We start from the raw sequence: 111,506 nt of genomic DNA on the forward strand, positions 1-111,506 counted from the left end.
TACGAGCTGCTGTTTACCACGCCCCGCGCCGAGGTGGTCACGCACTGGATGGTGCGCGCCGCCCGCCTGCTCCGCTCCCGCGACCTGGACGCCTCCGCCGCCCACGCCATCGAGGGCGTGCGCCTGGCCCACACCCTGGCCGCCGTGCGTGGCCGCGAGCTGCCGGGCATCGAGGAGCTGCAGGAAGCCGCCGTGGCCATCCTGGGCGGAGGCTACCCCGAAACCCTGGAGCTGGTGCAGCGCGAGCTGGTGGTGGGCGAGCGGCTGGGCGCGGTGCCGCCCGAGCAGCCCGCCACGCCGTTGCAGCAGGACGTGCAGCTGCAGCAAAAAGCCACCCGCCTCAAGCCTGAAGCCACCGCCCGCACCCTCGACCTGGATTTGCGCAAGGAGCTGGACCTAAGCCGCAGCCACCTGCTGCACCGCCTGCGCCTGCTCGACATCCGCTGGGGCCAGCCGCGCCGGGCTCACGGCAAGGCCGGCACCTTCCACGAGCTATGGGAGCTGCAGTGGCAGCCCGAGTACGCCCTGCAGGTGCTCGACGCGGGCCGCTGGGGCAACACCGTGCTGGCCGCCGCCGCCGCCCGGGCCGCCAGCCGCGCCGCCGAGGCCCCCGACTTGGAAGCCGTGAGCCAGCTGCTGGAAGAAGCCCTGCAGGCCGACCTCGGCCCGGCCATCGGGGCGCTGGTGGCCCGGCTCGAAACCCTCTCGGCCGGCACCCGCGACGTGACGCACCTGCTGGCGGCCCTGCCCCCGCTGGTGAACGTGCTGCGCTACGGCAACGTGCGCCGCACCGAAACCGCCCAGGTAGCCACCGTGGTGCACCACCTGGTGCCGCGCCTGTGCATCGGCCTGCCGCCGGCCTGCACCGGCCTCGACTATGATGCGGCCCGCCAGCTGCTGCCCCGCCTCGAAGGCAGCCACCAGGCCATCCGGCTGCTGCAGGACGAAGCCCAGGAAACCGATTGGTACGCGGCCCTGGCCGTGGTGCTGCGCAACCCGGCCTCGTCGGGGCTGCTGGCCGGGGCGGCGGGGCGGCTGTTGTTTGATGCCCACCGCCTCAGCCCGGAGGAAGCCGCCACGGCTCTGGGCCTGGCCCTCTCGCCGGCCCAGCCTACCAGCTACGCCACGGCTTGGCTGGAAGGCTTCCTCAGCGGCAGCGCCCTGCTGCTGCTCCACCACCGCCCCCTCTTCGACCTGCTCAATGACTGGCTGGGCACGCTGCCCGAAGACACCTTCCGCGAAATCGTGCCCCTGCTGCGCCGCGCCTTCACCGATTTCAGCCTGCCCGAACGCCGCCAGCTCCTCGACCTCGCCCGGCAAGACGCCCAGCCGGCCCTGGCCGCAGCGGAGGAAGATTTCGACCTGGAACGGGGCCTGCGGGTACTACCGGGCCTGCGGGAGCTGCTGGGCTATTGACGTACCATAGCACGATGTAGAGACGCAATATTTTGCGTCTCATCGTTGAATGACCGTCTTCGCGCAGATCAAACAGCATCAGCAACGACGAGACGCAAGATATTGCGTCTCTACACCGTTCCAATTACCAGCCGTCGTACCTTGCCACCTATGCCTACTACCTACCCTTTCCAGGTGGCTGATTTAGCCGATAAGGCCGAGCCCGGCCGCCAGGAGCGCATCCTTGTGAACCTCACCAACCTGGAGGACTACTACAACGTGTTCGAGAAATACGGCTTCAGCGGCAGCGGAGCCAGCTGGGCCGAGCACATCGAAACCATCCTGGAGGAGCACGCCCCGGCCCTGCTCGACCACGTGGAGCTGGCCGGCCAGGGCGACATCTTTCTGGCCTTCACCGACGGCCCCGCCGCCACCGAGCAGTTCCTGGCCCTCATTCAGCCCATCTTCGGCGACCTGGGCAGCCTCAACAAATACCTCGCCCAGGCCGACCCGGGGGATTTTTTCGAGTAATTAATTTACGTTGCGAAGAACTAGAACTAGCGCTAAAAAAGCTAGTTCCCCTCCTTGAAAAGGAGGGGCTAGGGGTGGTTGACAATCGTTGAACATCATCCAGCTATAGTCATCGTTCTTGCATCTATCAACCACCCCTAGCCCCTCCTTTCCAAGGAGGGGAACTAGCTCTAGACCTTGTTCTCCGCAACTTGGGTTAACCATCTGCCCCATGACACCCGCCACCGACAACGCCACCCGCTGGAAGCTCGTGCTCGGCTCCGAGGCCGACGCCCAGAACCAGATTACCTTCGATGCCGATTACAAAGGCATGGACGACGTGCTGACCTCGCTATATGACCAGTCGGAGCGCAAGGCCGGGCTGGGCGGCTCCGCGCCGCGCGTGAGCCGCTGGCTGGGCGACATCCGCACCTACTTCCCCACCGACGTGGTGGCCGTGATGCAGCGCGACGCCATGGACCGCCTGGGGCTGCACCAACTGCTGCTGGAGCCCGAGATTCTGCGCACAGTGCAGGCCGATGTGCAGCTGGTGGGCCTGCTCATGTCGTTGAGCCGGGTGATGCCCCAGAAGGTGAAGCACACCGCCCGCGAGGTGGTGGGCCGGGTGGTGAAGGAGCTGGAGCAGAAACTCTCGAACCCGCTGCGGCAGGCCGTGCAGGGCGCCCTGAGCCGGGCCGTGCGCAACCCCCGCCCCCGCTACCGCGAAATCGACTGGGCCGCCACCATTCGCGTCAACCTGAAGCACTACCAGCCGGCCCAGCGCACCATCGTGCCCGAGCGGCTGGTGGGCTTCGGGCGGCGCGGGCAGGCGCTCAAGGAAATTGTGCTGTGCGTGGACCAGAGCGGGTCCATGGCCTCCTCGGTGGTGTACGCGGGCGTATTCGGAGCGGTGCTGGCCTCCATCAAGGCCGTGAAAACGCACATGGTGGTGTTTGACACTAGCGTGGTAAACCTTTCCGAGGATCTGCAGGACCCGGTGGACCTGCTGTTTGGGGTGCAGCTAGGCGGCGGTACCGATATCAACCTGGCCCTGGGCTACTGCCAGCAGCTCATCACCCGCCCCACCGACACCATTCTGGTGCTCATCAGCGACCTGTACGAGGGCGGCAACGAGCAGCAGATGCTCAAAAAAGCTGCCGCCCTGCGCGCCGCCGGCGTTACAGTCGTAGCCCTGCTGGCCCTCTCCGACGACGGCGCCCCCAGCTTCGATAGGCGCGTGGCCGAGCAGCTGGCCGCCCTCGATATTCCCTCCTTCGCCTGCACCCCGCACCAGTTCCCGGGCCTGATGGCGGCCGCCATTCAGGGCGGCAAGCTGCAGGTGTAGGCCAGCCCCCAGCGTCCGGGCTGCGTATGCGGATTGCCTCCTTCCTCAGTCAAACCCATTGGCCCATGCCAGCCAACATCCAACGCTTCCTCGACGCCCAGCAGCGCGACTACGCCACGGCCCTTTCAGAAATCCGGGCCGGGCGCAAGCGTAGCCATTGGGTGTGGTACATCTTCCCCCAGCTGCAGGGCCTGGGCTACAGCGAAACGGCCCGGTTCTACGCCATCCAGAGCCGGCAGGAAGCCGAGGCCTACCTGCACCACCCAGTGCTGGGCCCGCGCATGCGGGAAATCAGCGCGGTCCTGCTGATGCTGGACGGCACCGATGCCACCCGCATCATGGGCAGCCCCGATGACCTGAAGCTCCGGTCCAGCATGACGCTGTTTGCCGCGCTGGAAGGTGCCGACCCGGTTTTTCAGCAGGTACTGGATAAATTCTTCGGCGGCGAGCCGGACGAGAAGACGTTGCAGATTCTGCAGCAGAACCCGTAGCAGCCGACGCCGCAATACCAGCTGTTATTCCGAGCACAGCGAGGAATCTGGTTCAGCCTTAAGTGGGCAACTCAGATTCCTCGCTGTGCTCGGAATGACAGCTTTACGCTTTCAGCACTTCCTCAATCCGCGCCAGTTCCTCGGGGCTGAACTGCAGGTTTTCCAGGCAGCGCAGCGAGTCGGTGAGCTGATCGGGTTTGCTGGCGCCGATGAGCACAGAGGTAATACGCTCGTCGCGCAGAATCCAGCTCAGGGCCAGCTGGGCCAGGCTCTGGTTGCGCTCCTGGGCCAGGTCGTTGAGCTGGCGGATTTGCGTGAGGCGGGCTTCGGTCAGCTGGTTTTCGGTGAGGAAGCCCACGCCCTTGGCTACCCGCGAGTCCTCGGGGATGCCGTGCAGGTATTTGTTGGTAAGCAGGCCCTGAGCCAGGGGCGAAAACGGGATGCAGCCCACGCCTTCCTGACCCAGCAGGTCTAGCAGACCGTTTTCCGGGCCGCGCTCAAACATCGAGTATTTAGGCTGATGAATCAGGCAGGGCGTGCCCAGCTCGCGCAGGATGCGAATGGCCTCGGCCGCCTCCCGGGGCGCGTAGTTGCTAATGCCCACGTACAGGGCCTTCCCCTGGCGCACCACGTGGTCAAGAGCGGCCATGGTTTCTTCCAGGGGCGTTTCGGGGTCGGGGCGGTGCGAGTAGAAGATGTCCACGTAGTCCAGCTTCATGCGGCGCAGGCTCTGGTCGAGGCTGGAGATGAGGTATTTGCGGGAGCCCCACTCGCCATAGGGTCCTTCCCACATGTGGTAGCCGGCCTTGGTGGAAATCACCAGCTCGTCGCGGTAGCCACGGAAATCTTCTTTCAGAATGCGGCCAAAGTTGGTTTCGGCTGAGCCGGGCGGCGGGCCGTAGTTGTTGGCCAGGTCGAAATGCGTGACGCCCGAGTCGAAGGCCCGGTGCAGGATGGCGCGGAAGTTCTGGAGCACGTCCACGTCGCCGAAGTTGTGCCAGAGGCCGAGCGAGACGGCCGGCAGTTTCAGGCCGTTGCGGCCGCAGCGGCGGTAGGGCATAGCGGCGTAGCGGCCGGGGCTGGGTTGGTAGGGCATGGTGGGAAGGGCTTGAATGAAGCCGTAAGTACGCAGGAACCCAACAAAAGCACGCGCGGCACACCTCAGTTTTTCCGCACGGTGCCCTATCTTTCCCCACCTGCCATTTCCGCCCAGGATCAATCACACCCGCTTTATCAGATGCCCATTCCAGCCATTCGCTCCCTCCGCCCCTTCATTGGCTCCCGCGACTTCACCGAGTCGCGCCGCTTCTACCAGGCCTGGGGCTTCACCGAGGTGGCGTTGTCGCCGGCCATGTCGTTGTTTACCCTTGCGGGCGTGAGCTTTTACCTGCAGGACTATTACGCGGCAGAATGGGTAGACAACACCATGCTGTTTCTGGAAGTGGAGAATGTGGAGCAGTACTGGCCACAGTTGGAGGCCCTGGACCTGCCCGGCCAATTTCCGGGTGTGCGGGTGCTGCCCATCCGGCAGGAGGCCTGGGGCCGGGAAGGCTTCGTGCACGACCCCGCCGGCGTGCTCTGGCACATCGGGGAATTCAATAACGGCTAAAACTCCAGAACGTCATGCTGAGCTTGCCGAAGCATCTCTCCCGCTTCGTTGGGTTAGCATTGCAACGAAGCGGGAGAGATGCTTCGACAAGCTCAGCATGACGTTCAAAGAGCATCAATCGACTTTTCAGAATACCGCTCTATTTACCCCGATTCTATGACCGCCCAGGAAATCATCCAGCACCTGCACCTAACGCCCCACCCCGAGGGCGGCTACTACCGCGAAACCTACCGCGCCACCGACACGCTGACCACCGCCGCGGGCCACACCCGCAGCGTGAGCACGGCCATTTACTACCTGCTCGAAAACGAGGACAAGTCGCACTTTCACCGCATCAAGTCCGATGAGCTATGGTTTTTCCACCAGGGGCAGGCGCTGGAAATCATCCTGCTCACGCCCGGCCAGCCCACCCGCCTCACCCTCGGCCCCGACTTCGCCGCGGGCGAGCTGCCCCAGGCCGTTATTCCGGCGGGCGTGTGGTTTGCGGCGCAGGTAAAGCACCGCCCCGGCTACGGCCTTGTTAGCTGCACCGTAGCCCCCGGCTTCGATTTCGCGGATTTTGAGCTGGCTGAGCGGGCAGCGCTGCTGCGGGAGTTTCCGCAGGCGGCGAACGTGGTGGAGCAGTTTACGAAGGCGACACAGGAGAATACTTGAACATCATGCTGAGCTTGCCAAAGCATCTCTGCCGCTTCGTTGGGTTCCAATCACCGTTGACCAACACGACATATTCCGCCACATGAACGACGTTTGTGTATTTCACGGAGCCGGCAGCCGTTTCACCAGTGGCGTATTCACTTCCCGGCAACAGGCTGAAGAGTTTATCCAGCAGTATCAGGTGAGCGGCATCCTCACCAAATATCCATTGGGAATCAGCGTCTATGATTGGGCGCAACAGGAGGGCATTTTTCAGCCAACCAAACCGGAGCAGTACACTACGGGCTTTATCCAGCGCTTCACATCGGCCAGCCAGGAACACTATCACTATGAGGACGGCCAGTGTGATGCATGAGCAACCCAAGCGGCGCTTTTATCTACTCATTTGCGAAGCGGCCACCGGTATTGTGCTGATGCAGGACTGCGCGACCTACTTCCAGAATCCTAACGGCACAACTGCTGTGCCATACATAGAGCTTGATGTCAACGATGAGGAAGCAGCGCGGCGTCGGGCCACAGGCATCCTGATTATGTATCCGAAAGTAGAGGTAACTATCTACGATGAGCACATGCACTATATAACCACGTTGCCAGCTGCTGACTAACCAACGGCCCATTCTCAAAATCCTCCCGACCTTCGGCCACCTTTTCCCCGGTTTCGTTGTTAGAAACCAACCCTACAATAGAACCCAAGCTGTTGGCTGAACAACCTACCTATACCGAACCTTACGCCCTCGAAAAGGAGCTGCGTAAGGTGCAGGCCCTCATGAAGCTCGAGCAGCAGGAGGACCTCGAACAGTTTAAAATTAAGAGCGCCCAGGCCACCATTGCCGAGCGCCAGAAGCGGGGCCTCACCTGGTACCCGGTCAAAATCACGAAGGAAGATATTGGCTTCGGCGGCAAGCTCGTCATTGAGCTGGAGCGCCAGGGCGGCGGCGGGCTGCACCTGTTTCAGGTGGGCAAAAACGCGGCTTTGTTCGGCAATATCCCCGGCCGCAGTGGCTCCGACCGGCCTACGCTGTCGGGCGTGGTGACGAGCGTCAAGCGCAACAAAATCCTGCTGGCTACCACCAAGGAAGATCTGCCCGACTGGGTGGACGAGGGCAAGCTGGGCGTGGACCTGACCTTCGACGAGGTGAGCTACCGCGAGATGGAGTACGCCCTAGGCAAAGTGATGGGCGCCTACGACTCGCGCCTGGCCGAGCTGCGCGACGTGCTGCTGGGCGCTAAACCAGCCCGGTTCAAGCCGGAGTCGGAAGCCACGCTCTACTACCCCTCGCCTCTGAACGACAGCCAGCTTTCGGCCGTGCGCCACGTGCTGGCGGCCCAGGATGTGGCCATCATTCACGGTCCGCCCGGCACCGGCAAAACCACCACCCTGGTGCAGGCCATCCTGGAAACCATCCGCCGGGAGCGGCGGGTGCTGGTGTGCGCCCCCAGCAACACGGCCGTGGATTTGCTGACGGAAAAGCTGGCCGAGCGCGGCGTGAACGTCATCCGCATGGGCAACCCTTCGCGGGTGTCGGATTTGCTGCTGCAGCACACGCTGGACGCCCAGATTATGGCGCACAAAAGCTACGCCGAGCTGCGCAGCCTGCGCCAGACGGCCGAGCAGTACCGGGAGCAGGCCGGCAAGTTCAAGAAGCACTTTGGCTGGGAGGAACGTGAGCAGCGCCGGTTGCTCAAGCAGCAGGCCCACGAGTTGCTGCAGGAGTCGGACCAGCTGGAGCGCTACATCACGGAGGATCTGCTGGAGCAGGTGCAGGTGATTACGTGCACGCTGGTAGGCGCCGGCAACCGCGCCATCCGCCACCTCACCTACGAAACCGTGTTCATCGACGAGGCCGCCCAGGCCCTGGAGCCGGGCTGCTGGATTCCGATTACCAAGGCCAATCGCGTGGTGCTGGCCGGCGACCATCAGCAGCTGCCGCCCACCGTGAAAAGCGAAAAGGCGGCCCGCGACGGCCTACGCGAAACCCTGTTCGAGAAGTGCATCCGCCGCCAGCCCGACACGGCCCGCATGCTGCAGGTGCAGTACCGCATGCACGAGCAGATCATGGAGTTCAGCTCCCAGCAGTTCTACGACGGCAAGCTGGTGGCCGCCCCCACCGTGGCCCACGCCGATTTGCCCGACTACGACCTGCGCTTCGCCCCCGACATGGCGGTGGAGTTTCTGGATACGGCCGGCTTCGGCTTCCAGGAAATCACCATCGAGGAAAGCCGCTCCACGGCCAACCCCGAGGAAGCCGACTTGCTGCTGAAGCGCCTCGCGCAACTGCTGGAGCCCTACGACCAGGCCGACCACGAAGCCGACCTGCTCACCATCGGTGTGATTGCGCCCTACCGCGCCCAGATCAACTACCTCAAGGACGCCATCGAGGAAAACGACGAACTGGTGGGCCTCATGGAGCACCGCATGCTGAGCGTGGGCACCGTGGACTCGTTCCAGGGCCAGGAGCGCGACATCATTGCCATCAGTCTCACCCGCAGCAACCCGCAAGGCGAAATCGGCTTCCTGAGCGACATCCGCCGCATGAACGTGGGCATGACCCGAGCCCGCCGCAAGCTCCTGCTCGTCGGCGACTCCAGCACCCTAGGCGCGCACCCCTTCTACAAGGCCTTCCTAGATTACGTAGAAAGCATCGGGGCCTACCGCACGGCCTGGGAACTGCAGTAGGCGAACGGGAGGCGTACGCCACGCCGTGCAAGGGGCCAGCCCCGGCCTTCAACCGGATATCCAGAGAGCTTTATAGCCGCCGGGAAAGCCGAAATATTATAGGCCCGAAAGGTCCGCCAACGGCTGGCTTTGGCGGTTATCGGGTCGACATATCCGGGCTAATTCCGTAACTAGCCTCTTCAAACCCATTCCTCACCCTCATGCCCCGGCGCGCCTGCGCCCACCCCGCATATGGCTCAAATCAGCGAAAACAAAGTCGTTACCATCACCTACGACCTGAGCGTAACCGACGAAAATCAAGAGAAAGTCCTCGTAGAATCGGCCGAGGAAGATGCGCCGATGGTGTTCCTGTTCGGCCAGAGCGGCCTGCCCGAGGAATTCGAGCGTCAGCTCAGCGGCAAGCAGTCCGGCGACTCATTCACCTTCTCGCTCACCCCCGAGCAGGCCTACGGCGAGTACGACCAGCAGGCCGTAGTGGAAATCCCGAAGAACGTGTTCGAAATCGACGGTCAGATTGACGAGGAGATGCTGCAGGTCGGCAACTTCCTGCCTATGGCCGACAACCAGGGCCACCACATGCAGGGCAAAGTGGTCGAAATCGGCGACTCGGCCGTGAAAATGGACTTCAACCACCCCCTGGCTGGCATGGTGATGCACTTCGACGGCAAAGTGGCCGAGGTGCGCGACGCCACCCAGGAAGAAATGGACCACGGCCACGTGCACGGCGAAGGCGGCCACCAACACTAGGTTTCCAGCCTTTTGAAAAAGCAAAAGAGCGACTCGTTAGGGTCGCTCTTCTTGTTTTTAGTAGCGCGAACTTTGTAGTTCGCGTCCCCGCGCCGCTGAAACGGAATCGTCCGCACGGCGCGGGGGCGCGAACTACAAAGTTCGCGCTACTGCTTCAACGACACCAAAAAACCACCCTACCGCCAGCCCTGCACGGAAACGCCGCCGAAAACGCCTTTGTTGACTGCGGGCGTGAAGATGGCGTAGGGAAAGGTCGGGGCCGGGGCGCTGGCTTCGTGCAACTGCTGCAGGTGCGCCGGGGTCAGGTGCAGGTCGAGGGCGGCGAGGTTGGTGCGGAGCTGGGCGAGCTGGCTGGCCCCGAGGATGAGCGAGGTGATGCCGGGTTGCGCCAGGGCCCAGGCCAGCGCCACCTGGGCCGGTGGCCGGTTTAGCTCGGCGGCTACGGCCTGCAGCACCGCCAGAATCTGCCAGTTACGCTCGGTGAACTTGCTGTCCTGAAACGGGTTGGGGCCGGCGAGGCGGCCTTCGCCGCGGGATTTGGTGTCCGGACCGGTGGGGCGCTGGTATTTGCCGGCCAGAAACCCGGCCCCCAGAGGGCTCCAGGGCGTGATGCCCAGCCCACACTCGCGGGCGGCTGGCACGTATTCGTGCTCGATGCTGCGCTCCACCAGCGAGTATTCCAGCTGCAGGGCAATGGGGCCCGGAATGCCGTGGACGGCGGCCAGCGTGGCGGCCTTGGTGGCGTACTAGGCCGGAATATCAGAGAAAGCGAAGTAGCGGATTTTGCCCGCCCGCACCAGGTCGCCGAGGGTCTGGAGCACCTCTTCCACGGGCGTCACCATGTCCCAGACGTGCAGCCAGAACAGGTCCACGTAGTCGGTCTGGAGGCGGCGCAGGGAGGCTTCCAGGGCCTGGTGGATGCTTTTACGGCCGTTGCCGCCGCCGTGCGGGTTGCCCGGCTGCCCGCTATGAAACCCCGATTTGGTAGCCAGCACCAGCTGGTCGCGGAGCTGGCCCTCGGCCACGTAGCGGCCCACCAGCTCCTCGCTGCGGCCCTGGGCGTACACGTTGGCCGTGTCGATGAAATTGCCGCCGGCCTCCACGTAGCCCCGGAAAATGGCGGCCGATTCTTCGTCCGAAGAACCCCAGCGCGGCGTGCCGAACGTCATGGTGCCCAACGCCAGCGGGCTCACCACCAGCCCGGAGCGGCCCAGGGTACGAAAATCAGTCAGTTGCATAGAAAAGGAAGTGGAAAGTGGAGCCGTTAGCGAAGCAGTAGCGCGAACTTTGTAGTTCGCGTCCCCGCGCCGTTCTAACAGTGCTAACGGCGCGAAGGCACGAACTACAGAGTTCGCGCTACTGCTTCGCTGAAACGAAATCGTCCGAACGGCGCGGGGGCGCGAACTGCAAAGTTCGCGCTACTGCCTTACTGCACCGACAGCCGGAAGGCGGCGGGCGTGAAGCCGGTTTTGCTTTTGAACAGACGGGTGAAATACTGCGGATACTCGAAGCCCAGCTGATAGGCCGTTTCGTTTACCGACAGCGACGTACTGAGCAGCAGTTGCTTGGCCCGCTCGATGAGGGCCTGGTGAATGTGCTGCTGCGTGCTCTGGCCGGTGAGGGTGCGCAGCAGGTCGCTGAGGTAGGCCGGCGACACGTGCAAAGCGTCGGCGAAGTGCTGCACGGTGGGCAGAGGGCGGCTGGCCTCCTCAGCAAAGTATTGGTGCAGCAGCTCCTCAAAGCGGGAAAGCAGGTCGGGGCCGGCGGTGCGGCGGGTTAGGAACTGCCGGTGGTAGAAGCGGTTGGCGTAGCTCAGCAGCACATCCAGCTGGGCCACCAGCACATCCTGGCTGAAGGTGTCAATGGGCTGCTCGTGCTCCGTGCGGATGGTGTGCACCAGCCCTTCCAGCAGCTGTTCCTCGCGGGCCGAGAGGTGCAGGGCCTCGTTTACCTGGTAGGAGAAAAAGCCGTAGCTGAGGATTTTCCGGCCCAGCGGGTGCTTCAGCAGCAGATCGGGGTGAAACACCAGCAGCCACCCCTCCAACTCCGACACATCCACCGACGGGTCGCTGGCACACACCTGTCCGGGCGCGTAGAAAGCCAGCACGCCCTCGCTGAAATCGTACGAGTGGTGCCCGTACTGCAGGCGGCCTTTCAGCCCTTTTTTGAGAGCAATAATGTAGAGCTGCCGCAAAGCCGGCCCCGTGACGGGTGGGTTGCGGTGCCGGGACAGATCCACCACCGACAGCAGCGGGTGTACCGGCGGCGGAAACCCAAAATGCCGGGCGAAGTCGCTCACCGAGGCAAGCAGGCGGAATGGTGGGGTGGCTGGTTTCATACTTTGTATAACTACGGCATCAGGCAGTTTGCCGGATAAACGCCAGAATTTCGGGATATAGCGCCTCGTGAAACTGCGCCCGGTGGAAGCCCGGCGGGTCCTGCGAAGGCGGAAAGTCCGGACGGGTACGGGCCGCCGGAAACGGGCTCAGAAAGGAAAAATGACCGGCGTTTTCGATAACCCGGTAGGTTACCCGGCCGGCATCGGGCACCCCGCGCAGCACGCTTTCCACGTGCTGGGGCGGAATAAACTCGTCCTTTTCGGCGGCCAGCAGCAGCACCGGCAGCGCCACGCCCCGCAGCGCCCCCGCGTGCCTGAACCAGGGCACGGCCGGGGCCAGTAGCACCAGGGCCCGCACGCGCGGGTCGGCCGGGGGCACCGGAATGGGCCGGGGCGACCCGTCTGCCGGCTCCCGGGGCACCGACCAGGGCTGCCCGCCGGCCGCGGCCAAAGCCGAGTAGCCGCCTAGCGAGTGGCCAATCAGCACCGCGCCGGTGGGCTGCAAGGCCGGGGCCAGGGGCGGATGCTGCAGCAGAAAATCGAGGGTTAGCTGCAGGTGCCGGGGCCGGGCCATGAGGTTCTGGGGCGTGTGGGCCCAGGTGTCGTCGGTGCGGTTGTTATGCGGGTGTTCGGGCAGGGCCACCGCCACGCCGTGCCGAGCCAGATAGTGCGCCAGATTGCGGTGGGTAAGCCCCGAGCCCCCGGTGCCGTGCGAAATCAGCACCACCGGCCACTGCCCGCCCCGGATGGGCGCGTCGGGTGCCACGTCCAGCTCGTACAGGCCCACCGGGTGCAGGCGGCCGGGCTCGTCAGCGGGGTACAGGATGGTCAGCGGAATGGTCAGGCCGAGCTCAGGGTCGGCAACGTCCGCCGCGCGGTAGCCTACAAAGTGGGGCATCAAAATCAGGGTTCGGGGTCCCGAAGTACAGCATTGCGCGGCGGAAGTGCCAGCCTGGCTAAAAACCAGCCGGATACGCTGCACCCACCGCGCCGCCGACCGGCATAATGGCTTCCAGCTCGGCCAGCTCCTGGGGGCTGAGGGTGAGGTGGGCGGCGGCTACGTTCTGCTCCAGATACTTGCGGCGCTTGGTGCCCGGAATGGCCACCACACCCTGAGCCAGCACCCAGGCCAGTGCCAGCTGCGTCGAGGTTACGCCTTTGGCCACGGCCAGGGTTTCCAGCTTCTGCACCAGCTCCAGATTCTTGTAGAAGTTCTCGCCCTGGAAACGCGGAAAAATCCGGCGCGAGTCGTTGGCCTCGAAGTCGTCGGGGCTCTTGATGTCGCCCGACAAGAAGCCCCGGCCCAGCGGCGAGTAGGCCACAAACCCGATGCCCAGCTCCCGCGCCGCCTGCAACGCCCCGGTTTCCTCCACGCCCCGATCAAAGAGCGAATACTCGGTTTGCAGGGCCGTGATGGGGTGCACGGCGTGGGCCCGGCGCAGCACCGCGGCCGGCGTTTCCGAGACGCCCAGGTAGCGCACCTTGCCTTCCTCCACAAAGCGGCTCATCTCCCCGATGCTGTCCTCAATGGGCACCTGCGGGTCCTGGCGGTGCAGGTAATAGAGGTCCACATAGTCGGTGCCCAGGTTGCGCAGGGAGCGTTCCAGGCACTTGCGGGCGTAGGCGGGGTGGCCGTTGAGCTGGCCGGTGAAGGTGCCGCTGTCATCCACTTCAAAGCCGAACTTGGTGGCCAGAATAACATCGGGGCGGCGACCGGCAATAGCGCGGCCTATCAGCTGCTCGTTCAGGAGCGGGCCGTAGAGGTCGGCCGTATCCAGCAGGTTTACGCCCAGCTCCAGGGCGCGGTGCAGGGTGGCCAGGCTTTCCTGCTCGTCGGCCTCGCCGTACACGCTCATGCCGCCGACGCCGCTGGTCATGCCCATGCAGCCCAGGCCTTCTACTGGCACTTCCAGCCCCTGGCTGCCCAGGGGTACTCGTTTGAGGTTGCTCATTGTGCAGTAAATCAGAAGAATGATTGAACAGCACAAAGGTCCTCCCCCGCCAGCCCGCCGGAGCTACACAAACCCACGCTTCTGCAATACGAAACGCGGGTAGGAAAATAACGGATGTAAAATCAGAGGCACTGCCACTGAAGAGCACGAAGCCATCCAGTAAGAAATGGCCTATATATGTCCATTCTCTTCCACCCCCGCCCGCAGCTCCGGCCAGAACTCCTGAAAATCGGCCTCATAGGCCGGCAACTCCGCCAGAAACGCGGCGGCTCCGGTGGCCAGCACTTCGGCGGCGGGCACGCGGCGGCTTAGGCCCAGCAGGGCGCGGTGTAGGCCCTCGGGGTGGGCGTAGCCGGTCAGCCAGTCGTGCTGACGCATGTAGTGCAGCATTTCCTGCAGACGCTCGGGCAGCTCGTGGCGGCGCTGGTGCAGCAGCTGGTACTGGCGCTGGGCAAACTGCGGCAGCGGCTCGGCGGGCTGATACCGGGCGAAGTCGCGGGCCAGCAGGTGGTCGAAGCTGACATCGGACACCACGCCGGCCCACTTGCCCAGGCCGGCCGCCCGCAGGCGGGCGGTGGTGCGGCGCACGACGGGGTGCTGGTCGGTAAAAGAGTCGATGAAGCGGTGCAGGCGGATGCCGCGCTGCACGGTTTCGGGGTAGGCCAGCAGGCCGGCGCGGCCCCGCACGGCTTCGGCCGCGAAGTTGCCCACAACAATGTCCTCGTAGTCGGGGGTGGTGGCGGGCGAGCCGGAGAGCAGCAGGTGAGCCAGGAAATTCATGGCCGGAAGGTCGGCAAAATCCGGGCAAGCCGGGCAGCAAGGCCAACCCGGGGCCCGGACGGGCCGTAAGCAAGGGCAGAGCGGCCGGCCCGGCTCCCCGGGACATGGCCGCCGTTGTTCATCTGATTCTTCCCCCATTCCTACCCTACCATGGCTAACCAAACGCCCGTAACCAACGACCTCTCCACCCTGCTCGAAAAAATCAAGGATGTGCGCATTGCCATGCTCACCACCCAGGACGAAGACGGCAGCCTGCGCAGCCGCCCCATGTTCACCCAAAAGCCCGACGGCAGCAGCGCCCTGGTGTTCCTGACCGATAAAGACTCGGCCAAGGTGTACGAGGTAAAGAAAGACAGCCACGTAAACCTGAGCTACGCCAACCCCGACAGCAACGTGTACGTGTCGGTATCGGGCCGCGCCAACGCCTACCGCAACCAGGCCGAAATCGACCAGCTCTGGAGCGAGCCAATGCGCGCCTGGTTCCCCAAAGGCAAAGATGACGAGAGCATTTACATCCTGAAAGTGCAGATTGAGAAAGGCGAGTACTGGGACACCCCCAGCAGCCTCCTCACCCAGGCCGCCGCGTACGTGAAAGCCCTGGCCACCGGCGAGCGGAGCACCTCCGACGACGTAAACGAGCACGCCAAAGTAGAAGTGAAGTAGGCTTCGCCTACCAATACGCAAAAGGCCTGGAAGCAATTCCGGGCCTTTTTTGTTGATTTGGAGTTGTTGCCATCATGTTAGAACGTCATGCTGAGCTTGTCGAAGCATCTCTACCGCTTCGTTGCAGCAGTATTCAACGAAGCGGTAGAGATGCTTCGGCAAGCTCAGCATGACGTTCTGAATGGCAGTTTCCACCTTACCAATCCCTACTCTTTTCAGCTCCGGCCCCTTGCCTCTTACCACCCTCTCCATCATCACCCTGCTCCCCAACCAGCGGCGCTGGGGCTTTGCGCAGATGGGCACCGCCCAGGGGCCGCTGCAGCGCGTTCCGGGCCTGCGGTTTCAGAAGCTGCTGGGCAGCGGCGCGGGCGGCTTCGGGGCTTTGCCCAACCTGCACCGCTACGGCCTGATGGCCGTGTGGGACTCGGAGGAGGCGGCCCGGGCGTTTTTCGAGGGGCACACGCTGTGGCAGCAGTACCGGCAGCGCACCCGCGAAATCTGGACGGCGCGGCTGGCCCCGCTCAAAGCCCACGGGCTCTGGGACGGCGCGAACCCCTTCGACTACGAAACCGAAGCCGCCGCCGACGGGCCCCTGCTGGTGCTCACGCGGGCCTCCATCCGGCTGCGCAAAACGCCGCGCTTCTGGCGCTACGTGGCCCCGGTAAGTGCCACCATTGCCGGCGCCCCGGGCGTACGTGCTGCCATCGGGCTGGGCGAGTTGCCGGTGGTGCGCCAGGCCACCGTGAGCCTGTGGGAGTCGGCCAGGGCCATGCAGGACTACGCCTACCGCAGCGAAAAGCATAAGGAAGTGATTCGCCTTACCCGCCAGGAGGATTGGTACGGGGAGGAGATGTTTGCCCGGTTTCGGGTGCTCGGGACGGAGGGAACCTGGGACGGGCGTTGCCCGTTGGCAGGCTGAGGTGGCCGGCCGCTGGTTAAGGAAGTCTGTTCCAGAAGTTGGACAAATCCGGCAGTCTGGCTCCAAATTGACACCTCATTTTCCCTGCGTTGGAAGGCCTTTTTTACGCCCTAACACGCTCATTAAGGCCAGTATATAACTTAACTTATTACACAAATAAATTAATATAGAATTTTATATTTTTTAACCTAACACGCAATCCGCTTTCAATCCCGCAAGCCCAGCCGTTGGTTACTTATCTGAACGCCAGTTGAGCGTTTGGCCCGACCAAAGGAGTTGCCTCGTGTTGTTCTGTTTTAGTATTCTGTGGTTGCTGTGGAGCACCCGGCCGGTTGCCGAAACCGGGCCGGCCGCTCCGCCCGCGCGCCCGCTCCGGCAGCAGCAGGAGCTGGGCTGGCTGCTGTTCTACGAGCCGGCGCTGTCGGCCAACGGCAAACGCAGCTGCGCCTCCTGCCACCGCCCCCAGAAAGCCTACACCGACCACCGCGCCACGGCCCGGGCCTTCCGGCTGGCGGCCAGCCTGGAGCGCAACACGCCCACCCTGCTCAACGCCACCGAACAGCGCCGGTTTTTCCACGATGGGCGGGCCGGCAGCCTGTCGGAGGTGATTGAAAGCGTGGTGACCAACCCGCGCGAGTTCAACACCACCTACGCCGCCGTGGCCCGGCAGCTCAACCAGAGCCGCGAGTACCGCCGCCGCTTCCGGCAGGCTTTTGCCGCGCCCATCGGCGAGGCCACCATCAACCAGGCCCTCATTGCCTTCCTCAGCAGCCAGCAGGCCCGCAACAGCCCCTTCGACCAGTACCAACGGGGCCAGGCTGCCCTGCCCGAGCCGGCCCTGCGCGGCCTGCGCGTGTTCACCGCCGCCGACTGTGGCCGCTGCCACCCCGCCCCCGCCTTCCGCGACGACCAATTGCACCCGGTGCAGGCCGGCCTGCTGCTCAAAACACCCGGTCTGCGCAACGTGGCCGTCACGCCGCCCTACGGGGCCCGGGGCCAGCACCCCACCCTGGCCGCCGCCTTCACCGATGCCTTCCACCGCCAGGCCACGGCCCACCCGCTCAGCGACGCCGACGTGCAGGACCTGACGACTTTTCTGGCCACGCTCACCGACACCACTTCGTTGCGCCTGCGTGCGCCGCAGACCCTGCCGGCGCTGCCAACCCTCCCCGACCGCACCATTGGCGGTGTGTACTAGGGGCTTCTTCTGGTCTTCATTTCTCTCATTTTATTTTTTCTACATCCCCGTATGAAAGCTCCTCTACTCGCACTGGCTTTGGCCCTAACGGCTCCACTGGCCCTGGCCTCCGACCCCGAAAGCGGCCCCGCTACGCCCAACCTGGTCCAGAACATTCAGACGTCCGCCGCCCTGCTGGCCGTAGATTATAGCCCCGATGGCAAGCGCCTAGTAACCGGCGGTCTGGGGCGCGATATTGTGATTTGGGACGCCGAAACCGGCAAGCAGGCCATGGTGCTGCACGGCCACACCGACGACGTGGTGACGGTGAAGTTCAGCCCCAATGGCCGCTACATTGCCTCGGGCGGCGTAGATAAGGCTCTGATTCTGTGGGATGCCATTACGGGTGAAATCCTGCGCAAAAACACCGAGCACACCGACTACGTGCGCGACGTGGCCTTCAGCCCCGACAGCAAGCTGGTGGCCAGCGCCGGCTGGGACGGCCAGTCCATCGTGTGGGAAACCTTCAGCGGCGTGAAGGTGGCCACCCTCACCGGCCAGAAAGCCGCCGCCGTGGCCTCCACGGCCGCCTACGAGAAAAACCGTACCAACAAGGGCCGCTCCAACAACATGACGTCGGTGGCCTTCAGCCCCAACGGCGCGGAGCTGCTCACGGCCAGCGGCGACCGGACGGTGCGTGGCTGGGACACCCAAACCTGGCAGCAGAAATACGTGCTCAACGGCCACACCGATGAGGTGTGGGATGCCCGCTTCTCGCCCAACGGCCGCTATGTGGTGAGCGGGGCCTGGGACAACACGGCCCGCATCTGGGACGTGAGCACCCGCCAGGCCGTGGCCGTGGTGCCGGCCCACCTCTCCGACGTATGGGGCACCACCTTCAGCCCCGACGGCCAGCTGATTGCCACCTGCGGCGGCGACCGGAAAGTGAAAGTCTGGGACATGGCCACCGGCTTGCTGGTGCGCGACGTGTCGGGCGAGGCCCACACGGCCGAGGTGGAAACCCTCGTGTTCAGCCCCGACGGCCGCCAGCTGGCCAGCGTGAGCCGCGACGGGTCCCTGAAAATCTGGCGGGTGCCGTCCACCTTCGACCGGGTGTCGGCCTACGCCGATACGCAGCTGGAAAAGTGGGAGAAGAAGGGCGAGTTTGAGAAAACCGACGAGTACCAAAAGCGCATGGCCCAGAAGCTCAAGCGCTGGGAAGAATTCAAGCAGGAAGCCCGCACCAAGATGCTGGCCGCCTTCCCCCAGAGCGCCGACTGGCAGACCTTCAGCCTGGCCAGCTACAACCCCGATACGGAAATGTACCAGGTCAGCTCCAAGCTGTTTGCCGGGCCGTTCTTTATCAAAGTAGCCCCGCGCGATGCCGAGCAGCTGCGCAACAACTTCAGCAAGGTAGCTTACGGCACCCCGGCGCTGGAGCTAAAAAACGATGCCCTGCTGCTGAAGAGCGTGGAGTTAACCGTACCCACGGGCACGGAAACCAAGGTATTCACCGTGATGCGCTAACGGTATGATTCGGCTTTTCTCTCTTCTGCTGCTGAGCTGGCTGCTGGGGCCCGGGGCCCTGCCCACGCCCCGCCGCGAATTTGTGATGCCCGAGGGCTCCGGCTCGCTTACCGGCTTCAGCCGCAACGGCCGGCTGGTGGGTGTGAGCGGCGGCACCAGCCAGGTAGCAGTGTTCCAGACCGGCACCGGCCTGTTGCTGCGCACCTACCGGGAGCACCGGCAACCAGTGGTATCCTTTGCCTTCTCCCCCCGCCTCGATACGGTAGTGAGCGTGGATGCCAGCGGCCAGGCCCACGCCTGGAATCCCGAAACCCTCACCACCCTGGCCCGCTGGCAGGCCCCGTCCGACGTCACGCGGGTGCTGTTCTCGCCCGATGGCCAGCAGGCCCTGCTGGCCTCGCGGAGCCGGCGCTGGCTCTGGAACCTGCGCTACCCCGCCACCGAGCCCGTAGAGCTGGAGTTCAACGGCCCCGTGGTGGGCGACATTACGGCCCTGAGCTTCAGCACCGACGGCACCCGCCTGGCCACCGGCTTCGAGACGGGCATGGTGCTGGTGCAGGACCTGAAAACCCGCGCCTACCAGCAAATGGCCCTGTTCCGCACTTCCGTGCAGGGCCTCAGCTTCGGGCGCGACAGTCTGCTGGCGGTGGCCGGCACGCCCGAATTCCGCAGCTGGCACCCCGGCACCAGCGCCGCGCCCCACACCCAGGTGCTGGAGCAGCCGGCCGTGGCCATTGCCTTCGACGAGGACGCCCAGCTGGTTCTGCTGGGCAGCCCCACCGGCCTTACCTCCGTGTGGAGCCCACCCGAAAAGCAGCTGATTTTCACCTGCCAGGGCAAGGGCCGCACCAGCTTCGTGCAGTTTCAGCCCGAGGGCAGCCTCATCCTGGCCGCTTTCACCGAGGACCGCGCCAAAACCTGGAAGCTGCAGTAAGAAGCAGCGGGGGACTTCATGCTGAAACCCTCATCGTAAGCCTCCACCCAGCCTACCATTCCGGATTTCCACCCTTCCGTTTTGATAGGGTGTAACGAAAGAGCCAACGCGTATGCGTTGGCTCTTTTTTATTTTATCAATTGACTTACAACTACTTATATATAATTCAATCCAGACAGACAGTTGGCGGCATTCGGTTTGGCAATAGGCATTCATCCTCCTAAACGCCGCCAACCATGCCGCTCTTCGATTCCATCACCAAAGCCGCCAAAGACTTCTTCATAGAGGAAGCTTCCCCGGGCGGCCCCTCGGTAGCCGCAGTGGCTGTCCGGGCCCTGCCGGGCCAGCCGGCCCCATTTCCGCTGGGCAGCCTGCCCGCCGCTCCTACCCCCGCCGCGGCCCCGCTCCTCACCCAGCCCGAGCAGCGCCACCTCGACCACATCCGGCAGCTGCTCTCGGGCGACGGCAAGGACTTCATGGCCTTCACCAAAATGGTGACCAGTCTGCAGGCCAGCGGCCTCTCGGGCCCCATCCTGTACCAGACGGCCTTCAACGCCTTTGCCGCCGTCACCAGCCTGGATTTGCCGGCGTTGCTGAAATCGGCCGAGCAGTTTGAGCTGAAGCTGACCTCGGACCGCAACAGCATTCTGGAGCGGCACCGCGAGAAGATGGGCGAAATCCGGATTCCGAACGTGCCGCCCAGCCCACTGGTACAGCTCCAGCAGCAGGAACAGCAGCTGCAAACCGGCCTCGCCGACCTGGCCCGGCAGCTGGAAGAAACCCAGCAGCGCCTGCAAGCCGTGCGCCAGGCGCTGCAGCAGCAACAGCAGAAAGCCACCGCGGCTTTGGCCTCCTACGAGCTGGCCCACGCCACCGCCTCGGCCGAGCTAAAAGCCCACCAGCAGGCCGTGCAGGCCTTTCTGCTGAAGTGAGGTGATGAGGTAAATGGTGATGAAGTGACAAGTGAATGGTGAACAGACCTTCCGCTTGGCAGCACACACCACCTCTTACCCATTTACCTCATCACCCCATAACTCCATTACCTCATCACCTTAAAAACCATGAACTCTCTTTCCACTCCCGATTTCAAAACAGGCGAGTTGCCCAAGTGGCAGCAGCCCGAAAAAGTGGCCGGCTGGGTGTTTCTGGCCGGGCTGGCCGGGGCCGGCGTGTACTGCTGGGGCACCATTGTGCCCTTCCTCGTCGAAATGGTGTTCGACACCGTGAAGCTGGGCATCGGGCTGGGCGTGCTGCTGGCGGCCTGGCTGGTCCTCACCAGCCCCCGCGTGAAGGCAGGGCTGTGGTACGCCGGGCAGCGCATCTTCCGCACTGCCGCCGGCATCTTCGTCAACACCGACCCCATCGGCATCATGGAGGACTACATCCGCAGCACCTCCCAGGAGGCCCGCAAGATGGAGGAGGAAGTGGGCCACGTGGAGGGCGCCCACGAGCTGGTGAAGCGCAAGCTGGAAGCCAACACCCTGCAGATGCGCGAGTACCTGGCCCTGGCCGACGCCGCCACCCGCCAGCGCGAACCCGACGCCGCCGAGCAGTACGCCTCCCGCGCCGCCCAGCTCCAAGACTACAACCAGCGCCTGCAGCCCATGGCCACCACCACCCAGAACGTGAGCCTGGTGATGCGCCAGATTCTGAAAGCCGCTTTGCGCCAGATTGACGGCAGCAAGTTCAAGGTGAACCTGCTGAAGGACGAGTACCAGCTGGTGAAGCGCACCAGCTCGGGCATGCGGGCCGCCATGAACATCCTGCGCGGCGACCCGGACAAGAAGTACTTCTTCGACCTGGCCACCGACCGCGTGGCCCAGGACATGGCCCAGCAGCTCGGCCAGATCAAGCAGGCCATGCGCTACTCGCAGGAGTTCGTGAAGGAAATGGACATCCAGAACGGCGTGATGAGCGAGAAAGGCCAGCGCCTGCTGGAGAAATACCAGAAAGGCGACTTCAACGCCCTGCTCGACGAGAAGCCCGCCCCCACCACCCCCGCCCAACAGCGCACCGCCACCAACGACGCCTACCGCAGTCTGCTGGATTAGGGATTAGGGATTAGGGATTAGGGATTAGGGAAAATACGAAAGCTAGAGCTACAAACTCTCCTCCTTTTTCAAGGAGGGGTGCCCGAAGGGCGGGGTGGTAAACCCACCAGAACAACCACTAGAAACTAAAAGCTAGAGCCCCTCTACTTTTTCGGAGAGGGGTTGGGGTGAGGCGACTAGCGCTAAAAACAGCCGGCCCCCAGGCCTCCCAGGGCTGCAGCCCTGGGCTACGAAACGCCTCAAATGCCCGGTCACGCCTCAACATTTCCCTGACTAGCCCAGGGCTTCAGCCCTGGGAACCGGGAGCCGCGTGCCGGAACAACAACAAAAACAACCAACCCAAAACGAACAACGACAATGACAACCCGTGGTAAACTGGTACTAGGCGTGCTGCTTGCAGCGCTGCTGTACTTCGGCATCAATAAGCTCGTGCAGAGCGGGGTGCTGTTCAAGAAAGCCGCCACCGAATCGGTGCTGCTGAGCTCCATTGAGCTGCCGAGCAGCGCCGGCGGCTCGCGCACCAACGTGGCGGTGCCGCTGGCCCCGCTGCCTTCTGAAACGCCTTCTGGTAAGGGCAGCCCGCTTGTGTGGGAGGTGATGGCCTGGAACTCGCAGATGGCCGGCATGCTGGCCAACGGCGGCCCCCGCACCACCCAGGGCTCCAGCATGGCCGCCGGCGGCCTGGACATGCAGATTGTGCGCCAGGACGATGTGGCCAAAATGCAGGCCGACCTGGTGAAAAACGCCCTCGACCTGCAAAGCAACCCCGAAACGCCGGGCCTGCTGGTGAGCATCATGGGCGACGGCCTACCGGCCTTCTCGGCGGTGCAGCCCCAGCTGGAAAAAGCCGGCACCGGCCTGCAGATCATTCCCTACTCGGTGGGCAAGAGCTTCGGCGAAGACAAACTGATGGGCCCTAAGGAGTGGCTGGATAACCCCAAAGCCGCTTTGGGCAAAACGGTGGCCTGCTACCTGCGCGACGGCGACCAGAACATTGCCCTGAAATGGTGCGCCGACAACGGCCTGAAAGTCAACCCCGACGAAACCACCTACGACCCCGAGGCCGTGAACTTCATGGCCGCCTCCGACTTCCTGGTGGCCGCCGAGAAATACATCATCGGCAAACCCGAGCAGCGCGTGAAAGTGGTAAAAGGCAAGAACACCGGCGTGAAAGTGGACGTGGTAGCCGACGCCGTAGCCACCTGGACGCCCGGCGACGTGAACATTGCCAAGCAGAAAGGCGGCCTGGTGAACATCGTGAGCACCAAGGACTACAGCAACCAGATGCCCAACATCATGGTGACCACCAAGCGCTGGTACGACGCCCACCCGAAGGAGGTAGAAGCCCTGATGACGGCCCTGGCCGTGGCCGGCGACCAGGTAAAATCGCACCCCGAGGCCCTGAGCCGCGCCGCCGATATTTCCAGCGTGGTGTACGGCGATAAGGACAAGCCCGGCAGCTACTGGCTGCGCTACTACAAGGGCGTGAGCGAGGCCGACCGCAACGGCGAGGTGGTGGAGCTGGGTGGCTCCAAGGCCTTCAACTTTGCCGATAACCTGGCCCTGTTTGGCCTGAACGAAGGCGGCACCAACATCTACGCGGCCGTGTACAAAACCTTCGGCGACGTGCAGCACCAGCTCTACCCCAAGGAACTGCCCAGCTACGTACCCCTCGACCAGATGCTGGACCTGGCCCCGCTGCGCAAGCTGCAGGACAAATACCGCGGCAAAACCCTGGCCCCGGCCGAGCAGCAACAGTTTGCCGCCGATGACGAAATCCGCCAGAGCGTGAGTCGACGGGCCTGGAACATCGAGTTCAACACCGGCCAGCGCACCTTCACCCCCGCCGCCGAGCAGCAGCTCGATCAGCTCTTCAACGACCTGGTAGTGGCCGGCCGCCTGAAAGTAGCCGTCCACGGCCACACCGACAATGTGGGCGACGCCCAGCGCAACCAGCAGCTCAGCCAGGACCGCGCCGAAGCCGTGCGCCAGTGGCTGGAGCAGCGCAGCGCCAGCGCCTTCCCCGCCGGCCGTGTGCAAACCTACGCCCACGGCGCCCAGGAGCCCGTGGCCCCCAACACCACCCCCGAAGGCAAAGCCCGCAACCGCCGCGTGGAAATTGTGCTAGGCAACTAGCGGTGAATTAGCGAGTGAGTGAATGAGTGAAGTGTCATCCTGAGCCTGCGAAGGACCTAATGGCAGTTGCACGACCTCCGCGAACCTCTGCGCATTCCTCTGCGGACCTCTGCGGGAAATGACGTCCGCCCGTGAAAAGGTCCGTCGGCTACCGTCTCAGGATGACAAGCTACTTCACTCATTCGCTCATTCACCCATTCACTCATTGCCCCCATGAAATCCCTCTTCCTCCCCAACGCCCGGCCGCCGCGCACCACGTTTGCCCTGATGGCGGCCGGGCAGGCGGGGCTGCTGCTGCTGCTGTGGCTGTTTTACCCGCTGCAGCTGTTTCCCTCCCTCGGCGACGTGCTACGCGCCCTGGCCGACCTCACCACCACCCAGGGCCTGATTCCGGAGCTGTGGGCCAGCATGACCACCGCGTTGCAGGCCCTGGGCATGGCCACGGTGCTGGCGCTGCTGATTTCCTACCTCACGGCCCTGCCCTTTTTTCGGCCGTTGGCCTACGCGGCTTCCAAGATGCGCTACCTCACCCTTACCGGCCTCACGTTTTTCGTGGCCCTGCTGGTGAGCTCGGGCCACGAGGTGAAGCTCTCGGTGCTCACCTTCGCCACCACCGTGTACCTAGTCACGGGCATGACGGCCGTGATGCTCAGCACCACCCAGCAGGAGCTGGACCACGCCCGCACCCTGGGCCTGGGCGAGTGGCGCAGCTTCTGGGAAGTGGTGGTACTGGGCAAGCTGGCCGATATGCTCGAAGTGGTGCGCCAGAACTTTGCCATCATCTGGACGATGATTACGCTGGTCGAAACCCTCTACCAATCGGAAGGCGGCATCGGCCTGCTGCTCTACAAGCAAAACCGCTACCTCCACCTCGACGGCGTGGTGGCCATCCAGCTCGTCATCCTCGCCGCCGGCGCCGCCCAGGACTATGTTTTCGGCCTGCTCCGCCGCGTGTTTTTCCCCTACGCCAGCCTGGCGGCGGCGCGGTGAATGGGCAGTAAACAGGCGGTGCTTTCAAATGAACGTCATTCCGAGCGAAGGCGGAGCCGAAGTCGAGGAATCTCGCGTGCTGACTTTGCCGAAGTAACCATCCTAGCCCCAGGCTAGGCATAGGAGATCTTCCTATTCATCGAATCACAAGCACAACATCAGCACGCAAGATTCCTCGGCAAGCTCGGAATGACGTTCTACTAAACCAGCAAGCACCCTACCCCCATGACTCCCTACTCCTACAAATCCCCCGTCCTCACCCTCGACAACGTGTCGCTGACGCTGCACGGGGAAACCATTCTGCGCGATATTTCGGCGCAGGTGCTGGATGTGTGCCGGCCGGGCATGAACCAGGGCCAGGTGGTGGGCTTCTACGGCCGCTCGGGCATGGGCAAATCTGTCCTGTGCCGGCTGATGGCGGGGCTGCTGGCCCCCAGTAGCGGCGAGGTGCTGGTGGGCGAGGCGCAACAGCCGGCCACGCCCGGCGCGGTGGGCTTCGTGCAGCAGCACTACCCGCTGTTCAACCACCGCACCCTGCTCGACAACCTGCTGGTGGCCGCCGCCCGCCGCTACCCCGACCCCGCCGAGGCCCGCCGCCAGGCCGAAGAGTATCTGGAGCGGTTCCAGCTCACGCCCCACCGCAGCAAGTACCCGGCCCACCTCTCGGGCGGGCAGCGCCAGCGCGCCGCCATTGCCCAGCAGCTGCTCTGCTCCGACCACCTCATCCTGCTCGACGAGCCCTTCTCCGGCCTCGATGTGGCCATGATTGACGAGGTGCGCAAAATCATCCTCGAAGTCACCACCCTCGACGAGCTCAACACCGTGGTCATCGTCTCCCACGACCTGGCTACCACCACCGCCCTCTCCGACCGGCTCTGGCTACTCGGCCAAGAGCGCGACGCCGCGGGCCAGCTGCTGCCCGGCGCCACCATCAGCCCCCAGCACCAGTACAACCTCGCCGAAATGGGCCTCGCCTGGCACGAAAACGTGGAAGCCGAACCGGAATTCGTCCGGTTCGTGGAGCATCTGAAGGAGGAGATTCGGGGTAGTGCGTAACTAAGTTGTCAAGCTTGTTTTCAGCTCAATTATCTCTCCTTTCGATACTCGGCCTATCAATGTTTTAGAGAAACTACTGATGAAACTATTAGACACAAGCTTTTCAAAAGAACCAAAATAAGACGAGGGACTGCCTGTTTCCAGTATCAACAACCACACTTCTTCACAACCCGTCAGATAGCCTCCAACATTATTGCTCTTACGCTGAATGATAGCCTGAACTGTTTCGGACGAAATTTCAGGCACCCAAAAACTAGTAATCGGTGACCAGCAGGATTCGGTGAGACGGTCTAGGTAAAATAAGCTAAATCCCTGAATATGGGTGTGCCCAACGTCGTTAATACAGATATCAAATTGCGACTGCCTCGCTAGATTCGATATAAGATGTTTTATCTGCTGCTCAACGCAATTAGCCAGATACACTGCTGCCTGCTTGCGGTCGACCCGCTTCCAATCAACCGATTCGACGAAATCAACGGAAACATGCAATGGAATAGGGTGGCGTGCTTCGAAGAGGCATTGAGCTTGACTAACAATGGCATCCTGCGCGGCCTCTCGCTGCCTAACGCCACTGTCTGGTATTAGATCAGTGATTTCAATGCCGACCAATTTTCCATCAATGTGGATAATAACATCTGGCAATGGCGGAGCAGGTTGGATCAGCGAGTACGATTTCCCATCCAACAACTCGGGTAAAAATCTTTCGAGAAGATAAAGCTCACGACTTTGTTTATCTGACATAGAAACGGGCCTGTAGAGACGCAATATCTTGCGTCTCGTCGTTGCGGATGTTGTTTGAACCGCTCGGGCAAAGCCGTTCAACGACGAGACGCAAGATATTGCGTCTCTACCCTGCAACCTGCAGTTTCCCCAATAAGCCGATACTTTCGCATCCGAATTCCTCATTACTAATTACTCATTACTAATTCCCAAAATGCCCACCGGTACCCTGCTCCTGATTGACGATGAAGCCCGCCTGCGCCAGCTGTTGGCCCGGGTGCTGGAGCTGGAAGGCTACACCGTGCTGCAGGCCCCCGATGCCAGCCGTGGCCTGGAGCTGCTGCAGCAGCACGCCCGCGAGGTGCTGGTGGTCATTTCCGACGTAAAGCTGCCCGACGGCCACGGCGTGGACCTGATGCCGCGCTACCGCGCCAAGGCCCCCGACTGCGAAATCGTGCTGCTCACCGCCTTCGGCACCATCCCCGACGGCGTGCGGGCCATGAAGCAGGGCGCCTTCGACTACCTCACCAAGGGCGATTACGAGCAGCAGCTGGTGGTGGTGGTGGAGCGCGCCGCCGAAAAAGCCCGCCTGCGCCACCGCGTGGCCGAGCTGGAGCGGCGCATGAGCCAGCGGTTCAGCTTCGAGAGCATGGTGGGCGCGGCCCCGGCCCTGCGCCGCGCCCAGGACCTGGCCCGCCAGGTAGCCCCCACCGACAGCACCGTGCTGCTGGAAGGCCCCACCGGCGCGGGCAAGGAGCTGTTTGCCCAGGCTTTGCACGAGGCCAGCGAACGGAAAGCCAAGCCCTTCGTAGCCGTGAACTGCTCAGCCTTCCCCAAGGATCTACTGGAATCGGAGCTGTTTGGCTACAAGAAGGGCGCGTTTACGGGCGCGCTGGCCGATAAGAAGGGCCTGCTGGAAGAAGCCAGCGGTGGCACCCTGTTTCTGGACGAAATCGGGGAGCTGGAGCTGAACGTGCAGGCCAAGTTCCTCAGGGTGCTGGAGACGCGGCAGTTCACCAAGCTCGGCGACACCAAGCCCACCAGCGTGAACGTGCGCATTGTGGCCGCCACCAACCGTAACCTCAAGCAGGAAGCCGCCGAAGGCCGTTTCCGCCCCGACCTCTATTACCGCCTCTCCGTCTTCACCCTCAACGTGCCCAGCCTGCGCGACCGGGCCGCCGACGTGCCGGCTTTGGCGGCGCACTTTCTGCAGCACTTCGCGGCCCAGCTGCGCAAGCGCCTGCCGGGCCTGGAGCCCGAGTGCGTGGAGCTGCTGCAGCGCTACGAGTGGCCCGGCAACGTGCGGGAGCTGAAAAACGTGCTGGAACGCGCCGCCATCCTGGCCCCCACCGACCAGCCCCTCTCCGCCGGCTACCTCCCCGACGAGTTCCACACCCTGCCCGCCCCGCTCAGCCCCGACGCCGACCCCGCCGACCAGAGCCTGCGCGCCGTGGAAGCCCGCCACATCCGCCAGGTGCTGCACCAGTGCCAGGGCAACAAAACCGAAGCCGCCCGCCGCCTCGGCATCGGCCTCACCACGCTGTACCGGAAGGTGCAGGAGTACGAGCTGTAGGGGCAGTTGTAAACCGGAAAACTAGAGCTAGTTTCTAGCTCCCCTCGTTGGAAAGGAGGGGTTGGGGGTGGTTGACAATCGTTGAACATCAACTAGACTGTATCTGAAAACTCTAAAACAGTCATGCTGAGCTTGCCGAAGCATCTCTGCCGCTTCGTCAGACAGTTCATGCGAAGCGGTAGAGATGCTTCGACAAGCTCAGCATGACGTTCAGCGAGTTTCAAACGACTTTTCAGACACAACCAGCAACTAGCACTAGCATCGTTCTTTCACCATCAACCACCCCTAGCCCCTCCTTTCCAAGGAGGGGAACTAGTTTTTAGCTCTAGCACATCCCATGTCCCTCAAACTCAAAATCCGCCTGAGCATTGCGCTGATGCTGGTCCTGCTGCTGGGGCTGGGCGGGTACACGTTCTTTAGTTTGCAGCGGCTGGAAGGTGGGGCCCGGGGCATTCAGCGGGCTAATTTCCGCTCGGTGGAGTACGGCGAGCAGATGCTGCGGGCCCTGGAGGCGCTGCAGGACCAGCCCACGGCCCAGCCGCCGCTGCAGCAGCTGCGCCGCGCCCTCACCCGCGAAGCCGCCAACATCACCGAGCCCGGCGAGCTGGAACTGGTGGACACCCTCACCCAGCAGCTGGCTGACTACCAGCGCCTGGTGGATGACCGCGCCCCGGCCACCGCTCAGGTAACCCAGCTGCACCGGCTGCGGGCCGCCACCCACCGCATGATGCAACTCAACGCCCGCTCCTTCAACCGCCAGACCGACCAGGCCGCCGCCGCCGCCCGCCAGGCCCGGCGCACGGTGCTGGCGCTGCTGCTGCTGAGCACGGCGGTGGGCCTGAGCCTAGTGGTTCGCCTGCCCCGGGCCGTGCTGCGCCCCCTGCGCCGCCTGCGCGCCGACGTGGAGGACGTGGCCAGTCCCGGCCCGGCCACTCAGGTATCCATTGCCAAAAACGACGAAGTGGGGGCCGTGGCGTTAGCCCTCAACCGCGCCTTCGGCTACATGCAGGACCAGCGCAGCGTCACGCGGGCGGCTTTGGCCACCGAGCGCAGCCGTTTGGAAAGCCTGATTGAGCACCTCGATGAGGGCCTGCTCCTGCTCGACCCCGACCGCACCGTGCTGCTGGCCAATCCCGTGGCCCGGGAGCTGCTGGGCCGCGAGGCCGCCGCCCTGGTGGGCCGCCGGGCCGAGGACCTGAGCCAGGAAACCGAGCTGCTCAACGCCCTGTTCCGCCCCCTGCTGGCCCAGGAAGGCGCCCAAGCCGGCACCACGCCCGCCCCCGTCACGCTCACCTTCGCCCGCCCCGACGGCGAAACGGCCTATTACCAGCTCACGCTCAACCACATCGTGAGCCGCAACCGTGAAACCGGCCGCACCGAGTTTGTAGGCCACATTCTGAGTTTGCGCAACGTGTCGGATTTCAAGAAGCTCGATGAAGTGAAGTCCAACTACCTGGCCACCATTTCGCACGAGCTGAAAACCCCGCTGGCCAGCATCAAGCTCAGTCTGATGCTGCTGCAGGATGCGCGCACCGAGCCCGAGGAACGCCAGCGCCTGGCCGACGGCATCGGCGACGAAACCCAGCGTCTGCTGGGCATGGTGGGCCAGCTGCTGGCCGTGTCCAGGCTGGATGCGGGGGCTGAAATCCAGTTCGATGTACAGCCCATCACCCTGGCCCAGGTGGTGAACTACGCCATCGACACGGTGCGCCCGCAGGTGGACGACAAGGAGCTGCAGCTGCGCCTGGAACTGCCCGCAAGCCTGCCCGCCGCCCGCGCCGATGTGGAAAAAACCACCTGGGTGCTCATCAACCTGCTGGCCAACGCCATCCGCTACTCCCCCCGCGGCGCCGATTTGTGCGTGCGCGCCCACCAGGCCGCCCCGCAGGAATTGCAGATCAGCGTGCAGGACTGCGGGCCGGGCATTGCGCTGGAGTACCACGAGCGGATCTTCCAGCGTTTCTCAGAAGTGCCCAATGCCTCGGGCCACAAGGGCGGCTCGGGGCTGGGCCTGAGCATCTCCCGCGAGTTCATCGAGGCCCAGGGCGGGCGGCTGTGGGTGGAGAGTGAGCCGGCGCAGGGCAGCCACTTCTGCTTCACACTGCCGGTGGCGGGGTAAGCTGGCTGCGTACAGAAAACCTAGAACGTCATGCTGAGCTTGCCGAAGCATCTCTACCGCTTCGTTGGGTTGATGTTGCAACGAAGCGGTAGAGATGTTTCGGCAGGCTCAGCATGACGTTCTGAAATGTGCCTATCTGCCGCCCCTACTTGCTTTTAGCTGCCTTGGGGGCCAGAGTGGCTGAAGACTGCACGCGCACGGCGGGCAGGGACACGTTGGCTGCGGCCGGGCGGGCGGGCACGGGAACCACCAACAGCTGCACCTGCGGGCGGTTGGTGCGGGCGCGCAGCCACTGGGCCAGCCGCTGCCGCTCCGCCAGCGGCAAAGCGTCGCGGGTTTCTGCACTGACGACCAGCACGGTATCGGCAGGGAGCGAGTCGCGCACAACGGCTGGGCGGGGCAGCACCGTGAGGGACAGGCGACGCACGGCGGGATGCTCTACCTGCGCCTCGCGCAGCAGGGCCTCGGGAGCGGGCAGGGTCGTGCGGGCGGCCACCACCAGCTGCTGCATACGGTTCAGTTCCACCTCGTAGCGGCTCTGGGCCTGACTCTGGCGGGCGCGCATGTCTTCCAGCAGGCTCTGGCGCAACGTCTGGGCATCCAGCGAATCGTAGGCCTGCAAACCCTGGCGCACCACCAGCGAGGTCCGGTTCAGGCGGTAACTGGCCAGTTGGCGGCGGGCCGCGCCTAGACGGGCCGTATCCACGGGGCGGCCTACCAGCAGCACGTTGATGGTGCGCTGGCGGGGGTCAATCTGCCGCGTCACCACGTAGGTACCCGCGAAATCCAGCTCCTTAGCCACAAATTCCTCGGCGGCGTGGGCGTACACCGAGCGTTGCACGATGCGGTAGCCCAGCCACACGCTGGGGCCGGCCACCACCACGGCCGCCGCCAGCATCAGGCGGCGCACCCGCCGGGCCTGGGCCTCGTCCTGAAAACGGTGGGCCGGCAGCCCCAGAAACCGAATCACCAGAAAAGCTGCCAGCGTGATGAATACGCAGTTGATGGAAAACAGGTAGAACGCACCCAGCGCGTAATCCCAGTGGCCCGAGGCCAGCCCGTAGCCGGCCGTGCAGAGCGGCGGCATGAGGGCCGTGGCAATGGCCACACCGGGAATGACGTTGCTTTTCTCGCGGCGCGTGAGGCCCACGGCCCCGGCCAGCCCCCCGAACAACGCAATGAGCACGTCCCAGATGGTGGGCTCGGTGCGGGCCAGCAGCTCCGACTGCGCCCCGCTCAAGGGCGTCAGCAGGAAGTACACCGTGGAAGTCAGCAGGCTGATAACCACTGCCAGCCCCAGGTTTTTCACGGCGCGCCGCAGCAGGTCGGGGTTGTTGGTGGCGGCGCTGTAGCCGACACTCACCAGCGGCCCCATCAGCGGCGAAATCAGCATGGCCCCGATGATAACGGCCGTGGAATTGACGTTGAGCCCCACTGAGGCAATGAGGATGGCGAAGATGAGCACCCACAGATTGGTGCCCCGGAACGTAACGCCCGATTCCACGCTGTCCTCGATGACGGCCGGGTCGGCGGTATCGTCGCGCAGGTCAAACCGTTGGCGCAGGAAGCGCAGCAGCAGGGCGGGGTATTCTATCAGGGGCATAGGCGGGCGGAATTTGGGGAATTTTCGGGTGCTTACGGTGGCGTTGCGCGGGTGTTGGCCCAAAGCGCCGTTGCTTCACCAGCCCACGGGGTAAACCTTGGGCCACGGAGCGGTTGCCGCGGCACGATTCAGCTGGCGGCCAGAACGATGTAGAGACGCGACACTTCGCGTCTCTCCGCCAGAACGACTGGCACCGCACCGTGCGCCTAAATAACGTCAGCAACGAGTAGACGCGAAGTGTCGCGTCTCTACACCGTTGCGGGGCTGGGCAAGGCCGGAAGCATTGTCACATTCTCCAAAGCCGATATAGCCATCCAAACGGCGCGGGGGCGCGAACTGCAAAGTTCGCACTACTACCCGCCTGTCGGCCCCAAACGAACAAGGCGGCGTTTTCCCGGCAATTCCGCGTAATTTCGCCCGTTCCGATTCATTGCATACCCGACTGCCCATGCCCGGCTACCATCCCCAGGATATTGAGAAAAAGTGGCAAGCCCACTGGAAAGATCAGCAGACGTTCAAGGCCGATAACGCCTCCGACAAGCCCAAATACTACGTGCTCGACATGTTTCCGTACCCCAGCGGGGCGGGGCTGCACGTGGGCCATCCGCTGGGCTACATTGCCTCCGATATCGTGTCGCGCTACAAGCGCCTGCGCGGCTTCAACGTGCTGCATCCTATGGGTTTCGACTCGTTTGGCCTGCCCGCCGAGCAGTACGCCATCCAGACCGGCCAGCACCCGGCCATCACGACGGAGCAGAACATCGACACCTACATCCGGCAGCTCAACTCCCTGGGCTTCAGCTACGACTGGAGCCGCGAGGTGCGCACCTCCGACCCCGCGTACTACAAGTGGACGCAGTGGATTTTCCTCAAGCTGTTCAATAGCTGGTACAACCTCGACACCAACAAGGCCGAGCCGCTGAAAACGCTGCTGGAGAAGTTCGAGCAGCACGGCAGCGAAGGTATCCGCGCGGCCGGCGACGACGAGGAGCGCCACAGCTTCACGGCGGGCCAGTGGAAGCTGTTCTCGGAAAAGCAGCGCCTGCAGGCCGTGCACCCCTACCGCCTGGCCTACCAGCAGGACACCTACGTGAACTGGTGCCCCGGCCTGGGCACGGTGCTGAGCAATGACGAGGTGAAAGACGGCCTCTCGGAGCGCGGCGGCTTCCCCGTGGAGCGCCGCCTGATGCCCCAGTGGAACCTGCGCATCACCGCCTACGCCGACCGCCTCCTCCAGGGCCTCGACTCCCTCGACTGGCCCGATGCCGTGAAGGAAATGCAGCGCAACTGGATCGGCAAAAGCATCGGCGCCGAGGTCAGCTTTGCGGTGCAAGGCCACGAGCAGGCACAGATCAAAGTGTACACCACGCGCGTGGATACCATTTACGGTGCCACGTTCCTGGTGCTGGCGCCCGAGCATGAGCTGGTGAAGGAGCTGACCACGCCGGAGCAGCAGGCCGAAATCCAGGACTACATCGACGCCACCAAGCGCCGCTCGGAGCGCGACCGGATGGCCGATACCAAGACGGTTTCCGGCGCTTTCACCGGCTTCTACGCCCTCAACCCGTTCAGCAACGAGCCCATCCAAATCTGGATTGCCGATTACGTGCTGGCTGGCTACGGCACCGGTGCCGTGATGGCCGTGCCCAGCGGGGACCAGCGCGACTACGTGTTTGCCAAGCACTTCAACTTGCCCATCACGCAGGTGGTGGATGCCCAGCAGATTGACGAGCAGGCCGACCCGACCAAGGACGGCCTCTACCTGCACGGCCTCATCAAAGGCCAGAACTACAAGCAGGCCACCCAAACCCTGATTGGGGAGCTGGAGCAGCGCGGCATCGGCAAGGGCAAAACCAACTTCCGCATCCGCGATGCCATCTTCGGCCGCCAGCGCTACTGGGGCGAGCCCATCCCGATTTACTACAAGGAAGGCACTGCCTACGGCGTGGCCGAAGCCGACCTGCCCCTGGTGCTCCCGGAAATCGACGAGTACAAGCCCACCGAAACCGGCGAGCCGCCCCTGGGCCGCGCCAAGGACTGGAAATACAAAGGCCTCTACGAGTACGAGCTGAGCACCATGCCCGGCTGGGCCGGCTCCAGCTGGTACTACCTCCGCTACATGGACCCGCAGAATACCGGTCGTTTTGTGGGCGAGGAAGCCGAGCAGTACTGGCAGCAGGTTGATTTATATATGGGTGGCGCAGAGCACGCTACGGGCCACCTGCTCTACTCCCGCTTCTGGCACCTGTTCCTGAAAGACCTCGGCGTGGTATCGGCCCCCGAGCCCTTCCAGAAGCTTATCAACCAGGGTATGATTCTGGGCCGCTCGAATCTTGTGTATCGTGTTCAAGGCACCAACACATTTGTCAGCGCTGGTAAGAAAGATGCTTATAAGACGACAGAACTGCACGTTGATGTAAACATCGTAGAGAATGATGTACTAGACGTGGAAGCTTTCAAAAGCTGGCGTGGTGAGTATGCTTCTGCTGACTTCATCTTGGAGGACGACGGAACATATGTTTGCGGCACATTGGTAGAAAAGATGTCAAAATCACTCTACAACGTGGTGAACCCCGACACGCTGATTGAACGGTACGGGGCCGATGCGCTACGCCTGTACGAGATGTTCCTCGGGCCGCTGGAGCAGTTCAAGCCCTGGAACACCAACGGCATGAGCGGCGTGGCCGGCTTCCTCAAGAAGCTCTGGCGCCTCTACCACCCCCAGGACGGCACCTTCGCCGTAACCGACGAGGCCGCAACGCCCCAGGAGCTAAAGGCCCTGCACAAGGCCATCCGCAAGGTGGAAGAGGACATCGAGAAGTTCTCGTTCAACACCACCGTCAGCGCCCTGATGATTACGGTGAACGAGCTGACGGCCCTCGACTGCCACAAGCGCGCCATCCTGGAGCCGCTGGTGCTGCTGCTCTCCCCCTACGCCCCGCACCTCGCCGAGGAGCTATGGCAGCAGCTCGGCCACCCGGCCGGCAGCATCAGCCACGCCCAGTACCCCGAGTTCCGCGAAGAGTATCTGGTGGAAGACACCGTGAACTACCCCGTGGCCATCAACGGCAAGGTGCGCGAGACGCTGCAGTTCCCCGCCACCGCCACCCCCGCCGACATCGAAGCCGCCGTGCGCGCCTCCGACTTCCTGCCCCGCTTCGCCGAAGGCAAGGAGCCCAAGAAGTTCATCGTCGTGCCCGGCCGCATGGTGAACGTGGTAGTGTAGTTTTAGCTGTTAACGAGTAGCAACAAGGCCCGCCGGATTCGTCCGGCGGGCCTTGTTGCTTTTCTGCGGTGAACCGGTAGTAGCGCGAACTTTGTAGTTCGCGCCCCCGCGCCGTTCGGACGATTCCGTTTCAGCGGCGCGGGGACGCGAACTACAAAGTTCGCGCTACTGCCCTAATACGCCGCCGTGAACCGCTGGCGGCTGTGCTTGGGCTGCTCTACTTCGTCGAGGACTACTACGGCCAGGTCTTCGCCCGAGAGGATGCTGCGGCCTTCAGCGTTGAAGACCGGGCTTTCGGTGCCGAGGCGGTAGTGCCCGGTGCGGCCGGTGTCGATGCCGGGGTGCATTTCGATGGCGGGGCTCAGGAACGTCCAGTCGAGGGTGTCGTTGGTTTTCAGCTCGTTGTGGTAGTCGCGGGCGGCCTGGGCGCCGGGCTTGATGTCGGCGGGGAAGTCCGGGCCATCGACCAGCTGCTGGCCGTTGAGGTAGAGGCTGCCGGCCCCGCCGATGGCTACCAGCCGCGCCACGCCCGATTGCACGGTGGCGGCTTCGATGGCGCGGGCCCCTGCCAGGAAGTCGTGGTAGAGGTTGGGGTTGGTCCAGCCCGCGCTGAAGGCGTTGATCACCACGTCGTGGCCGGCCAGCTGGCGGGCGGTTTCGTCAACGTGGGTTACGTCGCCGGTTACCACGGTCAGGTGGTCGGAGGTTTGGGTGAGCTTGGCGGGGTCGCGCACGAGGGCGGTTACGTGGTGGCCGCGCTGCAGAGCTTCGGCTAGGATGCGGGAGCCAACAAAGCCAGTGGCACCGATGAGGGCAATTTTCATGGCAGTAAAGGGTAAAGTGAAGAGAAAAAGAAACACGCTGTAACCAATACGGTTACAATCAAGCGCAAAAGAAAAAGTCAGGAAATAAGGGCTTTGGCCGCAATGTCGGTGGTGACCTGCTGCAGGGTGGTGTGGGCCAGCACCCGCTCCAGGGCCGTTTGGGCGCGTTGCAGCGTATCATCCAGCGCCGACTGAATATGGCGGCCCACCAGGCAGGCCGGGTTGGGCTTGTCATGCACGCTGAACAGCTGGCCTTCCTCCACTACTTCCACGGCCCGGTACACTTCCAGCAGCGTGATGGTGGCCGGCTGGCGCGTCAGGGACGTACCGCCCGAAGCCGGCCGCACTTCCACCAGCCCGGCTTTCTTGAGCTGCCCCAGAATCCGCCGAATCACCACCGGATTGGTGTTCACGCTGCCCGCCATGCGCTCCGAGGTCAGCAGCACGCCATCCTGCTCTGGCAGCGCCAGCAGGGAAAGCACGTGTACGGCGACAGAAAAACGGCTGCTGATCTGCATAATCTGAAAGAGGAAAGCGGGGATTCAGAAAAACAAAGGTAGCATTGTAACTACCTTTGTTACAAATTGGTTTTCGGGCGCTGATTTCATTCCGTAGCCCAACTCTCTGCCGGCCACCCCCGGCCCTCCGCCCCATGATCATCCGCCCGAAGTACAACTGGTTCCGCATGCTGTTCGTGTGGCACGGTTCGGTGCTGCCCCAGATTCTGCCCCGCTTGCTGCTGCTGCTGCTCGTCTCAACGGCCGTGACGTATTTCCACGGCACTATTTTTCAGTACCACGTGCCGCTCACGGCGGCGCCGTTCAGCCTGTTCGGGGTGTCGTTGGCCATCTTTTTGGGCTTCTACAATTCCGTCAGCTACGACCGGTTCTGGGAGGGCCGCAAGCTCTGGGGCGCGCTGCTCAACGACACCCGCTCGCTGGCCCGGCAGGCGCTGACGCTCAGCGGCTACCCGCCCGATGCGCCGCAGGTGCAGCACTTCGTGCGCCTGCTCATCGCCTTTTCGCACGCGCTCCGCCACCAGTTGCGCCACACCAGTCCGGCCGCCGACCTGCACCGCTTGCTGCCGCCCGAACTGGCCGCCACGGTGCAGCAGGCCCAGTTTCAGCCGGTGCTGCTGCTGCGCGAAATGGGCCACTGGCTCCGGCAGGCCCACACCACCGGCTACCTCGATACCACCACCCAGCTGGCCTTCGACCGCAACCTCAACCAGCTTTCCGACATCGTGGGGGGCTGCGAGCGGCTGGCCAACACGCCCGTGCCCTACACCTACGGCGTGCTGCTGCACCGCACCGTGTACCTGTACTGCTTCCTGCTTCCGTTCGGGCTGGTGGAAACCAGCGGCTGGGCCACGCCCCTGATTGTGGTGTACATCGGCTACACGTTTATGGCGCTGGATGCCATCATCGGCGAAATTGAGGAACCGTTTGGCCTGGAAGACAACGATCTGCCCCTCAACGCCCTGAGCACGACCATCGAGGCCAGCCTGCGCGAGCTGGCCGACCTGCCGGCCCTGCCCCCCACGCCGCCCCACACCGGCTATATCGTGGACTGAGCAAGCCGTAATACGTTCACAAAGCCGCCGCCCCTGCCGTTTAGCAGGCAGCGGCCGGGGCGGGCAGCGTAGCCGGCTACTGCTCGGCGGCGGCCAGCTCGTCGCGCTGCTTTTTGGGCAGGGAGGCGCGCACCAGGTCGTAGGAATGGTCAATTAGCTCGCGTAGCTGCCGCTCCGGCGCGCCCGTCCCGATAAGCACCGTGTTCCAGTGCTTCTTGTTCATGTGGTAGCCGGGCAGCACGTACTCGTGCTGCTCGCGCAGCTCCTGGGCGCGCTCGGGGTCACACTTGAGGTTGATGCTGCCGAAGGTTTCGATGTCGGTGAGTGCAAACACTTTGCCGCCGACTTTGAACACCAGCGTTTCGGGGCCGAAGGGCGTTTCTTCGGTCACGCCGGCTTTGAGCAGGCAATAGTCGCGGAAGTCTTCGATGTTCATGCGGCTAAGCTACCGGTTTCAACAGATTTACGAAGCATGCAGGCAGTGCGCGGGCTGTTTGGCGGTGGGCCCTGCCGGCGGCGAGAGGTGCGGGGCATAAAATCCGGCCAATTGGCTGTTGCATAGCAACCCGCTGCAAACGAAGCTGGTATAGGCAGTCATTCCAATTCTTTCCTCCTGACCCACAACCACCATGCTGCACCGCCTCACTTCTACCAAACCCCGCTTTTCCCTGCTTGCCGGCAGCCTGCTGCTGGCCCTGGGCCTCGGCAACTGCGGCATCTCCGAGCAGGTGCAGCAGGCCAAAGCCTTCAAGGACACCCAGATCCGGCTGGCGTCGGTGGAGCAAGCCACCGTGGCCGGCATCGACGTAACCCAGATCCGGCGCCCCGGCGACCTGAGCACCATCGACAAAGCCCGACTGGCTACTGCCTACGCCACCGGTAACCTGCCGCTGCGCATGCGCGTGAATCTGGAAATCCGCAACCCCAACGACGAAACCGCCGCCCTCAACGAGCTGGACTACATTGCCCTTATCGACGGCAAGCAGGTGGCCACCGGCCGCTCCACCGAGCGCATCGAAGTGGCGCCCAACGGCACCGCGCTGGCTCCCGTCACGGTGGAAAGCAACCTGCGCGAAGCCGTGGGCGAGCAATCCGGGGAGGCGCTGGCCGACCTGGTGCTGGGTCTGGCCGACCGCGACCGGCAGCCCGTGCGCCTGACGATGCGCATCCGGCCCACGTTTATCACCGGCAGCGGCCGCCGCATCGCGCCCGCCGGCTACATCACTGTAGACAAGGATTTCACGGCCAATCAGGTGCTCGACGCCATCGACAAGCGCGACTCGCTGAAAACGCGCCCCTAACCACGTCCGGATTTAATTACAACGGCCCCGACACCTGCCTTGCAGCAGCTGTCGGGGCCGTTTTGTGTGGTGCAGCTTAGCGGATGAACCAGCGGTAAATCAGCACCAGAAGGCCTACCAGAAACATGGCCATGCTCAGCTTATTGATGAAGTGCATGGTGCGCAGGTTGAAATTGGTGTGGCGCGTGGGGTCGTCTTTGCGGAAAAAGTACCCGAGCATCGGGCCGAAGTTGAACAGGTCTTTGCGCATGAGGCAGTTGGATTCGGGTTCGGAAAGATAACACCCGGGGCGCGGAAAAGATTTGCTCAACGGCCGGATAGCCGGTAGTAGCGCGAACTTTGTAGTTCGCGCCCCCCGCGCCGCTGAAACGAAATCGTCCGGACAGCGCGGGGGCGCGAACTACAAAGTTCGCGCTACTGCGCTAGCCCCGAAACAGGTTCTCGATGCGCTGCTGGTTGTTTTGGCTGATGATTTTGCGGCGCACTTTGAGCGTGGGCGTCAGCTCGCCTGATTCCACGCTCCAGAGGGCCGGCAGCAGCTCGATTTTCTTGATCTGCTCCCACTGGGCGAAGGCGGCGTTAGTTTGTTGCACCAGCTGCTCGTAGAGCTGGCGCACCTGGGCGTGGGCGGCCAGGGCGGCGTCGGAGAGGTCGGCGGGGAGCTGGTGCTGCCGGGCCCAAGCGCGTAGCTCGGTGAAGGCAGGCACCAGCAGAGCGGCCGCGTACTTCTCGCCCTCGCCCAGCACCATCACCTGCTCCACCAGCGGCGACTCCGACAGCTTCGATTCCAGGGGCTGCGGGGCCACGTACTTGCCGTTGGAGGTCTTAAACATCTCCTTTTTGCGGTCCGTGATGCGCAGGAAGCGGCCCTGCACCAGCTCGCCAATGTCGCCGGTGTGCAGCCAGCCCTCGGCGTCGATGACCTCGGCCGTGAGGTCGGGGCGGTTGTAGTAGCCCTGCATCACCGAAGGGGAACGGGTCAGGATTTCACCGTCGGCGGCAATTTTCACTTCCACGCCCGGCAGCACCGGCCCCACGGCCCCAATGAGGTTGCCCTCGGGCACGGGCTGGCTGGCGGCAATAACGGGCGAAGTTTCCGTCATGCCGTAGCCCTCCATCACCCGGATACCGGCGGCCCAGAACACCCGCGCCAGCCGCGGCTGCAGGGCCCCGCCCCCGCTCACGATGTAGCGCACCTGCCCGCCCATAGCCTCGCGCCACTTACTGAACACCAGCTTATTAGCCAAGGCCAACTGGGCGTTGTACCACGCGCCCTGGTCTTTTTGGGTGTCGTAGCGCAGCCCTAGGTCGAGGGCCCAGAAAAACAGCTTGCGCTTGAGGCCGGTGAGCTGCTGGCCGGTGGCCACAATCTTGTCGTAGATTTTTTCGAGCAAGCGGGGCACCGTAGTGAACACGTGGGGCTGCACCTCCCGCAAGTTGTCGGCAATGCGCTCCACGCTTTCGGCGTAGTAGATGCTGAAGCCCAGCTGCAGGTACAGGAAGGTGGCCGTGCGCTCGAAAATGTGGCTCAGGGGCAGAAAGCTGAGGGTTTTGTGGCCCGGGGACAGGGGCAGGTAGCTCAGCAGATTCTGGCAGTTGAACAGGATGTTGCGGTGGCTGAGCATCACGCCTTTGGGCCGGCCGGTGGTGCCGGAGGTGTAGATGAGCGTGAGCAGGTCGTCGGGCTGCACGACGGCTTTCAGGGGTTCCAGCGCAGCCACGTCGGCGGCGGCACCCAGAGCCAGCAGGTCGGCGAAGGAGCGGTGGCCGGGCGTGGGCTCGAAGGTGAGGATGTGTTCGGGGCCGTGCGGCAGCCCGGCCACGGCCTCCTGCACCCGGGCCAGCAGCTTCTCGCCTTCCACCAGCACCACGCGCACGCCGGCATCCTGGAAAATGTGGCGGTAGTCCTCCACCGTGATGGTGGGGTACATGGGCACGCTCACGGCCCCCAGCTGGGCAATGCCCATGTCGGCCACCACCCACTCGGGGCGGTTGGGACAGATGATGGCCACCTTATCGGCGGCCCGCACGCCCAGGGCACGCAGGCCCAGGCTGGCGTGGTTGCTCATTTCCTGCACCTGGGCGGCACTCAGCGGCTGCCACTGGTCGTCCTTTTTTGCTACCAGGCAGTCGGCCGCGGGGGTGGTGTGGGCCAGGTGAGCCAGAAGGTCGAAGGTGCGGGAAAACGTCATGGGAGAAGCGCGGGGAAAGCTGCCGAAACTGCGGCAATCCGTAAAAATAGGCGGCTGCGGGATGGCAATGGAGGCAGGCCATAATTTTAGTAGCGCGAACTTTGTAGTTCGCGTCCTCGCGCCGTTGGAGCGATTGTCGTTCTAGGGCGCGAACTACAAAGTTCGCGCTACTGCGCTCTGGCTTTCCGTTACCTTGCACGCGTCACCTTCCTGCCCAACCTATGAAGCCTCTGCTCCTGCTGCCGCTGCTGCTCACCGCGTCGGCTACCTTCGCCCAAACCAAACCGGCCACCGAAACCGAGGCTGTGCAGCAAACCATCCGCCGCTTCTTCGACGGGATGCGCCGCGGCGACAGTGCCGCCGTGCGCGCCACGCTGGCCCCGGGCGCCGTGTTTCACACGCTCACTGCCAAAAACGGCCAGACGCAGCTGCGCCCCGAAAACCCCACGGAGTTTGTGAAAGCCGTGGGCACGCCGCACCCGGAGGTGTGGGATGAGCGCATCACGTTCGAAAAAGTGCTCATCGATGCCAACCTGGCCAGCGTTTGGACGCCCTACGAGTTCTACCGGGGCAGCACCTTCAGCCACTGCGGCTACAACTCGTTTCAGCTGGTGAAGCTGGCCGAGGGCTGGCGCATCGCCCACGTCATCGACACGCGGCGCAAGGAGAAGTGTAAGTAAACCAAGCTGGCACGGTGTAGAGACGCAATATTTTGCGTCTCGTCGTTGAACGGCCGGAACCGCACCACCAGACAAACAACGTCAGCAACGATGAGACGCGAAGTATCGCGTCTCTACACCGTACAACTCGTCGTTGAGCGACCGTAACCTGCATCAATCAAACAACATCAGCAACGACGGGACTTTAGCTATTGCGTCTCTACCCTTTAGCCGCGGCCACGATGTCCGGCACTTCCAGAATGGGTTTAGGGTAGCCGCGCTGGGCTACGTGCAGCATGGCCTGGCCCAGCTCCTGCAGCGTGGAGGCGAATTTGGGGGCCACGCCGCGCACCACGGGGTACAGCCAGCCGAAATACTTGTAGTACGACAGCACGTGCTGCTGACCGGGGGTGGCCCGCAGGAAGCCGGGGCGGAACATGAACGCCTGCCGGAAGCCCAGCTGCCGCAGCTCGTTTTCGGTTTCGCCCTTCACGCGGGCCCACATCTGGCGGCTGCGCAGCGTGTCGTCGGTGCCGGCGCCCGAGATGTAGCAGAACGTGAGTTCGGGGCCGTTGTAGGTTAGCAGGGTGCGGGCGAAGTGCAGGGTCAGGTCGTAGGTGAGGCGGCGGTATTCCGGCTCCGGCATCCCCACCGACGATACGCCCAGGCAGAAAAAGCAGGCGTTGTAGCCCCGCAGCTGATCAGCAATGGGCGTGAAGTTCTGGAAATCCTCGTGCAGCAGCTCCCGCAGCTTGGGGTGCTGGTGCCCGCTGGGCCGGCGGCTGATGCTGAGCACCTGCTCCACGGCGGGGTTCTGTAAACACTCCAGCAGCACCCCTTCCCCCACCATACCGGTCGTGCCGGTGAGTATCACGCGTAGTTTCATGCTGGGGAGGACGGATGAGCGGCGCGGATGTTTTAACACTCGAAATTCAGCGGCGGATAGTCTAAACGTTGAATGTTGCACTTGCCGCACTCTATTCTTATCGATGGCAAATGGTCAATAGACAAAGTAACTGCCATTGCGCATCCCTGTTGAGAGGACGGCTGTTTCACACACTTAAATTCATCTATCCGAAAACCCAAGCTATGCCGTGACGCTTTGGCAAGAGCCGCATCCACCGAATCTTGTATCCGCTGGACCTTACTACCATTACTGATGCCGGATATAATTAACTGCCACCATGATATCCGCCTATCATCATTTTTCCAAATGACCACTTGAAGCCGGGCACGCCCTCTATGAAACAGAAACTGATCCACCACTGCGTCATGCAATGATGGATCAGTTTCTAAATTACGGAAGTCACGCATAGCACTACTTGGTGATGGTCAGAAAGACATCTTCTTCCAACTCGAAACCGTAACGCTGGATTTCATAAAGACTTGTGCTTTTTCGCTCAGTTGGGAGTTGCCATTGATTACCAGCCCAGCAGGTATGAAGCTCTACTGTGTCCTCCTGTGAGAGTGCAGAATCAATGAAGGCCAGCAAGGCATTTACTGAACTGGAATTCTTCGCGACTAACTCAGCATCTTCGAAATCAATGTCGTTGGCAAATCCGCAGGAGCATCCTTGCCAGGAGCCCAGATGGTATATGTTCTTTTTAGTGAAGTGCGGGGCTACTGCCGCATCAGAAGCTGCAATTGGCTGCACGCTAAAAACAGGTTCTTTAGCATCTAACGCCACCAAAGGCAAATCAGCATCTGCTCCGAGGTAAACGTAGTAGCACATATTAAAACAGTAATAAAGCCGCCTACCCCACCACCGGCTCTTCCAGCAGCACGGGTTCCAGCCAGCGGCCGTCTTCACGCATGAGTTCGATGAGTTCGTCTACGGCGCGTTCTTCGGGGACGGATTTCTTGATGACTTCCTGGCCGCGGTAGAGGGCAATTTTGCCTTTGCCCACACCCACGTAGCCGTAGTCGGCGTCGGCCATTTCGCCGGGGCCGTTCACGATGCAGCCCATGATACCGATTTTCACACCCTTCAGGTGGTCGGTGCGCTTACGGATCATGGCGGTGGTTTCCTGCAGATCGAACAGGGTACGGCCGCAGCTGGGGCAGCTGATGTACTCGGTTTTGCTCATGCGGGTGCGGGCCGCCTGCAGAATGCCGAAGCTGAGCTGGTTGAGCTGGTCGAGCGTGGTGAGCCACTCCTCCTTCGAATGCTCGGGCAGCAGCTCGGTGCTCAGCAGCACCCCGTCGCCGAGGCCGTCGAGGAGCAGGCCGCCCACGTCGGTGGCGGCGTAGAGCTGGGTTTGCTCGGGCGTGAGGGCCGGGTACTGGCGCTGGATGATGACGGGGTTGGGCACCGCGTGGTTCAGCAGCTCAAAGAACGCCCGGCGGATTTCGGGCATGGCGTGGGCGTTGTCGGTGCGCAGCAGCAGCACGGCCGTGGCATCGGCGCGCAGCAGCGGCAGGGCGGCGGGCGTGAGCGAGGCCAAGGTGTGGCGCACGAAGTTCAGCTCGGGGTGGCGCGGACCGGCCGCGGCGTACTCTTCGGCCGTGAGCAGCGGGTAGTGGTCGGAGCGCTGGCCGGCGTCGAGCCAGGCGGTGTAGTCCACCACTTCCTTCAGGCCGTTGGGCAGCATGAACGGAATGGGCCGCTGGCCCGAGTACACGTAGTCGGCTCCCAGGTCGTTCATTTGAAACTTATCCAGGAACGCCGAATACAGATGCCCCACGGCGCGCAAATCAGCGTATTCCAGGCCGGGCAGCCGCGAAAGGTCGGCCATGACGCGCGGCACGTTCTGCCCGCCCAGGTTCAGCACCTCTCGCGTTACGCGGCGGTGGTACTGGAAAGGGTCGATGGGAATAGTAGTTGTTAGTTGTTGGTTGTCAGTTGTCAGTTCGTTTGGAGCGTCATTCTCACTGACAACTGACAACGAAGAACTAACAACTGGAGGAATACGCTTAGCCTCCTGCGCCCGGTTCGTATACCTATCAATCAACGCCTTGGCTACGGGGGCTTCGGCTTCGGGGGCTTCGGTGAGGGACACGCGCACGGTGTCGCCCAGGCCGTCTTCGAGCAGCGTGCCGATGCCCACGGCCGATTTGATGCGGCCGTCTTCGGCCTCGCCGGCTTCCGTTACGCCCAGGTGCAGCGGGTAAGGCTGCAGGCCCTCCTCATCGAGCTTCTGCACCAGCAGGCGGTAGGCCTGCACCATCACTTGGGTATTGCTGGCCTTCATGCTCAGCACCACGTCGTAGTAGTTTTCCTCCTCGCAGAGGCGCAGAAATTCCAGCGCCGACTCCACCATGCCCAGCGGCGTATCGCCGTAGCGGCTCAGAATCCGGTCGGACAAAGAGCCGTGGTTGGTGCCGATGCGCATGGCCGTGCCGTACTGCTTGCAGATCTGCACCAGCGGGCGGAACCGCTCCCGGATGCGCTCCACCTCGGCGGCGTAGCTGCTGTCGGTGTACTCAATGACTTCGAACTTCTTCTTATCGGCGTAGTTGCCGGGGTTCACGCGCACTTTCTCCACGATGCGGGCGGCCAGCTCGGCGGCGTTGGGCGTGAAGTGGATGTCGGCAATGAGCGGCACAGTGCAGCCGCGCTTGCGCAGCTCCTTCTTGATTTCGAGCAGGTTCTGGGCCTCCTTCACGCTGGGGGCCGTGATGCGCACGTACTCGCAGCCGGCTTCCACCATGCGCAGCGTCTGCTCCACCGAGCCCAGCGTGTCCATGGTGTCCACGGTGGTCATGCTCTGCACCCGGATGGGGTTGAGCCCGCCCATTGGCAGGTCGCCGATTTTTACTTCCCGGCTGAGGCGGCGCTTGTATTCGGTGAGGCTGGGGCAATACGTCTTGTTCATAGAAAGAAAACCGGCGGCGGAAGTCGAAAGTTGCGGGACCGAGCAAAGGTACGAGGTAGCCGCTACGTTCGGGTGCCGCGCCAGCTGCCTGGCGCCGACCAGTGCCGGGCCGGCAGCCCCCACCCGGACGGCGTGCACCGAAAGCCCGCGTTACCCGCTAACTTGTCGGCCCGCTATACTAGGCTCCTGCCTTCCCTGCCATGACCGATTTCACTACGTCCCGCCGCCATTTTCTGAAGCTCACGGGCCTTACGCTGGTGGGTTTGCCGCTGGGCCTCTCCGGCTGCGCTGCCGCCCTCACAGGCCGCAGCCGCCCCGACTATCTGGTGTACGTGGGCACCTACGCCAAGGCAGAGGCCGACAGCATCTTCCTCTACCGCCTAAACGCCACCACCGGGGCCCTCACCCGCCTGCGGGCCGAAAAAGGCGGCCCCAACCCAACTTATATAGCCCTTGATACCAAGCGCCAGCATCTCTACGCTGCCAATGAGGTCGACGAGTTTCAGGGCGCAAAAAGCGGCTTCGTCAGCGCCTTTGCCATCGACCGGCGCACGGGTGGCCTCATGCTGCTCAACCAGCAGCTGTCGGGCGGCGGTGGCCCCTGCTACGTCAGCATAGCCGGCAGCAACCAGGCAACGCTGGTGGCCAACTACGGCGGCGGCAGCGTGAGCCTGCTGCCTCTCGCCCCGGATGGCAAGCTACAGCCATCGGCCGCCACTGCCCAGTACCGCGGCTCGGGGCCCGTTAAAAACCGCCAGGGCGAGCCCCACGCTCACTGCATCCTCCCCGACCCCGCCAACCGTTTCGCCTTTGCCGTGGACCTGGGCACCGACCAGGTGCTGGGCTACCAGTTGGCGGCCAATGGTAGCCAGTGGACGCCGCTGCCGGCCCCGGCCTTCACCACTCAGCCAGGCGCCGGGCCGCGCCACCTCACGTTTCACCCCAACGGCTGCTGGGCTTTCCTCATCAATGAGCTGGCCTGCAGCATCACGGCCCTGACCTACGACACCACGGCCGGCACGTTCCGGGAGCTGCACACCGTGCCGACGCTGCCGGCCGGCTTCACGGCCCCCAACACCTGCGCCGACATCCACGTGCACCCCAACGGCCGCTTTGTGTACGCCACCAACCGTGGCCACGACAGCCTGGCCGTATTTGCCATAGCCCCCGACTCCGGCCGCCTGACGCTGGTAGAACACGTGAGCACCCAGGGCAAAACGCCCCGCAACTTCGCCATCGACCCCAGCGGCGCCATTCTGCTGGTAGCCAACCAGAACTCCAACAATATCGCCACCTACACCATCAATGCGCAAACGGGCCGGCTGACGCCTACAGGCGTGGTGGTGGAAGTGCCCGCGCCCGTCTGCCTGCAGGTGGTGCCGGATTTTCTGGCGTAGGCGGCCACTGCCAGGCGGCAGTGGTGCCGGCCAATCCTATCCGCCAGCAGAGCCTGTCAGCCAGCACCCGTAATCTTCCATTCGATGCATCATTATGCGGGAGAAAACCTGATGCAACGCGGACGTACCTGATCTCCTGCACAAAAAAAGAAACGAGTATCCGGCGCGGCCCCAAAGCGGGCTGGTACCGGATACTCGCTTCTTTTTTGTGTGGGAAGTGACGTGCTGCTTCTTTCGCTACTGTTGGTTGGCGCGCCGGAATACGCCCTCCAGCGCATCGGTCTGCACGCCGGGCTTGGTGTCCAGGGCAGCGTTGATCATGGCTTGGGCCACCTCGCGGCCGTGGATGGGGCGGTACTGCTGCAGGCCGGGCACCCGGGCTATCAGATCAGCAAGGGGCAGCGCAATGCGCTCCGACAGGCGGGGCGTGTGGCGGCTGCCGGCCAGCATCCCGGGCTGAATGATGCGAATTCGCTGGAAAGGCAGCCGCTTGATGGCGCGCTCCAGCTCGCCCTTCATGCGGGTGTAAAACACGAAAGCCTCCGGATCGGCCGACGCCGACGACACCAGCACGTAGGTGGCCACGCCGTTCTGCGCCGCGGCTTCCGCGGTCTGGAACTGGTAGGTATAGTCTACCTTATACTGCCCGGCCGTGCTGCCGGCCTGGCCCAGGGTGGTGCCCAGGGCCGAAAACAGCACGTCGCCGGTGAGCAGGTGCTGCCACTGCTGTGGCTGGTCGAAGTCCACGAGGTGTTCTTCCAGCCGTTCGGGATTGTGGTAACCGGTTGGCCGGCGGGTAAAAACTTTGATACGGTCAAAACGGGTATCGGAGAGCAACTGGCGCAGCGTATAGTCGCCGACCAGTCCGGTAGCCCCGATAAGTAAAGCGGTAAGCATAATGTGCAGGTGTGAGCAGAGAGCGGCAGTTCGCCACACATAGGCCGGCGAAATCCCCCCTTGTACGCAGCTACCGGCTTATGGTTCGCTGAAAAATCCTGCTTACTCAAAATTATTCCACTACCAGCAGCACCAGCTTGCCAATGTGGGCGCTGCTTTCCAGCATTTCGTGCGCGGCAGCAGCCTCAGCCAGCGGAAAGGTGTGGTGCAGTAGCGGCTTCATTTTGCCGGCCGCCAGCAGCGGCCACACATGGCGCTCCACCTCGGCCGCCAGCGCGGCCTTGAAGTCGGCGGAGCGGGGCCGCAGCGTGCTACCCGTAATGGTCAGGCGGCGGCGCATCACCTCCAGCGCGTTGAACTCGGCATTACCGCCCTGCATGGCATTGATGAACACGAGGCGGCCGTCGTCGCGCAGCAAACGCAGGTTTTTGGCCGTGTAGTCGCCGCCAATCATGTCCAGCACCACATCGGCGCCACCGGCGGCCTGCACCGCTTCCTCAAAATCCTGCTCTTTGTAGTTGACGACCAGATCGGCCCCAAGCTGGCGTACGGCCTCAGCCTTGGCCTCGCTGCCCACCGTGACTGCTACCGAACTACCCAGGGCCGTAGCCAGCTGCACGGCCGTGGTGCCAATGCCGCTGCTGCCGCCGTGCACCAGCAGCCGCTCGCCGGACTGCAGCTGCCCCCGCTGAAACACGTTGTGCCAGACCGTAAACACCGTTTCGGGCAGCGCCGCCGCCGCCGCGAATTCCCAACCAGCCGGCACCGACAGGCAGTGGCGGGCATCCACTACGGCGTACTCGGCGTAGCCGCCGGCGGCCAGCAGCGCGCACACCCGGTCGCCGGGATGCCAGCGGGCGGCGGCAGCGCCGCACTGCTCCACTACCCCAGCTATTTCCAGGCCCGGTACGGTTCCGGCCACGTCGCCGGAGCCGGCATATTTGCCCTGCCGCAGCAGCACGTCGGGCCGGTTGACGCCGGCCGCGTGCACCCGGATCAGCACTTCATGGGCGGCCGGCACCGGCCGGGGCTGCTCCTGCAACTCCAGCACCTCGGGGCCGCCGGCCTGGGTAATAACAATGGCTTTCATAGACGAAATCAAGTGGAACAAGGCGAACATCCGCCTCGCTCCCCATACGTGCACGGCTACGCTGCTGGTTGTTCGTTGCCAGTTGTCAGTCGTAAAGCAGTGTTTGCTAGCATCCGGGCATTTCCCTATCCTGACGAACAACTGACAACGAGCAACTATCCATTTCCGCACCAGTTGGGCGTGATTTTGCGTACTTGCTTCTGACATGAAAAAAGTAATCCTGCTCCCCCACTTCCTGCGCACCGCCGGCCTGCTGACCGGCATGGCCGCCTGGCAAACGGGCCGTCTGTTCCGCAAAGCCGCCGCCTCCGCCCTCGATTCTATTCAGGAAGTGCTGCGGGCCGAACTGAAAAAGGGCAATCAGCAGCTGGCGGCAGACTTTCTGACCAACAAAGCCCTGCCGGCAGCGCGGGCCCTGTTGCTGGAACGCATGGCGGCGCGGCTGCTAGTGCGCATCGGGCTGCGCGGGGCGCTGGCCTCCAGCGTGGTGGGCTGGATTCTGCCCGTTGTGCTGGAGCAGATGGTGAAGGTGGGCCAGAAGACCGGGCTGTTCGACAAAATCCGCAGCCACGGCACCGTGCAGGACACCCTGCACCGCCTCGACGAACTGAAGGAAGCCGTCTGGAAACGCCTCTCACCCGACCACGGCAGCAGCGTGGAGCTGCTCGATGATGACGCCGAATTGCCCCGCCGGATTTCGGCCTCGAAGGAAGAGTAAACGCCGCTTTCCGGCGGATAATTCCCCCACGAAAATTTAGCTATTTTCTGCTTAAACGGTAAATCCGGGGCGTTTTTTCCTGTCGTAAGTGGGACCGATGAATACCTCGGACGAACTCACCCCGGAGCGACTTACCCAAGACTCGCTCACGCTGAGCCGGTCGCTGCGCACCCTCTACCGCAACGCCCGGCACCTGCAACACACCGACCCTTACGCCGCGGCCCGCCTCGGCCGCATCGCCGATCAGGCAGAGTATTTTCTGCAGCAATGGCCCGCCGCCCAGTGGCCCGAGCACGCCTCCGGCCCCGACTGGCCTATGCCGGCCAAAGACGTACTGCTCACCTGGCTGACTACGGCTCGCCGCGAGGCGGCCGCAGGTGGTACGCTCACCTACTCGCGCTGGCACCAGATGCTCAATACGCTGCTAGCGGCGCTGGTGCCGTTTGCCTGAAACTGCTCTCCTTACTGAAATGGTCAGCCTACTCACAGAGTAGGCTGACCATTTTTTATATTCGTTTACCGGCGGCGAAGGCATTTGCCTCGAACTATATGGGCACAAAAAAGGCCGCCCCACCCGGACTTATTTCAAGGCCTGAAAACCTTCTTATTACAATTTAAAGCAGGTTTCGCTCGAAAATAGTGGCAGGTATAGTGGCCAAGCCTGCTACGTTTTGGCCGCGATTTTCAGCTGGTGGAGGCTGGTTCTCCGCTCGCCTTTTCGGAAGGTAAACAGGTACCAGCGGCCGAGCACCCGGTGGCACCGGGTGCTCGGCCGATCTAGGTTATTTTCTTCGCCTTCGCAAGAGAGACTATACTACTTATGCACAGGCATTATTCCTTTTCTGATAAAATTTCTTTCATAATTACAGCCAAAAAAAATCATTGCCGTATCAGGGCCATTGTTTTTAAGTACAGTTTCCAAGTACAGTTGGCACGTACTTTGGGTACTAGTCTTCACTGTCTTTTTCTTTTTCATATGAAGTTCCCTCCATTCATCAAACAGCTTGCTCTAACTGCCTCATTAGCCCAAATCGGGGTCACTAGCGCATTGGTCGTGCCAGTCCTACTTCCCACGACTGCCGTTGCGCAGAACCAAGCCAGTCAGGCAGCATCAATTTCGAACCGCTTAGAGCAGTTGGTTGGCGGTCTTTTCAATGGCCAGCGTGACGCTGTGCGCCAATATGCGGAAACGCTGGTGCGTGACCGGGGCCAAAACCGGCAAGCCGCAATCCAGCAGTTTGAAAACGCCCTGAAGCCAACGCTCTCTCCAATTCAGTTTGAGCAGTACATGGCATACAGAGAGTATGTAATGACCGGGAAAGGAGCGCGTCCTGCAGCAACGAAGGGGCCACGTACACAGGCAGAAGCTGCTGGTGCTATTGCGACTCGCATTGAAAAGGGTCTTGGCGGTCTTTTCAATGGCCAGCGTGACGCTGTGCGCCAGTATGCGGAAACGCTGGTGCGTGATCGGGAGCAAAACCAGGAAGCCGCAATCCAGCAGTTTGAAAATGCCCTCAAGCCAGTGCTTTCACCGATTCAGTTTGAGAAATATCAGGCTAACCGTGACTTTTACCTTACCGGCCGCGGCCAGAAGGGCAAATAGCAATAATTGTATGCACTGAGTAAACTAACACGGGGTAGCATTCTGCTACCCCGTGTTAGTTTAAAGTCAGAACAGCTTTCTCAAACGACGTATCATATCGTTACGTGCGTAGGTGTATTGGTACCAGCGACCGTGCACCCGGCGCCACCGGGTGTAGAACCGACCTCCTGGCCGTGGCCTGCTGCCCTCGTTGGTCAGCACAGCCGTGAGTTGCGCGACGCCGACCTGCTCAATTGTAACGGGGGCCGCCTCCACGTCGACGTGCACATGGCGCGCTTGCTGGTGGAGTGTGGTGAGGTCAGACCCTCTCTGTTTGACGTAGGCCGGCGCGCTGCAGGCGGTGGCCAGCCACAAGCCGATGCCGCCGAAAAGCAGCAACATAAGGTTTCTCATACGACTGGGGTTTAGGTTGGGATTGTGTGAAACAAGAGCCCAAAACTCACGCCCAGCAGTGCCGGCGAAAAGGACAGGAAATTACGCGAACAGGTATTTGGCCACGGTGCTCGGTGAGAGCCCCAGCGCTGTGGCGATGGCCCGGTTGGAAATGCCGGTGGCCTTGAGCCGCAGCACATGGGCCTGCTTCTCGTTGTCAACACCCGGCCGGCCCAGCTGCTTGCCCTTGGCCACGGCCTTGGCCAGTCCGGCCTTGGTCCGCTCGCCCAGTCGCACCCGCTCCTGCTTGGCAATGGTAGCCAGGATGCTGATGATAGCCTCCTTGAACATGCCGGTCGAGTCCAGGTACTGCTCGGAGTAGCTCTTGAACTGCACGCCCGCGTGCGAGAGCCGCTGCAGGTGGTTAAGCGTTTCGATGACGCCTTCGCGGCTGAAGCGGTCCAGGGCCCAGAACAGCACCACGTCGAAGCGGCGCTGGTGGGCATCGGTAAAGAGCTGCTGAAACTGCGGCCGCTCGGCCTTGCCGCCCGACTCGGTATCGAGGTACTCCTTATATACCGTGTAGCCCAGCCGCTCGGCGAAGGCTCGCAGCTCACGCAGCTGGTTCTCGTTGTCTTGGCCCTTGTCGCGAGTGCTCACGCGGGCATAGATGGCAGCTTTCATGCTGAAAAAGCAGTAGTCTAGGTGGACTCATTTGCAATCAAGAAGGCAGAGGTAATGTCCCAGCCACGTCCCGTATACCTACCTCATGCGACTCATTATCGTGCGGCGGCCAGCCAAAACGAACCGCCCGTCACGCTGGTGGCATAAGAATAGGTTTTGGGAAGATGAATACTGCAACCGCTTACGAGGTGCACAGCCTATTGAGTTAGAAACCGCTAATTTTCACGAATTAAGAATACTGGACTATATGATGTAAATTTAAGTATATATTGAAGGCAGTAATAGTTGTACTCCTAACTACTAGTCCCATGCTAAAACTATTTTCGTATCCCCTCCTTTTCCTGGCGCTCTTCACATCCTGCCAAAAGGAGACTGATGGCATGCAACCGGAAGCGCCAGTTGCCAACCCACTTTCTGCCTTCCTACGCGTTGCGCAATCAAGCCCGGCAGCAGATGAATATATCTCAGGTGAATTTGATGGCATACCACTAAACTGTGCCACAGATAAATGGCCGAGCGTATCGAGCACGTTCTATATTAACAATGCACAAAGTTCAGAGTCGGGCCAACTCATCAGACAGAATCCGAATGCAGACGTTCAGGTTAATATCAGCTTTGTTAATACTGGGATATTTCAGAAAGCGATGCCAGCTTCTTGGCCATATGCTAATCATGCCGTTTGTGAGGCAATCACCGTCTCAATTTGGTCGTTAGGCCCCAACAATGAGCCTCTGTCGCTTTTCAAAGGAGGGACTGGCTACGGTAAACCGCTTAAAGTAGAGATTACAAGTACCGCGAATGGAATGGTGGAGGGCACCTTTTCAGGTAGATTGTATCAGGTCGTCGACGGCCAGTCTCTTATGAAGTTTTTCCTCGTCAAGAATGGCAAGTTCAGAATCCAAACCAGAACAGTGTTCATTTGAGGGACTTGCCTTAGTTAAAAGCCCAGCCCACCCGGCTGGGCTTTTTTGCGGCCAAGATGTTGCGTAGCGTTAACCTAGATAAGTGGTTAATTAGGTGTCCAAAAAAGGGTAGTATAAACGGCCCCGAAAAACCGTGTTTTCGGAGCCGTGAAGGCGGGTGTAAAACGTGTCCAGAAATCGACCGTTTTTTGGAGACCACCGAGTTTACGAAACTCATCTACTTGGCACGTTTCGTAAACCTTGATTCGTAGACGGGTTCCTTAAACTCCCTAGGTGCTACAGCGGCCTTCTTTTCCGTGCTGATTGAGTAGTTTAGTAAACCGAGGGTTTGATTGCATTCGGCTAAAAAACAACATGAGCGCCATTCTTGCTCGTTGCTTTGTCGAAGCGACCAACCGCGAAGAAGTCGAGGCATCTTCGTGCTACGCTCAGCGGCCGATGCGTACCAGTTGGCCGGCCTGGTAGCGGTAGCAGCCCGGGGGAACCATGGTCATGGGCACGGTGCGCAGTGTTTGGGCCGTTCGCTCCGCACCCAAGCGCTCCACTACCCGCACTGGCCCGACGCGGATGGTACCGCTCTGGACTTGAATAGTTTGTTCGCGCCGCTCTTCACCAGCCGCGTCGTCGTCAAATTCGCCTTCGCTTCGGCGGCCATAGCTGGTATTGGTCCAGCTGGTTTCGCTTTTCAACAGCAGGCGCGGCTGCGGCTCGAGCGTCAGCAGCTCCACGAACTGGTAGTCCACCTGTCCGCCCCAAAAGCGCTGCGCTCCCGCCGCCTGGACCAGCAACCCCAGCGGCTGCCCGGGACCGAGCCCCACCGTGTCCACGGTCAATTGGTCGTGGGCGCGAAATTCCGCCCCCACCGGTTCTAGTTGCGTGCTCACCCACTGGCTCGTATCGGCGCCGGAATGAAAGTAGAAGCGCGGCATCTGCTCAACGCCCTGACCGACCCAGACGCGCCGCGTCACTTCCGGGTAGGCCTCGACGCCGAGGTCGGTTAGCCGCGGGGTGGTCAACGACGAGACCGGGAGGGGCCGCCCGCCCCAATAGGCCCGCAGAGAGTCAGCCACAAGCGGCATCGACAGGTCAGACCGATCGGCAACCAAGTCGTCGGAACCGGCAACACTAGTTGGCGCGGCGCGCCTGAAAGCGGCGCTGACGCTCGCTCGTGGGGGCGCTGCCACGGTCGCCGGGGCAGGAGCAGGAACGGCTGCCGGTGCGCTCGTTTCTGGGGTAGCCGTCGGGCCGCAGGCGGCAGTGCCTAGTACGCCCAGGAGCAGCAGTTGAGGCAGGATACGCATAGTAATAAGCAAAGTAACAGACGGAGTAGAGAAGTCAAGTTTGCTTCTTTTGCAGTCGTGCAACAGCATTCCCCAGCAGCCCTACGGTCGAATACGTGCTACAGGCCATGGAGCGAATTCACAGGCTGGCACGGCAACTCGTCCTTTCCACAAGTCAGGCAGTTCAAATAAACGGTGGGATTCCTTAGTGTACTATATTATCCGTTTTCTAAGAGCACTACTTAACGCGGAGAGCATCAAAAAGGGTGGAGTAGTCAGATACGTGGCTACGGGCAAGGGTTGCAGGTATGAGGGTATTCGTCCTGCTTGTGCCTGCAGTGATTGGAGCATGAAGGTGCCCCGCCCTTTTTAATGCTCTCTAAAATCAACTACTATATGTGAGCGCCCGGGGCTAGGCTGGTATTAACCTCCATTCGCTGCCGAGCGTAGAGGACAGAAATTCGCCGCTTCGCAATAAGCTACTCACGCTCTTGCCCCTCGACGTAGCCTTTCGCCGCACATCCACACGCTCACTGCGCAAGCATTTGTCAAGCGGTTGGGGCTCAGCCATTATCCACTGTTTTTCTATTATGACCATGAAATGCTCTTCTTTTTTGACAGTTGGAGCACTACTCCTCACTGCTTTGCACCTGCAGGCCCAGCCGTCGCCGGAACTGACCATGGAAATCTACAACAGCAATATCCAGGTCATTACCAGCGGGATTATCAATAAGTCGATGCTGGACAAAGCCATGGAGCGCAACGGCAATGCCATCGGCACCCGGAGCAAGGCTAGTGCCAACACCCGCTCGACGAGCACCACAGGTAGCACCGCTTACACCTCTACACCCAGCCTGCGCCAGCAAACGGTGCAGAGCTACGTCAGCCGCCTGAAAAGCAGCGACCCGGGAGGCGCGCAGGTGGTGAATACGGCCTTCGGTCCCGGTAAGTACGACTATGGGCAGGTATACCGCACCATTCTTGCTGGCACCGGCTTGCGCGACAATGATGCCGCCGACGCGCTAGCGGCGTATATGCTGATGGGCTACGCCATCGTGCATAACATACAGGATGGCAGGGCGATTACGGTGCCGATGGCCCGTAGCGTGCGGGCGCAGGTAGCGCCACTGCTGGCGGTCAACACCCTAGCCCGCAACCGCGCCGCGCAGGTGGGCGAGGAAATGAAGCTGCAAACCGTCATCGTGCAGGGGGGCTGGCAGTCGGCTCTGAAGCAAGGCAAGCTGCCAGCCTACCAGCAAGGCATCGGAAACCTGTTCAAGACGCAATACGGCCTGGATTTACGTGCGCTGAAATTGACCAGCCAGGGGTTTGCCCAGCGGTAGCCTCGGCCGGGCTGCTTCTTTACCGAACCACTCAGCCTGACCATCCTGGGGCTCTATGGCTATTGGCTGATACTATAAACGGCATGTTCAAAACACCTCATGCAAACGCCCCCGAAAAACCGTGTTTTCGGGGGCGTTTGCGTGGGTAGCAAACCCGTTCAGAATTGAGTTCTAATCTGAACAGGGAAGGCTACCGCTAGAATTGCACTTCGGTAAAAATGCCGTCTGTAATCGTTGAGTAGGGACCAGGGATGGAACTGCTGTTCGCCTTTACCTGCCCGGTGAAACTACCGGAAAACTTTCCTTCACTTGTTTCCATCAGCGTGAAGCTCTTACCCGCAAAATTGTAAGGTGAGGCGTTGCCACCGCTGTAGACCGATAGCCGGCTGAGCAGGTAGGTATTGGCCGGGGAGCCGGGTACTTTATACAGGTGTAGAACCAACCGCTGAACTGCGCCAGCCGGCCTAGGGGGCGCTAGGTTAAGGTCAAGAAAATCGTAGGCGTTAGAGCCAATACTGCCCGCGCTGCGCGTCACTTTCGCCTGGCAGCTGATGGCAACCCCATCCAGCGCAAAGCTGCCGGTATTAGGGGCGGGGGATACGTCCTCCTTCTTGGAGCAGGCCAGGCAGCTCATCAGCAAAGCGGTGGCCACGAAGGGAGTAGTGAATAAGCGTACGCTCATAACGAGTTGGGTTACTAGCTGCTGGCAAGCAGCCCTTATGAATTGGTAGGAATTAGCCGCATAAAGTGCAGGCGCGCTTAAACAAGACGCTGATTTGCAGTTTACAAAAACTAGGCCGAACGCCCCGGCTTACCGGATTTCAGCCGCCTTCCGGGTTTGCTCCCGCTCCTCGAGCGTTTGCTCCAGCGGCTGCACCTCCAAGTACACGGCCAGTTCCCGCTGCCACTGCTCGACGCCCTGCAGGCGCGAGTCGAGCCGGCCGAGCACCTGCACCAGCAGCTGGTCGGCGCCGGCGCCGGTGGTCGCGGCCACGCTGGCCGGCGCCACGTCGGCCGAGGTGGGCCCGCCGTCGAGGTAGCCGCGCAGCCGCTTCTGCTCCAGAAACTCCTCGATGCGCACCACCTGCGGATCGGCCCGCATCCACTCGGGTATCACGTACTCGTTCTCGTGCACCACGCCGGCCACCGCGTAGCCTTCGGCATCGAGCAGCTTCCCGTTAGCTCCGATCTGGAACCCAGACAGGGCCAGCGGCGACTCGGCCGCGGCGGCCGTGCCGGTGGCGCCGCCCTTGCGGAACCCGATGCCCATGATTTTGGCGGCCGCCACACCGGCACCCACCGTCGAGGCGATGTTGGCCCCCACGGTGTAGGCCACGCCCAGCGGCACGGTGAACGGCGGGGCCGAGGCCGAGATCTTCGCGCCGGCCTCGGCGTTGGCCGCCCACTGCTTGGGTACGCTCATGGCAATTTCGGCCAGCGCCAGGCTCTTCTGCAGCGCCATGGCCGCTTTATAGAAGAGGGACTTCTTATTTAGGTTGGAGAGAACCAGGTTCATCTCCTCCGACTCCATCAGCCGGCGGGCCTGACTGATGGCCTGCTCTACCTGGGCCGTCGATTTTTGCCTGGCCGTATACTCAGCCTGACCCTGGTTCTTTTCGGCCAGCAGTTTCTTGTACTCGTCGGACTCCTCGCCGCTTTTCTGCTTGACCAGCTCCAGCTCCCGCTCCATCGCGGCCTGCTTGACGGCAAACACCGCGTCCTGGTAGGCCTGCTCGCTGAGCACGCCCTCGGCCAGCTGCAGTTCCAGCTCGGAGAGGCGCACGCCCTTGTCCGCCTCGGTCTGGGCAATCTGCTTGTCGAGAGTCTCCTGCCGGCGCTTCTCGTCCTCCTCCTCAAACTTACCCTGTAGCTCGCGCAAACTCAGGTCGCGCTCGGCCACGATGGCTTTCACCTGGTCGGAGTAGTCGAGTTCCAGCCCGGTCAGCTTATTGACTTGGGCCGTGGCGGCCTCGAAGAGCTTCTGGCGCTGCTGCTCGCGCCGCTGCTGCTCGTCGTTGTAGCTGCTCACATCGCGGGCCGCCCGGAGCATATCCCGACTATCGAGCACCACCAGCTCGTCCTGCACAAACCGTTTCAGGTCGTTGAGGCGCTCCTGGTCGGCTTTGTCCTGCGCCGCTTTCCTTTCCTTCCGCTCTTTCTCGCGGGCGGCCTGAGCGTCTTTGGCCGCTTTGTCGCGTTGCTCCTGGGTGGTGCCGTCGCCGCCGGCGCCGGGCCTGGTGCCTGGCTCCCCGCCCGAAACCTTGGCAGTGGCCGTTGCTGCGGGCCGGCCGGCCCGGGCGGCGTCGAAGGCGTTGAGGTAGGCGCGGCCGGCGGCCCCGCCGATGGTGGCCAGCTCCTGGCCGGCGGCGGTGAAATCACCGCGCAGCACGGCCCGCCAGGCCTTGCCCACCTGCCCGAAGCTGGCCTGCGCGGCCGCGCTGAAGCCTTCGAAGAACGCCGGCGAGTCGCGCAGCATGTCGAACAGCAGCCGCAGCGGGGCAATCATGACCAGCACGGCCGCCTTGGCCGGCTCCGACTGCTTCACCCACTCGATCAGCCCCTTGGCCATCTGACCGAAGCCTTCGTACACCAGGCGCGTGGGCGTGAACAGCAGGCGCAGCACCGTGCCTAGCCCGTTGGCAATGTCCCTGGCCAGGCTGCCTTCCTTGCTCACGAAGCCCATGCTCTCGCCCAACTCCAGCAGCTCCTGCCAGATCTGCTGAATCGGCGCGTAGAGTTCCCGGAACGTAGCCCCCAGCGACACCAGCAGCGTGTAGAGAAACGTCATGCCCTCGTTGGCCAGCACCTGCAGGCTGTTGCCGGTGCCCTCGAACTGCTTGGCCAGCTCGTTCTGCGCGCCGGCCAGCTCCTTCTGCGAGGCGAGCAGCGCCTGCTGCTGCTGCACGTAGGGGTTGGTGGAGTCCACCAGCTCGTCCACGCCCTTGGTCACGTTCTTCAGCGACTGGATATAGGCCAGGCCCGCGTCCTCGCCCGGCCCGCCGAACACGTCGGCAATGACGGTTTGCAGCTGGTTGGCGGGAATTTTCGTCTCGTCCATCTGCTGGGCCACGCGCTGCAGGGCCTGGGCCGAAGTGATGCTGCCGTCGTTAATGCCCTTGAATAGCTTATGGGTGAACTCCGTACCAAAGGCCGCCTCCATGGCGTCACTGGTCGACTTGGTCTGCTCACTGATGCGCAGGCCGAACTCCTTGATCAGGTCGGCACCCTTGTCGCTGAACACGCCGGTGGTGATGGACTGCGAAATCATCCCGACCGCCTCGTTGGCGCTCAGACCCACCGCCTTGAACTGGGGGCCGTACTCCTTTACTTGGTCGAGGAACTCGCCCGACGCATCAGCGCCGGCAATGAAGCCCTGCTCAATCAGCCGCAGCGACTCCTGCTGGCTGATGCCCATCTGCTTGCTGAGCGCGTTGCTGGCCACCAGCACCTCGTTGTATTCCTTGCCGAAGGCCTGCGACACGGCCCGCACCCCCACCGTGAGCTGATCCAGCTCCGCACCACTGGCCCCGGTGAGCGAGTTGATGTCGGCGCGCATCTTGCCCAACTCCTTGGTGGTGGCAATCACCTCCGCCCCCAGCTCCTTGATCATATCCAGGGCGGCCTCGGCCGTGACGGCCACGCCGGCGAAGGCCAGCGCGTCCTTGAAGGTGAGGCCCTGGTCGGTGGCCTCCCCCATTTCCTTTTTTACGCCCTCGATGCGCTCCTGCAGGGCCCGGTAATCGGCTAGCAGTTTGGCCCGGCCGGGGTCGTCGCCACTCAGCTCGTGCAGCTCCCGCTCCAGCTGGGTGGCGGCCGCCTTCATCTGGTTGAAGGTGGCCTCTACTTTCTGGCCGTTGAGCACCACCTCGCGGTTTTCGGCCACCAGCTTACTATGTGCGGCAGCCAGTTCCTCTTCGGTTTGGATGACCGTGCGCATCTCGGCGCGGGTAGCCGTGAGCCGCTGATTCAGCCGGGCAAAATCATCCTGGAGTTTGGCCCGGTTTGGGTCATCCTCCGCCATTTTATCCAGTTGATTCTTCAGCACGGCCAGCCCAGCGCCCATTTCCTTGGCGCTGGCCGTGGCCTGCATGGCATCAACGACGATGCGTACTTTCCGTTCTTCGCTATTCTCAGCCATCGGGGGCGTTGATTAAAAGTTTACTACTACATCCTCGGTCGGCAGCACGTCGCTGACCTGGCTGAGGAGAATGGTGCTGTGCAGCTCCGACATGAGCTCCGAAAGGCGCTTGGTCTGATAGGCCAGCGTTTTGCCCAGCCACTTCTTGGCTTTCCGCTCCCGGCGTTTGAGCTGGCCGCGGCTGTTGCGCAGGCGGTCGTAGCCGTCGTCGCCGCGGCGCACGCCCAGCCCCATGCCGCGGCCCACGCCCATGTCGACGAACTTGCCATACAAGGCGTAGCTAAGCTGCAGCTGCAGCCGACCACTGGCGGCGCCGATCACCTGCTTTTTAAAGCTGGCCATCAGCGCCCCGGTCTGCTTGATGCGCAGCTTGCGCATGTTGCGGATAAAGCTCTCGACGGTAAAATCCAGCCACTTGCGGGCCATTTCCAGTTCTTGCTCGTCGAGGTTCATCGGCGGATGGGTCGGTAGGTGAAGCGGGCGGATTCGAGGCGGCGGGCGGTGCTCACGCTCACGCTCACTTTCTCCCACAGGTACTTGCGGCCCCCGACCAGCTCCTTGCGCAGCGGGTCGAGGCTGAGCAGATCGGCCACCCGGAAGACCATAGTGCGCTCCTCGCGGCTGGCCCGATCCAGAAACTCCAGCCAGGCCTGGTAGCTCACCGCGTAGAGGCCATCAGCCCCGGGCCAGCGCAGAGCCGGCAGCCCGGCGCCCCCCGGGCTGGCACTGGTGGCCAGCGGGTAGGTGCTGCCCTGGTAGGTGCTCAGGCCCCGGTCGTAGAGCAGGCGCAGGCCGGCGCGGCTGTCCTCGCCCGCCTCGAACGCCGGCGAGGCGCCCTTGGCCAGCACTGCCGGTACCAGGCGCCGGGAGTTGTCGCTGGCATCGGCCACCTCCAGCACGTGCAGCGTGCCGGCCAGGGTATCGATGGTGGTTTTGCCGTTGCCCACCCGCAGCTGGGCCCAGCTGGTGTCGCGGGTTTTGTTGAGCTCGTCATCTTCCAGCCCCATTTTCAGCAGGAAGCCGCCGTACTCGGCCGGCACGCTGCGCGCCGGGCCACCGGTGCGCTCCACGTAGGCCTGGTCGGCTACCACGTCGCGCAGGCGCACGATGCGCACCTCAGGGCGCACCGGGTGGAAGTCGAAGCCCAGGCCAAAGAGCTTCTGCAGGCTCACCAGCAACTCGCCCACGCCCAGATCGGGCACGTGCTGATTCAGGGCAAAGTCGGCCGGCAGTTGCGGCAGCGTGTCAGTCGGCGCGGCCAGCACCTCCACGGCCCGGTCGGAGTAGCACACCAGGTCAGCCGCGTCGGTGAGCCACTCGCCCGAGACGCGGTAACCCAGCGCCCCGAACACGCGCTCGAGCAGCGGCACCAGCCGCAGAAACGGCACGATAGGAAACTGCCAGGTGCCGCCGGTGGCGTTGAGGCGGTAAGCCCCGTTGCGGTAGTCATTAATAAAGCCCGCACCCATGGTAAAGCTGTCGTTTTTCGCATAAAACTGCGGATTGTGGTGCATCGGCAGCGCGTAGAGCTCCGCGTCCGGGCGCAGTTCCAGCGCCGTCCGGCCCAGCTCGAGCTGGCGCAGGGTGCGGCCGTCGATGCGGGCCTGCAGGTCGGCGGCGCCGGCGGCGAAGGTGTACTGCCAGGTGCGCTTCTGTTCGTCGCAGTCCTTGTAGACCAGGCTGCCCTGCCGCCAGAGCACGCCGTCCAGCACCAGGCCGTAGGGCTCGGGCGCAATCCGCTCGCCCTGGGCGGCGCGCACGTGCGGAAAGTTTAGCTGACGTAGGTTGCCAGGCGTCCAGGGGATGGAAAACGTGTAGCTGGTGGTGCCGGGCACGGCATCGAACTTGAACAGCGGGTTCTGGATTTCCAGGCTGATGGTGGTGCCGGCGGCCAGATCCAGGCCACCATCACGGTTGACAAGGGCCATCATAGCGCGCCGGAATCAGGGCCCACGGCCGCCGGGGCAGCCGGCGGCAGGTAGGGCGTAAACTGCCGCTCGGCGGGCAGCACAAACTCCACTTCCAGCGTGGGCACGCGCTTGCCCTCGTCGAGCACGTTCACCGTTTTGGTTTTCACGTAGCCGGCCAGCCAGCGGCCGGCGTTGAGCAGCAGCACTCTGCGGCTGAGCAGCAGCTCCTGCAAACCCAGGTGCTCGGCCCGGCCCAGGTGCACGCCCGAGGCCAGCTTGAGCACCGGCCGCAACTCGCGCTCCAGCACGGCCGTGTCGCCGCGCAGCGGATCGTAGTCGAGCGGGAGTTGCACCTCTACCTGGTCGCCGGTCACTTCCGCGTCCTGCTGGGCCTCGCCTCTGGCCACGAACGTATTCATGCCGCCGAGCGAGTTGGCGTAGAGCAGGTAGCGGCACGTGGCCGGCGGCAGCCGGTCCAGGTGGTAGCGGCGCACCTCGCTCAGGCGCCGGCCGTCGTCGTCCACCACCGACACCTGCCAGCTCACGACCTTATCCCGCCGCTCGGCCGGCAGCCGCGCCAGGTTCAGCTGCCCGAAGCCGACGCCAAAGCAGAACACCTCGAACTGCCGGACGCCTTCCAGCTCACCCAGCGGCAGCACCTGGCTGGTGTTGTCGTCGAAGCGCAGCTCGGCCAGCATACGCACGCTCGGCGTGGGGGCCAGGGCCTGGAAGTATAGGAACTCGGGCTGCCCGGCAAACACCCACTTGTCGTTCGGCTCCCAGGTCAGGAACGGTTTGTGGCGGGGCTGGTAGTCGTCGAACCAGGTGCGGGCCTGCGCCTCGGTGAAGCTGAGCCCGCCGAGTAGCACGTAATGCTGCTCGGCCCCGGTGCTGGGCCCTTTCACGGGCGGATTGCCCGCCACCTGGGCGTGGCGCAGGAAAAACCGCTTGAACAGGGCCGTGGCCCGCTCGGCCACCGGGCCGGCCGGGGCCGGCACGTGGTAGTCAAGGTAGGGCGCCAGCAGCTCCTGCACCTGAAAGCTGGTGCGGCCGTCGCGGTCGGCCGGCTGCTCGAGCTCCGTGCCCACAGCCGTGAACTCCTCGCTCAGGTACTGCTGCTCGACCAGCACCTGACACGTGAAGGTGAGCTCCGGCAGGCTCGTCGGGTCGGCCCGGTAGGCGTCGCCGGCGTCGAGGCGCAACGGGATGGGGTTGCGGGAGAAGTAGTAGCTCAGGCGCGAGAAGTTCACGCTCACTTCCGCCGAGCAGCCCAGCGCGTCAACAATGGCGCACACGTGGGTGCCGTCCTGCAGGTCGGTGCGCGTGGCCAGCGTGCTGCCGTCGCTCCACAGGTAGGTGAACGGGGCCGTGCCCCCGCTGGCCACCAGCGTCACCTGCGTGTCGCGCCGCTCAACCAGCACGTTGATGCGCGCGTTCTGCTCGGCCTGCAGGGCGATGGTGCACGCGGCGCCGGTGGCGTCTTCCGTCACCGTCACGCTGTAGCGGCCGGCCGGCACCAGGCCCCGCTGCAGCGTTGTGCTGCCGTCCTCCCACAGGTAGCTGAACGGGCCCGTGATGCTGCCGCTCGTGAGCAGCTGCAGCTCGCCGGTACTGGCTCCGAAACAGATGGTCGTGAGCTTGGTCAGGCGCAGCACCAGCGTGCGCACGCCGGCCGCGCCGTCGTGGAAGTAGCCGGTGTAGGTGGCGGCCGCGCCCTCGACGCCGGGCACGCCAAAGACCAGCTCGCTCAGCGGCTTGCTGTAGTCTTCCGGCGGCTGCTCACCGGTGCTCTGGTCGACCGTGTAGCTGGCGTAGAGCGGAAACGGGGTGTACACCACCGCCAGCGACACCGTATCAAACTCCCAGGCCGCGGCGCCCAGGTAGTAGCCGTAGGCCTGGTCGTAATCCCGGTCGCCCCAGGTGCCGTTCGGGGCCCATTCTTTTTTCAGTAAAACGCGCATGAGTTAAATCGAAAAAGCCGCCGGATTGTAGGCCAGCGCGGCCGAGGCCGGGTTGGTGAAGTCGAAGTCGAAGCGGGTGCCGTACCAGGTGCCGTCGCCGATGGGGCCGATGGTATCGGAGCTGATCGACTTCTCATCGAGGCGCACCTTCACCTGGCCGCTGAGCTGGTGCAGCACGGCCGCCAGGATCTGCTCGCCGGTCTGCTCGGTGGCATCGATGGCGGCTTCCACCTGGTCTTCGGTGAAGTTTTTGGGCAGCTTCTCGAACACGTAGAAGGCCCCGGAGCGGCGGCGCTGCTTGTTGTCGCCGCCGTTGTCGAGGTACTGCGTGTGGCAACTCTCGACGACCAGCATCTGGCTGGTGGAGCCCGGCGCGTAGTGGCGGCCGAGCTGCGTCTGGGCCATCTCGGCCAGATCCACCTGCTTTTGAAACGGGTCGATGCTGACCACCACCCGGGCGAAGCGCGAAACCTGCGGCGAGTGCTGAATCTTGTGGTGGCGCGTGGCCAGGTCGCGAAACAAGGCGACGTACTGCGAGTGCCGGAGCATTAGCGGGTGGATTTGTGGTGGCGGGCCACCTTGGCCCGGTCGTTCATTTCCGCCAGGATGGTGCGCACGTGCTGGCCGGCGGTCTGCTCGAGCGGCCCGAAGGCGCCGCCCGAAAGCTGCCGCAGCACCCGGCCCCAGTCGGCCGATTCCTGCCGGCTGCCGGCGGCCGCCTCGGTGGCCACGTCGAACACGTCGGGGTACTCAGCCACCAGCTGCTGCCGGCAGCCACGGTACCAGAGCAGAATGCTGAGCCGGTCCACGTCGGGCACCTGGTGCATGTAGCGGGCGAAGTAGCCCACGTTGTGCTCATTGAACCGCTGCCGGGCGTCGCCGCTCCAGTCCGGATGGCCCGGGCGCAGGCCCTTGTCCGTGCGCATGGGCCGGTAGAGCGCGGCCAGGAAGTGGTCGAAGGCCTCGGCCGACTGCCGCTTGGCGTACAGGCAGAAGTAGGTATCGGCGAAGATAAACTCGCCGAAGTGCACGCCGCTGAGCGCGTCACCCGGGCCGGCCAGCGTGAGCGGCCGGGGCGTGGCCACCCGTAGCTCGGGCAGCAGCTGGCGCGTGAGCGGGTGCTCGTCGGAAAACAGAAAGTCGGTGAGGCTGTAGAGCTGCCTGACTTGCACCTCCGGCAGTTCGATAAGTAGCTCCAGCGGCGCGCCGCTCACTACGCTCAGCAGCCGCAGCTTAGCCGGCCAGAACTGCTCCGGGCCGTAGAGCACGGCCACCACGCCGGCGAGCTGGGCGCGGGTGAGTTCGTTCCAGGTGCTGGCCGGCGCGAAGTGCCGGCCCCAGATGTCGAGTCGTTCCATGCAGCAAAACTGCCGCCGGCTGCCTCGGAGGAAAAGGACACAAAAAAGCCCCGCTGGTGAGGCGGGGCTCCAAGTTGCACTAGGGTTCTGCCTTCTACCCACACACGGGTTTAGACGGGGCAAACCTACTAAGCGGCTTCCAGTTCGTCAACTCGCTGCTCCAGGCCGGCTACCACCTGCAGCAACTGCTGCTCCAGGTTGCTCAGCGGCGTGAGGGCAAACAAATCGTAAGCAGTCAGAATGGCCAGCCCCTCCCCCGTTCCCACGTACACCGGGGCTGCTTTCGGCAGGCGCGGCGGTGGCTCCGAAGCCGGCTCCTGCGAGGCCGCTGCCTCACTGGGTTGCCACTGGAAACCGTCGCCGGTCCCGTTGGGGTCATAATCTGTTTTCCGGCCGAAGCCGATGGGACGTTGGGGTGTTTTTTCCATGCGCAGCAGGGTTGTAAAGTATAGCACTAGCGCCAGGGTTTGAGCCAAAGTACCAGGCCGGCTAGGGCCACGAGGACGGCCGCCGTGCTCAGCTGCCGGCCGGTGATGCCGTGCTGCACCACCACGTCCGAGTCCGTGTTGCCCACGTTTTTGAGCTTGAGCTTGCCCCGGGCCGGCGCGCCAACATTGGCCAGCGCCTGCGTCTGGGCATCGGTCCAGCGCTGCACCTGCCGGGGCGAGGCCTGCGCCGGTGGCGGCACCAGGTAGGCCGGCAGCGCGGCCAGTGCCCGGAGCGAGTCGGGGTTGGGCGCGCGCACCAGCTCGGGCAGCGGGCGCAGGCTGGCGCAGCCGGTGGCCAGGCTCAGCAGCGCCCCGCAGTAAAGCAGCCGCCCGCTCATGGCTTGAGGAATAAGGCGGCCTCGCGCAGCCGGCGCGCTTCAATGGCGGCGCTGAGCTTGCCGTTCACGTTGCGCCAGATGCGGAAGTAGTTCCGGAGCGCAGCCGGGTCGCGGACGGCCGTCGTGTTGACGTAGCGCACCAAACTGGACTTGGCCAGCGCCGCCTCGCCCAGGTTGAAGGCAAACGACACCAGGGCGTTGAACTGGTTCTGGGTGAGCGGCACGGTCACGGCGCGGTTGACGGCCGCCTCGAAGCGCGCCAGGTCTTTGCTGAGCAGCATCTGGCTCTGCTCCCGGGTGATGGTCATGCGGGCCACCACGTCGGGCCCGGTGTGGCCCACGCCGATGGTGGCCACGCCGGCCGCGCATAGGTACGTTTTCAGCACTTCGCCTTCTTCCTTCGTGATAAAGGCCCGACCGGCAGCGTCGGTTTTCATGTTCACACTCATAGTGCAGGGGGTATGGTGCCCTCAGCGGGCTCCGTGGATGGATCAGGTTCCGGGGCGGCAGGCAACTCGTCTGGGGGCGTCTTGCTGCGGAACTGGCCGGTTTCCTCCCAGTCGGTCATGCCGCGGCGCAGGAACTTGGGCAGCGGCAGGCCCAGGCCGCCAAGCCCGCGCAGGTTTTCGTCGATGCTCTTGGTTTCGATCAGCAGGATGAAGAAGTAGATGGCGCCCTTCACCCCGAAGGCCATGTACTCGGCCCAGGGAAACTTGCTGCCGTCAACCTCGATGTTGCAGAACACGTGGGCCACGACGATGCCCACGCCGTAGTCGCGCAGCTTGGTGAACATCTGGCGCATTCCCCGTGAGTGGAAGCGGCCCTGCCGGAAGCTGCGGGCCATGCCCAGGCCGGTGTCGAGCAGGAACAGCACCATGAGAAAGGCCAGCGCATTCCAGTCGTTGAAAATGTATTTCTCGAACAGATGCCACGCTTTTTCCAGCATGAAGTGCACTTGTGGAGGCAGGACTATGGAGAGCATTAGCAGAAGCGGATAACCTTGGATTCAGCCGTATTGAGCGCCACGACCGGCGTGGCAGGCGCCCGGTAAGGACCGAGCGTGAAGTAGGTGGCGTACCTGGTAGCGGAGGCCGTGCGGTTCAGGAACTGCCGCATCTTCTCCAGCCGGATGTCGGCCGCGCGCTGGGCCTCGAAGGCCCGGGCGGCCAGCAGCTGGTCGAGGCCGGCATCGGCTTCCTTGCTGTTGGAGTCGTCCAGGCGGGCCACCATCAGCTCAATGCCGTCGCCGGTCAGCCGCAACCCCAGCTCGGGCACAGCCCTAGCCAGCGTCAGGCTGGCCAGCGCCGGCCGCACGAACTGCTCGAGCAGCTCTTCGTTTTCGGCCGTCAGAGTGCGGGTGCGGACCTGCTCACGCAGTTCGCTCAGGAAGTCGTAGCCCAGCTGCGGCTCGAGAATGAACAGCTCCTGCGTGCTGATCAGCGGCCGCAGGGCCTCGAACACCGGCCACGACTCCTGAATGTTCTCGAAGCGCGAGAACTCCACGGCCGACACCAGCAACTGCCGGCGGTAGAGCTGCCCGGGGCCCGCGGCCCAGGCCTGCAGCTCCGGCGTGGTGGCGCGGCTGCTTTCCAGCCACTCGAGTAGCGCGTTCATATCCTGGTAGCCCTTGCGGCTGAGCGTGCGGCGCAGGGCCGTAATCTGCCATTGGAAGGCCGTTTTCTGCGTTTCCGTGCTCACGATGTGGATGCCCGTATCGCCGAGGCTCACCTGCAGCTCGTCCAGGGCGCCGGCCATGGCCAGGCGCGCCAGCGGGGCCTGCACCCGGGCCAGCAGCTGGCCGGCCGGCGTCTGGTCGGTGGCCGCGGCGCCGGCGGCATACTGCGCATCCAGCCAGTGCAGCAGCGTGGCCCCGAGCACCGGCAGCAGCAGCTGGCCCCGCAGGCGCTCCTGCTCGCGCTGCACCGGCTCGGGCACCACGCTCGTATCCACGCTCACGTAGCGGCGCAGCTCTTCACTCGTTTTAAGCAGGCTCAGCATCGTCGGATTGACCGCCGGTGGCGGTGGAAGTGTTGGATTTGGACACGTCAGCCGTCTGGGCCAGCGGATTGAGGAAGCGGAACTCCAGCTCGGCGGGCCAGCCGTTGTAGTCGCGCACCAGGTAGAGCGGCTCGAGAATCAAATCCTGGTGGAAGCGGTGAGTGCTGATGAAGTTGTTGAAGGCGATGCGCTTGTCGGAGCCTGAGCCGGCGCCCATGCCCTTGCCGGGCGAGATGCCCACCAGCGTCGGGTCCACGCTCAGCGAGGTGTAGATGTGGCTGCTGGCCTCCTGCGAGTCCTCGATGTGCAGGCCACTCTTCACTTTGTCGTCAATGGCCGTCACCTTGAAGGCCGACACGCTCTCGCCGGTGCGTGGATCCTGCACCGACACCGACAGGATGGACTTGCCGGCGCCGGCGGCCCCGGTCATGGTCTTCTCGAAGTCGGCCAGCTCGTCGCCGATGATCTGCCGGCGCTGCTCGGTCACTTTCGTGTCCCAGTCGGGGTATTTCCACTTCCAGTACCGCTCGTCCGTCTCGATCAGGTACTTGATGCTAAGCTGATTCCTGAACATGGCCGCCTTGAACTCGGGAATGGCCTGGGCTACGTCCAGCCAGCCCGAGCGGCGGATGCTGTTCCAGCTGGCCAGCTGGTAGAGGGCCTTGCCCGGGCTCGGCAGCGCCAGCGGATACACGTACTTGAAGCCCCGCGTATCGGCCTTGAGGGCCTCCACCGGCTCGTAGTAGGGGTCGAGCACCGGCACTGAGGTGGTGAACTCGTCGCCGGGCTTGGCCTCGGGCCAGTTGGCCGAGATGTGCACCAGCTCCGGCACGGCCTGGCCAGCCTTGGGCACCGAGTAGCGGCAGAAGGCCGTGTCCTGGGTGGTGAGGGTGGTGAGCTTCTGCCGGTTGAGCGAAAGAATCAGCTCCGGGTAGCTCTGGCCGAAGGTGAACAGGTTCTGCAGGCCCTCGTAGGCGTAGCGCGGGATGTTGCTGCGCCGGAAAAAGGCCTCCACGTCGGGCAGCCGCACCCGCTCGAAGAGTTCGTTACCGGCCTTGTCAAAGCCCGTGACGCGGCCGTAGACCACGCCCCCGCCGTACACGGCGCGGGTTTTCCATTCCAGCACGCTGGGCAGGATCGTATTCGATTCCAGCGACTTGAGCACCTGCTGCGGGAAGTCGTTGGCCTCGCCCCACAGGGCCACGTCGCCGCTCTGGCCTTTCTCCACCGGCGAGCTGGGCGCGGCCCCATCCTGGGTGGCCGCGTTGCCGCTGCTGCCAGCGCTGCCACCGCCGGCGGCGGCCGAAAACGCGCCGTTCAGGCGCACAATGGAACCGGTGCCGGGCGAGTACGCCAGGTGGCCGGCGGAGCTGAATAGAAGCTGTTTCATTTATAGGATGACTTTGCGGCCGGCCACGGCCACCAGCAGATAGATGTGCACCTTCACCAGCTTGCCAGTGCTAGTATCCACCAGGTTGCGGGTGGCGTTGGCGTAGTGGTCGGGGTTGCAGGCAATGCGGGCCACGGTGGTCAGGTCGGCGTCCGGCTCACCGGTGAGCACCGGCACCGGCGGCGCGGCCTGACGCTTACCGGAGCCGATACCGGAGCCGAGGCGGGCGGCCGCTAGCTCCCGGAACTCGCCGCCGGTGCCGCGGCGCCTATCGCACGTGACGAAGCGCACAGCTACGGGCGTGCCGCTTTCCAGCAAAGCCAGCGCGTCCTTCAGCCGAATGGTTACGGGTGTTTCCATGGGGCAAATCTGCCGCGCCGGCCGGCCCACCAAAAGGACACAAAACCGCCTTAGTTGCCCCGAAAACGCACAAAAAGCCAATCTCACAGCGTTTTGCCCCTGCGCGCTGCAAACGCCGTTTTTGGGCGCTTTGAGCGTTTTACAGTCTCACCAGTCCAGCGCGATGCCCCGGCTTGCACTGTCGCCTGCCGGCAGCTGCCGGGGGCCGCCTCGGTGATATCTGTGGGGCCGACTCGCGTGAACATCACGCACCAGAGGACACGAAAAAGCCCCAACGCAGGCGGCGTTGGGGCTTTTGCATAGTGACTGAGCACCGACCGGGACCGAGGCAGGCCCTGGCAGGCGTTGATCAGACCACTAGCAGGGCACTGAAGTCGGGCGTGGTCATGACCACGTCGGTCCCAACGTAGAGCATGTGCAGATCCACCGTGTCGGTGAAGTGGGTGGCGTGCTCCTGCGGGAAGCTCTCCTTCCGTTCACTGGTCTTGATCTTGCTGATGTTGCCCTTGCTGTCCTGCCCCACTGGGGCCAGCAGCATGGCCTGCACCACGTCCTTGGTGTTGACCTTGTTGAAGCGCAGGCGGTAACGGCGTGGATCCTTCTCCTCGAGCACCTCCTGCCCTACCAGGTAGCGCGTGGGATGCCCGGGCACACGTCCCAGGTTAGCCCGAGTGATGCGCCAACCACGTGACTGCAGCACCTTGATGAAGGTTTCGTTGAGGGTCCAGGGGCTGTTGGGGTTGCGGTTGTTGCCCCACTCGGCGTCCTCCAGGAAGATGAACTCCTTGCGCAGCTGATGCTGGTAGTAGTCGCAGAAGGCCTGGGCCAGGTCGCTGACCATCTGGGGGTGCTTGACATACATACCCTTCAGCAGGCGGTATTCGCGCACGTCCTCGTGCTTCTGGCCCAGGGTGAGCACCGAAATCTTCCCGCCCCAGTCCACGGCCCCTACGATGGGCAAATGGCTGCGGCAGTCAGCGTCCATGCGACTGTCCGGGCTACTGAGCTTTTTGAGGTTGTACTCCAGCCCCAGGATATAATCGTCATTGTCGGCCTCCACCACGTGGCGGGCCTGGTGGAGTTTGGGATAGAACCCGCCCTCCACGGTCGTCGGCCGCCGGTTCATGATTTCAATCATGAACGTGAAGTCAGTCATGAAGCGGCGCTGATCCAGCAGGTACTGAAGGCCCAGGTTCTGGATGTTATCGAAGGCGTTGGCCTCCGAGTAGAACGTGCCTTTGGTGGCCGCACTCGGGAAGTAGCGCACCTCCAGCATGAGCTTGACCACCTGCTCGCGCCAGATATGCAGCCGCTCCTCGTCGGTGGTGGCGTCGATGAAGCGCACCTGCGCCGCAATCAGCTCGTTTTGGCGCTGATTGAGGTCGATACCGTCGTTTTCGTAGTACTTGGCCTTGTCCAGCAGCCAGCGGCCCTGGTCGCCCCAGGGCATGGAGCTGAAGAGAAACACGCCGTGGTGCTTCGGGTTTTTGCCGAAATACTGGCCGTTGCCGCGGTTGGTGGCCGACAAGTCGGCATCGAGCTTCTCTTTGTTGAAGAGCAGCGCCTCGTCGCCGATAAAGCCGTCCACGTTCAGGCCCCGGGAGGCCGAGCCACCGGCATCAAGCGAGACCAGGTGAAACCCGGTCCCGTTGCGGAAAATGATGAAGTGGTCGTAGCTGAGCGGGCCTTGGATGGGCCTATCGAACAGCTTCGAGGGCGCCGGGCGCCGGCCCACGTAGAAGTCGCGGTCCAGCTTGTAGCCCAGCGCCTCCAGGCCCGCAATCGTCGAGGGCAGCGTGCGCGTGAGCACCTGCTTGTAGGTCGAGCCCACGATGACCCAGCAGCTGCGGGGCATGGTCTGCACGATTTCGTGGATGTCCCACGAAATCACGGTCGACTTGCCCGTACCGCGGCCCCAGATGCTGACGCCCTCCTTTTTGGCCTTGGCCGTGACGTAGCGCAGCTGCGGCTGGTTGAAGCTGAGCTTGATCTGATCAACGATGACCATCCGCTGCGCCCTCCTCGCGCCGCTCCAGCAGCAATTGCTCCATCTGCTGGGCCCCGAACACCTGCTGCTGCACGGCGTCCTGAATCAGCTCGTAATCGGCGTCCTGGATGCTTTCCGGGTCCATGAGGTTAATGGTGCGCGGCTTGCGGCCCTCCACCGTCAGGTTGATGACATAGCTGGTGTTGCCACCGCCGGCGCCGGCCGCTTCCTCCGCGCCGCCCGAGTCGGGCCGCAGCAGCCCGGCTACGCTCGCCTCGAACTTCATGGCCGCCAGCGCCGCCCGGGTGTCGGGTGGCCGCTGCGTCAGGGCCAGCTGCAGAATCTTGCGGGCAAACTCCATCAAAATGGCCTTGCGGCCCTCCTTGCGGACTTTCTTCAGGTCGCCCATCAGGTTCTGGGCATCGGCCAGGCGCCGGTAGCACGTCGCGCGGCTGATGCCGAACTGCTTGGCCAGCAGCGGCCAGGCCTGGTCGAAGGTGTGGTAGTTACTGAGCAGCGCGTAGGCCGCCTCGATCTGCTGGTTGACCAGCTTATCGGCCGGCGAGAGTGCCGCCAGGCCCGGCCCCTCGCCGTTGGCCTCGGCGATGCTGGCGGCGTAGATGCGCTCGACGGCCGTCGACTTGTGCAGGATGACGTCCGAGGCCCCGGGCAGCTGCTTGGGTAGTAGCGATGTGGACATGGGCAAGTAGATTAGCGAAGCGGGAGTTTTTCCCGAATCAGGTGGATCTGCGCCTCCAGACCCGGCAGCTCGGCGGCCCGCTCGGGCCGGCGGCGCACCTTGGCCCGCAGGCTGATCAGATTATCCAGGCGCCGGTGCAGCTCGCCGGCGTCGGTCACGTCCTGGGTGGCCACCGGGCCGGGCAGCCGGCCATGCGCCAGCACGTGCTGCTCGGCCGAGAGCAGCTGCCGCACCTGGTCAGTGAGCTGACAGATGCGGTGGGCCAGTTTGTTGCGGTTAGCTAGGCGCAGGCCGGGCGTCGTGAGCTGCGCATGCGCGTGGCTGCGCTCGTCGCGGGCCGCCTTGAGCTGCGTCCGGACGCTGGCCAGCACGGCCAGGTCAGGGGCTGGCTGATTGGTTGTTGGTTGTTGGTTGTCGGCTACAGGCGCCGGGACCGACTCCTGCACCGGGCCGGCCAGCAGCTGCAGCTGCGCCACCAGCACCTGGCGGCTGTACCCGGTCTCGCCCAGGGCGAAGAGTTGCTGGTACACGGCACTGCCACCCAATTGCGCATATAGCGCCACGCCGGCGGCGAAGTCGGCCGGCGCGGCCAGCCATGCGAGGAGTTCACCCTGTTTCATGACCCAAAACTGCCGCCGGCTGCCATGGCGAAAAAGGACGCAAAAAAGGCCCCAGCCATGCGGCTGAGGCCTTTCCCCTCACTTGCCCGTTCTCTCACCTCCGGGTTACTTGCTCACCGCTGGTGCCGCTCTCTTCTGCTTCTGCTTCTTCAGCACCAGATAGGTGAATGTGGGGTCCTGCACCAACTCATCGGCCTCCGCAACCGTGATGCGCGTGAGGTCGACGCGGCGGCCGAGTCGCTGGAGGTCGATAACACCAGGCGTGCGAGTGGCGGTGTACTTCTCGGCGACTTCCGGCCGCAGCATGAGCTGGCGAGGATCCTGCTTTTTAGCCATCGTTAGGCAACGGGCTTGTAATCGATATTGCCGCGGTACAGCTTCAGGCCGGTGGAATAGGCCTCACCCTTCACCATGGTACCACGGCGGCCCGAGTTGAGCTTGCCCGAGTCGTAGCTGGGCAGCAGCTCTACCGGCAGGCCTTCGGCACCCACCTGGATGTATTCGCCATCGGCATCGGGCACCAGCATGATGCCGCCGATGTTTTTCACCAGGTTCAGGAATTCCAGGCTCTCGGGCTTATTGCCGGGGTGGAACCCTTCGAAGTTGATCTTCAGGCCGCGGCCGTCCCGCTCACCCACGATGTCCGCCTTCAGCTGGTTGGAGTCGACGGTGATGTAGAGTTTCAGGAAGCCGTAGCCGTCCTTGAACACGTGGTCGGTGGCAATGATGGCCGAGGTGCCGGCTGTGGCCTGCGCAGCCGAATACTTCGGTGCCTTGGCAATGGTCGTGAACCACGCCTCCGGGGCGAACAGCACGTAGCCGAGCAAGCCGGGCGTGTTGTCCTCACCGGCGGGGCCGTCCAGGTTTTTAAGTTTGGCTAAATCCATCAGAATGGGACTCTAGTCGGTGTGTAATGGGTAAATGGCTACTGTTGAGCAGAACTATTCGGCGGCGGCCTCTTCCTTGGTGATGAGCACCAGAAGGCCGCTCTTCGAGTCCACCAGAAGTTTGAGGGCCTCCGGGTTTTTCTCCAGCTCTTCGGCCTTCACCAGCTCGCCCTTGATGCGGAACTGCTTGCCCAGCACGCGGTACTGCTTGTCCTCGTGGGTCACCACAATGGCGTCACTGGCCGCAGCTGCCGTCTCGGCCTTTTTCAGGGCGGCGGCCTGGCCGGCAATGACAATGTTGGCGGCATCCAGCTCGCCCTGCAGGCGGGTATTCTCGGTTGTCAGCGACTCAATCGTGGGCTGGCGGGTTTCGGATTTGTTGGTTTCCTTGGCCATGACGTGGCGGGGGTGAAATCGGTAGTTGAACGATGATTTACTGGGTGTCAGCAAGGGCCGGCCCCACCTGGGGCCGGCCCTTGCTCACGTGGCTTATACCAGCTCCTGGTCGTTGGTGAAGACGATTTCCGGGATGATGAAGCCGATGCCCATGCTGAAGTCGGTGAAGAACTTGAGCAAGCGGTCCACGCTCTCCACCTGCACCTTCGTCTGGTTCTGGATGCGCTTGCGCAGCATCACGGCGTTGCCCTTGGGCGTGCACCAGATCTTCTGCGTGTTGCGGTGCGAGGGCAGCGGCTGCAGGGTGATGTTGGTGTTGTTCACCGTCAGGCCCAGGGCCCCACCACCGGTGTTTTTGCCATACTTGCGCTCCTGGCCCCGCAGGAACTGGCGGGCAACCGTTTCCGAGCAGCCCAGCATCATGGGAATGTTCCAGTAGTCCTTGTGGATGCCGTCCACGAAGGCCTCGAACTGGTCTACCAGCGCCAGCGGATCCGTCAGCTCCAGCGCGCCGGTCACGATGGGCTCGATGCGGCCGACCGTGATTTGAGTGTTGATGGTGTGTTTCAGACCGTTGAGCGACGTGCCAGCGGCACCGGGCTGGCCCGGGGTGGGAGCCACATACTTGCCCTGGAAGATTTCGTTGAACTCGATGTCCTGCTTGATCTGCGGAATCAGGTACACTTCCACATACCAGCGCACGAAGGGCCAGGTCTTGCGGTCAATATCCTCGCCGTCGAGGAAGCCCAACCAGCTCGATTCCAGGTCGTCAGGATACTCCTGCGCGTCCACCTTCATCTTGAAGAGTTTGATTTCCAGCGGCGTGAAGGTCACGCCCGACAGGGGCGTAAAGCCGTTCTGGAAAGGCTGTACCACGCGGGTGAACAGTGCCTTAGCAGCCCGCCACACGGTTTCGTCCGTGTTGATGGGCGTGAACATGCTCTCGGTGGTGGTGGCCGAACGCAACAGCGTGTACAGGCGCGACAGGTTCTGGCCCTGGTTGAGGTAGTAGGCGCCGAACTGAGCAACTACGTCAGCAATTTGTAAAGCCATTAGAGTGGGCTTAAATGGGTGAAAAACTCGTTTTTATGGGCGATTGAACCGCTTAGCCCTCGCCCAGCATTTTGGCGTGCAGCGCGTCCACCGTCTTCTGATGGTCGTTGGCACTGGCCTCCCCTTCCACGTCGTTCTTTTCCTTCGACTTGCGGGGATTGGTCACGGTAGCGCCAGGCTGCTCAGCAAGCCGTTCCATCTCGGCCTCGGCCTCGCCAGCACGCTTTTCAGCAGCTGCTACAGCGTCCTCGGCCGTCTTCTGGGCGGCTTTGGCGTCGGTGGCTTCCTTCTGTGCGGTGGCCACGGCGGCCTCGGCCGTGTCGGTGCGGCCGGCCTTGGCCACCAGCTCCGTGTAGGCGGCCTCGCTCACGAGGGCCACGCCAGTGATGCCAGCCTCTTCGAGCTGGTCGTTGGCAGCCTCAACCAACGGGGTGGTCACGGCGGCGCCAGTCAGGCCTGCCAGAGCGGTCAGGGCCGAGAATTTGTTCTTTCCGAACATGGTATTTGCAGTTGAATTGGTGGCATTTTTGGGAGTACTGCCGCCGTTCTCGGCGGCATTCCGGACCATGTCCAGGGCCAGCTGCACGGCATCCTCGAAGGTGCCCATGCGGTCGGCCAGGCCGTTTTGCACGTTGGCCTCCCCGATGTAGACCATGCCGCTGAGCAGCTCGTCCTCCAGCTTCGAATCGAGCTTGCCGGCGCGGTTCTGGCGCACGGTGTCCAGGAACACTTCGTTGAGCGGATCCAGCAGCTGCTGGCGAATGGGCTTGTAGTTGCCCTTCACGGCCTGCTCGAAGGCCGCATTCTTGTTGGTGGACTTGGTGGCGGCGATGTCGTGGTCGACGACGCCGGCGGCGGCCATGGCGTTGGAGTAGTCGCGGAAGCTGACCTTCGTGCCGATGGAGCCGAGCATGGCCGTGCGGCCCCCCACGACGATGCCGCCGTTGGCCCCGGAGCCGGCCCAATAGCCGGCCGAGCACATCTGCTGGGCGTAACTCACGAAGGGCTTCTGGGTGCCGGCGATGATGCTGGCAAAGGTTTCCAGGCCGCTCGTCGAGCCGCCGGGCGTGTTGAAGCGGCCCACGTGCGCCACGATGCTCTCGTGCGCGTCGGCCTGCTGAATCAGCCGGCCGAGGCTCTGCGTGCCGAGGCTCCAGCACGTGTCGGCCTCCATCATCACGCCCTCAATAGTGTGCACCGCTACTGAGCCGGCCGGCACGTCGGCCAGCGACTCGTAGCCCATCAAACCCAGCTCGGCCGCGTGCGGCACAAACACCTGGATGGCCCGCGACGACTCCGGCAGCTCCCCTTCCACCCAGTCGGAGGCGCGGAACTTGCCCTCGCGCATCTGCTCGGCAATGGGCAGATACGTATGAATGGCAGAGCCTTCCAGCAGGAAGAAGCCATTGAGCACAGCCATAAGGAGCGGGTGTACGCGCATCAGTTTCAGGGTTGAAGTGATGCAAAGCTGCCGGCGCCACAGTCCGGCAGAAAGGACACAAAAAACCCCCGACCGGGTGGGTCGGGGGCGTGACAGTGTAAGGCGGCAGCAGTAGTGCTAGCGCAGCACGTAATTCTCTGCGCCGGCTCGCATGGTCCAGGCGCATTGACCGTAGCTCATATAGCCGCCAGCCCACAACTCTGCATAAGCGGGTGCCTGCTGCAGCGTGTACACCAGTTCGCCGTTCCGCAGCCACTCCACCCGGTCCGGGTAGATATTGATGTGGAACACGTCCGATGGGTTCCAGCCACCGCCGGGATAGCCGGAGCCGGAGCCCTCCACGAAAACCATCCAGGTGGTGGCCGAGTCCACGTAGATGCCATACCGCACGTTGGCGAAGGCCGCATACGAGTCGGAATACCAGCCGGCAATGCCGTAATCGAAGATTGGGTTGTGCTGCAGTTCCAGGCTGGCGCGGCCTGGGAGCACAGCCTTTTTGGTCCCGAGGCCGTACGCATACGCCCCGGTCGAGGTGAGCGTGCCGGTGGCCAGGTCCTGCGTGGTGGCGTTCAGGTCGCGATAGGTCACGAATTCCAGCACCGGCCCACCGCCTGCCGGGGGCGGGTAAAATGCATTGCGGTTGGCCTGTAGAAACTGCAGCTTAGGCATAAGAGAGAATCACGTTGGAAGCGTTGGCCGGCGTAACCGGATTGGTTTTCACGAGCAGGGCCACACCAGTCGCGTACTGCGCGTTGCCGGCAGCCGGCAACGCGGCCTGCGCCTCGGCCAGCGCGTTCAGGTCGGCCGTACCGGTCCAGGTGCCGGTGCTGAAGGTGGCCACCTGGTAGGCCACGCTGGCCGCGTTGTCGTCGAGCAGCATACTCAGCAGCGTGATGTGGCTGGTGAGGCGGATACGGCGCACGCGCAGGCCGTTCGTGCTGCCGATGTGCAACTCGCTTGGCCCGCTGGCTCCGCTGGTGTTCTCATTCACGACCGTCAGCTGAGCGGAGATGGCACCCGTTACCTTACCCCCGTTGCGCAGGAGGACTGTGCCCGCCGTGCCGCCGATGCTCTTTATCGTTGCGTTGTCGAGGATGAGCGTGCCCCCGGTCAGGTACGCGCCCGGCGCGCTGGTGCTGGTGTTATCGTACACGCCATCGGCCAGCGTTACCTCGCCGCTGCTCATGTACACGATTTCGGACAGGGCAAAGCCCAGGCCGGTGAACAGACTGCCACCTTCAATGCGGATTTTGGCGGTGCCTGCGCAGTCGACCAGGCGGTGGTAGCTCTGCTCGATGACGGCATCCGACTTGATCAGCGCTTGCGCGGAGCCGCTCAGCACGAAACCCTTCGAGCCGCCGAGCCGCACCGGCCCAGCGACGTGGCGGAAGATGGCCGTGCCACTGAGCACGGCTACCGTATTGTTCGTCGAGTCGCCTCGCAACAGGCCCGAATGCGTGAGCCGGCCGGCCGACATGCTAACGGCCGTGCCCGCGTTCGGATACAGCGCCTTTTCCACTACGATATCAGAGCCGGCGCCAGTCACGGAAATAGCACCGCCGCCGTAACGGCCCTCGGGACTGTTGCCCACTACTTTGCAGGTAATGATGGTGAGGCCGTCGTCGGTGAGCAGGTTCCAGTTCACCATCCGCCCCCCCGTGGCGTAGGTCACGCCGCCTTTGAGCGTGAGTACCGGCACCGGCGCCGTACCTATGGCCTCCACCGTGTCGCCGTAATCGGCCAGGGCGTTGGCCGCGGCCAGCGTACTGTAGAAACGAGGAGCCCCGTTGGGCCAGATCAGCCGGGCCTGACTGGTGACGGCCGCCGTGGCCGTGGCCAGTTCCTGCTGCAGCGCCGTCTCCAGATGCCGGCGCAGCACATTAGCAGCGCGGATATGGTCGCTGCCGATTGAGCCGGCGGCTAAGCTGCCGTATACCTGCCCTTCCACCTCATCCAGCATCAACTGGCTTTCCGGGTGCATGGCGGCAGCCAGCGCGGCTGGCGAGAAGCCTGCCCCGCCCGGCAGACTCGACACGAGCGGGGCCAGCGGCAGGTAGTTCGGATCATCGGCCTCGCCCGTGGGCACCGGGTTCAGGATGCCGGCCCCGGGCAGGGGCAGGTCGCGGCGGGCCTGCAGCGGAATGGTCTGGCCGTCCTCGAACTGGTACTTGAACGCGTCGCCGGCCTTGACCGGGTAGTCCTCCAGCTGCAGCCAGGGCAGGAACTCGGGCCGGGCGCTGGGGTCGCCCACCGGCAGCCAGCGCACCCGCACCCGGGCAGAGCTCTTCACGCTCACGTAGGCCCAGAGCGGGCCGGTGGAGTCCCGGCGCAGGATGAACTCGGCCTCGCCGGCCTCGACGCCGCTGGCCGCGGAAGCCGAGTCGGTGGCGTTGGCCACCAGCGCCGCCTGGCCCACCACCGTGATGCGCTGATCCACGGTGGCCAGCTCATCGAGGGTGGAAAGCAGCAAGGGCTGGCCGAGCTTGCTCCAGAGCAGAAACAGGTCGGCCAGGTCGCGGGCCTGGGCCCGCAGGTCGGCCTCGGCGATGTTGAAGGTAACGTTGTCGGCAAAAACGGCCTGGTAGCGGTTGAGAAAGCCGGCCGGCGTGAGCAGCAGCGGCGGCTGCGGGGGAATTGCGGGAAGGGCCATCAGAGGATTTGGTAAGAGAGTTTAAAGCCCGAGCGCAGCACGATGGTCTTGCCGGCCGGCACCGTGGCCAGCAGCTGGCCGGCGGCCGTGCGCAGCTGCACCGTGCCGCCGGCGCCGGGCACGAGCACCACGCCGCTTTGCTGGCCATACTCGGCCACCTGCCAGGTGCCGGTGTAGGGGCGCGCCCGGCGCAGCGCCTCACCCGACAGGCTCCACTCGTAGCCGTTGCGCTGGGTCTGCGAGCCGCTGCTGTAGCTCTCGCGCCACTGCAGCGGGTGCTCGGGCGTGCCCACGAGCTGCACCTGCCCGTTCAGGTCGCGGTACAGGGCCACGAAGCGGCCGCCCTCCATCGTTTCGAGGCCGGCAGCCAGCTCCGGCGAGTGCCGGGCCAGCTCGCCCTGCAGCTTCGGGCTGAAGCCGCTGCCGTGGCGCCCGTAGTCCTTGCCGGGCTGGGTGAAGCGCACCGAGCCGCGCACGCTCACCAGCTGGTACCAGACGGCGCCGGGCGCCAGCTCGAGCTGGGCGATGGTGAGCGGGCCGCGGTGCGGGAAGCCTACCAGGTTGCGGGCCGGCGTGTACCAGAGCGCCTCCACCCCGCCCAGGTTGTCGAGGCCGGGTTCCGGGCGCAGGTTACTGTAGCGGGGCTCCATGCTGCTGGCGGATGAAGTCGATCAGCGACGAGGGCTGCTGCATAAGTTCCTCACGCACAGCGCGGTGCTGCCCCTGCCGGGACAATTCGCCGCTTTTGTGGGACATCTTGCCGGTTTTGCGGGACAACTCGTCGGTTTTTTGGGACATTTTACCTACCGATTTATCCGCTCTTTTTTTGCGCGGCGGCAGCTTCACGTTCCGCTGCACGGCCTTGCGCAGGGTCTCGTACTGGATGTCCTCCTCGCGCAGGTCGTAGACGGCCATGAAGTCGGTGATGATTTCCTTGATGGTGCGGCGGCGCGAGGCAAACAGGCGCACCCACTCGTAGAGCGACTGGCGCAGGTTCTCGTCGACAAAGTCGTTGAAGTGAAAGATGGTGTAGTCCGTGACCTGGGTCAGGCCGAACTGGTAGGCCGGGAAGTTGCGCAGGTCCACGGTCAGCACTTGGGTGCAGTCCTCGCGCGACTCGGTGTGGTGCAGGCGGCCCTTGACCTGGCGCCGGAGCAGGTGGTAGAGCATCTTGCCGAACTGATCCGAGGTGCTGAGCACGTAGGGCTGCATCTGGTTGGTGTCGGCGTGCAGGGCCAGGCGCAGGTGCACGCTCAGGTACTTGCGCACGTGCGGCTTGAGGGGAAACTCAACGGTCTTCAGCATAGCGGGGGAAGCATAGCGGGGCTTGGAATCAGTCAAAACTATCGGGCGCTGCCCCCGGGCAAAAGGACTGCAGCGCCCGGGCCGGGGCCGGCGGGCGGAAGCAGCAAGCAAGCAGGGGCAGCGGGGAGTTGCGCGCCTGGGCGCAGGCAAACAAGATACCCAATATCCAGGCCTATGCCAAAAGTTCAATCCCCTATAAATACCTGATTATAGACTTTTTACCACTCGCCTACTCAACCCCCTGTTCACCTTCCAGACCACGCGGCCGGCCGGCCGGAGTGGGCGCGGCGCCGGCGCGGAACTCAGAGCTGGAAGTGGGCCGTCAGGTTCAGGGCCTTCTGGTTGAGCTTGCCGTAAAGGCTGTTGAAGGCCGACTGGTAGCTGCTCTCGGCCGCCAGCAGGGTGCCCTCGACCAGCAGGGCGTTGAGCTGCAGCAGTTCGTCGAAGGCCACCCGCCACGTGCGGGGCCTCAGGTGCCGGTCGCGGGTGCGGGGCCACTCCCCTGCCAGCAGCTTTGCCAGGCGCTCGTGCACGCGCAGCGTGGCGCGGATGCTCATCGTCTCGGCCAGGTACAGGGGCCGGCGGGCGCTGAGCCAGGTCAGGTGCTGGTGGTAGAGGCGCAGCGCGTCGCACAGGGCCCGGGCCTCGTCGCGGTGCAGCGGCAGCTGCTGGTCGAGCGCGCGCAGGCTTTGGCTCAGGCTCTGGTCCAGGTTCATGCCGCCGCTCATACCAGGCGCACGCCTTTCGATACCCACACCTCCAGCCGGGCGCCGGTCTGGTGGTCGTAGAGGATCATTTCCTTGATGGGCGAAGGCCAGGCCTTGTCGAGCACGCGGCTGCGAAAGCCGCGGATGCCGTAGCGGCGCGGGTCGGCCACCTCGTAGCGGCCGCTGGTGTCGTAGGAGTGAAACGTTTTCTTAAAGCCGTTCTCCCACACCACCCAGGCGCGGGTCAGGGCCGTGGCCGGCCAGCTGGCCGGGGAAACGGACGCGGAAGAAACGGGGGCAGTGGCAGGAACGTGGGCAACCATGGGGTGAAAAGAAAAAAGTGAGAGAAAATCGTGGTTAGGCGCGCACTAGGCCCAGCTGCTCGAGGCGGGCGGCCAGGCAGTGGAGGCCCTGCTCGCCGGCCAGCCGGCGCACCAGCGTCCGATGGGTCCAGTGCAGGGTTTCCAGCGAGAGGCGCTTGGCCCGGTCGGAGGCCTGCACCGTCAGGCCCTGGTCGAGGGCGCGGCGCTGCTGGATTTCGCGCTCGGCCGTGTGCAGGGCCTTGTCCAGGGCCGTCAGGCCGCCCTGCTTGCGGCTGAGCTTGCGGGCCAGCCAGAGGCGGGTGCGCTCAAAGCCGTTCATGTTGCCGGCGTCGAAGTAGCCGCGGCCGGCGTGCACCTCGGCCCAGGGCAGGGCCGGGTAGGCCTCGGGGTGGCGCTGGAAGTACCAGTAGGCCTGGTCGACGCGGCGCAGCAGCAGCTCGTGGATCCGGTCCCAGTGCTGCTCGGGGGCGAATTCCAGCGCCGGCCGGTACTGCCCTTCCCAGATGGCCTGCTGGGCCCACTGCTGCTCCTGCGCCGAAAACGGCGGCAGCTGGGCGTAGAGCATGGTGCGGGCGTACTGGAAAAACCGCGCGACCAGCTCCCCGGCCCGGGCCTTGCGGGCCGCCAGGGCGGCATCCGGGGCCAGCGGGGCCTGGCGGGCCACCCGGGCCGCCGCGCGCCCCTGGTGCCGCCCTTTCGCCGCCTGGCCGGCGTCGGCGGGCCCGGCCTCGGCGCGACCCCCCGGTTCCAGTAAGGGGGTTCCAGTTTTTTGGCCGAGTAGCGACTTATCCACCTGCACTACTTTCTCTTGCTGAGATTCTAGTGGTTCAAGAACCTCAGTAAGCGAAAGATTCTTATGGTTGGGGCCCGAAAAAGGGCCTGCCGCGGGGGCGGTCGAATGGCCCTCCACAGCCTCAGGCAGGCTTTCCACCGGCACTTCCCACACAAAGGCCGGATCTATCCACACGTGGAAGTTGGCGCGCGTGCCGCGGAACTTGCGGGCCACGATCAGCCCGGCGCGCTGCAGCTGGCGCAGGTGGGCGCGCAGCGTCACCTCCGACAGGCCGCGGCGCTCCATGAGCTGGCGGGCGTTGACGGCCAGCGGGGGCAGGCGGAAGCGGCCCTGCGCGTCCACCAGCGCCTCGCCCAGCACGGCCTGGCTGAGCAGGCGCTGCACCATGCGGCGCACGAGCTGGATCAGCAGCAGGCCGGTTTCCTTGCCCCCGTCGCACACGGCCTTGGGGCGGGTGGCGATGGTGGCCGCGGGCCGCGCCACGCCCAGCACCTGGTGGGCGCGGCGCTGGTGCACCTTCGGGGCCTGCTGCTGGCGCAGATTTTCGACAAGGCGATGCCAGGACAGGCGAATGCTGTCGAGCGGTAAAAGCGTAGGACGAAGCATGAAACGGTGGAAAGAGAAAGGGCGCGTGAGCAGGTAGGATATGGAGCAATGGTGGCGTCGGTGGGCCTGGCAGGCGGGTATTCCTGGCCAGGGCCGGCAGCCGGGCAGCAGTTATGGCGCTGACCCCCGCTCCCCGGCCGGCGACGAAGCCGGACCCGTCTGGGCCGCCCCCTGGGGGCGACGGGGAGTATGTAGTGTGTTAGCCGGCCAGTCTTAGCCAGCCAGCGCGAAGGGCGGCCGGTTGCTGGCGCGCGTGAGCTGGTGCAGGCTCCGGCACACGTTGCGCAGCTGCTCGCTGAGCTGCTGCTCGCGCAGCAGCAAACGCTGGCGCTCGGCACGGGGCGTGGCCGCCGGCAGCGCCTGCTGGGCCAGCACCAGCTCGTCCAGCTCGCGGGCCACGGAGCGCTGGTCGCGGCGCAGCTGGCGCAGGCGGGCCGCGTCGGGGGCCGGGGGCAGGTTCAGCGACAGTATCATGCGGCCTGCCCTCCTTCCTGCTGCTCGGGCAGCGGCGGCAGCTCGGCCAGCTGCTGCTCGAGGCCGGCCATCAGGCCCTCGATGCGGGTGCAGTCGGCCTGCAGCAGCTCGATTTCCTGCGCGTAGCGGCGGGGCTGGCTCTGGCCCACGCCCAGCAGGTAGCGCACCGAGTCGAGCTGCTCGCGCAGCACGCCCAGCTCGGCGCGCAGCTGCTGGCGGCGGCGGCGGTCCGGCGGGGGCAGCTCGGCCAGGTGGCGCAGGGTAACGGGCTGCTGCTGCGAGAGCAGCGCGGCCAGGCTCCGAAAGCCGGCGTCGGCCGGGTTGGAGGTGTATAGGGTCAGGGCGGGTTTCATGGCAACGGATGGGGAGAAGGCGAATGGGCCGGCAGGCGTCGGCTAGGCGGCCCGCCGCTTGAGCGGGGCGGCCGGCTCGGGGGCGGCTTTGGCCCCCAGGTTGAGCGTGCTCAGGTCGAAGTCCAGGCCCTGCCCGAAGGCGGCCAGCGCCGGCCACGGAATGCTGGGCTGGGTGGGGCTGAACCAGTAGGCCTGCAGGGTGATGAGCGTGCCGCGGCGGCCGGTTTTGCCCTTGTGCAGCCAGCGCTGCACCGTCGCCCGGCTCACCCCGCAGTGGGCCATCACCTGCTCGATGCTCAGCAGGCGGGGCACGTCGGCGCCGGCCAGCGGCAGCGCCTGCTCCATGGCCTGCAGCTGGGTGAGAATGGACTGAAAGTGCTCCGAAATGAAGCCGGCCGTGGCCAGATCAAGTGCTTGCATAAGGCAATGGAGAGGGATAGTAGACGAAACGGCGGCTTATTCAGGCGGCCAGCGGCAGCAGCAGCTGAAACTCGCGGCGGCAGTCGGTGAGGTCGATTTCGCGGATGCCGGCCGGCAGCGTGGGCACCAGCAGCGTTTCCTCCGAGAGGCTTCCCTCCTGCTGCGCCGTGCGCATGTCCGGGGGCATCGTGCCGCTCACGTACACCGTCAGGTGGCCGCGCTGGTAGGTGTAGCCCAGGATGGGCTCGGGCGTGGGCACCAGGGCGCAGCCGGCGGGCAGCGCCTGCACGCGCACGCGCTTGCCGGTGCGGGCGTCGGTGAGCGAAACGGGGGTGTCGAACTGCTTTTTCATGCGCGGGAGGCGGGTTGGGCGGTTAGCACCACGGAGCCGGCGGGCTGGCCCGTGAGGCGCAGCGCGCCGCTGAGCTGCTCGCGGCGGCGGTGCTCGTAGGCCACCACCAGCGGCGTTTCCTCGCGGTACTGCGGGTGGGTGGCGTTGATTTCGTGGCAGCGGCGCTCCAGCTCCGGCAGCGGGGCGAGCATCACCAGGGCCGGGGGCAAGAGCGTGGCCGTGAGCGTGGCCAGATCACGCAGGCACGGGCGGCGGGCCGGCGGCGTGGGGTCGGTGTTGAGGTGCATAAGGGTATAGGCGAAAAAGTGGACTTACTTCTCGGATAGGGTCGCCTCGGCCTGCGGGCGCAGGTGGGCCGGAATGGCGTAGGCGGGCAGCGCGGCCTCCACCAAGGCAATCAGGTCGGGCAGGTTGGCAATCTTGCCCTGCTTGACGTGCGAGAGCCGGCGCGACACGGACTCGTACTGCTGGCCGTAGCCGGCGCGAATGGCCATGTCCACGGCGTAGGGCGGCAGCAGCTCGCAGACTTCGGCCTGCAGGTAGTAGTACCGTTGCTTGTTTGTCATGGCGAAAGCGTATGTTTGGAGTGTATGTCGAATCCCAGTAAACACCCGCCTGAGTTGGTGAGCATTCGAAAGCAGATGCTCCGGCTCTTTCGTGAGCCGCACGATTTGCAACTGCTCATGGAGTTGCGAGACGAATGGCAGCAGCAGTTGGAAGCCTTGCAGCAGCAACCGCTGGAGCCCGAGGTGGCGCAGGTAGTCGCCAAGGCGCTCGGAAAGCTTCAGGCAGTGGCCTCTCCACCGGCTTCGCCCCCGCTCGTTCAACTTTCAGGCGAGGACCAGCGCAAGCTGTACTTGGGCAAGCTCACACAGGCCGTGGAAGAATTTTAGTCCCATTCGGGACACCGCGAGACCAGCCAGCCATGCGCCACAGACGGTGGCCCGGGCGGCTGGGCAGCGGCGGCACCTTGGAAGGCCGAGGCGGCCAGCAGCCACTGGATTTGCGCCACGCTGCTCACGCGCAGCCAGCCGAAGCCGTGCTCCAGCCGCTCTGCTACCACCCCGTTGAGCTTGCATTGCAGCAGTTCGGGCGTGGCTTCCGCCAGGAAGCGCAGGGCGTTGCCGGAGGCAAACACCAGGCGGGCCGTCAGGCCCAGGTGGGTGTCGTCGTTCACAAACAGCGGGTACACCTCCACCACGTAGCCCTGCTCGCTCAGCCACTGGGCTAGCGGCGCGATGAGGCGGTACGGCGGGGCAGAATAGACGGCTTGCTCTTCCATCGTGTTTGGCAGGTTTCGCCCCGAGCGTAGTTACTTGGGGGCGGTACTGCACAAACATACGCTCAATCGTCCAATTATGGACAATTGCTAATAGAAATAATTTTCAATTGCTCACTTATATGAGCCAAGAAACTGTAAGTCAGCGTCTTTCAACTCTCATCAAAACTTTGGGCCTGAATCCGAGGAGCTTCAGTGAGAAGTATGGGGTAAACGAAGGAACAACACGAGGCTACACAACACGAGGCTCAGTTCCTAATGCTGACTACATAGGAACACTTCTGAACTCAATTGAGCATTTAAATCCTGCTTGGCTCCTGCTCGGCAAAGGCGAGATGTTCCTTACCGGGGCTCCAGAGGTGCAGGTGTTGGATGTGAAGCGGCCGGAAGATGCCACCGCGCAGGAGCAGCAGGTAAAGGCGCTTCAGCGAGAGGTAGAAAGACTGGAATCCCAGCTCCGGGACAAGGAGCGCATCATCCAGTTGCTGGAGATGCAGTTAAGTAAGTAACCTGATATCGTCTATGCCTCTATCCTTACACAACAACAATCTGATAGCCGCTACGCTCTATTTCGTGTTCATAGCCGTCTATGTTTTGCCCGTATTTTGCCTGATGCTCCCTCAGCCGTTTGGCATGTCCCAGCACCAGGGCATGAACAGTGGAGCCCTGGCGAGCATCGTGCTTATCTGCCTGGCAGAACTCGCCTGCATGATCGGCCTTGGTATCGGTATCTATGCCGGCAAAACCTGGGCTAAGGTGGTCTACGGGCTGTTTCTGGCCTTCTTCCTCTACCACTTCAGCCAATCCGCTTCTTACCTGCTGGAGCAACACTTCTGGACAACAGGCCGCGACCAATTCGCCTTGCTCCTAGTGCTAGTCATTGCGTTTTTTCTGTTCCGGGATACGCTCACGCGCCGCGCCGCTGCTGGCGTGGCAGAGAGCGGGCATAACCGGGTGAGCTGATATGGCAGTCACGATTCGTAGGAACGACGTCAGGGCGTCGAATCTGCTCTTGGTGAATTTCATACTCGGTCTGGTGGCCGAAGTGTATCAATTCAAGCATGCTTTTTCTTCGCACTTCCTCGGCACACTTGTCTTCCTGGCATTCAACCTGCTGCCAGGTCTAGTATTTGTCTGGCTCATTCGGCAAGGATATCATTGGGCCAAAGTCTACTTCATTTTCCTGTTCTTAGTCGGCTTAGCCGTTTACGCACCTAAACTTCTCGGCCAGCAGCTTCCCATCAGCACCATCCTCATCACCTTGGCTTGCGCCATTCCACAAGCATGGGCAGTTCTTATCCTCCTTAAAGACCTATTCCGAAAGCCTAAAGCCGGAGATGCTGGGGTTGCGGAGGGCGGGCATAACCGTGGCAATTAATAAAAACCTGAATATGGCTACTACTGCAAACATCACCTCAGAAACCCATAACTGTGGTCACTGTGGTAACACCTCTTACATGATTAAGAAAGGGGTAATTGACGATACTGTGTCCGAAGGGGACCATAAACATGGGTATTATGAAAGTGGTGACTTTTACCGTGTACTCAAATGCCCTAACTGTTTGAAAATAAATATACTTACTTATTTCTGGCATGACTCGATGGATGCAGAAGAAGATGTAAATGAAACACTAGTTTATCCTCAACATCAGGCCTTTCCAGTAGGTCTTCCTGCTAAAATACTGGAGTACCTAACATCAGCTGAAAAAGTTAAATCAATCGATGTCCATGCCTATGCTTTGTTACTGGGCCGAATTTTAGAATTCGTTTGCTACGACAGGGGGGCTAAGAGTGACAAACTTTATCTGATGCTTGAAGAGCTAGCTGTTAAAGGCGACATCCCGGAGAAGCTAGTGAAAGTAGCCAGTGGTGTCCGCAACTTTAGAAATATCGGAGCTCATGTTGGCTCTGGTGACCTGAGTACAGCAGAACTACCAATTGTCAGAGCCCTGTTGGATGCAATACTAACCTATATATATAGCGCTGAGCATCTTGCTGCTCAAGCTGAATTGAAACTTAGCAAGATAAAGAAGCGACGAAAGGTTTGATAACATTTGCCATTTCCCAAATACCAAATTAGAGTGACTCGCACCAGCCTGAATTCATCATACTAGACATCTTAAAAATCTAGCATAGATAAAACGCGTCATGGATTAATGTCATTTCAGGAATACGAATTATTTCTCCAGCTATTAGCGTCCTCTAATGTCAGCATCGATTTTCAGCCCAGTACAAGTAACTAATTGGAATGATCCTGGTGATGAAACACTAAGAAATTTTCGATATCAGGTATGCTACGGCATTATACTGCTAGCAGACTCTATAATTAATCGGGCTGACAGGAAGGCTTACATCTCCGTGTACTGTGAACAGCAAGATGATTTTCTTTGCGAACTACCCAATGGCAAGTACGATGCAATTCAAATTAAGACAAGCACCCCTGAAAATGGTGAGTGGCAAATAACTGATGAACAGATCTTAAAAACTATTTATAGATTTTATCATATAGAAACAACATATCCTAACTATATAGAAAATTATTACATTGTTTCCAATACCAGATATGCTGACAGGAGATCAAAGGACGTAACGGAATTGGCAAAATGTCCCACAACGTTTTGCGAAGCAATTTCATTGTTAAATCACAACAATGACAACAAAGAAGGCTTTATAAATACATACATCAACATCAAAGAATACATATTTAAGAAAGGAATATCTAGCATTAATGACAAAACACTGCTATCGGTCTTGAGAAGAATACACTGGACATCTGGCCCTAGTAGAGATGGATTTTTTGAGTTCATTGTTCAAAGTCATTTAACTCAGATTCCTGGAATATCTTCTTGGCAAAATAATAAAATTATAAAATTTGCAAATGAAATTGTTTTAAGAATATTTAATTCATCATCATTATCAAATGCACAACCTGACAGATGGACTGTAACAAATTCCAAATGCAATCAACATATATATATAAATCATAAAAGAATATTTATTGATGAAATAAAAAAATTGGTTCAATTTTATGAGAATGACAATAATTTGGCAAGTGATTATTATTCCAGTTATGAACCTATCAGATTAGCTGCAATAGATAGGGCCATGCCTATAACTAGCGAGAAGATGCAGGTTGGACAGATTCAACATAAACATATCTCAAGGATTAAAGATCTCGCACTTACAGCTGAAAGAAAATTAATGGAGTTATCAAAAATACCGGGGTTTGACGAAAACAACATAAAGGTTATAGAAGGGATGGTTCAGTCAATTTGTGAAGAGGCTGAACTTTCCGCAACATTGAATTCAGATGGCGAAAATGCTTACGGAAGCAAAATGCTTAGCAGTGTATATTCATCACTGAGGACAGTATCTAACAATGACTCTAAAGTTATTTATGGGCAGCCATATGAATTACTCTTAGGAGTTGCCGGATTGCTTACAGAAGAATGTAAAATCTGGTGGAGCCCTGAATTCATTTTAAAAGGCTCACAAATATGAGCTTAAAGGTCATAAAAGCCTCCGCACAACTAGAAAAGCAGGATGAGTTTCATCTCGCAAGATTGATACTTCTGCTTAACTCATTTGATGATGCCGAGAGCAAATTTATTGAAGGCATTACAAAATTGGCAAAACTTGATTTTTTGTTACGGTATCCCAACTGCCTTGATAGAGTCGTAAAAGCGAAGTCACTTACTAAAGCAAAAGGGAACAAGGCTGCTCGTGATGCTCAGCCAATTATGGAAGAGGAGACTAAGACAATAGAAGCCAAGATGATCAGATTTAGATATGGTCCTTGGGATGATAGATACAGAAGATGGATAGGCTTACTGATAGCGCGTGGGTTAGTCGATGCTTTTTTGGATAACAAAACAGTAAATCTTAAAATAACAAATAGCGGGAAACTTATTGCGACTAGAATAGCTAGCCAACATGAGTTTCATCAAATTTCCATGAGAAGTGACTTAGTTATTCAACTTGTTGGAAGCATGGGCGCAACAGCATTGAAAAACTACATTTACGAAATTGTTCCTGAAATCACTTCAATGAAATGGGGTGATGAAATTTCCATATAGCATGAAATTCCTAATCCAAAAGCTTACTGTTTATTTTCGCGATGGACAAGAAGTAATCGACTTCGACCAAATCTCCTATTTCTATGGCAGAATGGGCGCTGGTAAATCAAGCATTGTACGATTGATTGATTACTGTCTGGGAGGAAAATTCATACTTACGCCTGCCCTTCAAAGGGACTTTGTAGGTGCTGCATTACTTATTCAACTAGAAGATTGTAAGCTCTCTATAGATAGGACTTGGCTCTCTGAGTTCGCCAGAGTTGAGTGGCAGTCAGCGGAAGACGATATTGTTTATAATGCAAACATATCGATACGCAATCCTATGGGTGAAATTATTGCAGAAACAGGAGTAGAGACCCTATCTGATTTAATATTTTATTTATCAAAAAGGAAAATACCTAAAGTAAGAGTAAGTAAGACATCTGATAAGGCTGAATTATCTCGACTTAGTTTAAGAGATATGCTATGGTATTGTTATCTTGATCAAGACAATATTGACAGTAATTTCTTTCATCTAGAAGGCAGTAGCTCTCCATTTTTTAAGAAAAATAAGAGCATGGATGTATTGAGATTTATATTAGGATTCCAGAACGAAGTTGTTGCCAATCTCGAAGATGATTTGAATAAAATTCGCACTGAAAGAACACAGTACGAAACCTATTACAAAGGGCTTGCTGATGTATTACTAGAGACCGAAACAGGAAGCAGCCTAGAAATACAAAACCAAATAAATAAACTAAAAATAGAACTAACTAAGATAGAAACAGAAATAAAAGAACAAAAGGAAATATTAAAAGAAAAGAATACTTCCAATGCCGCCAAAGAATTGCAAAATATTTGTAGAAATATCTCGATAGAGATAAATAATATTGATAATACTTTACACGAATTATCAATATCCATTGATAACGATACCAGACATTTGAATGAAATAAGTGGTTTATCTTTAAAATTCCAAAGAGCAACTTCTGCAAGAGCAATACTCAACGGTGTAGAATTTGAATCATGCCCTAGATGCACACAAGAATTACCTACACGAGATTATAATTGCTGCAAGGTATGTGGTCAGCTTGAAGACAATACACAAGAAAGCAGTAATTTTGAAATAGTTAAATCCGATGTATTTACGAGAATAAAAGAATTGAACGATATTATCAAAATACAAAATACAAATTTCACAAATCTAACAAACAAGAGAAAAACCATTATCATAAATCAGAATCAAGCAGAAATGGCTCTTAATGAGGCTATGAAAGAATATGACTCTGCTTATTTATCAAATATTATACAACGACAAAAAAAAATAGGATCTATTGAACAGAAAATGAAAAATTTAAATAGATTATTATTAATTGCCAAAAAATCAGATTTTTATCAGATTCAAGTTAGTAGACTAAAAATTAGAGAAAAGGAGATTAGGGAAGATTTACAAGAAGCAAAAGATAGAGCAGAAGGCAATGACAAAAACATAAGACGACTGCAACAATATTTTAAAGATTGCTTAATACGAGCAAATTTTCCTGGTATTCAAAAAAGCAGCTTAGTAGTTATATCACCTAAGACGTTTATACCAACGGTTTATAGTGGTGATACATCGAAAGGGGAAAAGCCTACTGAAACCACATTCTTAAATGTGAGTAGCGGAGGAAAAAAAACAATATTTAAAGCATGCTTTGCAATAGCTGTACATAGACTTGCGCTCGAGCTCAAAGCTATTCTTCCTAATATACTTATAGTAGACTCCCCAATGAAAAACATAAGTGAAAGAGAGAATCAAGACGTTTTTGAAGGATTTTATAACATGATATATTCTCTTGCTTCAGACAAAATGAAAGAAACTCAATTTGTAATGGTTGATAAAGAACTTTTTTTACCAAAGGCTGAATTTAACTTACTTGTCAAAGTAAGGCATATGACTCCTAATGAGGATGCAAATCCCCCTCTTCGTAGAAGCTACAGAGGACTCTAATACAAATTATTATAACGCCTTTGTTACTACTACCCTCGAATACACAGCAAATCCTCCCACACGGTCGTATAGGCCGGGCTCTGGAACTGGTGCTGCCCCACCCAGGGCAGCACGTACTCCCCTTTCGCCGGCAGCGCCGCCGCAAAGCCCACCTTGCCCGCCCCAAACCGCTCGTTGAGCTTATCCAGCTCGGCCATGAGCCGGGCCCGGCGCTCGGCCTGCTCGTTGGGCTCAAATAGCAGGAGCTGCTGCTGGCCGGCCGTCTCCAGCCCGTCGAGCACCACGCCCGCCTTGCGGTACACGCCGCCCGGCTCCCAGAGCCGCCGCAGCGCCGCTTTGGCGTGGCGCAGCAGCTCGCTCGTGTCACTGGTGGCCGTGGGCAGCGCCAGCACCGCCGTGCGCGTGTGCGGGGGCGGCTCGGTGCCATAGCGGCTTTTGCTCAGAAACACCGTGAGCACGCTCGCCGCCGAGTGCTGCCGGCGCAGCTTCACGGCCGCCTTGCTGGCAAAGTAGGCCACGGCCGCCGCCACGGTGGCAAAGTCGCTCAGCGGCTCGGCAAACGTGCGCGTGCAGGCCAGACTCTGGCGGCGCCGGCTGCCGTCCTCGCTCAGGGCCAGCTGCTGGCAGGGCGTGCCCTGCAGCTCGCGCACCAGCCGCGCCCCCACCACCCCGCCCAGGTTTCGGCGCGCCCAGGTTTCGCTCTGGCCGGCCAGCTGCGCGGCCGTGCAGATGCCCTGGCTGTAGAGCTTCTGCGCGTACTGGCCCCCGATGCCCCACACGTCCTCCACTCCTACCTGCTCCAGCGCCCAGCGCCGGCGCTCGTCGGAGTCCAGGTGCAGCACGCCCTGCAGCGCCGGCAGCTTCTTGGCCAGGCGGTTGGCCAGCTTGGCCAGCGTCTTGGTGGGCCCGATGCCGATGCAGACGGGAATGTGCGTGCGCCGGCGCACCTGCTCGCGCCAGCCGGCCGCCAGCCCCGCCAGCGGGCCGTGGTAGCGCTCCAGCCCGTGCAGATCCAGAAAGCACTCGTCGATGGAGTACACCTCCACTTCCGGGGCCACCGAGGCCAGGTAGTGCATCACCCGCCCGCTCATGTCGCCGTAGAGGGCGTAGTTGCTTGAGCGCACCTGCACCTGGTGGCGGCGCACCAGCTCGCGCAGCTTGAAGTAGGGCTCGCCCATGCCAATGCCCAGCTCCTTGGCTTCCTGGGATCGGGAAATCACGCAGCCGTCGTTGTTGGAGAGCACCACCACGGGCTGGCCCAGCAGTTGCGGCTGGAAGGCCCGCTCGCAGCTCACGTAAAAGTTGTTGCAGTCGACGAGGGCGTACATGCGCAGCTCCGGTTGGTGTGGCTGTGGTTGGTTTAGCTCTGGTTGGTTTAGCTTACCCGCAGATGGCTGCCCAGCCGCCCGCGCCGGGTCTCGGTCACCACGTGCGTCACCACGCCCCACACGTCGAACATATCGGGCGCGTCGATGGCAATTTCCGGGTACGAGGGGTTGTCGGGCACCAGAAACCAGGCGTCGTTGCGCCGCTTCACCAGGCGCTTGACCGTAAACTCGCCCGCCACCGAGGCAATCACCACGTCGTCGGGCTGGGGCTGCAGCAGACAGTCCACGGCCAGCAGCGCCCCGTCGCGGATGCCCGACTCACCGCCGGTCATCGAGTCGCCCATCACCCGCACCAGGTACGAGGCGTCGGGGTGCGGCAGCAGCAGCCGGTTCAAATCCAGCTTCGTGCTCTGGTGGTCCTCGGCCGGCGAAGGAAAGCCCGCCGGCACCCGAATATCATAAAAGCGAAACCACGCGGGCTTGCGCAACACCGGAATAATCACAACCTGACACATCGCAAAAAAGGAATGGTTTTGCGCAAGTATACAGCCAACTAAAATAATTAGTTATATTTTTACTAAAAAAGTTAGTTACTTCGCCGTCGGCGACCCGCTCCTGCGGCGGGGCCGGGCCGGCGCTGTTTGCGCGGATGCCGGTTTCTTTGCCTATTCTTGCCAGGCCTCCTTTCCGGTCTCCCAACAGCCTATGCCCGCCCTGCGCCCGCACCACGTCCTTCCTTTCAGTCCAGTCGAACGGCTATGGCAGTAACCATCCGCAAAAACGACGTGAAGGCGTCGAACCTGATCCTGCTTCTGGTAGCCTTGACCGGCTTACGCGCCCTGGTAGGGGCGGCCACGGGCCAAAGCAGCCCCTATTTCACGCATTGGATGGTGGGGGGCGTGTACGTGCTCACGCTGGGCCTCTACGTTGCCATCGGGCTGGGCGTGCGCGCCGGCAAGCGCTGGGTGAAGATTGCCTTCCTGCTCTACTCGCTGCTCAACTTCTACTTTATCACGCTGCCTCCCCTCCGGCTCAGTGCACTGACCGTGGAAGAGCTGCTCAGGCTGCTTGCTCAGGCGCTGCATATCTGGGCCTTCTTCCTCGTTGCCCGCGACCTACTGCGCCGGCCAGTGGCGGAGCAGCCCCAATAACCAACGTTATGCGCATGGCCAAGAAGATTCTGCTGGCACTAACCTTCTTGTTGGCGCTGCTTTTGCTGCTCAATCACTTTATCCCCGATGTCGACTCCAGCGCCGATATCGACCGGGAAATGGGTACGATGTAATGGAAGTTACCTGCCAGCTGCGCACGCAGCAGCTCTCCAAGAAAAAAGGCACAGCCGCCATCCAGCTCACTTTCTGCTGGGAAAGCCAGCGCCTGCGCCTCTCGGCCGGCGAGGTCTGCCGCCCGGCCGACTGGAACGCCAAAACCGGCCGGGTGAAAGACAAGCCCGGCACCTACGCCGAGGCCATCAACGCCGTGCTCGGCCGCTGGACGCAGGCCGGCCAAGAAGTCCACCAGGAGGCCCGCCGCAACTGGCAGCGCCTGAGCAAGCAGGAAATGGAGGCCGCCATTCGCACCCGCTACCAGCACCTGCTGGCCGAAGCGCAGGGCATCCCGGTGGCCGAGCTGCCGGTGCCGGTGCGCCGGCAGCCCAGCCTGCTCGAGCACATGGACGCGTGGTGCACCTTCATGGAAAGCGTGGTATCCGAGAAAACCGGCCGCCGGTTCAGCCAGGGCTACCTGCGCCAGGGCCGGCACGTGCGCGACGAGCTGGCCAGGTTCAGCGAGCAGAAGCACTACCCGCTCACCTTCCAGAGCATGAACGCCGAGTTCTACGCCCAGTTTCTGACCTACCAGGTGGAAACGCTCGGCAACGGCACCAACACCTTCGCCGGCTACATCAAGCGCCTCAAGAATTTCCTCTACTGGTGCGAGAGCCGCGAGCTGCCCACCACGGCCAAATTCCACGACTGGAAGGCCAGGGAAACCTACGTGGGCGCCGATTTCCTCACGGCCGCCGAGCTGCGCCGCTGGGCCGAGGTGGAGCTGCGCACGCCGGCCGTCACCGAGCTGCTGCAGCAGCACTTCCCGCTGCACGCGCGCACCACCGGCGGCCGCCGCAACCTCACCCTGCAGGACCACCAGCAGCGCCTGGAGCACGCCCGCGACAAGTTTCTGCTCTGCGCCTACACCGGCCTGCGCATCTCCGACGCCGAGCGCCTGGCCCCCGAGCACATCCACGGCGACTTGCTCAAGATCGAGGCCGGCAAGACCGGCATCCTGTGCTACATCCCCTTCCTCGACGACGAGGTGCTCAAGCCCGTGGAGCTGGTGCGCCGCTACGCCGGCCAGGGCCTGGCCACCTGCCTGCCCACCACCTACGACCTGGACAGCTACCTGCCGCACCTGGCGCAGCTGGCCGGCATCACGCGCCTGCACGTCACCTCGCGCATCGGCCGCAAAACCTTTGTCACCACGCGCATCTACCAGGGCGTGCCCCGCAGCCAGGTGATGCTGGCCACCGGCCACCAGACCGAGAAAAGCTTCCTGCGCTACCTGGGCACCAACGAGCAGGAGCTGGTGGCCAGCTACCGGCGCACGGCCCGGCTGACCACCTAAGCCAGTGGCAGGTTTAGTGGCAAACCTAGTGGCAGTTTTAGTGGCAGATTTTCCGCCGAAACTAGTGGCAGATTTAGTGGCAGACAACTGCTTAGTGGTGCCTACTGCTGCCTGAGCGCCAAAACAAAAACGGCCTGATCAGTACGATCAGGCCGTTTTTGCCATTCACCGAAATGTATGGGCACAAAAAAGGCCGCCCCACCCGGAACGGCTTTTTTGAAATCATGGCACGGAGAAAATTCCCACCCAACTCCGGCCCGATTCTGAACGCTGAGCTTAGTGCCGGAACAAAAGTTCGCGGTACTTCACCAGCGGCCAGTCCTCATCGGCCACCATCAGCTCCAGCTTGTCGACGGAGCGGCGGATGGTGTCGAAATGTGCTTTGACGGTGTCGCAGTAGGCAATAGCCCGTTCGCGGGTGTCGTCAATCTTGTTAGCCACTTTGCGGCCGTTTACCATCTCTTCCACCTGGGTTTTGATGGTGAAGATGTGGCGCGAAATAGCTTTAATGGTGTCTACCGTAACCTGCGAGTTCTCATCGTCGAGGCCCAGCTCACGCAGGCCGCGGACGTTGCTGATCAGCTTGGTCTGGTATGCTACGGCCGTGGGGATGATATGGTTGACGGCGAGGTCGCCCATCACGCGGCTTTCGATCTGAATTTTTTTGATGTAGTCTTCCAGCAGAATCTCGTGACGGGCGTGCAGCTCTACCGAGGAGAAGATGTTGTGGCGCTCGAACAGGTCCGAGGCTTCCTTCTCCACCATGGCGTCGAGGGCCTGGGGCGTGGTAGGCACGTTCGACAGGCCACGCTTGGCGGCTTCGTCTTTCCACTCGTCGGAGTAGCCGTTGCCTTCGAAGCGGATGCTTTTCGAGCTGATAACGTACTCACGGAGCACTTCCACGATGGCCACTTCCTTCTTCTTGCCCTGCTCAATCAGCGCATCCACCGACGTTTTGAAGTCGATGAGCTGCTCGGCCACAATGGCGTTGAGCGTAGTCATGGCCGACGAGCAGTTTGCTGAGGAGCCCACGGCGCGGAACTCGAACTTGTTGCCGGTGAAGGCGAACGGCGAGGTGCGGTTGCGGTCGGTGTTGTCGAGCAGGATGGCCGGAATCTTGTCGATGCCGAGCTTGAGGTAGATGTTGTCGCCTTTGTCGAGGGGCACTTTGGCGGTGCGCTCCAGCTCGTCCAGCACCGAGTCCAGCATCGAACCCACGAATACCGACATGATGGCCGGCGGGGCTTCGTTGGCACCGAGACGGTGGTCGTTGCTGGCCGAGGCGATGCTGGCGCGCAGCAGGTCGGCGTAGCGGTGCACCGCTTTAATGGTGGTAATGAAGAACGCCAGGAACTGCAGGTTCTCTTTCGGACGACGGCCGGGAGCCAGCAGGTTGACGCCGGTATCGGTGCTCATCGCCCAGTTGTTGTGCTTGCCCGAGCCGTTGACGCCCGCGAAAGGCTTCTCGTGCAGCAGCACCTTGAAGTTGTGCTTGTCGGCCACGCGCTCCATGATGTCCATGAGCAGCTGGTTGTGGTCGACGGCTAGGTTGGCGTCTTCGAAAGTCGGCGCGCACTCGAACTGGTGCGGGGCTACTTCGTTGTGGCGGGTGCGCAGCGGAATGCCCAGCTTGTTGGCTTCCTCTTCGTACTCCAGCATGTAGGCGTGCACGCGGGCCGGAATCGAGCCGAAGTAGTGGTCTTCCAGCTGCTGGCCTTTAGCCGGCGAGTGGCCGAACAGGGTGCGGCCGGTCATCACCAGGTCGGGGCGGGCGTTGTAGAGGGCGCGGTCGACGAGGAAGTACTCTTGCTCGATGCCCAGCGTGGTGTGCACGCGGTTTACGTCCTTATCGAAGTACTGGCACACATCCACGGCAGCCTTTTCCAGGCGGGCCAGCGACTTCAGCAGCGGGGCTTTGTAGTCAAGCGCCTCGCCGGTGTAGGCGACGAAGATAGTGGGGATGCACAGGGTTTTGGCGCCGGCGGTTTCAATGATGAAAGCGGGCGAAGTCGGGTCCCAGGCGGTGTAGCCACGGGCCTCGAAGGTGTTGCGGATGCCGCCGTTCGGGAACGACGAAGCATCGGGCTCCTGCTGCACCAGCGCCGAGCCCTTGAAGTTCTCAATCGGCCGGCCGTCGGAGTTGAGGTCGAAGAAGGAGTCGTGCTTCTCGGCGGTGGCGCCGGTCAGGGGCTGGAACCAGTGGGTGTAGTGGGTGGCACCCTTGGCCATGGCCCAGGTTTTCATGGCCGAAGCCACGGCGTCGGCCACGCTGCGCTCTACCGGGCTGCCCAGCTTGATGGCGCTTTGCAGCTTCTTGAAATACTCGCCGGGCATGGTGGCCCGCATGGCGTCCAGGTTGAAGACGTTCTTGCCGAAGCTGTCGGAGCGACGCTCGCCGCTGCTTTCTACCGTTAGCGGCTGACGCTGATCAACCAGTTCAAGTGCTTTAAAGCGAAGAATTGCCATGAAAATGGTGAGCGGGAATTGTTTGGTGTAAATCAGTTTGGTGATACAAAGGTTACGGATTGCAGACTTTTTTCCAAACCTACCCTAAAATTCAGGGTCATTATTTTCAAAAACACCAAAAATCGCAGCTACACCCCCTCCGTACAGACATATATTTTATAAATTTACTTCCGATGGCCTGCCACTCCCCTATCAGCGGTTAGTCATGCCTTGGTACGGTAAGTACTCACTATACAACTGTTGTTATTACTATGAGTATGCAGGGTGGATAGTTTGTAAGGGCGGCTTCACTCAAAACGGCGCGCAGCCGCGACCTATAACATTGCTGAGGCCGCCCAATTCCCCCTGTCAGGTTCAGGGAACCAGTTTCGGGCAAATTTACCTTTGAGCCTGACGCGTTGCGGTAGGCATGCGGCGCGGGCGCTACCTTTGGGGCGTGAAAAACCGCTTTGCGTTTCAGCCACGCTACTTCCTGTTCTGGCTGCTCTTCTTTTTCGGGACCCGGGCGCTGTTTCTGCTGTACCAGGCCGGCCAGACGGCCACCCTAGCGGCGGGCACCATAGCCGGCACGTTCGGCTACGGGCTGCGGCTGGATGCTTCGGCGGCGGCCTACCTGAGTGTGGTGCCGTTTGCGCTGGTGCTGGCCGGCAGTTTGCTGGGGCGGCGCTTCGCCACCGAGCGGCTGCTGCGCTTCTACACGGCCGTGCTGGGCGTGGTGGTGGCCTTCCTGACCGTTGCCGACCTGGAGCTATACCGCACCTGGGGCTTCCGCCTCGATGCCACGCCCCTGCAATACCTGAACTCGCCGGCCGAAATGGCGGCCTCGGCCGGCAACGCGCCGCTGCTGCTGCTGCTGGGCCTGTTTTCGGGGCTGCTGCTGATGGGCTGGGGGCTCTACCAGCTGGTGGTGGGCCGGCTGCCGGCACTGCCGGCCGGCTTCGGGCGCGGGCGGGCGGCGCTGGTGTGCGTGCTGTACGCGGCGCTGCTGGTGGTGCCGCTGCGGGGCGGCGTGCAGCAGATTCCGGTCAACCAGAGCGACGTGTATTTTGCCCGCCAGCCCTTTGCCAACCACGCGGCCGTCAACCTGCCCTGGAATGTGGTGAACTCGCTGACGCTGCAGGAAGCCGACCCGACCCGTTACCAGTTTCTGCCCGACAGCACCGCCCGGCAGCTGGTGCGCCCGCTCTACACCTACACCGCCCCCGATACCACCCGCCTGCTGCGCACCACCCGGCCCAACGTCGTCTTCATTATTCTAGAGAGCTTCACGGGCAAGTTCGTGGCCGGCACCGGCGGCGAAACCGGCGTGACGCCCAACCTCGACAGCCTGGCTCGCACCGGAGTGCTGTTCAACAACATCTATGCGGCCGGCGACCGGAGCCAGAAGGGCTTGGTGGCGCTGCTCTCCGGCTACCCCAGCCAGCCCACATCGGGTGGCATCATCAAGTACCCGCGCAAGACCGAAAAGCTGCCTCACCTGCGCCAGTCGCTGGGGCGGGTGGGCTACAGCTCCCACTATTATTACGGGGGCGAGCTGGCCTTCGCCAACATGAAAAGCTACCTGCGCGCCGCTGGCTACGATGCCTTCACGGAGCGCGAGAACTTCCCGCGCAACCAGCAGAACTCGAAGTGGGGTGCCCACGACCACGTGCTGTTCGATAAGGTGCTGGCCGATTTGCGCACCCAGGCGCAGCCGTTTTTCGTGACGGCTTTCACGCTCAGCAGCCACGAGCCGTTTGAGATTCCTATTGCGCCGAAGTTCAAAGGCACCACCGAAACGGCGCTGTTCCGTAACTCCGTCTACTACACCGATTGGGCGCTGGGCCGCTTCCTGCAGGCCGCCCGCCAGCAGCCCTGGTACGACAACACGCTGCTGGTGCTCGTGGCCGACCACGGCCACACGCTGCCCGGCCGCAGCGTGCCTGAGGAGCCGGCCAAGTTCCGGATTCCGCTGGTGCTGGCCGGCGGCGCGCTACGCCCCGAAGTGCGCGGCCAGGTGCGGGCCGACCTGGGCTCCCAGACCGACGTGGCGGCCACCCTGCTGGCCCAGCTGCAGCTGCCCGCCACCGACTACCACTGGAGCCGCAACCTGCTGCGCCCCGTGCAGGAGCCGTCGGCTTTCTACTGCTACACCGACGGCTTCGGCTTCATCACGCCCGCCGGTTTCCTGGCCTACGACAACGTGGCGCGGCAGCCGGTCATCCGCAGCCGCGGCGCCACGCAGCGGCAGGTGCAGCAGGGTCAGGCCTATGAGCAGCTGTCGTTTGCCGATTATTTGGGGAAGTAATTATTTATCTGGGAAAAGAAAATTTTCCAAGACTACTTACTGGACTTAAAAATCGATACCCTAACCACACGTAATGTAGCTGCGAACATGGTAGAATATATGCAAATGGAAACGGATTACGAGCCAAAAGTCATTGGTGTGTGTGACGGCATGAGCCAGCTGGAATCTGGCCCAGATTTTTACAAGGAGAATCTTTGGTTTCTAAGCATATTCCTTTCTTCAAAAGAAGAATTCAAAACAAAATGGATTCAACGGGCCGAAATAAAATATTATCACAAATTGAATAATATTTTATTTCGTAAGGAAAGTATTGCAACGGATATCATGCAATTTGGAATCAGAGGATATATAGTCAGCGAAAAAGTCAGAGGAATATTATCAGACTGCATACTCCCTAACCACCAATTTTTCGACATTACTATAGATAATAACAAATCAGGCATTCAATACTGGTGGTTAGTATATGATTTGGAAAAAGGAACCAACACAATTAATTTCAATAAATGCATTTTTGACTTTCGTCGTCACAATAAATATTCAGATAAAAAAATTAATACATACACTGAATATATGAGCACATTTCTTGAAAGCGGAATTGCTCCTAAAGCAACAAAACTTGTTTTCAATAGAAATTTTAACACATCTTACGATATATGGGGCACACAATTTTTAAGCCTTACCGAAAGCTATATTTCTCAACATTTGCATGAAACCTTCTTAAAAAACCAAGTAACAGGCTTTAGAGCATTTAAACCCAAATGCGAACTGGTCTTTGAATAAGCCATAATTTATTACACTATTAGTCACACCCCGCCTTCTGCTGCCATGAACGCCACCGAACCCGAGCTGCTCTTTGTATACAATGCCAACGCCGGCTGGCTGAACGGGGTGCTCGACACGCTGCACAAGACCTTCTCGCCAGCCACCTATCCCTGCTCGCTGTGCGCCGTCACGTATGGGGCGCGCACGATGTACCCGGAGTGGCGGGCGTTTCTGGAGCGGCTGCCGGCCCAGGCCCAGTTTCTGCACCGCGACGAGCTGCGCCAGCAGTACCCAGAGCTGACTGGGCAGGCGCTGCCGGCCATCTTCCGGCGGCAGTCGGCTGCCGAGGCCTGGCAGCCGCTGCTCACGGCCGAGCAGCTCCGCCCGCTGGATCTGCCCGCCCTGATGGCCGCCGTGGAGGCCCGGCTGTGAAACCTGCCGGCCTTCCGGCGGGTTGTAGCTCACCCGGTACCGGAAACCCGCAACTTCCGCCGTATCTTTGCCGCCTTGTTTATGGAAATGGAAACCAGAAAAGTCGCCTTTTACACGCTGGGCTGCAAGCTCAATTTCTCCGAAACGTCGGCCATCGGCCGGCAGTTTGAGGAACACGGCTTCGTGAAAGCGGCCTTCGAGGACGCGGCCGACATCTACGTCATCAACACCTGCTCGGTCACGGACCACGCCGACCGCAAGTGCCGGAAGGTGGTGAAGGAGGCCCTCAAGCACAACCCGGAAGCCTTCGTGGCCATTGTGGGCTGCTACGCCCAGCTCAAGCCCCAGGAAATTGCCGAAATTCCCGGGGTGCACGCCGTGTTGGGCGCCGCCGAGAAGTTTCAGCTGGTCGAAACGCTGGCCGGCTTCCAGAAGCCCGCCGCCGGCCAGCCCGGGCAGGTGTTCGCCTCGCCTATTTCCGAGGCCACCGAGTTCCACGCGGCCCACAGCTACGGCGACCGGACGCGCACCTTCCTGAAGGTGCAGGATGGCTGCGACTACTCGTGCTCGTTCTGCACCATTCCGCTGGCACGCGGCGCCAGCCGCTCGGGCTCGGTGCAGAGCGTGGTGGAGCGCGTGCAGAAACTGGCCGAAACCGGCGTGAAGGAAATTGTGCTAACGGGCGTCAACCTCGGCGACTTTGGCCTACAGGGCCCCGAGCGGGAGCGGCAGGAGAACTTCTTTGACCTAGTGCAAGCGCTGGATGAGGTGGAAGGCATCGAGCGGTTCCGCATCAGCAGCTGCGAGCCGAATCTGCTGTCGGATGAAATCATCCGGTTTGTGGCCCAGTCGAAGCGGTTTATGCCGCACTTCCACATTCCGCTGCAGTCGGGCTCCAACAAGATTCTGGGCTTAATGCGCCGCCGCTACCGCCGCGAGCTGTACGTGGAGCGGGTGCGCCTGATTAAGGAGGTGATGCCGCACGCCTGCATCGGTGTCGACGTCATCGTGGGCTTCCCCGGCGAAACGGAGGCCGATTTCCTGGAAACCTACCAGTTCCTGAACGAACTGGACGTAAGCTACCTGCACGTATTCCCGTACTCGGAGCGCGAAAACACGCTGGCCCCTACCCTGCCCGGCCGCGTGCAGGACCGCCACCGCCACGAGCGCACCACCCAGTTGCGGGGCCTTTCGGAGAAGAAAAAGCGGCATTTCTACGAGCAGCATGTGGGCATGGAAACGGCTGTGCTGTTCGAGGACGACGTGACAAACGGCCAGATGGAAGGCTTCACGCCCAACTATATCCGCGTGACGGCCAAATACGACCCGCTGCTGGTAGGCGAACTGAAGCGCCTGCGCCTCACCGCCGTGACACCCCAGAACCTGATGGAAGCCGAAGAGCTGGGCATCGAAGTATTCCAGCACTAAAATGTAACATAGGCTTTAGCCTGTGCCGAACAGCGTCGGCCGCCAACGCTAACCGAAAAGAAGCGGCGCTACCGAATGGTAGCGCCGCTTCTTTTGTAAGGGAGAATATCGGTCAGCAGCACAGGCTGAAGCCTATACTAAATTTTTCGTTGCATCAAATCCAGCATCTGCTGCATGAGGCGTTGCTGGTCCTGCAGGTGCTGGTTGCGCAGCTCGGCCATAGCCAGCTGGTGGGCCATCTGCTGCGTGTAGAGTGCCGACTGCCACGCTGCCTCGGGAGCAGCTGCCGGCACCACAGCTGCTGCGACGGGCGGCACTGAGGCTACTACAGCGGCAACAGGTGCGGCAGCCGGCGCAGGTATCACCGGCACTTCCGCTGCGGGCACTTCAGCGGCCGGGGCTGGCACCGAAACAGGTGCGGGGGCTGCAACTGGCGCAACAGCCGGCACAGCCTCCCAAACGAGCGTGGAAGCCGGAGTAGCTGCTGCTGGCGCGGGTGCCGGAGCAACGACCACGGGCGCGGCTGAGGCAGCTGCGGCCACTGCAATTTTGGGGGCAGAGGGGTCCGGTGGCTGGATGGCTGGGCTAGGAGTATCAGTGGCGCCGGGGGCAGCGGCGGCGGCTGGTAGTGGTGCGGCAGGTGCCGGACTGTCTGTTATCAGCATGGAGCCAGCACCCTGAAGAAGCCAGTCTTTTGATACATTTGGGTATACCTCAAATACTTTACACAAAAGGTCAAACCCTGGCTTATTCCGCTCTTCCACAAGATGTTGGATGACGGTGGCCGTCTTGTCAAGCGAATTAGCAAAGGCATTCTTGCTTATGCCCAAATAAGAAATAAGTTGTGTGAATCTTTGTCCGACTGTTTCCCGCTCTGCCATATACCCAAATGATTTTATACACAAATGTATATAAAATACCGGCAAATGCAAGCCTAATTCTCGCCTCCACCCAGCCGCCCCCTGCCGCACGCAGGAGTTGATGAGCAACGAAAAAAATCTTCGAGCTGGGAACATGGCGGGCGCACAACCGGCGTACCCGCACCGGGTCAGCAGCCCGGAAGCCGCGCCCTGCGGCGACTGATCCGGCGGCCCCGCCTGCCGTGGGCGCTGGGCCAGGCCAAGCGCCAATGCAGAAGCATAGCCGCCCGCGTGTTGCCACCGGCTTATTTTCTCACGGCTCTGTGCCTGTGCCTGCCTGCAGCCAACATACAGACTGCAGGCATAAGCTGCGTGGCTTCGGTAGACTGGCCGTGTGCGGACGCTGCGCATCCCGGGAAACACCTCAGCCTGCCAGCCGGGTTACCCAGCCGGGTTACCCAGCCGGGTAACTACGAACTCACGGCGGCAGGCGCTGTGCGCAAAGCGCCAGAAGCTCCGCCACAGGAGTGTCCAATAGCCACCCAATGTGGGTGTGCAATACGTTTTTGCTGCTGCTACAGAGAATGGGGATGCTTTGCTTCGGACCTGATGCGCCACAGGCCCTGCATGACGTCATGCGGCCGTCAGGGCATACACTCCACGCCGGGCCTCCTGCGGCCTGCTTCCCCGCCCCTACCCGCGCGGCCGATGGCTGCTGCCGGTAAATGGCCGTCTGATGCGCTGCCTTTATTCCTGGCTCCTGCCCCGGCTCATGGCTGTTGGCGAGCAACCCGGCGGCCGGAATACCCGGCGCTTCCTTTAGGTGGTGGCCACCATCGCCGACGGGCTAGTCAGCTTCCCCGGGCGCCTCGGCGGCAACAGCCGAATCAGCCGCTCCTCACTCCGGAGCAGGCGCACTGCAGCCGGCGGCCTGGTTGCGCTACAAACGAAACGGCAGCTTCGGCCAGCAGGAAAGCGCGGTGCATTGGCGGCGCTGATGACGGTGCACTGGCGGCGGACAGAGGCCGCAGCTGATGACGGAAGATAGTGGCAACGGATAGCGACAGCAACTGGCGGCAGACAGTGACGGGCAGCGGGGCGGAGCCGGTATGCGCTGCTCCCCTATCGGCGGCCGGGCGCAGCGGCCGACGGGCCGGCACTGGCATCGGCACCGCCGGGCGCCCCAACTCTACTCGTAGCGCAGGCTCTCAATGGGGTCGAGGGCGGCGGCTTTGCTGGCCGGATAGTAGCCCGAGGCCAGGCCTACGGTGATGCAGATAACGAGGCCCAGCGACATCCAGAGCCACGGCACAATGAACGCGCCCTGCTCCATAAACAGCGTGAGCAGGTTGCCGCCGCCCACGCCCAGCACAATGCCCAGCACCCCGCCCAGCACGCAAATCACAATGGCCTCGATGAGGAACTGCTGGCGGATCTGGCGGGCCGTAGCGCCCAGCGCCTTCCGGATTCCGATTTCGCGGGTGCGCTCCGTCACCGATACCATCATGATGTTCATGAGGGCAATACTGGCCCCGAGCAGCGTAATGAAGCCCACCAAGAAGCCGCCCACTTTCAGGCCGCCGCTCAGCTCATCAAGCTTGCCGGCCAATGAGTCGGAGCGCTCCACCTCGAAGCTGTCTTCCTGGCCCAGCGCGTCGTGGCGCACGGCGCGCATGATGCCGGTGGCTTGGCCCGTGAGGTAGTTGAGCTCCTCGGGGCGGGTGGTGGCGGTTTTCACGTCGTAGGTGAGGGCGCGCTGCCGGGGCAGCTGATTGCCGGTTTCCAGCGGTATCAGCACCATGCGGTCGGCGCCGCCACCCTGGCCGCTGCTGCCGCTTTTCTCCAGCACACCCACTATCTGAAAGCGCCGCCCCAACAGGTACACGTACTTGTTGAGGCCGCTTTCCGAAGGATAGAGCTTGTCTTTCACCTCGGAGCCGATGATGGCCACGTTGGTGCCGTTGTCGAGCTCCAGCGACGAGAAGGTGCGGCCCGTGCCCAAGGTATAGCTCTGGATCTGCAGGTAGTTTTCGTCGCCGGCTACCACCTGAATGTTGGGGTTGGTTTTTTCGCCATTGCCCTTCACCTCGGTAGCACCTGATATAAAGGCCGAAACTCCCACCTGGGCTTCGTCGCTGAGGGCCAGCTTGTATTTTTTGGCCTGCAGCAAACTGATGGGCGGATACACTTTGCCCTGCACCCCACCCCGCCGGAAGCGGTTGGTGTAGCCTTTGGCCTTCATTTCGAAGGAGTTGGCGCCCAGGCTGGCAAACGTCTGGTTCAGGGAATACTTCATGGCGTCGATGGCCGTGAGAATGCCCACCAGCGCCATGATGCCGATGCTCACGATCAGAGCCGTGAGAATAGTGCGAAGCAGGTTGCTCTTAATGGAGCGAAACGCTTCCCGAATGTTTTCCAGCAGATCCATACATCGTCAAATTCCGGCCAATCTACGCATTTGCGGCGGGTTTTGCAGTGGCTCTTTTCCGGGCCGGCGGCAACGCCAAAACCGGCCGCCCGGCGCGGAACCGGAACTGCCACGGCCCCGTTCTGGCTTGCGCGCCCGTTGCCGGGTGGGTGGCCGCGGTTTTGCGCGGGTACCGCCAATGTTGAGTACCTTGAGCGGTGGTTGGACGCGGCCGGACGGCTTTATTTTCTTTGGCTATGATACACAGCAAACAACGATTCTGGGCTACGCTGCTGGTACTGGTGTGCCTGCTGGCCGGGCCGGGCGCGGCCTGGGCCAACCAGGTGCTCATCCCGATGGACAACACCCAGAAAGAGCACCTCAAGGCCTACGGCATTGCCTACTGGCTGCTCGGCAAGCAGATTGAGGTTGACTGGCTGCTCAACTACCGCGGCGGCTCGTTTGCCTGCGAAGTAGCGCCCGGCGTGGAAAACGAGCTGGCCGTGCGCGGCGTCACGTACCAAGTGATTTCCGGCGCCCAGTATAACGGCATCCTCTCCGAAATAGCCGACCCCAACGCCAACATGGACATCATGAAGCTGGAGAAGGTGCCCAAAATTGCGGTGTACACGCCCAAAGGCAAGCAGCCCTGGGACGACGCCGTGACGCTGGTGCTGGGCTACGCCGAAATTCCCTACGACCAGATCTACGACGACGACGTGCTCGACGGCAAGCTGCCTAAGTACGACTGGCTGCACCTGCACCACGAGGATTTCACGGGCGAGTATGGCAAATTCTTCGCCCAGTACCGCAACCGGCCCTGGTACCAGCAGCAGCAGCGCGAGTCGGAGGCCACGGCCAAGCGGCACGGTTTTGCCAAAGTCAGCCAGATGAAGGGCGCGGTGGTGGTGAAGATGCAGGAGTTTATTGCCGGCGGCGGCTTCCAGTTTGCCATGTGCTCGGCCACCGACACCTACGATATTGCGCTGGCCGGCCTGGGCGTGGACATGGTGGAAAACATGTATGACGGCGACGCCGCCGACCCCGCCGCGCAAAGCAAGCTCAACTTCAACCGCACGCTGGCCTTCCAGAACTTCCAGCTGGTGCGCGACCCGTACCAGTACGAGTACAGCAACATCGACATGCAGCCCCAGGAGCGCGGCGTCTACGAAGACAACGACTACTTCCAGCTGTTCACGTTCTCGGCCAAGTACGACCCGGTGCCCACCATGCTCACCCAGGACCACGAAAAGACCATCAAGGGCTTTATGGGTCAGACCACGGCTTTCCGCAAGCAGTTGGTGAAGCCCGACGTGGTGGTGATGGGCGATAACAAGGCCTCGGGCGAAATCCGCTACATGCATGGCACGCTGGGCAAAGGCACCTGGACCTTTTATGGCGGCCACGACCCCGAAGACTACCAGCACCTGGTAGAAGAAGAGCCCACCGACCTGGCCCTGCACCCCAATTCGCCCGGCTACCGTCTCATCCTCAACAACGTGCTGTTTCCGGCCGCCAAAAAGAAGAAGCAGAAAACCTGAGTCAGCCGGTTTTTAAGCCACAAGAAAGGCCCGAACAGACTGCTGATCGGGCCTTTCTTATGGCTGTTTTTTGGCGAAGCTTACTTGCTGAGCCGCACCATGCGCTGGGCTATTTCGGGTAGGTCGGCGGTTTTTTCGGGGTCTACGTCCATGGTGAGCTGCACGACCACGGGCTGGCCTTTGGCCGTGCCGTAGAAGATCAGCTGATACTCCTCGCCACCTTCAATGGCGTAGCTGAGGCGGTGGCCTTTAGCGGGCGTATCCAGGATGAACGCCTCAAACGGCTGGTCTTCGGCAGGCTTGTGCTTTTTCATTTCCGTCTTCACCATGGTTTCCACCACGGGTAGCAACTGGCCGTGGTTGAGGTAAAACCAGTTGAGCTGGTACCGCTCGCAGCGCACGGAGTAGCTGGTTTCGGGGGCGCAGCCGGCGGGCACCGAAATATTTACGCCGCAAAAGTTGATGGTGGCCGGCGGCGTGGTTTGTGCGAGGCACAAGCCCGGCATCAGCCAAAAAGCAAGCAAAAACAGTTTCTTCATTGAAAGCAGAAATAACCCTAATCAAGCCCAATATACTGCCAGAAATTACGCTGGCAAGTACAGGTTAAACTGGCCCTAGTGCATCCGGTCGTCGCGGACGGGCAGGCTGGTTACTATTTCGCCTTCAATTTTGAGTAGCTCCTGCAGGCGCTCCTCCACTTGCTTCGGGTCGCAGTACTCCTTGGCCAGTTCCACGTAGCTAACGAAGTGGCCCGCTTCGGACACCATCAGCTCGTAGTAGAACTTGCTCAGCTCGGGGTCCGGAATGTGCTTCCAGAGCAGCTTGAACCGCTCGCAGCTGCGCGCCTCAATCAGGGCCGATACCAGCAGCTGGTCCATGAGCTGCCGCTCGCGGGCACCGCCTTTGCGCACGTGCGTCAGCAGCTGCACCACGTACTCGTCGCGGCGGGGGCGGCCCAGGGCGTAGCCGCGCTTGCGCAGCTCCAGCAGCACCCGCTCGAAGTGGCCCCACTCCTCGGCCACCAAGTCGGTCAGCTCATCCACGAGACGGGTTTTCTCGGGGTAGTGAATGATCATGCTGATGCCCGTGCTGGCGGCTTTCTGCTCGCACCAGGCGTGGTCGACCAAGATATCCTCGATGTTTTTGCTGGCAATATCCACCCACCGCGGATCGGTGTTGAGCTTCAGCTTGAGGATGGTTTTTTCTCTTTCTGCAGGTTCCATTGTCGGATGTGTTGAATGGTTGAATGGCTAGATGGTTGAATGGTTGTATGGCTGGCCGTTTATCAATTCAGCCATTCAACCATTTAGCCATACAACCATGTAACATCAATCAAAGAACTGCCACCGCAGCCCGAACTCGAAGCGGCGGGGCAGGCCGGTGTAGTAGGGCGTGGTGAAGTAGCCGTTGCGCAGCAGGCCTTGGTTGACGTAGGCTACCTTCAGAAACACAGCCACCGTCTTGATGTCGCCGCTCAGAAACACGTCGGCCACGGCAAAGTTGCCGGCCGTGAAGTTGTCCTGCACGAAGAACTGCTGGGTGCTGGGGCTGTAGTTGTAAGGCTTCCAGGTGGACTGGTAGTACACCTCGGCCCCGATCTGGCCGAACAGCGCTTTCTTGAACAGGTAGCCCTGATAGTAGATTTTGCTGTTGGTGACGAGGGCCGGAATCCGCAGGCCTTCCTGGTCGCCGCCCTGGGTAGCGTGGGCCTGGTTGTCGAGGAAGATGTTGCCCACGTTGAAGCGGTGCCGCGCCGACAGGGTCAGCAGGCGGCGGTCTTCGCCGAGCTGCGCCGGCTCGCCATTAGCCCCATAATACACCAGCGAGGTGATGTTGATGATGGCGCCCGAGGCCTCCAGGCGGTGCCGGCCCAGGGTCTGGTCGAGGCGGGCGCTGAGCTGGTTGACCTTGGTGTTGTCGAAGCTGTTGGCCCAGCGGTAGTGGTTGCCATCGAACTGCTCCTGCGTGAGTGTGGGCGAGTAGCTGGAGCTCAGCAGCTCGCCGGTGAGCGGGCCCAGCCGCGCCGCGCCGCGCACCCAGTATTCCTGGTTGCGGTCGGGATTTTCCACGTCGAGGGCAAACACCTCCCCGGCCGTTTCGATGGCGAATATCTTGTAGTTGAAGTCGGCCGTGCCGCCCGCAAATACCTGGCTGTAGGTATTGCCGTCGGCCGCGGCGGGCCGCAGCTGGCCCGTATCACCGATGCTGGGCACGCCCACCAAGTGGCGCGTGGCCAGCGAGAGGCTGCGGTGCCGGGCATACAGACGGTACTGCACGGTGGAACTGCGGCCCAGCACGCCAAAGGTGTTTTCCAGCCGCTGCGTCTCCGCCCGGTCGTCGGTAGCCGTGGTGTTGAGCAATGTCCGCGGGTAAAAAAGCAGCTGGGATGTTGTTGTATTTCTTGGCAGCTTCTCGTCCTGAAAACGGTTTGCCTGCCGGCGCCAATCGATAATGTGAAATGCCGTGAGGCCACGACCTACCAGCCGATAAGAATGTGCCAGCCGCAGCCCGTCGCGTTGCTCGTAACTAGAAGCATCGGATAGCCTGGGGCGTTCATCGCCGTAATCGAAAAGCTGGCTGAGCACTGTATCACGCAGTGTGGCAAGCGCGGGGGCATTCTGGGGCTGAATGCCACCCTGTTCGACTGCACGGTGGCGCACGTTGTTGTAGTTGAACAGCGCGTGGTAGCGCTCGTCGGTGCTTTCGAAGCGGGCGAAAAACAGGAAATTACTGTGCTCGACCAGCGACTCGCGCGGGTTGGTGGTGTAGAGCTTATTGGCCGCAATCCGCTCGTAGGCTAGGCCCACGCTGGCTTTCTTGCTGATGCTGCGCGTGTACGACAGCTCAAATACCTGCTCGCCGTTGCCGCCCTGAATGAAGCGGAAGAACGTGTACGGCGACTTGGAATCGTAGTAGGGAATGGTGGCCGGGTCGCGGGCGTACCGGTCGAAGGAGTTGCGGCCGAGGCGGGCGCCCAGCTCCATATTCGGGCGCCAGAGCAGCGGCCGGGCCGCCGTACCCACGTGCCCCAGGTCCTGGTGGAAGGTGCTGTCGTGGTACCAGTTGCGGGCCGAGGGGAAATTGGTGAGCGTGGTATCGATGATGCGGCCTTCGGTCTGGTCGCGCAGCAGGTCGGCCTCGCGCAGCACGCGGGTGGTGCGGGCGCTGTAGAGCACTT

General features: G+C 62.0%; 110 protein-coding genes and 1 pseudogene (2 of these 111 running past the window's edge). 46 read left to right on the forward strand and 65 right to left on the reverse strand.

The genetic code is table 11. From position 1 onward, the window contains the following. The 4 genes from O9Z63_RS07990 to O9Z63_RS08005 form a co-directional block, all read left to right on the forward strand. Positions 1-1,416, forward strand: partial view of a DUF5682 family protein gene (locus tag O9Z63_RS07990; RefSeq protein ID WP_270128770.1) — the 3' portion only. The gene continues 930 nt to the left of window position 1, outside the view; the window shows 1,416 of its 2,346 coding nt (coding positions 931-2,346); its start codon lies off the left edge, out of view; its stop codon occupies positions 1,414-1,416. Positions 1,417-1,566: 150 nt separating this feature from the next. Continuing rightward, positions 1,567-1,926 (forward strand): Imm51 family immunity protein, encoded by a 360-nt coding sequence (locus tag O9Z63_RS07995; protein ID WP_270128771.1) that lies wholly within the window; start codon positions 1,567-1,569, stop codon positions 1,924-1,926. Positions 1,927-2,137: 211 nt separating this feature from the next. After that, positions 2,138-3,250: a VWA domain-containing protein gene (locus O9Z63_RS08000; RefSeq protein ID WP_270128772.1), complete on the forward strand. Its 1,113-nt coding sequence runs from the start codon at positions 2,138-2,140 to the stop codon at positions 3,248-3,250. 65 nt (positions 3,251-3,315) lie between these two features. Further along, complete coding sequence (locus tag O9Z63_RS08005; protein WP_270128773.1) at positions 3,316-3,741, forward strand: DUF1810 domain-containing protein; 426 nt, start codon at positions 3,316-3,318, stop codon at positions 3,739-3,741. Positions 3,742-3,844: 103 nt separating this feature from the next. Here O9Z63_RS08005 and mgrA read toward each other — a convergent pair whose 3' ends face one another. After that, the gene (mgrA, locus tag O9Z63_RS08010) at positions 3,845-4,837 is read right to left on the reverse strand and encodes an L-glyceraldehyde 3-phosphate reductase (protein WP_270128774.1); all 993 of its coding nucleotides are present in this window, start codon (positions 4,835-4,837) and stop codon (positions 3,845-3,847) included. 141 nt (positions 4,838-4,978) lie between these two features. Here mgrA and O9Z63_RS08015 point away from each other — a divergent pair, with 141 nt between their 5' ends. The 5 genes from O9Z63_RS08015 (at position 4,979) to O9Z63_RS08035 (ending at position 9,428) form a co-directional block, all read left to right on the forward strand. Next, entirely contained in the window at positions 4,979-5,350 is a 372-nt protein-coding gene (locus tag O9Z63_RS08015) for a VOC family protein (protein WP_270128775.1), read from the forward strand. 156 nt (positions 5,351-5,506) lie between these two features. Next, on the forward strand, positions 5,507-6,004 hold the full coding sequence (locus tag O9Z63_RS08020) for a cupin domain-containing protein (RefSeq protein WP_270128776.1): 498 nt from the start codon (positions 5,507-5,509) through the stop codon (positions 6,002-6,004). Between the two features lie 82 nt (positions 6,005-6,086). Then, entirely contained in the window at positions 6,087-6,359 is a 273-nt protein-coding gene (locus O9Z63_RS08025; protein WP_270128777.1) for a DUF7710 domain-containing protein, read from the forward strand. 342 nt (positions 6,360-6,701) lie between these two features. Continuing rightward, the gene (locus tag O9Z63_RS08030; protein WP_270128778.1) at positions 6,702-8,681 is read left to right on the forward strand and encodes an AAA domain-containing protein; all 1,980 of its coding nucleotides are present in this window, start codon (positions 6,702-6,704) and stop codon (positions 8,679-8,681) included. A gap of 231 nt (positions 8,682-8,912) precedes the next feature. After that, complete coding sequence (locus O9Z63_RS08035) at positions 8,913-9,428, forward strand: FKBP-type peptidyl-prolyl cis-trans isomerase (protein WP_044017563.1); 516 nt, start codon at positions 8,913-8,915, stop codon at positions 9,426-9,428. A 176-nt stretch (positions 9,429-9,604) separates the two neighbouring features. On the opposite strand, the pseudogene O9Z63_RS08040 reads toward O9Z63_RS08035, so the two are convergent. The 5 genes and pseudogenes from O9Z63_RS08040 to O9Z63_RS08060 form a co-directional block, all read right to left on the reverse strand. After that, a pseudogene (locus O9Z63_RS08040) lies at positions 9,605-10,666 on the reverse strand (aldo/keto reductase). Between the two features lie 188 nt (positions 10,667-10,854). After that, positions 10,855-11,766 carry a helix-turn-helix domain-containing protein gene (locus O9Z63_RS08045; RefSeq protein ID WP_270128780.1) on the reverse strand — a complete coding sequence of 304 codons (912 nt, stop codon included), beginning with the start codon at positions 11,764-11,766 and terminating at the stop codon, positions 10,855-10,857. 19 nt (positions 11,767-11,785) lie between these two features. After that, positions 11,786-12,664, reverse strand: a complete 879-nt coding sequence (locus O9Z63_RS08050) for an alpha/beta hydrolase family protein (RefSeq protein ID WP_270128781.1) — start codon at positions 12,662-12,664, stop codon at positions 11,786-11,788. 58 nt (positions 12,665-12,722) lie between these two features. After that, positions 12,723-13,718, reverse strand: coding sequence for an aldo/keto reductase (locus O9Z63_RS08055; RefSeq protein ID WP_270128782.1), 996 nt, complete (start codon positions 13,716-13,718; stop codon positions 12,723-12,725). Between the two features lie 171 nt (positions 13,719-13,889). Further along, positions 13,890-14,498, reverse strand: coding sequence for an acyl carrier protein phosphodiesterase (locus tag O9Z63_RS08060; protein ID WP_270128783.1), 609 nt, complete (start codon positions 14,496-14,498; stop codon positions 13,890-13,892). 150 nt (positions 14,499-14,648) lie between these two features. On the opposite strand from O9Z63_RS08060, the gene O9Z63_RS08065 reads away from it, so the two are divergent. The 10 genes from O9Z63_RS08065 (at position 14,649) to O9Z63_RS08110 (ending at position 25,951) form a co-directional block, all read left to right on the forward strand. After that, positions 14,649-15,161 (forward strand): pyridoxamine 5'-phosphate oxidase family protein, encoded by a 513-nt coding sequence (locus O9Z63_RS08065; protein WP_044017558.1) that lies wholly within the window; start codon positions 14,649-14,651, stop codon positions 15,159-15,161. Between the two features lie 229 nt (positions 15,162-15,390). Continuing rightward, complete coding sequence (locus O9Z63_RS08070) at positions 15,391-16,080, forward strand: spheroidene monooxygenase (RefSeq protein ID WP_270128784.1); 690 nt, start codon at positions 15,391-15,393, stop codon at positions 16,078-16,080. A gap of 283 nt (positions 16,081-16,363) precedes the next feature. Next, positions 16,364-17,278, forward strand: a complete 915-nt coding sequence (locus tag O9Z63_RS08075) for a cytochrome-c peroxidase (protein ID WP_270128785.1) — start codon at positions 16,364-16,366, stop codon at positions 17,276-17,278. A gap of 51 nt (positions 17,279-17,329) precedes the next feature. Continuing rightward, complete coding sequence (locus tag O9Z63_RS08080) at positions 17,330-18,784, forward strand: WD40 repeat domain-containing protein (protein ID WP_270128786.1); 1,455 nt, start codon at positions 17,330-17,332, stop codon at positions 18,782-18,784. Positions 18,785-18,788: 4 nt separating this feature from the next. Continuing rightward, positions 18,789-19,718: a WD40 repeat domain-containing protein gene (locus O9Z63_RS08085; protein WP_270128787.1), complete on the forward strand. Its 930-nt coding sequence runs from the start codon at positions 18,789-18,791 to the stop codon at positions 19,716-19,718. A 236-nt stretch (positions 19,719-19,954) separates the two neighbouring features. Beyond that, a complete protein-coding gene (locus O9Z63_RS08090) occupies positions 19,955-20,650 on the forward strand; it encodes a hypothetical protein (RefSeq protein WP_270128789.1) in 696 nt (231 codons plus the stop codon). A 129-nt stretch (positions 20,651-20,779) separates the two neighbouring features. Then, positions 20,780-21,769, forward strand: coding sequence for a hypothetical protein (locus O9Z63_RS08095; protein WP_270128790.1), 990 nt, complete (start codon positions 20,780-20,782; stop codon positions 21,767-21,769). Positions 21,770-22,126: 357 nt separating this feature from the next. Next, positions 22,127-23,905, forward strand: a complete 1,779-nt coding sequence (locus O9Z63_RS08100) for an OmpA family protein (RefSeq protein WP_270128791.1) — start codon at positions 22,127-22,129, stop codon at positions 23,903-23,905. Between the two features lie 213 nt (positions 23,906-24,118). Then, entirely contained in the window at positions 24,119-24,895 is a 777-nt protein-coding gene (locus tag O9Z63_RS08105; RefSeq protein WP_270128792.1) for an ABC transporter permease, read from the forward strand. Between the two features lie 225 nt (positions 24,896-25,120). Continuing rightward, complete coding sequence (locus O9Z63_RS08110) at positions 25,121-25,951, forward strand: ATP-binding cassette domain-containing protein (RefSeq protein WP_270128794.1); 831 nt, start codon at positions 25,121-25,123, stop codon at positions 25,949-25,951. On the opposite strand, the gene O9Z63_RS08115 is transcribed toward O9Z63_RS08110, so the two are convergent. After that, positions 25,952-26,692 (reverse strand): hypothetical protein, encoded by a 741-nt coding sequence (locus O9Z63_RS08115; protein ID WP_270128795.1) that lies wholly within the window; start codon positions 26,690-26,692, stop codon positions 25,952-25,954. 193 nt (positions 26,693-26,885) lie between these two features. Here O9Z63_RS08115 and O9Z63_RS08120 point away from each other — a divergent pair, with 193 nt between their 5' ends. Both O9Z63_RS08120 and O9Z63_RS08125 read left to right on the forward strand, forming a co-directional pair. Continuing rightward, entirely contained in the window at positions 26,886-28,244 is a 1,359-nt protein-coding gene (locus tag O9Z63_RS08120; RefSeq protein WP_270128796.1) for a sigma-54-dependent transcriptional regulator, read from the forward strand. A 337-nt stretch (positions 28,245-28,581) separates the two neighbouring features. Then, entirely contained in the window at positions 28,582-30,363 is a 1,782-nt protein-coding gene (locus O9Z63_RS08125) for a HAMP domain-containing sensor histidine kinase (protein WP_270128797.1), read from the forward strand. Positions 30,364-30,508: 145 nt separating this feature from the next. On the opposite strand, the gene O9Z63_RS08130 is transcribed toward O9Z63_RS08125, so the two are convergent. Further along, positions 30,509-31,966 carry a DUF389 domain-containing protein gene (locus O9Z63_RS08130; protein WP_270128798.1) on the reverse strand — a complete coding sequence of 486 codons (1,458 nt, stop codon included), beginning with the start codon at positions 31,964-31,966 and terminating at the stop codon, positions 30,509-30,511. A gap of 448 nt (positions 31,967-32,414) precedes the next feature. On the opposite strand from O9Z63_RS08130, the gene leuS reads away from it, so the two are divergent. After that, entirely contained in the window at positions 32,415-35,192 is a 2,778-nt protein-coding gene (gene leuS, locus O9Z63_RS08135; protein ID WP_270128799.1) for a leucine--tRNA ligase, read from the forward strand. 173 nt (positions 35,193-35,365) lie between these two features. Here the strand turns inward: leuS and O9Z63_RS08140 are convergent, their stop codons facing one another. Both O9Z63_RS08140 and O9Z63_RS08145 read right to left on the reverse strand, forming a co-directional pair. Then, positions 35,366-36,016 (reverse strand): NAD(P)-dependent oxidoreductase, encoded by a 651-nt coding sequence (locus O9Z63_RS08140; protein WP_270128800.1) that lies wholly within the window; start codon positions 36,014-36,016, stop codon positions 35,366-35,368. Positions 36,017-36,093: 77 nt separating this feature from the next. Further along, on the reverse strand, positions 36,094-36,534 hold the full coding sequence (locus tag O9Z63_RS08145) for an Rrf2 family transcriptional regulator (protein WP_270128801.1): 441 nt from the start codon (positions 36,532-36,534) through the stop codon (positions 36,094-36,096). Between the two features lie 134 nt (positions 36,535-36,668). Here O9Z63_RS08145 and O9Z63_RS08150 point away from each other — a divergent pair, with 134 nt between their 5' ends. Beyond that, positions 36,669-37,589: a bestrophin family protein gene (locus tag O9Z63_RS08150; protein ID WP_270128802.1), complete on the forward strand. Its 921-nt coding sequence runs from the start codon at positions 36,669-36,671 to the stop codon at positions 37,587-37,589. Positions 37,590-37,665: 76 nt separating this feature from the next. Here O9Z63_RS08150 and O9Z63_RS08155 read toward each other — a convergent pair whose 3' ends face one another. Further along, positions 37,666-38,025: an MmcQ/YjbR family DNA-binding protein gene (locus O9Z63_RS08155; RefSeq protein ID WP_270128803.1), complete on the reverse strand. Its 360-nt coding sequence runs from the start codon at positions 38,023-38,025 to the stop codon at positions 37,666-37,668. 193 nt (positions 38,026-38,218) lie between these two features. On the opposite strand from O9Z63_RS08155, the gene O9Z63_RS08160 reads away from it, so the two are divergent. Further along, positions 38,219-38,890 (forward strand): LEA type 2 family protein, encoded by a 672-nt coding sequence (locus tag O9Z63_RS08160; RefSeq protein WP_270128804.1) that lies wholly within the window; start codon positions 38,219-38,221, stop codon positions 38,888-38,890. Positions 38,891-38,966: 76 nt separating this feature from the next. On the opposite strand, the gene O9Z63_RS08165 is transcribed toward O9Z63_RS08160, so the two are convergent. After that, positions 38,967-39,140 carry a DUF6728 family protein gene (locus O9Z63_RS08165; RefSeq protein WP_270128805.1) on the reverse strand — a complete coding sequence of 58 codons (174 nt, stop codon included), beginning with the start codon at positions 39,138-39,140 and terminating at the stop codon, positions 38,967-38,969. Positions 39,141-39,312: 172 nt separating this feature from the next. Then, entirely contained in the window at positions 39,313-41,082 is a 1,770-nt protein-coding gene (locus tag O9Z63_RS08170) for an AMP-dependent synthetase/ligase (RefSeq protein WP_270128806.1), read from the reverse strand. Positions 41,083-41,303: 221 nt separating this feature from the next. Here O9Z63_RS08170 and O9Z63_RS08175 point away from each other — a divergent pair, with 221 nt between their 5' ends. Then, on the forward strand, positions 41,304-41,762 hold the full coding sequence (locus tag O9Z63_RS08175) for a nuclear transport factor 2 family protein (protein ID WP_270128807.1): 459 nt from the start codon (positions 41,304-41,306) through the stop codon (positions 41,760-41,762). Between the two features lie 199 nt (positions 41,763-41,961). Here O9Z63_RS08175 and O9Z63_RS08180 read toward each other — a convergent pair whose 3' ends face one another. From O9Z63_RS08180 to ispG, 3 genes are all read right to left on the reverse strand, one after another. After that, complete coding sequence (locus tag O9Z63_RS08180; protein WP_270128808.1) at positions 41,962-42,627, reverse strand: Rossmann-fold NAD(P)-binding domain-containing protein; 666 nt, start codon at positions 42,625-42,627, stop codon at positions 41,962-41,964. Positions 42,628-43,059: 432 nt separating this feature from the next. Next, positions 43,060-43,473, reverse strand: a complete 414-nt coding sequence (locus tag O9Z63_RS08185; RefSeq protein ID WP_270128809.1) for a hypothetical protein — start codon at positions 43,471-43,473, stop codon at positions 43,060-43,062. A gap of 22 nt (positions 43,474-43,495) precedes the next feature. After that, complete coding sequence (gene ispG / locus O9Z63_RS08190) at positions 43,496-45,556, reverse strand: (E)-4-hydroxy-3-methylbut-2-enyl-diphosphate synthase (protein ID WP_270128810.1); 2,061 nt, start codon at positions 45,554-45,556, stop codon at positions 43,496-43,498. Positions 45,557-45,756: 200 nt separating this feature from the next. On the opposite strand from ispG, the gene O9Z63_RS08195 reads away from it, so the two are divergent. Beyond that, positions 45,757-46,953: a lactonase family protein gene (locus O9Z63_RS08195; protein ID WP_270128811.1), complete on the forward strand. Its 1,197-nt coding sequence runs from the start codon at positions 45,757-45,759 to the stop codon at positions 46,951-46,953. A 237-nt stretch (positions 46,954-47,190) separates the two neighbouring features. On the opposite strand, the gene O9Z63_RS08200 is transcribed toward O9Z63_RS08195, so the two are convergent. Then, positions 47,191-47,850, reverse strand: a complete 660-nt coding sequence (locus O9Z63_RS08200) for an NAD(P)H-binding protein (RefSeq protein ID WP_270128812.1) — start codon at positions 47,848-47,850, stop codon at positions 47,191-47,193. Positions 47,851-47,962: 112 nt separating this feature from the next. After that, entirely contained in the window at positions 47,963-48,940 is a 978-nt protein-coding gene (locus tag O9Z63_RS08205) for an NAD(P)H-quinone oxidoreductase (protein WP_270128813.1), read from the reverse strand. A 205-nt stretch (positions 48,941-49,145) separates the two neighbouring features. Here O9Z63_RS08205 and O9Z63_RS08210 point away from each other — a divergent pair, with 205 nt between their 5' ends. From O9Z63_RS08210 to O9Z63_RS08220, 3 genes are all read left to right on the forward strand, one after another. Continuing rightward, a complete protein-coding gene (locus tag O9Z63_RS08210) occupies positions 49,146-49,658 on the forward strand; it encodes a hypothetical protein (RefSeq protein WP_270128814.1) in 513 nt (170 codons plus the stop codon). Positions 49,659-49,755: 97 nt separating this feature from the next. Further along, a complete protein-coding gene (locus O9Z63_RS08215; RefSeq protein ID WP_270128815.1) occupies positions 49,756-50,109 on the forward strand; it encodes a hypothetical protein in 354 nt (117 codons plus the stop codon). Positions 50,110-50,634: 525 nt separating this feature from the next. Continuing rightward, positions 50,635-51,261 (forward strand): hypothetical protein, encoded by a 627-nt coding sequence (locus tag O9Z63_RS08220; RefSeq protein ID WP_270128816.1) that lies wholly within the window; start codon positions 50,635-50,637, stop codon positions 51,259-51,261. A gap of 66 nt (positions 51,262-51,327) precedes the next feature. Here the strand turns inward: O9Z63_RS08220 and O9Z63_RS08225 are convergent, their stop codons facing one another. Further along, the gene (locus tag O9Z63_RS08225) at positions 51,328-51,642 is read right to left on the reverse strand and encodes a hypothetical protein (protein WP_270128817.1); all 315 of its coding nucleotides are present in this window, start codon (positions 51,640-51,642) and stop codon (positions 51,328-51,330) included. Positions 51,643-51,735: 93 nt separating this feature from the next. Further along, complete coding sequence (locus O9Z63_RS08230) at positions 51,736-52,317, reverse strand: recombinase family protein (protein WP_270128818.1); 582 nt, start codon at positions 52,315-52,317, stop codon at positions 51,736-51,738. Positions 52,318-52,625: 308 nt separating this feature from the next. On the opposite strand from O9Z63_RS08230, the gene O9Z63_RS08235 reads away from it, so the two are divergent. Continuing rightward, a complete protein-coding gene (locus O9Z63_RS08235; protein ID WP_270128819.1) occupies positions 52,626-53,240 on the forward strand; it encodes a hypothetical protein in 615 nt (204 codons plus the stop codon). 428 nt (positions 53,241-53,668) lie between these two features. On the opposite strand, the gene O9Z63_RS08240 is transcribed toward O9Z63_RS08235, so the two are convergent. After that, a complete protein-coding gene (locus O9Z63_RS08240) occupies positions 53,669-54,310 on the reverse strand; it encodes a hypothetical protein (protein ID WP_270128820.1) in 642 nt (213 codons plus the stop codon). Between the two features lie 806 nt (positions 54,311-55,116). Here O9Z63_RS08240 and O9Z63_RS08245 point away from each other — a divergent pair. Beyond that, positions 55,117-55,863: a hypothetical protein gene (locus tag O9Z63_RS08245; protein ID WP_270128821.1), complete on the forward strand. Its 747-nt coding sequence runs from the start codon at positions 55,117-55,119 to the stop codon at positions 55,861-55,863. Between the two features lie 196 nt (positions 55,864-56,059). Here O9Z63_RS08245 and O9Z63_RS08250 read toward each other — a convergent pair whose 3' ends face one another. From O9Z63_RS08250 to O9Z63_RS08420, 35 genes are all read right to left on the reverse strand, one after another. After that, complete coding sequence (locus O9Z63_RS08250; RefSeq protein ID WP_270128822.1) at positions 56,060-56,545, reverse strand: hypothetical protein; 486 nt, start codon at positions 56,543-56,545, stop codon at positions 56,060-56,062. Positions 56,546-56,674: 129 nt separating this feature from the next. After that, positions 56,675-60,001, reverse strand: a complete 3,327-nt coding sequence (locus tag O9Z63_RS08255; protein ID WP_270128823.1) for a phage tail tape measure protein — start codon at positions 59,999-60,001, stop codon at positions 56,675-56,677. A 12-nt stretch (positions 60,002-60,013) separates the two neighbouring features. Continuing rightward, positions 60,014-60,454, reverse strand: coding sequence for a hypothetical protein (locus tag O9Z63_RS08260; RefSeq protein ID WP_270128824.1), 441 nt, complete (start codon positions 60,452-60,454; stop codon positions 60,014-60,016). Further along, the gene (locus tag O9Z63_RS08265) at positions 60,451-61,932 is read right to left on the reverse strand and encodes a hypothetical protein (RefSeq protein WP_270128825.1); all 1,482 of its coding nucleotides are present in this window, start codon (positions 61,930-61,932) and stop codon (positions 60,451-60,453) included. The genes O9Z63_RS08260 and O9Z63_RS08265 overlap by 4 nt, the downstream gene beginning before the upstream one ends. Further along, positions 61,929-63,872: a SprB repeat-containing protein gene (locus O9Z63_RS08270; RefSeq protein WP_270128826.1), complete on the reverse strand. Its 1,944-nt coding sequence runs from the start codon at positions 63,870-63,872 to the stop codon at positions 61,929-61,931. The genes O9Z63_RS08265 and O9Z63_RS08270 overlap by 4 nt, the downstream gene beginning before the upstream one ends. A gap of 3 nt (positions 63,873-63,875) precedes the next feature. After that, a complete protein-coding gene (locus O9Z63_RS08275; protein ID WP_270128827.1) occupies positions 63,876-64,421 on the reverse strand; it encodes a hypothetical protein in 546 nt (181 codons plus the stop codon). Then, a complete protein-coding gene (locus O9Z63_RS08280; protein WP_270128828.1) occupies positions 64,421-65,230 on the reverse strand; it encodes a hypothetical protein in 810 nt (269 codons plus the stop codon). The genes O9Z63_RS08275 and O9Z63_RS08280 overlap by 1 nt, the downstream gene beginning before the upstream one ends. Before the next feature lie 128 nt (positions 65,231-65,358). Next, positions 65,359-65,658, reverse strand: coding sequence for a hypothetical protein (locus tag O9Z63_RS08285; protein ID WP_270128829.1), 300 nt, complete (start codon positions 65,656-65,658; stop codon positions 65,359-65,361). Positions 65,659-65,684: 26 nt separating this feature from the next. Then, the gene (locus O9Z63_RS08290; protein WP_270128830.1) at positions 65,685-66,056 is read right to left on the reverse strand and encodes a hypothetical protein; all 372 of its coding nucleotides are present in this window, start codon (positions 66,054-66,056) and stop codon (positions 65,685-65,687) included. Next, entirely contained in the window at positions 66,053-66,493 is a 441-nt protein-coding gene (locus O9Z63_RS08295) for a lysozyme (RefSeq protein ID WP_270128831.1), read from the reverse strand. Before O9Z63_RS08295 ends, O9Z63_RS08290 begins: the two co-directional genes overlap by 4 nt. Before the next feature lie 8 nt (positions 66,494-66,501). Further along, entirely contained in the window at positions 66,502-67,038 is a 537-nt protein-coding gene (locus O9Z63_RS08300) for a phage holin family protein (RefSeq protein ID WP_270128832.1), read from the reverse strand. Then, a complete protein-coding gene (locus O9Z63_RS08305; RefSeq protein ID WP_270128833.1) occupies positions 67,038-68,054 on the reverse strand; it encodes a DUF6712 family protein in 1,017 nt (338 codons plus the stop codon). The genes O9Z63_RS08300 and O9Z63_RS08305 overlap by 1 nt, the downstream gene beginning before the upstream one ends. Continuing rightward, the gene (locus tag O9Z63_RS08310) at positions 68,038-69,444 is read right to left on the reverse strand and encodes a hypothetical protein (protein ID WP_270128834.1); all 1,407 of its coding nucleotides are present in this window, start codon (positions 69,442-69,444) and stop codon (positions 68,038-68,040) included. Before O9Z63_RS08310 ends, O9Z63_RS08305 begins: the two co-directional genes overlap by 17 nt. Beyond that, positions 69,445-69,804: a hypothetical protein gene (locus O9Z63_RS08315; RefSeq protein ID WP_270128835.1), complete on the reverse strand. Its 360-nt coding sequence runs from the start codon at positions 69,802-69,804 to the stop codon at positions 69,445-69,447. 349 nt (positions 69,805-70,153) lie between these two features. Beyond that, positions 70,154-71,812 carry a hypothetical protein gene (locus O9Z63_RS08320; RefSeq protein ID WP_270128836.1) on the reverse strand — a complete coding sequence of 553 codons (1,659 nt, stop codon included), beginning with the start codon at positions 71,810-71,812 and terminating at the stop codon, positions 70,154-70,156. Further along, positions 71,799-72,491: a hypothetical protein gene (locus O9Z63_RS08325; protein WP_270128837.1), complete on the reverse strand. Its 693-nt coding sequence runs from the start codon at positions 72,489-72,491 to the stop codon at positions 71,799-71,801. The genes O9Z63_RS08320 and O9Z63_RS08325 overlap by 14 nt, the downstream gene beginning before the upstream one ends. A gap of 11 nt (positions 72,492-72,502) precedes the next feature. After that, positions 72,503-73,111, reverse strand: a complete 609-nt coding sequence (locus O9Z63_RS08330; protein ID WP_270128838.1) for a hypothetical protein — start codon at positions 73,109-73,111, stop codon at positions 72,503-72,505. Between the two features lie 105 nt (positions 73,112-73,216). Continuing rightward, complete coding sequence (locus O9Z63_RS08335) at positions 73,217-73,447, reverse strand: hypothetical protein (RefSeq protein ID WP_270128839.1); 231 nt, start codon at positions 73,445-73,447, stop codon at positions 73,217-73,219. Between the two features lie 2 nt (positions 73,448-73,449). Beyond that, positions 73,450-73,998, reverse strand: coding sequence for a hypothetical protein (locus O9Z63_RS08340; RefSeq protein ID WP_270128840.1), 549 nt, complete (start codon positions 73,996-73,998; stop codon positions 73,450-73,452). Positions 73,999-74,052: 54 nt separating this feature from the next. Continuing rightward, complete coding sequence (locus O9Z63_RS08345) at positions 74,053-74,394, reverse strand: hypothetical protein (RefSeq protein ID WP_270128841.1); 342 nt, start codon at positions 74,392-74,394, stop codon at positions 74,053-74,055. A gap of 93 nt (positions 74,395-74,487) precedes the next feature. Next, positions 74,488-75,447, reverse strand: coding sequence for a hypothetical protein (locus O9Z63_RS08350; protein WP_270128842.1), 960 nt, complete (start codon positions 75,445-75,447; stop codon positions 74,488-74,490). Between the two features lie 52 nt (positions 75,448-75,499). Beyond that, entirely contained in the window at positions 75,500-76,867 is a 1,368-nt protein-coding gene (locus O9Z63_RS08355; RefSeq protein WP_270128843.1) for a S49 family peptidase, read from the reverse strand. Between the two features lie 138 nt (positions 76,868-77,005). Then, positions 77,006-77,557 (reverse strand): hypothetical protein, encoded by a 552-nt coding sequence (locus tag O9Z63_RS08360; protein ID WP_270128844.1) that lies wholly within the window; start codon positions 77,555-77,557, stop codon positions 77,006-77,008. Further along, complete coding sequence (locus O9Z63_RS08365) at positions 77,550-79,538, reverse strand: hypothetical protein (RefSeq protein WP_270128845.1); 1,989 nt, start codon at positions 79,536-79,538, stop codon at positions 77,550-77,552. The genes O9Z63_RS08360 and O9Z63_RS08365 overlap by 8 nt, the downstream gene beginning before the upstream one ends. Further along, on the reverse strand, positions 79,538-80,188 hold the full coding sequence (locus tag O9Z63_RS08370; RefSeq protein ID WP_270128846.1) for a hypothetical protein: 651 nt from the start codon (positions 80,186-80,188) through the stop codon (positions 79,538-79,540). Before O9Z63_RS08370 ends, O9Z63_RS08365 begins: the two co-directional genes overlap by 1 nt. Beyond that, positions 80,169-80,843: a hypothetical protein gene (locus O9Z63_RS08375; protein ID WP_270128847.1), complete on the reverse strand. Its 675-nt coding sequence runs from the start codon at positions 80,841-80,843 to the stop codon at positions 80,169-80,171. The genes O9Z63_RS08370 and O9Z63_RS08375 overlap by 20 nt, the downstream gene beginning before the upstream one ends. 302 nt (positions 80,844-81,145) lie before the next feature. Further along, the gene (locus O9Z63_RS08380; protein ID WP_270128848.1) at positions 81,146-81,559 is read right to left on the reverse strand and encodes a hypothetical protein; all 414 of its coding nucleotides are present in this window, start codon (positions 81,557-81,559) and stop codon (positions 81,146-81,148) included. An 8-nt stretch (positions 81,560-81,567) separates the two neighbouring features. Beyond that, positions 81,568-81,873: a hypothetical protein gene (locus tag O9Z63_RS08385; protein WP_270128849.1), complete on the reverse strand. Its 306-nt coding sequence runs from the start codon at positions 81,871-81,873 to the stop codon at positions 81,568-81,570. Positions 81,874-81,907: 34 nt separating this feature from the next. Continuing rightward, positions 81,908-83,272: a helix-turn-helix domain-containing protein gene (locus O9Z63_RS08390; RefSeq protein WP_270128850.1), complete on the reverse strand. Its 1,365-nt coding sequence runs from the start codon at positions 83,270-83,272 to the stop codon at positions 81,908-81,910. Between the two features lie 213 nt (positions 83,273-83,485). Next, positions 83,486-83,746, reverse strand: coding sequence for a hypothetical protein (locus tag O9Z63_RS08395; RefSeq protein WP_270128851.1), 261 nt, complete (start codon positions 83,744-83,746; stop codon positions 83,486-83,488). Then, positions 83,743-84,099 (reverse strand): hypothetical protein, encoded by a 357-nt coding sequence (locus O9Z63_RS08400; RefSeq protein WP_270128853.1) that lies wholly within the window; start codon positions 84,097-84,099, stop codon positions 83,743-83,745. Before O9Z63_RS08400 ends, O9Z63_RS08395 begins: the two co-directional genes overlap by 4 nt. A gap of 42 nt (positions 84,100-84,141) precedes the next feature. Beyond that, entirely contained in the window at positions 84,142-84,519 is a 378-nt protein-coding gene (locus O9Z63_RS08405; protein ID WP_270128854.1) for a helix-turn-helix transcriptional regulator, read from the reverse strand. Between the two features lie 40 nt (positions 84,520-84,559). After that, the gene (locus tag O9Z63_RS08410; protein WP_270128855.1) at positions 84,560-84,871 is read right to left on the reverse strand and encodes a hypothetical protein; all 312 of its coding nucleotides are present in this window, start codon (positions 84,869-84,871) and stop codon (positions 84,560-84,562) included. Then, positions 84,868-85,158, reverse strand: coding sequence for a hypothetical protein (locus O9Z63_RS08415; RefSeq protein ID WP_270128856.1), 291 nt, complete (start codon positions 85,156-85,158; stop codon positions 84,868-84,870). Before O9Z63_RS08415 ends, O9Z63_RS08410 begins: the two co-directional genes overlap by 4 nt. A 24-nt stretch (positions 85,159-85,182) precedes the next feature. Then, positions 85,183-85,437: a hypothetical protein gene (locus O9Z63_RS08420; protein ID WP_270128857.1), complete on the reverse strand. Its 255-nt coding sequence runs from the start codon at positions 85,435-85,437 to the stop codon at positions 85,183-85,185. Positions 85,438-85,461: 24 nt separating this feature from the next. On the opposite strand from O9Z63_RS08420, the gene O9Z63_RS08425 reads away from it, so the two are divergent. Beyond that, positions 85,462-85,764, forward strand: a complete 303-nt coding sequence (locus tag O9Z63_RS08425) for a hypothetical protein (protein WP_270128858.1) — start codon at positions 85,462-85,464, stop codon at positions 85,762-85,764. Here O9Z63_RS08425 and O9Z63_RS08430 read toward each other — a convergent pair. Next, positions 85,761-86,153 carry a hypothetical protein gene (locus O9Z63_RS08430; protein WP_270128859.1) on the reverse strand — a complete coding sequence of 131 codons (393 nt, stop codon included), beginning with the start codon at positions 86,151-86,153 and terminating at the stop codon, positions 85,761-85,763. The genes O9Z63_RS08425 and O9Z63_RS08430 overlap by 4 nt on opposite strands. Before the next feature lie 119 nt (positions 86,154-86,272). On the opposite strand from O9Z63_RS08430, the gene O9Z63_RS08435 reads away from it, so the two are divergent. From O9Z63_RS08435 to O9Z63_RS08465, 7 genes are all read left to right on the forward strand, one after another. After that, positions 86,273-86,659 (forward strand): hypothetical protein, encoded by a 387-nt coding sequence (locus tag O9Z63_RS08435; RefSeq protein ID WP_270128860.1) that lies wholly within the window; start codon positions 86,273-86,275, stop codon positions 86,657-86,659. A 13-nt stretch (positions 86,660-86,672) separates the two neighbouring features. Next, the gene (locus tag O9Z63_RS08440; protein WP_270128861.1) at positions 86,673-87,113 is read left to right on the forward strand and encodes a hypothetical protein; all 441 of its coding nucleotides are present in this window, start codon (positions 86,673-86,675) and stop codon (positions 87,111-87,113) included. Between the two features lies 1 nt (position 87,114). Further along, positions 87,115-87,528, forward strand: coding sequence for a hypothetical protein (locus O9Z63_RS08445; protein ID WP_270128862.1), 414 nt, complete (start codon positions 87,115-87,117; stop codon positions 87,526-87,528). Positions 87,529-87,541: 13 nt separating this feature from the next. After that, entirely contained in the window at positions 87,542-88,198 is a 657-nt protein-coding gene (locus O9Z63_RS08450; protein WP_270128863.1) for a DUF4145 domain-containing protein, read from the forward strand. A 157-nt stretch (positions 88,199-88,355) separates the two neighbouring features. Then, the gene (locus tag O9Z63_RS08455) at positions 88,356-89,651 is read left to right on the forward strand and encodes a dsDNA nuclease domain-containing protein (RefSeq protein WP_270128864.1); all 1,296 of its coding nucleotides are present in this window, start codon (positions 88,356-88,358) and stop codon (positions 89,649-89,651) included. Then, positions 89,648-90,226: a hypothetical protein gene (locus O9Z63_RS08460; protein ID WP_270128866.1), complete on the forward strand. Its 579-nt coding sequence runs from the start codon at positions 89,648-89,650 to the stop codon at positions 90,224-90,226. The genes O9Z63_RS08455 and O9Z63_RS08460 overlap by 4 nt, the downstream gene beginning before the upstream one ends. A gap of 1 nt (position 90,227) precedes the next feature. Further along, a complete protein-coding gene (locus tag O9Z63_RS08465; protein WP_270128867.1) occupies positions 90,228-92,195 on the forward strand; it encodes an AAA family ATPase in 1,968 nt (655 codons plus the stop codon). Between the two features lie 29 nt (positions 92,196-92,224). On the opposite strand, the gene O9Z63_RS08470 is transcribed toward O9Z63_RS08465, so the two are convergent. Both O9Z63_RS08470 and umuD read right to left on the reverse strand, forming a co-directional pair. After that, on the reverse strand, positions 92,225-93,523 hold the full coding sequence (locus O9Z63_RS08470; RefSeq protein WP_270128868.1) for a Y-family DNA polymerase: 1,299 nt from the start codon (positions 93,521-93,523) through the stop codon (positions 92,225-92,227). A gap of 47 nt (positions 93,524-93,570) precedes the next feature. Further along, entirely contained in the window at positions 93,571-94,038 is a 468-nt protein-coding gene (gene umuD / locus O9Z63_RS08475; protein ID WP_270128869.1) for a translesion error-prone DNA polymerase V autoproteolytic subunit, read from the reverse strand. A 243-nt stretch (positions 94,039-94,281) separates the two neighbouring features. On the opposite strand from umuD, the gene O9Z63_RS08480 reads away from it, so the two are divergent. Together O9Z63_RS08480 and O9Z63_RS08485 are read left to right on the forward strand one after the other, a co-directional pair. Beyond that, complete coding sequence (locus tag O9Z63_RS08480; protein WP_270128870.1) at positions 94,282-94,674, forward strand: hypothetical protein; 393 nt, start codon at positions 94,282-94,284, stop codon at positions 94,672-94,674. Positions 94,675-94,807: 133 nt separating this feature from the next. Next, entirely contained in the window at positions 94,808-96,145 is a 1,338-nt protein-coding gene (locus O9Z63_RS08485; protein ID WP_270128871.1) for a phage integrase SAM-like domain-containing protein, read from the forward strand. 276 nt (positions 96,146-96,421) lie between these two features. On the opposite strand, the gene O9Z63_RS08490 is transcribed toward O9Z63_RS08485, so the two are convergent. Next, positions 96,422-98,611, reverse strand: coding sequence for a glutamine synthetase III family protein (locus O9Z63_RS08490; RefSeq protein WP_270128872.1), 2,190 nt, complete (start codon positions 98,609-98,611; stop codon positions 96,422-96,424). A gap of 436 nt (positions 98,612-99,047) precedes the next feature. On the opposite strand from O9Z63_RS08490, the gene O9Z63_RS08495 reads away from it, so the two are divergent. The 4 genes from O9Z63_RS08495 to mtaB all read left to right on the forward strand — a co-directional run bounded on the left by O9Z63_RS08495 (position 99,048) and on the right by mtaB (position 103,520). Then, positions 99,048-100,898 (forward strand): LTA synthase family protein, encoded by a 1,851-nt coding sequence (locus O9Z63_RS08495; protein ID WP_270128873.1) that lies wholly within the window; start codon positions 99,048-99,050, stop codon positions 100,896-100,898. A 105-nt stretch (positions 100,899-101,003) separates the two neighbouring features. Further along, a complete protein-coding gene (locus O9Z63_RS08500) occupies positions 101,004-101,678 on the forward strand; it encodes a hypothetical protein (protein WP_270128874.1) in 675 nt (224 codons plus the stop codon). Between the two features lie 45 nt (positions 101,679-101,723). After that, positions 101,724-102,092, forward strand: a complete 369-nt coding sequence (locus tag O9Z63_RS08505) for a hypothetical protein (protein ID WP_270128875.1) — start codon at positions 101,724-101,726, stop codon at positions 102,090-102,092. Positions 102,093-102,173: 81 nt separating this feature from the next. After that, positions 102,174-103,520 (forward strand): tRNA (N(6)-L-threonylcarbamoyladenosine(37)-C(2))-methylthiotransferase MtaB, encoded by a 1,347-nt coding sequence (gene mtaB / locus O9Z63_RS08510; RefSeq protein ID WP_270128876.1) that lies wholly within the window; start codon positions 102,174-102,176, stop codon positions 103,518-103,520. 137 nt (positions 103,521-103,657) lie between these two features. Here the strand turns inward: mtaB and O9Z63_RS08515 are convergent, their stop codons facing one another. Together O9Z63_RS08515 and O9Z63_RS08520 are read right to left on the reverse strand one after the other, a co-directional pair. Then, positions 103,658-104,185, reverse strand: a complete 528-nt coding sequence (locus tag O9Z63_RS08515) for a hypothetical protein (protein WP_270128877.1) — start codon at positions 104,183-104,185, stop codon at positions 103,658-103,660. Between the two features lie 1,384 nt (positions 104,186-105,569). Beyond that, complete coding sequence (locus O9Z63_RS08520) at positions 105,570-106,808, reverse strand: ABC transporter permease (RefSeq protein WP_270128878.1); 1,239 nt, start codon at positions 106,806-106,808, stop codon at positions 105,570-105,572. 236 nt (positions 106,809-107,044) lie between these two features. On the opposite strand from O9Z63_RS08520, the gene O9Z63_RS08525 reads away from it, so the two are divergent. Continuing rightward, positions 107,045-108,328, forward strand: coding sequence for an asparagine synthetase B (locus tag O9Z63_RS08525; RefSeq protein ID WP_270128879.1), 1,284 nt, complete (start codon positions 107,045-107,047; stop codon positions 108,326-108,328). Positions 108,329-108,408: 80 nt separating this feature from the next. Here O9Z63_RS08525 and O9Z63_RS08530 read toward each other — a convergent pair whose 3' ends face one another. From O9Z63_RS08530 to O9Z63_RS08540, 3 genes are all read right to left on the reverse strand, one after another. Continuing rightward, positions 108,409-108,867, reverse strand: coding sequence for a hypothetical protein (locus O9Z63_RS08530; protein WP_270128880.1), 459 nt, complete (start codon positions 108,865-108,867; stop codon positions 108,409-108,411). Between the two features lie 75 nt (positions 108,868-108,942). Then, positions 108,943-109,551, reverse strand: a complete 609-nt coding sequence (gene miaE / locus O9Z63_RS08535) for a tRNA-(ms[2]io[6]A)-hydroxylase (protein WP_270128881.1) — start codon at positions 109,549-109,551, stop codon at positions 108,943-108,945. Positions 109,552-109,656: 105 nt separating this feature from the next. Further along, positions 109,657-111,506 carry the 3' portion of a putative porin gene (locus tag O9Z63_RS08540; protein ID WP_270128882.1) on the reverse strand. Its footprint extends 85 nt past the window's final position, so 1,850 of the gene's 1,935 nt are visible here — the last part of the coding sequence; its start codon lies off the right edge, out of view; its stop codon occupies positions 109,657-109,659.

Source organism: Hymenobacter yonginensis (genome assembly GCF_027625995.1).
Taxonomy (GTDB): Bacteria; Bacteroidota; Bacteroidia; order Cytophagales; family Hymenobacteraceae; genus Hymenobacter; species Hymenobacter yonginensis.

Bases quoted from the DNA above. Each gene is read 5' to 3' on its own strand.
- O9Z63_RS08445 (WP_270128862.1), top strand. From the start codon at position 87,115: ATGGCAGTCACGATTCGTAGGAACGACGTCAGGGCGTCGAATCTGCTC.
- O9Z63_RS08455 (WP_270128864.1), top strand. From the start codon at position 88,356: ATGTCAGCATCGATTTTCAGCCCAGTACAAGTAACTAATTGGAATGAT.
- O9Z63_RS08425 (WP_270128858.1), top strand. From the start codon at position 85,462: ATGTCGAATCCCAGTAAACACCCGCCTGAGTTGGTGAGCATTCGAAAG.
- O9Z63_RS08390 (WP_270128850.1), bottom strand. From the start codon at position 83,272: ATGCTTCGTCCTACGCTTTTACCGCTCGACAGCATTCGCCTGTCCTGG.
- O9Z63_RS08215 (WP_270128815.1), top strand. From the start codon at position 49,756: ATGAATACCTCGGACGAACTCACCCCGGAGCGACTTACCCAAGACTCG.
- O9Z63_RS08405 (WP_270128854.1), bottom strand. From the start codon at position 84,519: ATGCAAGCACTTGATCTGGCCACGGCCGGCTTCATTTCGGAGCACTTT.
- O9Z63_RS08165 (WP_270128805.1), bottom strand. From the start codon at position 39,140: ATGCGCAAAGACCTGTTCAACTTCGGCCCGATGCTCGGGTACTTTTTC.
- O9Z63_RS08490 (WP_270128872.1), bottom strand. From the start codon at position 98,611: ATGGCAATTCTTCGCTTTAAAGCACTTGAACTGGTTGATCAGCGTCAG.
- O9Z63_RS08380 (WP_270128848.1), bottom strand. From the start codon at position 81,559: ATGAACCTGGACCAGAGCCTGAGCCAAAGCCTGCGCGCGCTCGACCAG.
- O9Z63_RS08200 (WP_270128812.1), bottom strand. From the start codon at position 47,850: ATGCTTACCGCTTTACTTATCGGGGCTACCGGACTGGTCGGCGACTAT.
- O9Z63_RS08290 (WP_270128830.1), bottom strand. From the start codon at position 66,056: ATGAGCGGGCGGCTGCTTTACTGCGGGGCGCTGCTGAGCCTGGCCACC.
- O9Z63_RS08175 (WP_270128807.1), top strand. From the start codon at position 41,304: ATGAAGCCTCTGCTCCTGCTGCCGCTGCTGCTCACCGCGTCGGCTACC.
- O9Z63_RS08110 (WP_270128794.1), top strand. From the start codon at position 25,121: ATGACTCCCTACTCCTACAAATCCCCCGTCCTCACCCTCGACAACGTG.
- O9Z63_RS08235 (WP_270128819.1), top strand. From the start codon at position 52,626: ATGCTAAAACTATTTTCGTATCCCCTCCTTTTCCTGGCGCTCTTCACA.
- O9Z63_RS08100 (WP_270128791.1), top strand. From the start codon at position 22,127: ATGACAACCCGTGGTAAACTGGTACTAGGCGTGCTGCTTGCAGCGCTG.
- O9Z63_RS08410 (WP_270128855.1), bottom strand. From the start codon at position 84,871: ATGAAAAAGCAGTTCGACACCCCCGTTTCGCTCACCGACGCCCGCACC.
- O9Z63_RS08230 (WP_270128818.1), bottom strand. From the start codon at position 52,317: ATGAAAGCTGCCATCTATGCCCGCGTGAGCACTCGCGACAAGGGCCAA.
- O9Z63_RS08340 (WP_270128840.1), bottom strand. From the start codon at position 73,998: ATGGATTTAGCCAAACTTAAAAACCTGGACGGCCCCGCCGGTGAGGAC.
- O9Z63_RS08015 (WP_270128775.1), top strand. From the start codon at position 4,979: ATGCCCATTCCAGCCATTCGCTCCCTCCGCCCCTTCATTGGCTCCCGC.
- O9Z63_RS08435 (WP_270128860.1), top strand. From the start codon at position 86,273: ATGAGCCAAGAAACTGTAAGTCAGCGTCTTTCAACTCTCATCAAAACT.
- O9Z63_RS08095 (WP_270128790.1), top strand. From the start codon at position 20,780: ATGAACTCTCTTTCCACTCCCGATTTCAAAACAGGCGAGTTGCCCAAG.
- O9Z63_RS08370 (WP_270128846.1), bottom strand. From the start codon at position 80,188: ATGGAGCCCCGCTACAGTAACCTGCGCCCGGAACCCGGCCTCGACAAC.
- O9Z63_RS08000 (WP_270128772.1), top strand. From the start codon at position 2,138: ATGACACCCGCCACCGACAACGCCACCCGCTGGAAGCTCGTGCTCGGC.
- O9Z63_RS08255 (WP_270128823.1), bottom strand. From the start codon at position 60,001: ATGGCTGAGAATAGCGAAGAACGGAAAGTACGCATCGTCGTTGATGCC.
- O9Z63_RS08520 (WP_270128878.1), bottom strand. From the start codon at position 106,808: ATGGATCTGCTGGAAAACATTCGGGAAGCGTTTCGCTCCATTAAGAGC.
- O9Z63_RS08330 (WP_270128838.1), bottom strand. From the start codon at position 73,111: ATGAAACAGGGTGAACTCCTCGCATGGCTGGCCGCGCCGGCCGACTTC.
- O9Z63_RS08155 (WP_270128803.1), bottom strand. From the start codon at position 38,025: ATGAACATCGAAGACTTCCGCGACTATTGCCTGCTCAAAGCCGGCGTG.
- O9Z63_RS08400 (WP_270128853.1), bottom strand. From the start codon at position 84,099: ATGAAACCCGCCCTGACCCTATACACCTCCAACCCGGCCGACGCCGGC.
- O9Z63_RS08260 (WP_270128824.1), bottom strand. From the start codon at position 60,454: ATGAACCTCGACGAGCAAGAACTGGAAATGGCCCGCAAGTGGCTGGAT.
- O9Z63_RS08450 (WP_270128863.1), top strand. From the start codon at position 87,542: ATGGCTACTACTGCAAACATCACCTCAGAAACCCATAACTGTGGTCAC.
- O9Z63_RS08060 (WP_270128783.1), bottom strand. From the start codon at position 14,498: ATGAATTTCCTGGCTCACCTGCTGCTCTCCGGCTCGCCCGCCACCACC.
- O9Z63_RS08245 (WP_270128821.1), top strand. From the start codon at position 55,117: ATGAAATGCTCTTCTTTTTTGACAGTTGGAGCACTACTCCTCACTGCT.
- O9Z63_RS08505 (WP_270128875.1), top strand. From the start codon at position 101,724: ATGAACGCCACCGAACCCGAGCTGCTCTTTGTATACAATGCCAACGCC.
- O9Z63_RS08395 (WP_270128851.1), bottom strand. From the start codon at position 83,746: ATGATACTGTCGCTGAACCTGCCCCCGGCCCCCGACGCGGCCCGCCTG.
- O9Z63_RS08385 (WP_270128849.1), bottom strand. From the start codon at position 81,873: ATGGTTGCCCACGTTCCTGCCACTGCCCCCGTTTCTTCCGCGTCCGTT.
- O9Z63_RS08270 (WP_270128826.1), bottom strand. From the start codon at position 63,872: ATGCGCGTTTTACTGAAAAAAGAATGGGCCCCGAACGGCACCTGGGGC.
- O9Z63_RS08050 (WP_270128781.1), bottom strand. From the start codon at position 12,664: ATGCCCCACTTTGTAGGCTACCGCGCGGCGGACGTTGCCGACCCTGAG.
- O9Z63_RS08145 (WP_270128801.1), bottom strand. From the start codon at position 36,534: ATGCAGATCAGCAGCCGTTTTTCTGTCGCCGTACACGTGCTTTCCCTG.
- O9Z63_RS08090 (WP_270128789.1), top strand. From the start codon at position 19,955: ATGCCGCTCTTCGATTCCATCACCAAAGCCGCCAAAGACTTCTTCATA.
- O9Z63_RS08325 (WP_270128837.1), bottom strand. From the start codon at position 72,491: ATGTCCACATCGCTACTACCCAAGCAGCTGCCCGGGGCCTCGGACGTC.
- O9Z63_RS08125 (WP_270128797.1), top strand. From the start codon at position 28,582: ATGTCCCTCAAACTCAAAATCCGCCTGAGCATTGCGCTGATGCTGGTC.
- O9Z63_RS08465 (WP_270128867.1), top strand. From the start codon at position 90,228: ATGAAATTCCTAATCCAAAAGCTTACTGTTTATTTTCGCGATGGACAA.
- O9Z63_RS08480 (WP_270128870.1), top strand. From the start codon at position 94,282: ATGGCAGTAACCATCCGCAAAAACGACGTGAAGGCGTCGAACCTGATC.
- O9Z63_RS08250 (WP_270128822.1), bottom strand. From the start codon at position 56,545: ATGAGCGTACGCTTATTCACTACTCCCTTCGTGGCCACCGCTTTGCTG.
- O9Z63_RS08275 (WP_270128827.1), bottom strand. From the start codon at position 64,421: ATGCTCCGGCACTCGCAGTACGTCGCCTTGTTTCGCGACCTGGCCACG.
- O9Z63_RS08470 (WP_270128868.1), bottom strand. From the start codon at position 93,523: ATGTACGCCCTCGTCGACTGCAACAACTTTTACGTGAGCTGCGAGCGG.
- O9Z63_RS08355 (WP_270128843.1), bottom strand. From the start codon at position 76,867: ATGGCTGTGCTCAATGGCTTCTTCCTGCTGGAAGGCTCTGCCATTCAT.
- O9Z63_RS08440 (WP_270128861.1), top strand. From the start codon at position 86,673: ATGCCTCTATCCTTACACAACAACAATCTGATAGCCGCTACGCTCTAT.
- O9Z63_RS08065 (WP_044017558.1), top strand. From the start codon at position 14,649: ATGGCTAACCAAACGCCCGTAACCAACGACCTCTCCACCCTGCTCGAA.
- O9Z63_RS08020 (WP_270128776.1), top strand. From the start codon at position 5,507: ATGACCGCCCAGGAAATCATCCAGCACCTGCACCTAACGCCCCACCCC.
- O9Z63_RS08360 (WP_270128844.1), bottom strand. From the start codon at position 77,557: ATGCCTAAGCTGCAGTTTCTACAGGCCAACCGCAATGCATTTTACCCG.
- O9Z63_RS08130 (WP_270128798.1), bottom strand. From the start codon at position 31,966: ATGCCCCTGATAGAATACCCCGCCCTGCTGCTGCGCTTCCTGCGCCAA.
- O9Z63_RS08310 (WP_270128834.1), bottom strand. From the start codon at position 69,444: ATGAAACAGCTTCTATTCAGCTCCGCCGGCCACCTGGCGTACTCGCCC.
- O9Z63_RS08220 (WP_270128816.1), top strand. From the start codon at position 50,635: ATGAAGTTCCCTCCATTCATCAAACAGCTTGCTCTAACTGCCTCATTA.
- O9Z63_RS08335 (WP_270128839.1), bottom strand. From the start codon at position 73,447: ATGGCTAAAAAGCAGGATCCTCGCCAGCTCATGCTGCGGCCGGAAGTC.
- O9Z63_RS08365 (WP_270128845.1), bottom strand. From the start codon at position 79,538: ATGGCCCTTCCCGCAATTCCCCCGCAGCCGCCGCTGCTGCTCACGCCG.
- O9Z63_RS08160 (WP_270128804.1), top strand. From the start codon at position 38,219: ATGCTGCACCGCCTCACTTCTACCAAACCCCGCTTTTCCCTGCTTGCC.
- O9Z63_RS08140 (WP_270128800.1), bottom strand. From the start codon at position 36,016: ATGAAAATTGCCCTCATCGGTGCCACTGGCTTTGTTGGCTCCCGCATC.
- O9Z63_RS08285 (WP_270128829.1), bottom strand. From the start codon at position 65,658: ATGGAAAAAACACCCCAACGTCCCATCGGCTTCGGCCGGAAAACAGAT.
- miaE (WP_270128881.1), bottom strand. From the start codon at position 109,551: ATGGAACCTGCAGAAAGAGAAAAAACCATCCTCAAGCTGAAGCTCAAC.
- O9Z63_RS08195 (WP_270128811.1), top strand. From the start codon at position 45,757: ATGACCGATTTCACTACGTCCCGCCGCCATTTTCTGAAGCTCACGGGC.
- O9Z63_RS08120 (WP_270128796.1), top strand. From the start codon at position 26,886: ATGCCCACCGGTACCCTGCTCCTGATTGACGATGAAGCCCGCCTGCGC.
- O9Z63_RS08115 (WP_270128795.1), bottom strand. From the start codon at position 26,692: ATGTCAGATAAACAAAGTCGTGAGCTTTATCTTCTCGAAAGATTTTTA.
- O9Z63_RS08430 (WP_270128859.1), bottom strand. From the start codon at position 86,153: ATGGAAGAGCAAGCCGTCTATTCTGCCCCGCCGTACCGCCTCATCGCG.
- O9Z63_RS08055 (WP_270128782.1), bottom strand. From the start codon at position 13,718: ATGAGCAACCTCAAACGAGTACCCCTGGGCAGCCAGGGGCTGGAAGTG.
- O9Z63_RS08280 (WP_270128828.1), bottom strand. From the start codon at position 65,230: ATGGAACGACTCGACATCTGGGGCCGGCACTTCGCGCCGGCCAGCACC.
- O9Z63_RS08305 (WP_270128833.1), bottom strand. From the start codon at position 68,054: ATGCTGAGCCTGCTTAAAACGAGTGAAGAGCTGCGCCGCTACGTGAGC.
- ispG (WP_270128810.1), bottom strand. From the start codon at position 45,556: ATGAACAAGACGTATTGCCCCAGCCTCACCGAATACAAGCGCCGCCTC.
- O9Z63_RS08035 (WP_044017563.1), top strand. From the start codon at position 8,913: ATGGCTCAAATCAGCGAAAACAAAGTCGTTACCATCACCTACGACCTG.
- O9Z63_RS08375 (WP_270128847.1), bottom strand. From the start codon at position 80,843: ATGCTGAAGACCGTTGAGTTTCCCCTCAAGCCGCACGTGCGCAAGTAC.
- O9Z63_RS08180 (WP_270128808.1), bottom strand. From the start codon at position 42,627: ATGAAACTACGCGTGATACTCACCGGCACGACCGGTATGGTGGGGGAA.
- O9Z63_RS08420 (WP_270128857.1), bottom strand. From the start codon at position 85,437: ATGACAAACAAGCAACGGTACTACTACCTGCAGGCCGAAGTCTGCGAG.
- mgrA (WP_270128774.1), bottom strand. From the start codon at position 4,837: ATGCCCTACCAACCCAGCCCCGGCCGCTACGCCGCTATGCCCTACCGC.
- O9Z63_RS08210 (WP_270128814.1), top strand. From the start codon at position 49,146: ATGAAAAAAGTAATCCTGCTCCCCCACTTCCTGCGCACCGCCGGCCTG.
- O9Z63_RS08300 (WP_270128832.1), bottom strand. From the start codon at position 67,038: ATGCTCTCCATAGTCCTGCCTCCACAAGTGCACTTCATGCTGGAAAAA.
- O9Z63_RS08320 (WP_270128836.1), bottom strand. From the start codon at position 71,812: ATGGTCATCGTTGATCAGATCAAGCTCAGCTTCAACCAGCCGCAGCTG.
- leuS (WP_270128799.1), top strand. From the start codon at position 32,415: ATGCCCGGCTACCATCCCCAGGATATTGAGAAAAAGTGGCAAGCCCAC.
- O9Z63_RS08265 (WP_270128825.1), bottom strand. From the start codon at position 61,932: ATGATGGCCCTTGTCAACCGTGATGGTGGCCTGGATCTGGCCGCCGGC.
- O9Z63_RS08525 (WP_270128879.1), top strand. From the start codon at position 107,045: ATGATACACAGCAAACAACGATTCTGGGCTACGCTGCTGGTACTGGTG.
- O9Z63_RS08085 (WP_270128787.1), top strand. From the start codon at position 18,789: ATGATTCGGCTTTTCTCTCTTCTGCTGCTGAGCTGGCTGCTGGGGCCC.
- O9Z63_RS08515 (WP_270128877.1), bottom strand. From the start codon at position 104,185: ATGCTGATAACAGACAGTCCGGCACCTGCCGCACCACTACCAGCCGCC.
- O9Z63_RS08460 (WP_270128866.1), top strand. From the start codon at position 89,648: ATGAGCTTAAAGGTCATAAAAGCCTCCGCACAACTAGAAAAGCAGGAT.
- O9Z63_RS08315 (WP_270128835.1), bottom strand. From the start codon at position 69,804: ATGGAAACACCCGTAACCATTCGGCTGAAGGACGCGCTGGCTTTGCTG.
- O9Z63_RS08485 (WP_270128871.1), top strand. From the start codon at position 94,808: ATGGAAGTTACCTGCCAGCTGCGCACGCAGCAGCTCTCCAAGAAAAAA.
- O9Z63_RS08500 (WP_270128874.1), top strand. From the start codon at position 101,004: ATGGAAACGGATTACGAGCCAAAAGTCATTGGTGTGTGTGACGGCATG.
- O9Z63_RS08415 (WP_270128856.1), bottom strand. From the start codon at position 85,158: ATGCACCTCAACACCGACCCCACGCCGCCGGCCCGCCGCCCGTGCCTG.
- O9Z63_RS08225 (WP_270128817.1), bottom strand. From the start codon at position 51,642: ATGTTGCTGCTTTTCGGCGGCATCGGCTTGTGGCTGGCCACCGCCTGC.
- O9Z63_RS08350 (WP_270128842.1), bottom strand. From the start codon at position 75,447: ATGGCTTTACAAATTGCTGACGTAGTTGCTCAGTTCGGCGCCTACTAC.
- O9Z63_RS08295 (WP_270128831.1), bottom strand. From the start codon at position 66,493: ATGAAAACCGACGCTGCCGGTCGGGCCTTTATCACGAAGGAAGAAGGC.
- O9Z63_RS08045 (WP_270128780.1), bottom strand. From the start codon at position 11,766: ATGAAACCAGCCACCCCACCATTCCGCCTGCTTGCCTCGGTGAGCGAC.
- O9Z63_RS08105 (WP_270128792.1), top strand. From the start codon at position 24,119: ATGAAATCCCTCTTCCTCCCCAACGCCCGGCCGCCGCGCACCACGTTT.
- umuD (WP_270128869.1), bottom strand. From the start codon at position 94,038: ATGTGTCAGGTTGTGATTATTCCGGTGTTGCGCAAGCCCGCGTGGTTT.
- O9Z63_RS08080 (WP_270128786.1), top strand. From the start codon at position 17,330: ATGAAAGCTCCTCTACTCGCACTGGCTTTGGCCCTAACGGCTCCACTG.
- O9Z63_RS07995 (WP_270128771.1), top strand. From the start codon at position 1,567: ATGCCTACTACCTACCCTTTCCAGGTGGCTGATTTAGCCGATAAGGCC.
- O9Z63_RS08170 (WP_270128806.1), bottom strand. From the start codon at position 41,082: ATGACGTTTTCCCGCACCTTCGACCTTCTGGCTCACCTGGCCCACACC.
- O9Z63_RS08150 (WP_270128802.1), top strand. From the start codon at position 36,669: ATGATCATCCGCCCGAAGTACAACTGGTTCCGCATGCTGTTCGTGTGG.
- O9Z63_RS08205 (WP_270128813.1), bottom strand. From the start codon at position 48,940: ATGAAAGCCATTGTTATTACCCAGGCCGGCGGCCCCGAGGTGCTGGAG.
- O9Z63_RS08530 (WP_270128880.1), bottom strand. From the start codon at position 108,867: ATGAAGAAACTGTTTTTGCTTGCTTTTTGGCTGATGCCGGGCTTGTGC.
- mtaB (WP_270128876.1), top strand. From the start codon at position 102,174: ATGGAAATGGAAACCAGAAAAGTCGCCTTTTACACGCTGGGCTGCAAG.
- O9Z63_RS08185 (WP_270128809.1), bottom strand. From the start codon at position 43,473: ATGTGCTACTACGTTTACCTCGGAGCAGATGCTGATTTGCCTTTGGTG.
- O9Z63_RS08025 (WP_270128777.1), top strand. From the start codon at position 6,087: ATGAACGACGTTTGTGTATTTCACGGAGCCGGCAGCCGTTTCACCAGT.
- O9Z63_RS08005 (WP_270128773.1), top strand. From the start codon at position 3,316: ATGCCAGCCAACATCCAACGCTTCCTCGACGCCCAGCAGCGCGACTAC.
- O9Z63_RS08345 (WP_270128841.1), bottom strand. From the start codon at position 74,394: ATGGCCAAGGAAACCAACAAATCCGAAACCCGCCAGCCCACGATTGAG.